A 115,343-nucleotide genomic window follows, 5' to 3' on the forward strand; every position below is an offset into this window, starting at 1 on the left:
CCACACCCAAAATACACTACTTATAAATCTTTAAGGCATGAAGGGAACGAAGTATTTGCTGTATTGCCAGACCAAATATTGGTCCCAGAACTACAATCTGAAGCCTCGTTGTCATCTAAAAGGTCATCAAAACCACTGCCTGCTACTGTATTTCCACTAACTACATTGTCCATATTCTGAATGACATATGGACCTCCAATCGCTATGCCCCAAATTTCATTATTCTGGACATTATTACTGGCAATAACACAAAAAGAAGCACCTACAGTCACACCATCAATTATTCTTGCTCCCAGGCTTATAGCAACAGCATTACCTTCTAAATAATTATTCCCAATATAAGAAAAGAAACCAAAGCCACCTATTCCATTTTCAAAAAAACCAGAGACACTATTTCCAATTGCAACATTAGCAACCCCTTCCAGCACAATACCCGATGCCTGAACATTAGTGATGTTTGACAAGGTATTCTGTCGGATAAGGTTACTATCACTTTCTGCAAAAACGCCTGCGCCACTGGATTCCTCGACGGTTACACTGAATACTTTATGTAGGCCACTCCCCGCCAACTCCAATCCAGTTTCACAATTACTAACAACTCCACCCGTCACAACTCCTGAAGTTCCCAACATAAGTACCCCAACCCCATCGGTAGTGCATTCAATTGCGCCTTCACCAGACATTACAAGACTACCGTCAGGGCCTTCAACCGTTATTGCTGGATCTTCGCTGCAAGAAAGCTCACCAGTAAGAGTCTGCGCGTCAGTAATAGTATCGCCACATTCAACATCTGCAATGCAGACTGAAGAAAAGTATAGAGTTGACATCACCACCCCAGGAGCAAGGAGTGTTTTTGGAGAGAAGGACATTTATGGAACCTCAGCAAGTAGAGTATAGCTTCACCAAAGTGTCGCCTCTTTACGATCAACCCACTATAGGAATATTTTCTTAACTTCTAAAGATTTTTAAGGCAGGATGGAAATGATGTATCAGCAGCATTGTTAGACCACACATTTAAACCATCACTACAATCTGACTCTTCATTATCATCCAAAATATCATCATTACCACTTCCAGTTACAGTATTCCCTGTCACTAAATTATCCATGTTAGGATATGTATAGGGTGCGCCTATTCCAATCCCCGTACGTAGACTGCCTACCACTGTATTACTTTCAATTACGCAATACGAAGCACCTATACTCTCTCCATCAACTACTAATGCACCCAATATAATCCCCAACTCACTATTATCTACATAATTATTTCCAATATATGAATAGAAACCAAAGCCAGCTATTCCATATTCTAAAAATCCAGACACATTATTACCAACGGCAACATTTCTCTCACCATCTAGCTCCAAACCAGATGCTATTACGTTAGTAGTGTTCGACACCGTGCTTTGACGAATTAGATTACCGTCACTTTGTGCAAAAATTGCTGCGCTAGAGGATTCTTCAACTGTTACACCAATCACTTTATGGGAACCATCTCCATCCAGCAACAACCCTAAATCACAATTAGTGACAACCCCGCCCATGACAAGCCCAGATCTCCCCAGCATATGGATTCCTATACCATTAGTAGTGCACTCAATAGAACCCTCACCTTCTATCACAAGGAAACCCTCCGGCCCCTCAATAGTTAGCGCTGGATCATCACTGCAAGATAATGCGTCAGTGAGGACTTGAGAATTGGCAATAATATCTCCGCATTGGACAGCCAAACTACCGGTAGAATAAACACATGAAAGCAGCATCACTAATCCAGTCGCGTAGATATCCTTTGGGTAATTAAACATGGATTGAGCCCCGGTAAGAATGTAAAAAAATATCACCTCAGTATCGCCTGTCCGTATTACCCTGCCATAGGAACATCATCTCAATCCATAGAAAATAACATGCTTGCACAGACCAATTCCCAAACACACATAAGAAGAATTCTTCCTGCTTCATCAACCCCTCTAAGGTGCACTGCTTATTTTGCCTTGGTCACCCAATCCAATAACGAATAACAAAGATGAAAAACTCTGCAAGTTAGAGTTCCATAATTTAACTTAAGAGCCAATATAGAAGCTACAGGATTACCCGCAGCAAAGTGGATTAACGCAGAACAATCAAGCTCGTGCCAATTAATTAATAATCCAATGACCCCTAAAATAAAAAAGGCCCCATTGGGGCCTTTTCAATCTCAGCTAGCTCAGCAATTATGCATTTAGAGCTTTAAACTCGCGTCTACGGCGGTGCAGAACCGGCTCGGTATAACCATTCGGCTGGGCACAACCTTCGAATACCAGCTCACAAGCAGCCTGGAAGGCAACGCTCTTATCAAAGTTCGGTGCCATATCGTTATAGTTGGAGTCGCCGGCATTCTGGCGGTCTACCACAGCAGCCATACGCTCCATGGTTTCACGCACTTGCTTTTCGCTAACGATACCCTGCTTGAGCCAGTTGGCGATATGCTGAGAGGAAATTCTCAGGGTTGCACGGTCTTCCATCAGGCCGACATCATTGATATCCGGCACCTTGGAGCAACCCACGCCCTGCTCTACCCAGCGTACTACATAGCCGAGAATACCTTGAGCATTGTTGTCCAACTCAAGCTGGATATCTTTAGCACTCCAGTTGGTTTCAGCCGCCACCGGAACTGTCAGAATATCTTCCAACTTAGCGTGATGGCGATGTTGAATCTCTTCCTGGCGGCGATTCACATCCACTTTGTGGTAGTGCAAAGCATGCAAGGTAGCAGCCGTGGGCGACGGTACCCACGCCGTATTGGCACCAGCCATTGGGTGGGCCAACTTAGCGTGCATCATGGCTGACATCTGGTCTGGAATTGGCCACATGCCTTTACCAATTTGCGCTCTGCCCTTCAGGCCGCTGTTCAGGCCAACATCCACATTCCATTCTTCGTAGGCGTTAATCCATGTGGATTGCTTCATATCACCCTTGCGAATCATGGGGCCCGCAAGCATGGAAGTATGGATCTCGTCACCGGTGCGATCGAGGAAGCCAGTATTAATAAAGACTACACGCTCTTTCGCTTCGGCAATACAAGCTTTGAGGTTCACAGTGGTGCGACGCTCTTCGTCCATAATGCCCATTTTTACTGTGTAACGGGGCAGATCGAGCGCATCTTCGATTCGGTTAAACAGAGTATTGGCGAAAGCCACTTCCTCCGGGCCGTGCATCTTTGGTTTTACGATATAGATGCTGCCTTCACGGGAATTCTTGATCGGGCTCTCACCACGGAGGTCATGCAAAGCGATCAAACTGGTGATCATGCCGTCGAGAATCCCTTCAGGGATTTCCTGGCCATCGCCGAACAGCACTGCATCGTTGGTCATCAGGTGACCGACGTTGCGCACGAACATCAGGCTGCGCCCCGGTAAGGTAACCTGGTTGCCGTTCGGGGAGGTGTACTCACGATCTGCATTGAGCTTTCGCTCAAAGGACTTACCGCCTTTGCTAATGGTTTCCTTCAGGTCGCCCTTCATCAGACCGAGCCAGTTGCGGTAAACCACTACCTTATCTTCAGCATCGACAGCCGCTACCGAATCCTCGCAATCCATAATGGTGGTCAGCGCGGATTCCATTAGCACATCTTTCACACCGGCATCATCGGTTTTGCCGATGGGGCTCTCGCGATCCACCTGGATCTCAAAGTGCAAACCGTGCTGCTTCAGCAGGATGCTGGAGGGCTCTTCACTGTCACCCAAATAACCAACAAACTGCTTGGCATCTTTTAAGGTGGCGATGTCGCCATTGGCCTGTACCACTTCCAGCAGTGAGCCATTGATGCGGTATTGCACCGCCTCAGCGTGACTACCACAGGTAAGCGGGGCCGACTGATCGAGGAAGTTGCGTGCATATTCGATCACTTTAGCGCCGCGAACCGGGTTGTATTCCGTACCTTTTTCCGCGCCACCCTCTTCACTGATCACATCTGTACCGTACAGTGCGTCGTAAAGGCTGCCCCAGCGCGCGTTTGCCGCATTGAGCGCATAGCGTGCATTCATTACCGGCACTACCAGCTGAGGTCCCGCCAGGATAGCGATCTCTTCATCGACATTTTCGGTAGTTGCGCTGAATTCAGCAGGCTCGTCGGCGAGGTAGCCGATCTCTCGCAGGAAAGTCTGGTAGCCTTCCAGATCGCGGAAACCTTCAGGGTTGTCCGTGTGCCAGCGATCCAGGATCTCCTGCAGTTCATCACGTTTTTCCAGCAATGCGCGATTTACCGGGGCCAGATCGTGGACAATAGATTCCAATTTGGCCCAGAAAGCTTCGGCGCTAACTCCAGTTCCTGGAATCACCTCCTCGCAAACCAGGTTGTAAAGTTCTGGTGCGATTTGCAGATCGCCGATTTGGACTCGTTCCGTCATACCCAGGGCCTCTCATCAGATTGTTGGAATAGCGGCATTCTAAACAGCCATTTCCACATACCGCTAATTTATAGACACAATTCCCACTATTCATAGATCGAATTTTTATGAAGAAGTGGCTGATGTGCGATTGCTCGGACAAAACCACGCAGACACATCACCTTACTGCAATATCGTTACAAAGCGCGGCCAATATCGAGAATTAAACGGCGCAGCCAGCGGTGCGGGGCGCTCTGTTGCAACAGTGGGCTCCAAGCCATTTTTAACTCCAAGTTGGGAATATCCAGGGGCGGATCACGCCTCACCACGCGGGGATTATCACTGGCCAATTGGGCCAAGCGAGTGGGCACCGTTACGATTAGATCGCTCTGTTCAGCCAGCAGCATAGCTACCTGGTAGTGACGGGTGAAAACGGAGATATCCCGCTTCTCTCCCAAACGACCTATGGCCTCATCCACCCAGCCCAAGCGCTGTACATCTTCCGGGTTAACTCCGACACCCACCCCCATACCGGTCTTGCTCACCCAGATATGCTGGGCTTCCAGGTAGCTCTGCAGATTGTAATCCCGGAGTATCGGGTTATCGGCGCGCATCACACAGGAGAAGCTATCGCGCCATACGGTGGCCTGGTGAAAGCTCTGCGGCATGCTGTCAAAGCGGTTGATCACCATATCCACTTTGCCCTGCTCTACATCCACAAAGCTCACATCACTGGGCGTCATGATATCCAGGCTGATACCCGGGGCGTCATCCCGAAGCTGCTTTAACAGCGGCGGTATCAGGGTGGACTCGGCGTAGTCACTGGCCATGATGCGGAAGGTGCGGCGGGTATTGGCGGGGTCAAAATCCCGATTTGGCTGGATAACCCGATCAATGGAGGAGAGTGCTTCGCGCACCATCGGCTGCAGTTCAAGAGCCCTTTCCGTGGGCATCATGCCCTCACGGGTGCGCACCAGCAACGGATCGTCAAACAGTTCCCGCAGGCGCTTCAGGCCATTACTCATGGCCGGCTGGGACAGCCCCAGGTAATTGGCTGCACGGGTCACATTGCGTTCGCGCAGTAGCACATCGAGGTAAACCAGCAGGTTCAGGTCAGCTCTTTCCAGTTGCATACATCTATTCGCCAAATCGATAGTGAAAATAAAATCAATAAATTAGGCAAATTATGCCACTCCTCCTAAGATACTCAACACCTAATCGCAGTCACCGTTTAAGGATTTACAGTCATGTCCACTTACACTCAAGACATCGACGCGGTAGCAAAGCTCCGTGAAAGCCATGGCAGCTCCTGGGACGCCATTGATCCCGAATCTGTTGCCCGTATGCGTGCCCAGAACAAATTCAAGCACGGCCTGGATATTGCCAAGTACACCGCTGATATCATGCGCGCCGACATGGAAAACTACGACAAGGACACGTCCAAGTACACCCAGTCCCTGGGTTGCTGGCACGGTTTCATCGGTCAGCAGAAGATGATTTCTATTAAGAAGCACTTCGAAGGCAACACCGACCGCCGCTACCTGTACCTGTCCGGCTGGATGGTCGCCGCTCTGCGCAGCGAATTCGGTCCTCTGCCCGACCAGTCCATGCACGAAAAAACTTCCGTAGCTGCTCTGATCGAAGAGCTCTACACCTTCCTGCGCCAGGCTGATGCCCGCGAACTGAACGACCTGTTCCGCGAAGTGGATGCCGCTCGCGAAGCTGGCGATAAAGAAGCTGAGAAAGCTGCCCAGGACAAGATCGACAACCACAAGACTCACATTGTACCGATCATCGCCGACATCGATGCAGGTTTTGGTAACGCCGAAGCAACTTACCTGCTGGCCAAGAAAATGATCGAAGCGGGTGCTTGCTGTATCCAAATCGAAAACCAGGTTTCTGACGAGAAGCAGTGTGGTCACCAGGACGGTAAAGTAACCGTTCCCCACGAAGACTTCCTGGCCAAGATCCGCGCAGTTCGCTACGCGTTCCTGGAACTGGGCGTAGACAACGGTGTTATCGTTGCCCGTACCGACTCCCTGGGCGCTGGCCTGACCAAGCAAATCGCTGTAACCAATAAGCCGGGTGACCTGGGTGACCAGTACAACTCCTTCCTGGATTGCGAAGAAATCGATGCTTCCGAGCTGGCCAACGGCGACGTAATCATCAACCGCGAAGGCAAGCTGCTGCGTCCTAAGCGTCTGGCTTCCAACCTGTTCCAGTTCCGCAAGGGCACTGGCGAAGCGCGCTGCATCCTGGACAGCATCACCTCTTTGCAGAACGGTGCAGACCTGATCTGGATCGAAACCGAGAAGCCTCACGTTCGCCAGATCGGCGGCATGATGGACGAAATTCGCAAAGTCGTTCCCGATGCGAAGCTGGTTTACAACAACAGCCCGTCCTTCAACTGGACCCTGAACTTCCGCCAGCAGGTATTCGATGCCTGGTCTGAAGAAGGTAAAGACGTATCCGCATACGACCGCGCCAACCTGATGAGCGCCGAATACGACGACTCTGAGCTGTCTGCAGCGGCCGACGAGAAGATCCGTACCTTCCAGGCCAACGCGGCTCGCGAAGCTGGTATCTTCCACCACCTGATCACTCTGCCGACTTACCACACTGCGGCCCTGTCTACCGACAACCTGGCCAAAGAGTACTTCGGTGAGCAAGGTATGCTGGGCTATGTGAAAGGCGTACAGCGCAAAGAAATCCGCCAGAGCATCGCCTGCGTTAAGCACCAGAATATGGCTGGTTCCGACATCGGCGACGACCACAAAGAATACTTTGCTGGTGATGCTGCCCTGAAGGCTGGTGGTAAAGACAACACCATGAACCAGTTCGGTTAATCGACCGGTACGGTTTCAGTAAATTTGAGGCGGCACTTGCCGCCTCTTTTTTTGAACCCATTGGGTTCATCTCAAAGCACCGCAAGTTTGCCTACGCTTTGATCTCTGCAATTTTTATTACTTGGGCCGCTACTGCGGCCCTTTTTTATTCCGAAACTGAACTACCCCGGTTCTTTCCCTCGTAAAGACAACTCCTCGGCTAGCCTTAAAGCACCCTCGTTGAAATTCGCGCATCATGAGCGATCAAAATTTAATTCTGATATTCAATTGCGGCAGCTCGTCAGTGAAGTTTTCCGTGCTGGACCCAGATTCGGGTGCAGAACATCTTGCTGGTATCGCGGAAGCCCTTGGCACCCCCAAAGCCAAACTGAAGTGGCACTATCAAGGAACAGAAGACTCCCATCGGCTCGCGCTGGATAGCGACCACGCGGCAGTAATTAATGAGCTGGTAACACAGTTTGACCGAGCCTGGTCAGAGTTACAGGACGGGTTAAAAGCGATAGGTCACCGAGTCGTCCATGGCGGCGAGCATTTCTCCAGCTCCGTTCTGATCAATCAGAAGGTGATGGCCTGTATCGAAGAGTGCTGTGACTTGGCCCCCTTGCATAACCCCGCTGCTCTCAAGGGGATCTACGCCGCCCTCGATGCATTCCCCCAACTCCCCCAAATCGCCGTCTTTGATACCGCCTTTCATCAGCAAATGCCGAAGTATGCGTATCTATACGGGCTCCCCTACCCACTGTACGAAGAGCACAAGATCCGCCGCTATGGCATGCATGGCAGTAGCTATCAGTACATTGGCGAGCGGTGCGCTGAACTACTGGGAAAACAGACGGCTGAACTCAATATTATTGCTGCTCACCTTGGTGGCGGCGCCTCTATTTGCGCCATCAAACAGGGGCGCAGTGTAGATACAAGCATGGGGCTTACACCTCTTGAAGGACTGGTAATGGGGAGTCGCTGCGGCGATCTGGACCCGGGAATACTCCTCTACTTACAGCAAGCGCTGGGATATACCCAAGCCTCACTTGAGCAGCTGCTAAATAGAGAAAGCGGTATGCTGGGCATATCCACCCTGAGCAGTGATTGCCGCGCGCTAGAGCAAGCTGCAGAAAAAGATCATCAGGGAGCCAAACTCGCCCTGGAAATATTCTGTTACCGCCTGGCCAAATATATTGCTGCTTACACCATCCCCTTGGGTAGCGTCGATGCTTTGGTATTCACAGGCGGTATCGGGGAGAACTCCTCCGGGGTGCGAAGCCGGACCATCGAATGGCTCAAACCCTTAGGCTACCAGCTCAACCCCGAAGCCAATCAGAAAACCAAGTCGCAAGTAGAGGGCTTAATCTCTGCGCAGGAAACTCCCAACATCCTGGTAATCCCCACTAAGGAAGACTGGATTATTGCCCGGGATACATCGCGCTTGGTGCAGTCTTAAACATGCTGCGACACAGCAATGCCAGAACCCTAATGCTGGTTCCTCTGGAAGCGGGAGCCGGCATCACCTCTGTAAGCCTGGGTTTAATTCGGGCGCTAGACCGAAAAAGTATTGAGCTTCAATTTTTTAAGCCCGTCGCCGAGCCCCCGCCACCAGACGGCACTATAGAGCGCACCACCGAAATCTTGCGGCAAACATCCAACCTGGCCATCCCCAGCTCGCTGAGTGCCGAATATGCGGACTCGATGGTATCCACCGGAAAAATGGCAGATTTACTGGAAGAGATTCTCGCCCGCTTCAGACGAATCTCGGCGAAGGCTGAAGTTAATGTAATCGAAGGCGTGCTACCCAGCCGCGACAATCCCGTGACTAACCAGCTGAATTATCAAATTGCCAAAACTCTAGATGCGGAAGTGGTACTCGTCGCCTGTCCATCTCCCGGTGCCAGCGACTCAGTCAAGCAACTTCGCGAGAGACTGGAATTTGCCGTTCGTCTTTATGGCGGCGAGGATGCAAAGCGCGTAGTGGGCTGCATCATCAATAAAGTGGGTCTGCCTGCGGAAATTATGGATACTCCCGGAGCTCATTTAATTGGACTGCATTCACAACTGGAATCTAGTAAAGAAAGCCCCCCTAGCCTGACCCCTGAGATACTTTCAAAGCAGATTCCACTGCGTATTGTCGGTTTTATTCCCTGGAATGCAGAACTGCTCTCTCCCCGTGCACTCGACCTGGCGCGGCACTTTAATGCAAAGGTACTCAATAAAGGGGAGCTGGAAACACGCAGGTTACATACCGTCACATTCTGCTCCCGCTCACTGCCCAATATGTTGAGAAGATTTAAGCCTGGGGCCATGCTGGTAACTTCTGCCGATAGGCCCGATGTGGTTGTGGGCGCATGTTTGGCCGTGATGAATGGAGTCAAAATTGGATGCCTGCTATTAACCGGCGGCTACCATTTGGACAAAGCCATTTTGAAACTGTGCACCCCGGCCATGGAAACAGGCCTACCCATTTTACTGGTGCCTTCCAATACCTGGCACACTGTGATGTCACTGCAGACTTTTAATTTGCGCACCCCATCAGATGACAGAAATCGCGTGGACCGGGTGCAGGAATTTTTCGCCAGTCGCTTAGATGAAGAGTGGGTGGAATCACTGAGCCAGCAAAGTGAAATCCCCAAACGCCTTTCACCCCCGGCATTCCGCTACCACCTCACGGAACTGGCCCGGCGCCGCACTATGCGGATTGTCCTACCCGAAGGAACCGAACCGCGAACCATTCGCGCCGCCCAGCTCTGCCTGGAGAGAGAGATTGCACACCCGGTTTTATTGGGCGAAGAAAAAGATATTTTCAAAATTGCCGAGCAGCAGGGGTTAAAGCTCAATAAAAAGTTGGAAATTGTCGATCCCAAGGCGGTGAGGGCACACTATGTGGAACCCATGGTTGCCCTGCGTAAAAACAAGGGACTTACTCAAGTAGTGGCACTTGAGCAACTACAGGATAATGTGGTTCTCGGAACCATGATGTTGGCATTGGGTGAAGTGGATGGACTGGTGTCCGGCGCTATTCACACAACAGCCAATACCATTCGGCCCGCCCTGCAACTGATCAAAACCGCCCCGGATGAAGAGCTGGTTTCCTCGATATTTTTTATGCTGCTCCCTGAACAGGTACTGGTCTACGGAGATTGCGCGATCAATCCCGATCCCGATGCACAGCAACTCGCCGCTATAGCCATTCAATCAGCAGATTCCGCAGCGGCATTTGGTATAGAACCCCGAGTCGCAATGATCAGTTACTCCACCGGCACATCCGGCAGCGGCAGCGATGTCGATAAAGTCCGCGAGGCCACCCAGCTGGCCAAACAGAAGAGACCGCAGCTGATTATTGATGGCCCCCTTCAATACGACGCCGCCTTAATCCGCAATGTCGCTGCCCAAAAAGCCCCCCACAGCCCCGTGGCCGGCAGGGCCACAGTTTTTATCTTTCCCGACCTGAATACCGGCAACACTACCTACAAAGCCGTTCAACGCAGCGCTGACTTAGTGAGTATTGGGCCAATGTTGCAGGGATTGCGCAAGCCGGTTAACGACCTATCACGGGGCGCACTCGTGGATGATATTGTGTATACCATTGCCCTCACCGCCATCCAGGCCCAGGGCAAACTTCACTAATTTTATTTACTCACGGCGCAGGGGCCTGCGCTGGTCGATATACTCTTGTAACGCGGCCGCAACGATATAGGCTTCCAGCCTGTGCTCATAGGTCTCTGTATGATCGTACCCCATTCGCTGTAAGCAGCGCTGGATATAGTCAGCACTTGAGGATTTATCGTGCCAGACCCGGCGGCCTTTAAAAATATTGGCCAACACTTTCCACCAACTTTTATCAGCGGAGCGCAAGTTCTGTAGGGCCACCGCTAGCAGGGCTTCCTCATCAGAGAAATCAGTACCCAGTGGATAGTGAGGCAGTTCCGCCAGGCATTTTTCGTCATTGAATACACTGGCGAGGTGTTCAGGTGTGTTTTTATTAAAACTCTCGGGAATCGAAAAGCTTTTTTCTATCTTCCCCGCGTGCTTGGCCTGCTCTAGCAATACAGCTTGAAAGCGGGTATCACAGATACTGAGCATGGCCACCATTACATCCCGGTCTGTTTTACCACGCAAATCGACTGCGCCATATTCCGTCACAACCACATCGCGCAAATGCCGGGGAATGGTCGTGTGAGGATATTCCCACACAATATTACTCTCGCAGATACCATCGCGCATTCGCACACTGGGGAGCGCAATAATGGATCGGGCCCCAGGCAAGTCCCAAGCCTGGGCGACAAAGTTATATTGCCCTCCCACCCCACTCACCACGTGGTTATCCACCAAGGCATCCGAGACAACCGCTCCCCCAAGAGTCACCATCATGGCCGAATTTACAAAGCGCGCATGCTGTCGCTGCGCCAGCTTTAGGTCTCTTTGGGATTGGAGGTCATTGGTAAAACTGATGTCAATCATATCGAGACCTGCACCCTCCTTAGGGTCCAGATCCCGCAACTCTCGATACATAAGTTCCGGCCCCAGATAGAAGCCGCCATGTAACCAGATCCCCCCAGCGATCTTTTTATTCAGGCAACTACCAATTAGACGGCGGCGCCCATGTTCGCTGTGAAGATCACACTCCTCTTCTTCACCATCAGGAGTCAGCAACTTATGGCCCCGCCAACTGTAGCTGGGGTCCACAATACCAAGCTGCTGTAAAAAATCTGTATCCGCCACGGTTAAAGGGCAACTGATACGGCCAGCATTCTTTAATGCCAGCAGCGTTTCTTCCTGCACAGTATCAGTAATCTGATCGCTATCGAGCAGATGTTGAATTGTCGCATCAGCGTAGACTTTACGGGTCAGAACTCCGGCTCTGCGCAGATGGAGAAAACCGTGGGGCACCATTTCACTGGCCCCATAAAGGCCCCGCTTAAATATGCCAGTGCATAGAGGCAGTTCCTCTCGGTAGCGCTTAGCATCCTCTTCCACCAAGTCATCCAGAATCCGACAAAAGAGGACGTTTTCCTTATGCCTCAAGCGCAGTACATGGCAAACCGCATCTCCCAGGGCGCCGATACCTACTTGAAGGGTTCCCCCATCTTCAACCAGACTGGCGATATGGTAGGCGATGCTGTATTCGGTAAAGGTTACTGGCAGGGCCGGAGCCGCAAACAGCGGCGTATCAAAAGTTTCGCCTTTCAGCAAAAAGTCAAAATCACTGGCCGGTAGCTCACTGCTTCCATGGATATAGGGCAGCTGTGTATTTACTTCACCCAATAAAAACAGGGGGTAGTCCTTGCGCTGAGCAGCCAGCTTTAGAACAGGCAGTGTCAGGTCTGGGTTACAACTTAAACTGAACTTACCTCCACACTCTGAAGGCGCCACCATTTGCGCAATAACGTTAACCCCCCGACTGATCAGCTCACCGGGTACCTGGGTATAATTTGCACTCACGTAGTGTTGCTGCGCATAGTTGTTGCCGAGCAGCGAACCGGGCTCCATAAAGAATTCAATAACCTGGATATTACCTGGCAGGTGCCCTTTCCTCCTCGCGGGAACATAAGCAAGGTCTTGGTATTGACTGTAATGGGTATCCAGAAGTGGCTGGATAAAGCGCCGGGAAATATCACTATCCCCACGGGGGCGCTCCAGCGTCAGGGCCGTAAATATCGTCAGAGAAATCGTATGATCTTCTGCCGCTCGAGCGTATAGCGTATTAGCGAAATGGTTTGCCTTACCAAGCCCCAGCGGTAATGCCAGAACTATTTTCTTGCCGACGACTTCTAAAAGCTTATCGACACATTCCTCGGCACTGGTAAAGCTCTCTGGAGAATTCTTGTGCGCAGATTCCATCGGAGGTAGCTTTCCTCAAACCTTATTGGACTGTGCCCGCACACCCACCCAAGTGCTCAAAGTGATCCACCTGAATTGCCTTCTCCACAGCATCCGCTGCATCGTAGAGTATCTCAGCCTCTTCATCGCTGATTAGATTTTTCTTTAACCCTTCTTCCACGCTATCCCTGCTCAGGTTGCGAATACCGCCTTTTTTTAATTTTTCACGAGCCCGCTCGGAAGCGCATACCCGATCAAACGCCTGCTCAACAATATCCACTCCATCCCCGGGAGTTCCGAGAAAGACTCCACTGGTCAGCCGGTCGCGAGTCGCCGACGGCGTCAACAGTAATTCCGCACAGGCCTTGGCTTGCCGATCCGATGCGGTGTGGACACTGTGACCCCAAGGCATGGTGAGGAAGTGCATTACTTGGCCAATAAATGGCCGGGGGAAATTTTGAAACACCTCCAACAAGTTGACTTCGATCTTATGCAATCCATCTCGCATGGCAAATTCCAGCAGAGGGAGGTCATCCTTAGGGTTGCCATCATCATAAAAGCGCTTCAGGGTGCAGCTGAGCAGATACAGCTGACTCAAGACATCGCCCAATCGGGAAGAAATCAATTCTTTTCGCTTGAGTTCTCCTCCCAGGGTCATCAAGGAAAATTCGGTGACCAGAGATAGCACCGCCGAATACCGGTTCAATTGCCGGTAATACTTGGCGGCGTGCCCTACGTTGCGAGGGCTGCTGGCAAACAAGCCCACCGTCCAGCCGTGAAAAATACCCCGACAGAGGGTTTTGAATTGAAACCACATATGCTTGGGCAACAACTTATCCAGTTCGTCCAAACCTGCTTCATGATCCGGATTTTCTGCCGCCAACATTTCCTGCAAGATATAGGGGTGACAGCGAATTGCGCCCTGACCAAAGATCATCAAACTGCGAGTGAGAAGATTGGCCCCCTCTACCGTAATTGCTACCGGTATCGCTCGATAAACATTACCCAGGTAATTTAATGGACCATCCATAATGGCCTTGCCCGCATGAATATCCATTGCATCAATAATGGCCTGGCGTAGACCACAAGTAGCATTGGCTTTCATAATTGCGGTGATCACCGCTGGTTTTCGCCCCTCATCCAGGGCACGGGTAGTCGTTTTATGGGCGCTATCCAATACAAAGGCGATAGAAGCAATTTCAGCCAAGCGGCGTTGCACGCCTTCAAAGCGGCCAACAGGCACATTAAATTGCTCTCGAACCCGGGCGTAAGCGCCGGTCATGCGCGCGGCCATTTTTGCCCCACCGGTAGACAGGGATGGCAGAGAAATTCCTCGGCCTGCGGCAAGGGCACTCATCAGCATCTCCCAACCTTTGCCGACATTCTCCTCGCCGCCAATAATCCAATCCATGGGCATAAAAACATCTTTTCCCCAGTTGGGCCCGTTCTGAAATGCTTGCAGCGCTGGGAGATGCCTCTGACCAATGGAAACTCCCGGTGTATCTGTGGGCACCAGGGCAACCGTAATACCCAGCTCTTCTTCATCGCCGAGAATATGGTCCGGGTCATAGAGCTTGAAGGCCAAACCTAACACCGTGGCTATCGGGCCCAAGGTGATATAGCGCTTGTGCCAATTAACACGCATACCAAGGACCTTTTCGCCTTGATATTCGCCGTAACAGACTACGCCACGGTCAATCATGGATGCCGCATCAGATCCGGCCTCCGGACTGGTCAGCGCAAAGCAGGGAATATCAGTGCCATCTGCCAGACGTGGCAAATAGTAGTCCTTTTGCTCTTGCGTACCGTGAGCCAGTAGCAGCTCTCCCGGGCCTAATGAGTTAGGCACCATTACTGTGACACCCACACAGGTACTGCGGGTGGTAATTTTGGTCACTATCTCCGCATGAGCTGTCGGGGAAAAGCCAAGGCCGCCATATTTCTTGGGAATAATAATGCCAAAAAAGCGATTTTTCCGTAGAAAATCCCAAACATGCTCCGGAATATTGCGATCCACATAGCTGATTTGCCAATCGTTGATCATTCGGCACAGCTCTTCGACTGGCCCCTCCAGGAAAGCCTGCTCCTCTTCATTGAGCGCAGGTGGACCCATCCCCAACAACTGATCCCAATGTGGTTTACCTGACAATAACTCAGCGTCCCACCAAACCTCACCCGCTTCCATCGCCTCCCTTTCTGTTTCAGAAATTGGCGGAAGTACCCGTTTAATAATTTTTAAAAGAGGCGCGGTAAAGAATTTTTTGCGCAATTCGCTCATTTTCACCTTCCATAGCGGCAGCCGTTGCAACAAACACTGCCAATTCCCGCAGGGCCGAGAGAGTCATCAATGCACAATAATAGGAGACGTTTGATTGCAGGTAAGAATTCACAGAAGAAATCCATGCCCCTACCCTGATAGACATTTTATTTTTCAACAAAACCGGCGTTATTTTTTTTAGGGCCATTGAAAAGTTATTGAGATTAGCTTTTTCTCACTCCGTCCACAGCAATTCGTAGTGTGAGACCCCCTCACCCCCTTTCAATTAAACAACCATTTTTTCCAGGGACTTCGCCTTATAACTTTTTGAAAGGGAAAGAAAAATAAACAAGGATTTTGACATGAAGCGACTAACGGCAATATCTCTCACCAGCATCAGCCTGATGCTCCCTTCATTAATTTACGCCGATCTTATCGGCGAAGCACCGCGCTTAGACCCTGCAGATAGGATTAGCCAGGATGAAATTTCCCAGGGACAACTTCACCTCGACGAAATACGTGAAGCGGGGCTAATTATTTTCAGCACGCCTTTCAATCGTTACGACGGCTTTGGTGATGGCCCCCACGATTTTTCTGAACCGGACAACCACTCCCCCACCGGAGGTAACAGGCCCACCCTGCAAGGTAATGGCACATTTTTACGGGTCAATGGCCTCGATGCGCAAAATTGTCTGGAGTGCCACACCGTTATCAGCAATAGAACAACGCCACCCAGATTGGGCATTGGCGGAGGTGGAGGATTCGGAACCAGCGTATTATTCCGTCCCGCCAATATCGATGTTATCGATGAAAACTTTGACGGTATCGCAGAGTTTGATGGGCGGCTGATTAATCCGGTATTTTTATTTGGCGCTGGGGGGATTGAATTGGTTGGTCGTGAGATGACCCATGAATTACAAAATCTTAAACAACACGCCCTCAACAACCCCGGCACCATCGTTGAACTGGAAACAAAATCAGTCAGTTTTGGGAGCATCATTGCCGACGAGTACGGCAATTTGGATACAACCAATGTCGAAGGCGTCGAGCACGATTTGGTTGTCAGGCCATTTGGTCGAAAAGGTGACAACGCCTCAGTCAGGGAGTTCGATGTCTCCGCCTTGGCATTTCATATGGGGATGCAGGCCTCGGAAGCCTTTGGCGGAGCAACAGCAGATGCTGATAACGACGGAGTCGTCAACGAAATCACCGTTGGGGACTTATCCGCACTGAGTATCTTTATTACCACCCTGGAACCACCTTTCGATGTCGATGACAGAGAACACCGTGACGGCCGGAGGCTTTTCTCCGATATTGGCTGCGCCGACTGCCACCGCCCAACGATGGTCACCCAGAGAAGGACCCTCCCTTATAAACTTACCGGCTCTCCAGAAACTCCCTTTGAAGACATTTTTTACGAAGTGGACCTCACCAAGCAACCGACAAATTTTCGCCAAACCCGCAATGGCGGAATAGAGGTCGCAATGTTCTCTGATCTCAAGCGCCACGATATGGGCGAGGGGCTGGCTGAGAACGCCTTCTTCCAAACGGACCAGCAAAACCGTGAGTTTATTACCGCACGCCTTTGGGGAGTGGCCGATACCGCGCCCTATTTACACGACGGCAGAGCCACTACGTTGGCAGAAGCCATTTTTCTCCACGACAGCCCCGGAAGCGAGGCCAGTAACGCAGCACAGAATTTCAAGTATTTAAGTGAAAATGATCAGAATAAGATCTTGGCATTTTTGATGTCCCTGAGAATGCCGGAGAACCCCGCTGATGATCTAATTGATCCCCGCTGAGTTGATTCTCAACAACTGGCAGCGCTTTTGGGCTGCCAGTTTCCAGACCTAATGGACTTACTGGTGTTTTTAGGTCAGTGCCTTACCCGCCACAATTACACCGCTGTTATCCGCGTAGAGGTATTCCCCCGGGCGGAAATCCACACCGGCAAAGCTCACCGCCAGGCCTCTTTCACCAATTCCCTTTTTTTCTGTTTTCATTGGATGGCTACCAAGTGCCTGCACCCCCAGATCCAGTTCCGCGATTTCATCTACATCGCGAATGCAGCCATACATCAGGATACCTTCCCAACCGTTGGCAACCGCCTTTTCTGCCAGCATATCGCCAAGACAAGCCCGCCGCATAGATCCACCGGCATCGACTACCAAAACCTTGCCCTGCCCCGGTTCAGCCACCAGTTCTCGCACCAGGGAGTTATCTTCAAAACATTTGATAGTGACAATCTGCCCACCAAAACGATCTCGGCCACCGTAATTGATAAACATAGGATCAACTACTCGCACCTCATCAGGGTAGGCATCACATAAATCGGGGGTTGACTTGAGCATCAATATTCTCGCAGCAATCTATGGAAGAGAAGGATAATAGCGGGAAAAAAGTAGAAGAGCTAAGAGGCAAATAAATACCGGGTATCACCACGATGGATAATACCCGGCCAAGCCTTCGCTGCCACGAAATTGAAACTAGTGTGTTACACGAACCGGCGTGCCTACACGCACATGCTGATAGAACTTTCTCGCCATATGTGGGGGCATACGTACACAACCATGAGAAGCGGGATAGCCGGGCACATGGCCAGAAGCATGTAAACCGATACCGCCATTAAAACGAATGTAATTATTCATTTTTGCTCCGCGATACACAGTACCCGCAGGGCGACGATGCTTTCGAGTATTTACATTCGATCTCACGACTCTGCCAGTGCGTCTATCAACAAAACTGCCATAAATAGACGAGCGGTGATAAGGGTGTTTGGACAACACACGAAAATGTCCGGGGCGTGTGCTGTAACCGCGCTTCCCCGAAGAAATACGGGAGACACCAACTAATTTCCCACCTTTATACAGATATGCGCGCTGCTCACTTAAATCAATTCTAATTGATGGACTACCACCCCTGGCTGCGGCGCGATCATCAAACCAATTAGATGCGCGTGGCTTTGCATCTGCCGGTGGCGCTGCCATTAAAGCCATAAGGCACATCATCAAAAAGACATGAAGTATGGGGATTTGAAACTGTCTACTCGTTTGCATAGCTCACCTCACCGAGTCTGGGTACCCTGCCCTGAATCCAACAGATAAACAGTCTGTCGGTAATTTTCAGGTGCGCGCCAGTGGGGCCAGGGCCCACGGCGAACATTTTTACGGAGCACATTGCGCAATCTGTTTTTCGATTTACACGCAACCTTAAGACTCTTCCGATTCTATTGAGGCGAGCGGAAAGATTTAGAATGAATTCTTCTGTGTGGATCAGCTGATAGAGGTTTGTATTTTTTGGATAATGTGTCGTTTAAATTTTTCAAACACAATTAGCAGAACAAAATCAGGTGTTTCCGGATTTAACTGCAACAACGGACTCATTTTCCACCAAGGCAAACACCGCTTCAGCAGAAAAATTACAGTTAAATATAGCGGGGAAATAATTGGGAAAGCGGCCCACAATTGGGCCGCTTTAGGAGGAAAATTAACCTTCCTCGTTGGCCAGGAATAGCCAGGTATCTACTGCGGTATCCGGGTTCAGGGACACACTGTCGATCCCCTCATCCATCAACCAGCGGGCGAAGTCTTTATGGTCAGAAGGACCCTGACCACAAATACCTACATATTTACCCGCTTTCTTACAGGCTTGGATCGCCCTGGAAAGCAGTGCCTTGACCGCTGGGTTGCGCTCATCAAACAAATCGGCAACCAGGCCGGAGTCGCGGTCCAGGCCAAGCGTTAGCTGGGTCAGGTCATTGGAACCGATGGAGAAGCCATCAAAGTGCTGCAGGAAGTCTTCCGCCAGCAAAGCGTTGGACGGCAGTTCGCACATCATAATGACCTTAAGGCCACCTTCTCCACGGCGCAGGCCGTTTTCAGCCAGCAGACCGACTACTTCCTCAGCTTCTTCCGGGGTGCGAACGAAGGGCACCATGATTTCCACATTGGTCAGTCCCATTTCATCGCGGACTTTCTTCAGTGCACGGCACTCCAGGGCAAAGCACTGGCGGAAATCTTCAGAGCGATAGCGAGCTGCACCACGGAAGCCAAGCATTGGGTTTTCTTCGCTTGGCTCGTACAACTGGCCACCCACAAGGTGCGCATACTCATTAGATTTAAAGTCGGACAATCGTACGATGACGCGATTCGGTGCGAAGGCTGCAGCCAAGGTAGCGATACCTTCCACCAGTTTTTCGACAATAAAGTCTTCTGGAGAATCGTATCCACCGATACGCTCGCGAATATTCTGCTGCAGATCTTCCGGCAGGTTATCCAGTTCGAGCAGTGCTTTCGGGTGAATACCGATCATGCGGTTGAGGATAAACTCGAGGCGTGCAAGGCCAACACCCTGGTTCGGCAGATGGCTGAAAGCGAATGCTCGATCCGGGTTGCCCACGTTCAACATAATTTTAAACGGCAGCTCAGGCATTTCCGCAACTTCAGTTTCCTCGCGCTGGAATTCCAATTCACCAGCCATTACAAAACCGGTATCGCCTTCCGCACAGGAAACAGTCACCGGGGTGCCGGTTTCCAGCAGCTCGGTTGCATTACCACAACCTACAACTGCGGGGATGCCCAGCTCACGGGCGATAATTGCCGCGTGACAAGTACGGCCGCCGCGATTGGTAACAATAGCACTCGCTTTCTTCAGGACCGGCTCCCAATCCGGGTCGGTCATGTCGGTAACCAGGACTTCACCATCCTGCATCAGCGCCATATCTTCTACAGATTCAAGCTTGCGAACGGGGCCCGCGCCAATGCGCTGGCCGATTGCGCGACCTTCACACAATACGTCACTGCGCTCCTGCAAGCTGTAGCGCTCGATGCTGGTTCCCTGATCGCGGGAGCGTACAGTTTCCGGACGCGCCTGTACGATAAACAACTTACCGCTGTCGCCGTCTTTAGCCCACTCGATATCCATCGGGCGACCGTAGTGCTCTTCAATCTTGCGGGCCTGGATTGCCAGGTCTGTCAGCTCCGCATCGTTGAGGGCAAAGCGCTGGCGGTCTTCGTCTGCCACCGGGATAGTTTTTACGGAACGACCACATTCACCGCTCTCATCGTAAACCATCTTGATCGCTTTACTGCCGCGATTGCGGCGCAGAATCGCAGGACGACCCGCATCCAGGGCTGGCTTGTAGAGGTAAAATTCGTCCGGGTTAACCGCACCTTGAACAACGGTTTCGCCCAAACCAAAGGCGGCGGTGATAAAGATCACATCGCGGAAGCCACTCTCGGTGTCCAGGGTAAACATCACACCCGCTGCGCCAGTCTCACTGCGCACCATGTGCTGGATACCGGCAGACAGAGCAACGCCCACATCCGCATAACCGGTGTGCACGCGGTAGGCGATAGCACGGTCGTTGTAGAGGGAAGCAAAAACTTCTTTTACTGCCTTCAATACAGCGTCGATACCGCGGATATTCAGGAAGGTCTCCTGCTGACCGGCGAAGGACGCATCCGGCAAGTCTTCGGCAGTTGCAGAGGAGCGAACTGCAACAGCAGTTTCCGCACCACCCAAGGCCTCATAGCCCTCGCGAATCTCTTTTTCCAGCTGCTCGGGGAAGGGAGTCTGTAAAATCCAGTTGCGGATTTCATCTCCCGCCTGGGCCAGCTCGGTGACATTACCAACATCCAATCCTTGCAAACGCTCGGCTATACGCTGCTCCAGCTGTTCGTGAGCCAGGAAAGCCCTAAAGGCTTCTGCGGTGGTAGCGAAGCCACCGGGTACGCTCACACCGGCACCGGCGAGAGAGGAGATCATCTCGCCCAGTGATGCGTTCTTGCCGCCGACTTTGTCGACATCGGCCATGCCCAGTTTTGCGAAGTCGATCGTGAAGTTCGTCAAGTGAAGGCCCTCTAAAATTCAGGTTGAGTGGCGGCAGATTATAAGGATGAGTTTTGTAAAAAATAGCCCGTAAAAATTGGCCAAAATGTTGTAAATTTTCTACAAAAATTGCATAACGCCAGAATAAAAGACCTTTGCCCCATTCCTCCCCTACAATAGCCCCCTCACGCCGACAAACTGAGAACAAACATGGCAAAAGACAAGCGCACGGCTTTTTTTATCTCCGACGGAACCGGTCTCACCGTCGAAGCGATTGGCCACAGCCTACTTGCACAGTTCCGCGATCAACAAGTTGAGCAGGTCACGCTTCCCTATATCGACTCCACCGAAAAAGTTAAACAGGCCCTGCAACGCATAGAAAAAGCAGCCGATGAGTCCGGTTTACAGCCGATCATTATTACCAGCATTGTTTCTGACAAGATCCGGGAACAGCTGCACCAAAGTTCTGCGCTGATGCTCGATATCTTCGAGAACTACCTCACGCCACTGGCCAATCTGTTTAACCGAGATCCGGCACAGATGGTCAACGTCTCTCACGGCATTGACGACAACCGCCGCTACACCGACCGGATTGAAGCAGTGCATTTCGCCATGGACAATGACGATGGCCGCAGAGTCAGCGAATTCCAGCAAGCCGATGTAATCCTGCTGGGCGTTTCCCGCTCCGGCAAAACGCCAACCTGCTTGTACCTGGCACTCCAGTTTGGCCTGCGCGCGGCAAACTATCCCATCACCGAAGAGGATATGGACTCCACCACCCTGCCCAAGATCCTGCGCCCGTTTCGCAACAAGCTGTTTGGCCTGACAATCGAGCCCGAGCGCCTGATGCAAATTAGACAGGAAAGGCGCGCCAACAGCCGCTACGCTTCTAAGGAACAATGTGAATTCGAGGTGCGCCAAGTTGAGCAAATGCTGAGGCGGGCCCAGGTGCCTTTCCTCAATGCAACCCAACTTTCGGTGGAGGAACTCGCCACCCGCCTGATGTCTCAGGCCGGTATTGAGCGCAGGATTGACTAAAGAGCCACACACCCTTTAATTGCCGCCGCAAAATGTGTAGTGTGCGCCGTCTTCCGGACTGCTGTAGCTTGATATGCAAATTGTCTCTCTGCCCTACTCATTAAACACGCCCGCCGCATTTGCGGCGATAGCGGATTTACCTATCCCCGTTTGGCTCGACAGCGGTCGACCTCTCGCGGAGGGTGGGCGCTATGACATCATTAGTGCCGACCCGATAAATACCCTCGAGTTAAGTGCCGACACGCCCGAGCCATTTGCCCGGCTGGATGACCTCGTGTGCGAACTCTGCCCTCAGGACAGGGACTCACAACTGCCTTTTTGCGGCGGGGTTATTGGTTACGCTGGCTATGAACTCGGTGTAGAGGGCAATTATCTACCGGCAGATATGCGCCCTACGGACTTGCCCGCAGGCTTTTTTGGTCTCTACACATGGGCCTTTATTGCCGACCACCAACTGGGCAGTAACCACCTGGTTTTCCACCCCGCCTGCCCCCGACAGCAAGTTCGCGAGTTGATACAGCGATTTAAAGCAATCAACTGGGAGACCACGCTTACACCCGGGGACTTCCGGCTACTTTCACCATTTGAGCACGAACTGAGTGCAGATGATTATCGGGCACAAATTGAGCAGATACTGGAATATATCGCCGCCGGCGATATCTATCAGGCAAACTTTACCCAGCGTTTCAGAGCCCCCTACAGCGGCGATCTGCTAACCGCTTACCTGGCATTGCGCTCTCAAGCTGCCGGTCCCTTTTCTGCTTATATGGCCCTGCCCCATGGCAGCCTGCTCAGTATGTCACCGGAGCGATTTATCCGAGCTGATGGCGCCAGTTTGCGCACGGAACCGATTAAAGGCACTGCAGCAAGACACGCTGACAAGATGGCAGATCAGCGCGCCGCCTTCTCGTTGCAGAGAAGCCCCAAGGACCGGGCGGAAAACCTGATGATCGTCGATTTACTGCGCAATGATTTGAGCAAGCTGTGTCGCAGTGGCACCGTACGTGTTCCCGAGCTATTCCAATTGGCGAGTTTTGCCAATGTCCACCACTTGGTCAGCGTAGTAACTGGCGAGCTACCCGAAGAGTCAGTTTATAGCGAATTACTCGAAGCTTGTTTCCCCGGCGGGTCTATCACAGGTGCTCCAAAGCGACGCTCGATGGAAGTGATCCGGGAGCTGGAATCCAGCCCCCGGGGGATTTATTGCGGCAGTATTGGCTACATCAGCAGCTGTGGCCGCGCTGACACCAATATCGCCATCCGGACCTTCAGTGCCAACGATGGACATCTAACCTGCGCGGCAGGTGGTGGGATCGTTGCAGATTCCGATCCCACTTCAGAGCATCAGGAGTGCTTGGCCAAGGTGCGCTTACTACTGGAAACAACTGAACAATTTTTGCAGTAGGCATCAAATCGCTGAAAAACGACTAAAAATCAGCCTATTTTGGCGCCTTTTGTAGCATCACTACAAATTTCAGTTATAAAGGTATCGGCGATTGATATTTCAAAGTTATTAGGGGTTCTGATAGATTCAGTCCATCTTGCCTTTAATGGCATTGCACTGGATCAAGGAAATTATCGTGAAGATCACACTGGTCAAGAAAATTCTCGCCGACGGCTCGCCCTGCGCCAAGTGTCGCGACGTTGAAGAAAAGCTGGAAGAAAATGGCCAAATGCAATTTATCGACCAGACACTTATCGCCGACGTGCGTGACCCGCAAAGCCCGGGTTTACAACTGGCTCAGCAGTACAAGGTGGAGCGAGCGCCCTTCTTTGTCGTAGAGCGCGAAGGTAAGGAAGCAGAGATTTTCACTGTTTACTTCAAGTTCGCCAAAGAAGTGCTGCGCCCCCTGATCGAGATGGAGGCTTCATAGCCTCCATCCCTTAACTTTATTCGGCACTTCCATTCAGCAGCAGCTCTAGTAAACCGGCAACTCCATATCGGCGAACAGCGCATCGACCTCAGAACGGGATGTCGCCTGTGCCGCCTGGTCAATCAGCTCACGGCTGAGATGGGGGGCAAATTGCTGGATAAACTCATACATAAAGCCCCGCAGGAAAATCCCCTTACGGAAGCCAATTTTCGTAACACTCGATTCAAATAGATCACTGGCATCGAGAGCCACAAGGTCCTCATCTTCGCCATCAACGGCCATATCAGCCACAATGCCAATTCCCAATCCCAGACGCACGTAAGTTTTGATTACATCAGCATCGGCTGCGGTAAAGACTACCTTAGGTGACAACCCTTTCTCCAAGAAAGCTTCATCTAACTTGGAGCGGCCGGTAAACCCAAATACATAAGTAACTATCGGGTACTTCGCCACGTCCTCAAGGGATAGCTTGCTCACTTGGCAAAGCGGGTGATCTTTCGGTACCAGGATGCAGCGGTTCCAGCGGTAGACAGGCATCATCACCAAGTCGCTGAAAAGCTCCAGAGCTTCGGTAGCGATAGCAAAGTCTGCAGTACCATCTGCCGCCATCTCAGAAATTTGCATAGGGGTTCCCTGGTGCATATGCAGGGAAACCTCCGGATAACGGCCTATAAACAACTTAATAATCGGGGGCAAGGCATAGCGCGCCTGCGTGTGAGTGGTGGCTACAGCGAGACTACCTTTTTTATCATTGCTGAACTCTTGCGCAACCTGTTTGATATTCTCCACTTTGCGCATAATTTCGCCGGCAGTCTTTAAGATTGCCTCCCCTGCCGGGGTTACCCTTGTGAGATGCTTGCCGCTGCGCGCGAAGATTTCTACGCCAAGCTCATCCTCCAAAAGTCGGATTTGCTTACTGATTCCCGGCTGGGAGGTATAGAGGCTCTGCGCTGTAGCAGAAACATTGAGGTCGTGATGTGCCACTTCCCAGATATATCTCAACTGCTGCAGCTTCATAGATCCTCCCTTTCATTAAGTTCGCTCATGGCCGAGAGCGAGTAATACCATTTTTTGATCGATAGTTATAAAAACTATCTTGAGTTATACGAGAAAAGAATAGCAGTGAATCAAAGCCAGGGCCAATGGACGGTTGAATATCCGTGGTAGAGACGAAAGTGTCAATCAACTTTGGGGGATCCCGGACTTTCTGTCGGCTTTATTTTCTAATGGTTAGAGCTAAGCCTCTCGGATGAGGACCGGGAAAAGTTCGAACATTATCGGCATAGAGAGCACTGAGTGATAACGTACACTTTTATCACTTTTGAACTTTTTATACCTCTGCATTTGCGATTCCATGAGGAACATGACCCGTAGCCACATGCTCACCTGCAGAAACACAGTGACTAGGCTGATCATCAAAGAAGACATCGGCGCCAAAAGCCCGCAGGAACTCACCTTTAGGAAGCCCGCCGAGAAAAACTGACTCATCCACTCTAATATCCCAGGCGCGCAATGTCCTGATGACCCGCTCATGAGCCGGTGCGGAACGTGCCGTTACCAAAGCCGTTCGTATCGGGCAGGTATCCATCTCAAATTCAGCCTGCAACCTCTGCAAAGCTTCAAGGAACCCCTTAAAGGGCCCTCCCCCCAGTGGCTTCTGTGCTGAGGCACGCTCCGCCTCAGTAAAAGCAGCCAGGCCTTCCGTTTTGTAGACTCGCTCAGCCTCATCAGAGAAGATTACCGCATCGCCGTCAAAGGCAAATCGCAACACATCATCACGATATTCGCGATTTCCTCCGGCAACCAAGGTTGCCGCAGCAACCCCCTGCTCCAACGCTTGGCGGACATCTACACCATCAGCAGACAAAAACAGGTTGCATCCAAATGGGCCAATATAACGGTAAGGGCTTCCACCATTGCAGAAGGCCGCACGAGTAATATTGAGTCCATAGTGCTCTATCGAGTTAAATACCCTTAATCCGGTATCGGCACTATTCCTTGATAGCAGGATCACCTCCACCCGTGGCTCCCCGCCAAGAAGCTCATTGATCTTTAGAAACTTCTCAACCAGAGGGAATGCGTCCCCTTTTTCCAGAACATCGTTCTCACGCTCAACTTGATAATGAGAAAAGGCGTGCAATCCCTGCTCCTCAAAAACCTTGTGGCTATCGCTAAGGTTAAACAGAGCGCGAGAGGAAATAGCGATTACTAACTTATCTGGACGCACAGCCATTAGAGAGCCTCTACATCGTTAATCCACCGACACCGCAGCTTCACTGAGGGCAGTGAGAGTCTACGACAAATCTCAAACTTATATTCCACAAATTGAGCGATATGTACAGATAAGAATGCCAGCCCTTCCCGATGTTACCTCCAGAGCGCTGCACAAGTGTCCAGGGAGTCAAAGTTGCTTTGACTGCGGGATTAAGACGATGGAGCAAAACATTTCAAAACTCGAAATTGAAACCGCCCCAAACTACCGCGTGCATTTTTCTACAGTAAAGTTTGGTAGAGTTAATATCCACCCCCATCAAATTCAGAAAGGATTAATACTTTAATCCTTTAGTTTGACAACCCCTTAAAGAACCCAGACTAATACACCCCTTCAAACTTAACAAACATATAGCACCCTCTTCATGCAAATTGAATTAAATTGAAGAATTTCGCACCAGAAATAAACAAAAATAACAAAACCACAGAAAGCTTTACCGTTTAAATACAACTCAAAAAAAGTTTGCCATTCAGAAAAAGCTATAAACTAACCAATTAAAACCCCTCAAATAACCAAAGTTGCAAATATCCGAATTCGTGACATACACATCAAAAAAACAATTTGACCTTTTAAGTTTACATCCACTACAAAAAAATTATTGTCAGGAATAACAACAAGGGATATCGTTATTTCGCCTGACAACGGCAAACAACCCCCAAGAAAATTTTGCACATAAACTCCATACAGCTCTCAGCTCATAGCGCGAGATATTCTTGGGGTGTGATTCAATTGGCCGCTTAACCAGACAGCATTAACCACTGAGCGTTTATTTTATGCTCCCGGTTAACTATGGCCATTAAATTATAATCATAAAGAGAATTACTTAATGAAATATTTGTTAGGAGCCGCTAGCACACTCGCACTCGCTATTAGCGCCCAAGCGGCGGAGCGTATTAATGTCACACCAGAGTTACTTTCCAATCAATCCCTAGCCTCAATCGCTGGCTCAGATATGAAGCTGGAAAAGGTTCGCGAGCGTACGCTTGCCAATGGGAGAACGGTTGCCCGATATCGGCAAACTCACAAAGGCATACCCGTTTGGGGGAGAACCATAACCAGTTCCAGGCAAGGCTTAACTGAAAAAGTGAGAGGCCACGTACTCTCAGGCCTAGAGCTGGAGGTACCTACCGCCCGCGCAACGATTGATGCCGATAATGCTATTGATCGAGCCATGAACCATCAGCTGAATCTGCGCACTCAGGATGGTGATAGTAAAAAAGCCCTCTCAATGTCCTCCATGCGCTTCAACGCGCAAAACCAGAAAAAAGAGCTCTATGTCTATGTCGATGAAAACGACCAGGCGCGATTAGCTTATTTGGTTAACTGGGTCGAATACGGAGATGAGCCGAGCAGACCGTTCTATTTTGTAGACGCACTTACTGGCGAAGTTATCAAGCAATGGGACGGCCTTGCCTTCCAGGATGCCACAGGCCCCGGTGGCAATGAAAAAACCGGGCGTTATGAATATGGAACGGACTTCCCTGCCCTCGAAGTTGACAATAACTGCTCCATGAACACTGCTAACGTAGAGACTGTGGATTTGAATCACGGTACAAGCGGAGGTAGCGTTTTCTCCTTCACCTGTCCGGAAAATGATTACAAAGAAATCAATGGTGCTTATTCTCCATTGAATGATGCCCACTTCTTCGGCAACGTCGTTTTCAATATGTATAGTGACTGGTATGGAACATCGCCCCTCACACAAAAATTGAGAATGCGAGTTCACTACAGCAACAACTACGAGAACGCCTTCTGGGATGGCAGCCAAATGACATTTGGTGATGGCTTCACAACCTTCCACCCACTTGTCAGCTTGGATGTATCCTCTCATGAGGTGAGCCATGGCTTTACTGAGCAAAACTCCAACCTGACCTACGCCAACCAATCCGGCGGCATCAACGAAGCCTTCTCTGACATGGCCGGTGAAGCTGCCGAGTTCTACATGAAGGGCACTAACGACTGGATGGTGGGAGCCGATATATACAAGGCTGATGGCGCTCTTCGCTATATGGATGACCCCACCAAAGATGGCAGATCCATTGGCCATGCCTCCGACTACTATAGCGGCATGGACGTGCACTACAGCTCCGGCGTATTCAACCGGGCTTTCTACCTGATTGCCAACTCAAGCGGCTGGAACACCCAAACTGCTTTCGATATCTTTGTGCTTGCTAACCAAACTTATTGGAATCAAAGCACTGATTACATTGAAGGTGCTTGCGGAGCCCTGTCAGCTACTGAAGATCTCGGATACGATACTGCAACAGTAATCGCAGCGTTCGACACCGTAGGGGTATCTACCAGTAACTGTGGCGATGATGGCGGTTCAAACTCAGAAGGCTGGGAAGAAACCAACTTATCAGGCCGCCGCAACAGCTGGCAGCACTTCACCCTGGATGTACCATCAGGCTCATCATCTTTGACTGTCGAAATGCTCGGTGGCAATGGCGATGCCGATTTGTACGTTCGTTATGGTGCCACCCCAACCACCGACAACTGGGATTGTCGTCCTTACGTAAACGGCAATAATGAATTCTGTAGCTTTAGCAATCCAGCTGCAGGTACCTGGCACATCAGTGTACAAGGCTATATTTCGTACAGAGGCGTAACCCTTTCCGCCCAGAGCCAGTAATATTTAAGGCAGGTGCCGACACATTAGTGTGTCGGCATTCTCTATTACATCACTCAAAGACTAGCTTCCAAACCTATCTAACAAACTGTGGTAAAGCATCCCCAACACCAACCCCGGCCACCTCAATAAAGTGCCACCTGGAAACTCTACTTTAGGAAGAGAAGAAAACACGTTATAACACTCACTCTCCCCATAAATTGCATCAGCCAGAAGCTTGCCGGCAAAAGTTGCCGTAGGCACTCCATGTCCAGAATACCCCTGACTGTAATATAGGCCCGACTGCAACTGTCCTATACAGGGCATCCGATTCATAGTAATGGCCAGCGTACCCCCCCAGCCGAAATCAACAGCAGTATTTTCCAGCTGCGGGTAAACCCTCAACATATACTTGCGGACGAAACTGCGAATATCTTTAGGGAAACGCCTGGTGTAATTTTCCCCTCCCCCAAAAATTAAACGGTTATCGCCAGATAATTTCCAATAATTTATAACAAATAGAGTATCTTGCAGTGCGAAGTCATTGGCTATGATTTCCCTAGCGAGCCCCTCCGGTAAGGGCTCTGTTGCCAGCACAAAATTATTTATTGGCATTATGTGCCCCGCTAAGCGGGGCTCAAGATCTTTCAAGTAACCATTGCAAGCTAAAATCAACTTTTCGGCCTTCACCTTTCCTCGTGCAGTTTTCACCGTAAAGGGAGAAGAGCTCGAATACCCTTGCACACCACTACACTCAAAAAACCTGGCACCAGCAGAAACTGCTGCGCGGGCAAGACCTAATGCAAAATTGAGAGGATGAAGATGTAGCGAACCAAAATCCAGCTGTGCGCCGAGATATCGTTTGCTACTTACAAGCTCTCGAACTTCCTCTTTCTCTATATACTCAACTTGCCTGTAATCATATTTATCTCTGAGTTCTTCAGTTTCATCCTGCAGATATTTATCGTGACTGGATTTTGCTGCAAGATGCATGATCCCGCGTTTTAAATCACATTGAATCTGGTGCCTGACTATAAGACTTTCCACCAGTTGAACAGCGTTGATACTCAAATCCCAGAGCTGCTTAGCGGTGTCGAATCCGAACATGGCTTCCAGATCACCCTGACTTCGCCTTTGTCCAACACCGACATGTCCTCCATTCCTTCCTGATGCGCCCCAACCAATCCTATTAGCCTCCAGAAGCACCACACGGTAGCCGCGCTCTGCCAAGTGCAAAGCACTGGAAAGTCCCGTATAACCACCACCAATAACGCAGACATCTGCCTCCACGTTACCTTCCAGGCATGGATACTCCTGAAGGTCGTTAGCTGTAGCGGCATAATAGGATTCCGTGTGCTCATCCAACCTATTCATCACCTTCATATTTCTACCAGATACGCTCGATGCCATTTAAATAAACGGCCCTGTTCCAATCGGCAGTATATAGTTCCTTTACACAGGAGGAATTATTTTCAGCGCAACGCTTTCCGGCACTGATCATAGAATTTCACTCAGGAAGAAAAAGTAAGCAATGGCTATCCAATGGATAAAATTACAAACTGGCTGGCAAATCACAATATTGCAGAAGTTGAATGCCTTGTTCCCGACATGTCAGGTAACGCCAGAGGAAAGTTCACCCCCACCGATAAGTTCTTAACTCAAGACAGCCGTTTACCGGAAAGCATTTTGGTGCAAACTGTCACGGGGGATTATGTCGACGAACACAATGAGCTTGTTGATCCAGCAGACACCGACATGCTCCTAATCCCTGACCCCAACTCAGTGCGCCTAAACCCTTGGGCCAATGATCCGACAGCACAAATCATTCATGACTGCCATTCTCGAGATGGGGACCCTCACCCTATCAGCACCCGTAATATTTTAAAATTTGTCCTCGAAAAATATGCAGACAGAGGATGGAAGCCCATTGTCGCCCCTGAGGTAGAGTTTTATCTTGTAAAAAGAAACCTGGATCCGGATGAAAAGCTATCCGCGCCTGTGGGAAGATCGGGACGCACAGAAAAAACCCGACAATCCTACAGCATTGATGCAGCCAATGAATACGAGCCCATCATTGAAGACATGTATGATTTTTGTGAAGCTCAGGGGCTTGATGTCGACACACTGATCCACGAATCAGGCACTGCCCAGATGGAAATTAACTTTCTACATGGAGATCCACTTCATTTAGCTGACCAGGTCTTTACCTTTAAACGCACAGTGCGCGAAACGGCTCTGCGCCACGGCATTTATGCAACCTTCATGGCAAAACCGATGGAAGACGAACCTGGAAGCGCTCTGCACTTACACCAGAGTGTGGCGGATAGAAAAACCGGTGAAAATATTTTTGTCGATAATACAGGAAAAGAGAGCAATAATTTCTTGCATTTTATTGGCGGCATGCAGAAATACACTCCCGGTTTTATTAGTTTTTTTGCTCCAAATGTAAACTCCTATCGCCGCTTCACACCTGAAATGGCCGCACCCACCAGTCTCCACTGGGGTTATGACAATCGAACAACAGGCCTTCGGGTTCCCGACAGCTCGCCACAAAGTAAACGTCTTGAGAATCGTTTTCCCGGGGCAGACTGCAACCCCTATCTTGCCATAGCAGCTTCCCTTGCCTGCGGATATTTAGGAATGACCAATAAAGTCGCACCGAGCGCACCTTATCAGGGCGACTGCTCCAAAGAATCAATTACACTTCCCCGCACCCAGGAACATGCCCTGACACTCCTATCAGATTGTGATGAAGCAACAGAAATGTTTGGCAGAAAATTCGTAAAAGCCTGGAACGCAATCAAGAGAAATGAATATGAGGAGTTTAATCGTGTGATCAGTTCATGGGAGAGGGAATTTCTATTATTAAATGTATAAATAACCGTTCCACTAAAAGCTAACAGAAATAATAAACTGTTATCGCCAAATTTATTTTTTCGGAAAAAACAACTCATCTTTTCCACCTCACAGGCAGAACATCACTTCCTAATTTGTGACGATCCGAGCAAAAATATCGAAAACAATTCAAATATATTAGTTTGCCATCACCTTTTTGTTGCCTAGATGCGTATGCAGGGTAATCTCAAGTTGCCCAATTAATTAGGGCAACCGGTTTGAGAAAGCGAACGCCACTGCCGCTACCGCGGTCCCTTCCTGGCGACGGTTATCTTCTGCTGTCTTACCACATAAAAATCCAGCCTGTATTGGCCAACCAGATTTAATACGGTCCCCACAAGGGAAATACGGCTGTATACCGGCGGATTCATATATAAAAAAGCTATAAAAGGGAAAGCTAGCAATGAAGCATTTTGTAGGACTAAGCTGCACTTTAGCCTTGGCTATTAGTGCACATGCTGTTGAGCGCGTCCCCGCCACGGCGGACATGCTCTCACCACAAACTTTAGCTGCCACCGGCGGATCGGATATGGCGCTCGAAAAAGTTCGTGAGCGCACTCTCGTCAACGGCAAAACCGTAGCCCGCTACCAACAGACTCACAAAGGCATTCCTGTCTACGGCCAAACAGTAACCAGCTCCGGGCAGGGTCTGATTACTGAGGTTCGCGGCAATGTCATCACTGGGCTGGAACTGGAAGTACCCAATATCAAAGCATTTATCAATGAAGATAATGCTATTGAGCGGGCAATGGACCACCAGATCAACTGGCGCACGCAGCAGGGCGTTATCCAGGGAGCTTTGTCAGTTCAGGCTTTGAAGCTGGAAGCACATAACCCCAAAAAGAAACTCTACGTCTACATCGATGAGCAAGACAATGCCCGCTTGGCTTACCTGGTCAACTGGGTTGAGTACGGCGATGAACCCACACGCCCCTTCTACTTTATCGATGCAATGACTGGCGAAGTTCTCAAGCATTGGGACGGCTTGAACTTTGCACAAAATGCGACAGGCCCAGGGGGCAATTCAAAGACCGGGCGCTACGAGTACGGTACTGACTACCCCCACATGATTGTTGACGACAGCTGTGCCATGGATACGGACAATGTAGAAACCGTTGATATGAACCACAGCACGAATGGCGGTAGCATCCACTCGTTCACTTGCCCGGACAATGACTATAAGTCAATCAACGGCGCTTACTCACCACTCAATGACGCACACTTCTTTGGCGGTGTGGTCTTTGATCTCTATAGCGACTGGTACAACACATCCCCTCTCACACAAAAACTGAGAATGCGGGTGCACTACAGCAACAACTACGAGAATGCCTTCTGGGATGGCAGCCAGATGACATTTGGTGATGGCCAGAGCTACTTCTATCCACTGGTTAGCCTCGATGTTTCCGCTCACGAAGTCAGCCACGGCTTTACCGAGCAAAATTCGGACTTGAATTACTACAATCAGTCCGGCGGTATCAATGAAGCCTTCTCTGATATTGCCGGTGAAGCTGCCGAGTACTATATGCGCGGCAGCAATGACTGGTTGGTAGGGGCCGAAATCTTTAAGTCCAGCGGAGCACTCCGCTACTTTGAAGATCCAACTGACGATGGCAGCTCCATCGGTCATGCCGATGATTACTACAACGGCATGGACGTGCACTACAGCTCCGGCGTCTTTAACCGGGCCTTCTACCTACTGGCGAATACCAGCGGCTGGAATACCCGCACAGCATTCGACCCCTTTGTTCTTGCCAACCAGATGTATTGGAGTGCCAATACTGATTTTGAAGATGGTGCCTGTGGTGTTTTCTCTGCAGCATCAGATTTAGGCTACGACACTGATGACGTTGTTGCCGCATTCTCCACGGTAGGCGTTTCCACCAGCAGCTGCGGTGGCGGCGGTGGTGGTGGCGGTGGTGGTAATGAAGGCGGAGAACTCGAAAACGGGGTTACCGAGACCGACATCGAGGGCAGCAGTGGTGATGAAGTTCACTTCACCCTGGATGTACCCGCAGATGCCACAGGCCTGTCTTTTGCAATGTCAGGCGGAAGCGGTGATGCCGACCTCTATGTTCGCTTCGGCAATGCTCCAACCACCAGCACTTATGATTGCCGTCCGTACACTTCAGGCAACAATGAAACTTGTGATATCGCTGACGCTGACCTACAGGGCGGAACCTATTACGTCATGGTGCGCGGCTACTCCTCCTTCTCCGATGTCACCCTGGTAGGCAGTTACACCGGTGGTGGTGGTGGCGGTGGCGGTAGCGACAGCTGGGAAGAAACCAACCTTTCTGGTTCTCGCAACAGCTGGCAGCACTTCACCATTGAGGTTGACGCTGGAGCTTCTACCCTGAGCGCCGTAATGGAAGGTGGCAGCGGAGATGCAGATCTCTATGTTCGCCACAGCCAAGAGCCTACCCGTACAGCGTACGACTGCCGTCCCTACCAGTGGGGCAATGACGAAAGCTGCACCATCAGTAATCCGGATGCTGGAACCTGGTATATCAGTATCCGCGCTTACTCTGCCTACTCTGGCGTTACCCTGAGTGCAAGCACTGAGTAATTGAGCTGATTTCCACCCAGCAGGTCTCTGCTGGGTGGTGGGCAAGCTCTAGACCGATCAAAGGATCGGCGGTGCACAAACAAAAAAGGCGGCCATATTGGCCGCCTTTTTTAATCAAACCCAGACAAATTATTTATGGCTTGGGTCTTTCCAGTAGTCCTTCACGGTATCTTTCATCTCCTTGGCCAACACAGTAATACCAAACAGGTTGGGCAAGGTCATTATCACAATGGCCACCGCAGAGAGGTTCCAAATAACTGTGGTGTCCTCAATCGCAGCCCAGAAGAATGCAATAACGTAAACTATTCGGTAAGGCATTACTGCCTTGGGGCCGAAAAGGTAAATCATTGAGCGGTCGCCGTAGTATGACCAGGCAATTGCTGTAGAGAAAGCAAACAGCAGAATTCCCAGAGTAACAATCAGACCACCGTATTCACCAAAGTAACCGCGCTGGAAGGCAAGATTGGTCAGGGCCACAGAGTGCACCAGGGACTTACCCCAAATATCCACATCTTCATTGGCAAACTTACCATCTTTCACATCCAGAACACCGCTGAAGCTGTCATCCCCCACACGGAAGTCCAGGTCTTCAGCAATAGAACGGGCATGGATGAGGGTAAAGTCCTGGCTGTTCAGCGGGTGGCCGTCAGTCACAACAATGGAGCCGTTATAGGCTTTAACATCACTCTCCTGACCGCTCAAATACTTGAACAGCTGCTCAACATCCTGGGTATTCTTCTCATCGTAGCTACCCGCTACAACGTAGGTATCTGCACCTTCAAACAGGTTCTCGTGTTTCTCAGTCCAAACACCAGAAGAAAGAATCACAAGTCCGGTTAAGGTACAAATGATAATGGTGTCGATAAAGGGTTCCAGCAGGGAAACCATACCTTCAGAAACCGGTTCGTCCGCGCGAGCGGCGGCGTGAGCAATAGGTGCAGAGCCCTGACCCGCTTCGTTGGAGAAAAGGCCGCGGTTCACACCACGGTTAAAGGCATAGGCAAAGCTCGCACCCAGGAATCCACCTACGGCCGCACTGCCGGTGAAGGCATCGCGGAAAACAGCCCCAAAGGACGGCAGAATATTTTCGTAGTTGTAGATAATAACGCCCAAGGCACCTATTACATAGATAACTGCCATGGTGGGAACAATGGTGGAGGTCACTTTAGCGATTCGGGTAATACCGCCAATAATCACCATGCCCAGCAAAATCGCCAGGATGCCACCAGTCAGAGCCTTCTCGACACCGAAAGAATCGTGCATTGCCTGGGCAATATTGTTCACCTGGGGCAAGCTGCCGGTACCGAATGAACAGATAACGGTCGCGATTGCAAAGAGAACCGCAAGCCATTTCATATTCAAGCGACGCTCCATGTAAAACATGGGGCCACCCGCGTAGTAACCATCCGCTGCTTTAATACGGTATTTGTGTGACAGGGTCACTTCCACAAACTTTGTGGTCATACCCAGGAATGCGGTCATCCACATCCAAAACAGCGCAGCGGGACCACCGAGGAAAATAGCCAAGCCAACGCCACCGATATTACCGGTACCTACGGTACCCGACAGTGCTGTGGCCAATGCCTGGAAGTGGGAGGTATCACCCGGGTCTCCGGGCTTGTCGTACTTACCGCGTACAATCTTGATCGCATGCCCAAAATAACGAAGCTGCGGAAAACCAAGATAAATGGTGAAAAAGAAACCGACTCCAAGTAACACCCAGGGGAACCAAGGTGCTGAGCCGAGCATGCCGTCTATTAACAACAGCAGATTGTTAAAGGAATCCAAACTAACCCCCCACTACTCTGACTTATTTCTGTTTGTTTTATATACAGATACAACTGTAATTTGTTGCGCAGGTTAGCAGCTTACGCGGCACGAGAACAGTAATGTCGTATTATTCGGCCACTGGGAAGAAGTGAGTTCGGTGGGGGAAGAGGCCAAATTGCCCTCCGGTATGAATAAAAACCAGGTTGTCTGAGCCCCGGTAATTTCCTTTTTTTAACTCCTGTAGCAGACCATGAAATGCTTTGCCAGTGTAGACAGGATCGAGAAGAATCCCCTCCAGACAAGCCAACTCTTTAATAGTTTGGTAAACCTCTGGCTCCGCCACCCCGTAAGCGGGGCCTTTATAGTCGGCATTAACCAAAATCTTGAGAGACTCAAAATCAAGCGATACACCAGACTGTGCCATCCACTGCGAAATATCCTCACGCACTTTCACTTGGAAATAATTTGCACTGTCGCAAACGGCGAAACCCGTAACATTCGTACCGGCTTCCAGCAAGTGGCACCCCAAGGTCAAACCCGCTTGGGTCCCACCGCTGCCTGTAGCGCATAAAATATGATCAGGCGAGAAGCCCCTATCTGCACAGTCTGCCAATAATTCCTGAGAGGCCGAAATATAACCCCAGATGCCTAAACCGTCGCTGGCGCCAGTGGGGATACAGAAAGACCTCTGCCCTCTGGACAGATACTCAGCAGCCCAGCTGTCAAAGAGGCTTTGTAAATTCCGGGAGTATTCCTCCGGTGAGTAAACCGCAATTTCAGCACCTGCCAACTCATCCAGTAAAAGGTTGCCATCGGGATTTGCAGTGCGCTCGCCACGTAAAATCAATTGAACCTTAAACCCCAATCGAGCCCCCACCAAAGCAGTGGTACGGCAATGATTGGACTGCACTCCGCCACAAGTGATCAAAACCTGAGCCCCTTGGGCCCGGGCCTCAGCGGCAACAAACTCTAGCTTGCGCAGTTTATTTCCCGACATGCCGGACTCGGTAAGATCATCTCTCTTTATCCAAATCCTGGGCCCTCCATAAGGAAGGGAGTAAAGATCACTGATTTGGTCTAACGACTGCAGAGGTGTGGGCAGGTTCGCCAGGCGCAACCGCTTAGGCAACTCTATTGGCAGGCTCTTAAGCACGGTGAATTAAACCTGTTATGTCTAATTATTAGTTTTATCGATGTGACTCAGTAAGAGGACACCTCTAGCAAAAAGTTTCCGCAGAGGTAGAGCCAAGCTTGCTGAGTAAGCGGATAGAGGACTAGCTTTTAAAAATGAACATAAGCATGCCTTTCAGTGCTATTTATTGCTTTTTGCCTAACCTGTTTTTTTATTGGAAAATTAATCAGACAAATTGGCCCAGCCTTTGATTAATTCCGCAATTTTTCTGTGGGCTTTCAAGGTCCAACAAATGCCACCCGCGCAAAAATAGTAACCATAAAAAAGCCCGGCAATTGCCAGGCTTTTTTAGTGACGACATTCAAAGATAAACCCTGAATAGGATTAGATCTTTTTAATCGTACCTTTCGGTAATACTGCGTGCACAGCTACTTTTTGGAACTTCAAAGACATGCTGTCTGCAACTTCCAATACGATGTAGTCCTCATCGACCTTGTCGACGCGGCCCAGCATCCCGCTGCTCATTACAACTTCGTCACCCTTTTTCAGGGCGCCAACCAGCTCTTGGTGCTCTTTCTGGCGCTTGCGCTGTGGGCGAATAATAAAAAACCACATGAATGCAAACAAACCCGCAAACATCAGCAGGGTTATCATCGGATTACCCTGTGCTGCCGGCGCCGCTTCCTGTGCCATGGCGGAGGGGATAAAAAAGCTCATGCAAAACCTCAAAGAGTCAGCCTATTAAATTGCCGCCAACTCTAACGGGTTTGCCCCGCCGAGGCAACGGATTGGGCCGATCCCGTAGAGACCGGCCAAACCAATCCACACTCAGAACCTCTGGCGGACCTGCCGGCGGTAGCCAGTGGGAGACATCCCGGTCCAGCGTTTGAACGCGCTGGTAAAACTGGTTCGATCAGAGAAATCGAGAATTCGTGAGATTCCATCAACGCTCAGCGCAGTATCTTTGAGGAAATGCACCGCGTGACGAAAACGAACATGGTCACGTAAAGATGCAAAACTGAGGTTGTGTTCCTGCAACCGGCGTTGCAGAGTCCGGGTGGACATACTTAGGTCGGACGCTACCGGGCGAATAGCGAGAGAGGCCTTACCGATACGCTGCTCCAGCACATCTATTACCCGTGCGGCAATACCAAAACTGGTTGCTTCGGGGGGGGCCAGCAGCTGGTCGAGAATATTCGGGTCTCCGGATATTCTGGCCTGCTGAAGTGATTTGTCTTCAGAGAGCGAAGTCTGGTCGGGCTGAGTATGGTTCATCGAGCTGCTCCTATTGAGTTCCGTGAGCCGCAGTTATTTTTCTATGTCCGCATCCAGCGAATCCCGGTTGCCCCTGCCCACACCAACACAACATCAACTTCGGCGGACGACTACGTGATGCGGGATGCACCAAAAAACAGACATCGAATCCTTCACAGAGATGTACAATTTTTAAACTAACCGCTCCGGCAATTCCCGCAGAGAGACTCTCTCTAGCCGGCGCACCTTTCCTTTACAACTGCCAGTATAGACCAAGAATTAAGAAAGCAAGGGGCGACAGTGCTTTTTTTCATCTTATTGTGTACCAAGGGCCAAAAATACTTACTTTCGGTACCCACATGTCGCCTTTGAGTCCGAAAGGTAGGGGCTACGGCAGACCAAGCACCAGTCCAGCCCCGCCCCTCAGAGTCTGGCAATTAATCCAGGTTCTCGCCAATCCAATTCAAAACATCAGTGTCATGGGTCTTGGTTTTAACTTTGTCGATAATATGGCGAAGGCGCCCACTCTTATCGATAATAAAAGTTGTTCGCAGAAGCCCCATGTACTCCTTGCCCATAAATTTCTTCAAGCCCCAGCAGCCATATTTATCAGCAATCTTGTGTTCTTCATCAGATAGCAAATCAAAATTCAGTTCGTGCTTGTCGATAAAGCGCTGCAACTTTGCTTCTGGATCCGGGCTCACCCCCAACACAACAGTATTGGCTTTTTTAAATTCAGCCGCACTATCGCGAATCCCACATGCCTGAGTGGTACAACCGGGGGTAAGTGCTTTCGGGTAAAAGTAGAGGACGACATTACTTTTGTCACGAAAATCCTTAAGTGACACTTTCTCGCCACTTTGGTTGGTCAGCGTAAAAGCCGGAGCCAAATTACCGATCTTCGGAAAAGCCATCTGATATCCCCTGTGGAACAGTTAAGAGTAAAGCGGGGATTATAGCGAAAAGAAACAAACGAGACGCCAGTTCTATAGAGAAATCAGAACTGCTGCAGACGAAACTCTTTCTCTTTCCTGGCACAAATGCCAAAACGACCTAACTTCTGCACCAGCTCCGCCTTTTCAGCTTCGGTGAGGAACTCCCCGACTTCAAGGCACCCCTCAGGACCACTAAAGTTTACCGAAGCCATTTCGGTAGCACTGCTCCCCATCCTTACGAGTACTGCCAACTTATCGCGGGCGAACTCCCGGTGATACACCGTTTGCTGCCTGAACCCCTTACAGCAATCCAGAATTACCAACTCCTCATTGATGCGTATTACTTCTCTGCGGGTCCCTTCGAGGTACACGTAGGTAAACAGGATGCCCAGCAGGATCATTTCAAGCCCGGCAAAGGGAAGAATCATCCAGGCTCCCGCCATCGCAAAAGCGAGGCTGATTCCAAGGGATACCCCAACCAAGGAGAAAAACACCCACAGATTGCCGGAGAGGGACAGGGACTGGTTAGGCTGCAGCAGGATACAGGCGCAACGGGCGGTGTTGCGGCCAACTTCAGTGACCATAGCAGGGACATCCGGCAGATATATAAAATCAGTGTAGTGCCGATGGCGGCAGCTCACACGAAGATACTGACCGGGAAAGTTTCCTGGTCCGGGCCGGGGTTTACAAAATTCAGGCATAAAAAAACCCACACCTCAGTGTGGGTTTTTGGGAGAGGTCTGCGGCCAAGGCCTGGGACCTGTCACTCCCTATTACGGCAGCAGGTGTGCTACTGCATCACGCTCTTCCGCCAGCTCCTGCTCGGTAGCAGACATTTTCTCGCGGGAGAAGTCGTTGATGTCAACGCCTTGAACAATTTCCCAGTCGCCGTCTTTGCAAGTGCAAGGGAAAGAGTAAATCAGGCCTTCCTGAATACCGTAAGAACCATCGCTGAATACAGCCATGCTGGTCCAGTCACCTTCAGCGGTGCCCAGAGCCCAATCGCGCATATGGTCGATGGCAGCGTTGGCAGCGGAAGCCGCAGAGGAAGCACCGCGCGCCTTGATGATAGCTGCACCGCGCTGTTGAACAGTCGGGATGAAGTCGTTTTCGTACCATTCCTGCTCCACTTTATCCATGGCTGCAGCACCGGAAACCTTCACTTGGTGCAGGTCTGGGTACTGGGTGGAAGAGTGGTTGCCCCAAATGGTCATATGGGTGATGTCGTTAACGCTGGAATCAGTTTTGTTTGCCAGCTGAGACAGAGCGCGGTTGTGATCCAGACGGGTCATCGCGGTGAAGTTACGCGGGTCCAGGTCTGGAGCATTGCGCTGAGCGATCAGGGCATTGGTGTTAGCCGGGTTGCCAACAACCAGTACTTTTACGTTACGAGAAGCAACGTCGTTCAGGGCTTTACCCTGTGCAGAGAAGATAGCAGCGTTAGCTTCCAGCAGGTCCTTACGCTCCATACCCGGTCCACGGGGACGCGCGCCTACCAGCAAAGCGTAATCTGCATCTTTGAACGCAACAGTAGCATCATCGGACTGAACGATACCCGCGAGCAGCGGGAAAGCGCAGTCTTCAAGCTCCATAGCAACGCCTTTCAGCGCTTCCAATGCCGGAGTGATTTCCAGCAATTGCAGAATAACCGGCTGATCTTTGCCCAGCATTTCGCCAGAGGCGATGCGGAACAGCAACGAATAGCTAATCTGACCGGCAGCGCCGGTAACAGCAACACGTACAGGTGCTTTCACGATAGTTCTCCCTCGTTTGTAAGCGGCCGCATTATAGGGCCTCGCGAGTAAATTTCATCTTACACAAGCGAAATAGCGGCTCAATTTGTATGACAAAACCTCTCAGACTGTATTGGACACTCTTTGCGAGTGATTATGTCAGCGCCAATTCCCGGTAACGCGTCTGCAGTGCCTTGTAAACCTGGTCACTGTAATCAGCAGCAGATGGGTCCAAAAGTCCGGCAATTTCCGCTAGATGTTCATTGTCTTCACGGCCCGCCCAGTTTTTTACATAGCTGCCATCTTTGTAGCCGTTATCCTGGCGGAATCGGTTGAGTACATTTTTACCAACATATCGCTGGTACAACTCAGCAAAAGACATTTCTGCATCGGCCAATAGTTGAGCAAAGCCAGCAACATCAAACTGTTTGGTGGCCAGGGTGTTCAAGGTGAAAGACTCGAGGTTTTCACGGAAATCACCCGCCGTACGCTCGGAACCGGCAAACTCCTTCAGCATGATCTCAGCCACTTCCTGCGGAGAGCCTTTTTGCAACTCAAGGCTCAAACCGAAATGCCAGATATCCACCAATTCAAGCTTCACCTGATCCATTTCTGGAAGCTGCTTCTTCCACCACTTCCAACCGTAATGGTCTAACAACTCTGCACTTTCTACCCAAATAGCGCGGTACCAGGCAAAGTTTTGCTCACGCCAGTTTTCATTTACTACTGTATTAATCTGGTCTTGCAGAGTCAGCATGACTTGCAACTGCTGCTTCATCATAGGGGAACATCCAATAGACCCGGATCAAACTGCCCGGGGGAATAATCTGAAAAAGTTTTCTGAGGTGATTTCGGCCAGCTCTTCGTAGGGAATACCGCGTAAATCAGCGATAAATTCTGCCACTTCACGCACATAGGCCGGAATATTGGGCTTACCCCGATAGGGCACTGGAGCCAAATAAGGGGAGTCAGTCTCAACGAGCAACCGATCCAAAGGCAGCCTGCGGGCGACATCCCGCAGCTCCTCGGCATTTTTAAAGGTCACGATGCCGGACAAAGAAATATAATAATTGAGATCCAGGGCAGCCTTGGCCATATCCCAGCTCTCGGTAAAACAGTGCAGAACACCTGCGGTATTGGTATTACCGTGCTCTTTAATGAGAGCGATAGTATCTTCCCGCGCATCTCTCGTATGCACAATAACCGGAAGCTCTGCCTGCCCCGCCGCTTTCAGGTGTGCAATAAAGCTCTGCTTCTGGATTTCCTGGGTGTCAGTGCTGTAGTAGTAATCCAGGCCTGTCTCCCCCAATGCAACAACATTGGGCTGGTTAGCCATTTCTACCAGTCGCTCAACATCCGCCATGCCGGAGTCGACATCCAGCGGGTGCACACCAACGGAACAGACTACGTCCTCGTAGCGGGATGCGATTTCAACAACCGCATCGGCGTTTTCCAAACTGATACCGACACAGAGGAACTTGCCAACACCGCGACTGCGGGCCAGGTCCAATACAGCATCCAGATCGCCATCAAATTTATCGAGCTTAAGTCTGTCCAGGTGACAGTGAGAATCAACAAGCATTAGAGAGTTACAACGTATGGGTTGGGCGGCTGGATTCTAAGGTTCCCGCCAAGTGGGTTTCAATCTTGTTTTGCGCGATATTGTCCTTATCGCCAAATTGAACTCCGATTCCGGGAGTGCGGTTGCCTTGAGCACCATTGGGCGTAATCCAGATCACTTTACCGGCAACCGGAATCTTTTCCGGCTCATCCATTAAGCTCAGAAGCAGAAAAACCTCATCGCCAAGGTTGTACGATTTATCCGTACTGATAAATAAGCCACCATTCTTTACGAAGGGCATATAGGCCGCATAGAGCACAGATTTATCCTGGATTTTCAGTGACAGGATGCCGTTGCGGGCACCGCCTCCCATGGCTTTCATGGACAACCTCAATGTTTATATTTCTAAATGATGCGCTAACTTATCTAAGCCCGCTGCCTGTGTCCAGGCAACGTCAATTACCCTACCCGACTTGTGCAAGACGCCTAAGCAAAAAGCTTCGCCCAACGAATAAATAATTCTTCCAGCAGCAAACGACGATTGGGGTTAGCTGTGCCCAGTAACCCTTTCCGCGCCTGAAGCAAATGATCGTAGAACGCAAATACTGGCTGCAAGCTTTGCTCACTCGACCCCGGCAACCTCTGCAAAAGAACCATTAGCTGGGCATCTCCACTAAGATCACAACTGCGAATCTGCACCATCTGGGTTAACCAGTGCTGCCAGAAAAGCAGTAGTTGAACCAATTCAACACCCTCGGCCGGTGTTTCCCAACGGCCCGCTGTAGAGACTGAACTTGCCGTACCCTGAGCTACAGCAACCAAATCTTTAAAAAACTGCTCACGTACTTCTCTCGACTTGGGCTCGGCCAGCTCCGCCGCCAATAATGGTGCCCCGCCTGCCAGAGTTAAGACACGCTGTGCCAGCGGCTCTTCCAGCCCATTGCTGTATAGCCACTGTAGCGCCACCTCTCCAGTTGGGGGCGGAAAAGCTATAGATTGACAGCGACTTCGAATGGTTGGCAAAAGGCCTGTGGGGGCATCGGTGATCAACACAAAGATAACGGAGGGTGCCGGCTCTTCCAGGTTTTTCAACAGGGCATTGGCTGCGTTGACATTCATCGCCTCCGCTGGCGACAAACAAACCAGACGCGCCCCGCCCCGCCCACTGGTGCGGGAAACAAAGTTGCCCAGCTGACGGATCTGTTCCACTTTCAGTGGGCCACCGGGCTTTTCAGGTTCAACTTGTAGGAAATCAGGATGCGAGCCAGCCATCCACAACCGACAATCCTTACACTCTCCACAGGCCTGACCTGCCCTCGGTTGTTCACATAGGGCCAACGCGGTAAAAGCAGCCGCGAATTGTCGCTTTCCCAACCCCTCCGGGCCAGTCAGCAGCAAAGCGTGTGGGCAACGGCCCGCCTGCAACTGCAACCCCAACCGCTGCCATTGCTCGGAGTGCCAGGGAAGAGGTACCGGTATCGATTTATACTCAAAAGTTTCAGGCACAGACATCAGCCACAATTCTTATCATTTAAAAATAGATTCTGGGGCAAGATAGCTTAAAGCAACAGCTCCAATTGCTTGGCTAGATCCATCTGCACCTGTTCCAGAGATTGGCCGGCATCCACAACCGCGTAACGGGCAGGCGCAGCTTCAGCTCGATCGCGATAAGCCGCACGCACCCGCTGGAAGAACTCCAAGTGCTCACTCTCAAAACGATCCGCTTCCCCAGTGCGAGCGGCTCGCTTTAGCCCCACTTCCGGGTCGAGATCCAATAAAAGCACTTTATCTGGGCGCAAATCCCCTTGAACTGTCTGCTCCAACTGCTCGATCAATTGTCGATCCAGTCTGCGACCACCGCCTTGGTAGGCATAGGTAGCATCGGTGAAGCGATCACAGATCACCCAATCCCCACGTTTTAAGGCGGGCAGTATAACCTGGGACAGATGTTGCGCGCGGGCGGCAAACACCATCAATAGTTCCGCCGTGGGATCAACGGATTCATCCCGTTTGGCCAATAACAGCTCGCGCAGCTGTTCTGCCAATGGGGTGCCTCCCGGCTCCCGGGTTTGGATAAAGTTAATATTGTGCTTTTTGAGCCACTCGGTGATGAAGAGTAAATTGGTAGATTTCCCCACCCCCTCTACACCCTCGAGGGTGATGAACTTGCCGTGCGACACTAATTCTTTCCTTTTGCCGGACTCGAGCGGTAATCCGCGCGCCTTTTCAGCTGATACTCCCGCACCGCACGGTTGTGCTCTGTCAGAGTCGCTGAGAAATGATGAGATCCATCCCCTTTGCCAACAAAATACAAGCTCTTGCCGGGCTTTGGATTTAAAGCGGCCCGAATTGCCGCTCGCCCAGGTAGGGCAATCGGCGTAGGGGGAAGGCCATTAATAACATAAGTATTATAAGGTGTTGCCTGGCGCAGGTGTGTACGGGTCAGATTTCCGTCAAAGTCCTCACCCAAGCCGTAAATTACGGTGGGGTCTGTCTGCAAGCGCATACCTTTATTCAGCCTGCGTACAAAAACACCGGCTATTTCACTGCGCTCAGATGGCTGCCCTGTCTCTTTCTCGATAATTGAAGCCATGATTAAGGCTTCATAGGGCGACTTATAGGGCAGATCATCCCCTTTTGATTGCCACTCCTCATCCAGTACCTTCTGCATCCGATCATAGGCCTGACGCAGCAGCTCAATATCTGTGGTACCGGACCGGTAGACGTAAGTATCCGGGAAAATCCAACCCTCGACCTCATCTTCCTTTAGGCCCAGGGCCTGGGCAGCGGCACTGACATTGCTTCCCTCTTCGGACTGAACGATTCTTTCACCGGAGCGGATTTGTCGCAGGGCCTGGCGAAAGGTCCAGCCCTCTAATAGCGTAATGCGATAGCGGGTAACTTCACCGCGATTCAGGCGTGCAATCAAGTCCCGCGCGTTACTGCCAAAGGGAACTAAATACTCGCCGGAATGGATTTCTGTTGTGCCCTCCCAATAGGCATAGGCGAGAAGTATTTGCGGCCACTGGATTATCCCTTCGCCCTGCAGGCTTCGCAGCGTCCGGGACAAACTTCCGCCCTTTTCCACCTGAAGCGTAAGTCCATCTTGTGCAATCGGCAGGGGGGATTCCAAGGCTTCCTTTGCCACGTATAGAGAGGCAACTGCAACCAAGCAGGCCAATACCAGCCCACCAAATAACAGCTTCAACACTCTCCAAGCGAAACTCGCTTGCTTTTTCTTCACCACAATTTATCCAATATCAGCTTCTGTAGCTTGCGGGTCTCGACACCCACAGGCCAATTTTTGTAACCGATTACCTCTACCACCGGTAATACACCTCGAACACTGTTGCAGAGAGCCAGCTCATCGGCCTCACAGAGTTCGGAAAGCTCCATGTCTTCCTCTTGCCAGTGGATATGGCTCGAGAGCCACTGCCGCATCACACCATGAACACCACACCGGTGCAGGGATGGAGTCATCCACTTCCCACCAAATCGGGCCAGGATATTACAGCGCAGGGTTTCGATGACCCTTCCCGCCGAATCCAGCATCAATCCATCGAGAAATTGCCCCACCGGCAGCTCCGCTTTTGCCGCATTATATCGGTTACGGAGTAAAGTTTTGCAGCCCTGGTTCGAATTACTACCGATCGGCAAGCTCGTCGAACAAGGAAAAAGGCTAGTGCCCACCTGCCCCTCAGCAGTTTCAATCAGCGGCCGCAGCACCAAATCCCAACATTGCTGCCCGCGCACACTGCCAACACGCAGGCGCGCAATCGCCTCAGACCAGCGACAGCCGGCTGTCAATTTTAACGTCGACTGCTCAATTTCTCCCAGACAGGCCTCATCCAACACTCCCGAACGCTCCAGGCGAGCGCGGTGGAAAGACCAAAGCGGTAGACCTTTGTTGTGACAGCGCATTGTTTCGAGGATTCCACCCGAGTAATCAGCATCATCTGGCAACTGATCAACGGCCAGCCCCCGAAAGTACATTTGAGGTAACTGGTACATGGAACTCCCAAGGCAGGTGTGCCCACCTCGCGGTGGGCACGGGAATCAGACTCGCTTGAATATCAGTGACCCATTGGTGCCACCGAAACCAAAGGAATTGGATAGGACTGCATTGATTGCCATCGGCTGGGCCTCTTGGGGCACCAGGTTAATACCGGCACAGGCCTCATCCGGAGAGAAGAGATTGATAGTGGGGGGCGCAACCTGGTCGCGCAATGACAATACCGAGAAAACGGCTTCAATAGCACCGGCAGCCCCCAGCAGGTGACCGGTCATCGACTTGGTAGAACTCACAGCGAGGGAGTCCGTCACCCCCGCGAATACTTTTTTAACCGCCAGGATCTCAGCTGTGTCTCCCAGCAGAGTAGAAGTGCCATGAGCATTGATATACTGGATATCACTTGGGCTCATACCGGAATCTCTCAGGGCATTTTCCATTGAGAGAGCAGCGCCAGCGCCATCTTCCGGAGGAGAGGTCATGTGGTGGGCATCACCGCTCATACCAAAGCCAGCTACTTCTGCATAAATCTTGGCTCCGCGAGCGACTGCATTTTCGTACTCTTCCAAAACGAGTACCGCAGACCCTTCACCCAGTACAAAACCATCACGGTCTTTATCCCATGGGCGGCTTGCTGATTGCGGATCATCATTGCGGGTGGACAGCGCCCTTGCCGCACAGAAACCGCCGAGCCCTACCGGGGTGGTAACCATTTCTGCACCACCACATACCATCACATCGGCATCACCGTGCTGAATCGCACGAACGCCGAGGCCAATCGCATGGGTTCCTGTGGTACAGGCTGTTGTCACTGCCAGATTGGGGCCTTTGAGGCCATATTTAATCGAGAGGTTACCCGCAACCATATTAATGATGGCGCCAGGTACAAAGAAAGGTGATACACGGCGAGGGCCTTTTTCGGCAATCAGCAATGAATTATCTTCGATAGCCAGGATACCGCCCATACCAGAGCCAATACAGGTACCCACGCGCGGACCCAGCTCTTCGGTTACCTCCAGGCCGCTATCTTGCATAGCCTGAATACCGGCAACCAGTCCGTACTGCAAGAAAGTATCCATCTTGCGCGCTTCTTTTGCGGGCATGTATGGCGTGGGATCAAAATCCTTTACAGTAGCGGCGAAGCGGGTTGAAAAAGCCGAGACATCAAATGTCTCAATCGGAGCAGCACCATTAGCTCCCTGTAGTACCCCAGACCAAGTATCCTCTAGGGTGTTACCTAACGGGCTAACGACTCCCATTCCGGTTACAACAACTCTTCTTTGCGACACTGCGCTCCCCCCTGAAATTTTCTGCTACCGTCCTTCACCAATGTAGTTAAAAGAACAACATCCGGTCAGCAGTCACAATTCCGTAGTACCAATAACAAGAAAGCCGCGCTATGAAACATAGAACGGCTTTCAGAATCGCTCGGCTAGGTACAGCATATTGAGCTGCCCGTGCCTAAACTACCCAGCAGGAATTAACCAAGGTTATCCTTGATGTAATCCATTGCCAGCTGAACAGTAGTGATTTTTTCAGCTTCTTCATCGGGAATTTCAGTTTCGAATTCCTCTTCCAAAGCCATAACCAGCTCAACTGTGTCGAGTGAGTCAGCGCCCAGATCTTCAACAAAAGAGGCTTCAGGCTTAACGTCTTCTTCCTTAACGCCCAGTTGTTCAGCAACGATCTTTTTAACGCGCTCTTCAATGCTGCTCATGATTCAATTTAACTCCTAGTGGGTAAAAATCTGTTTTAGTCGCTATTGTTTTTCACCGTATCCAATGTTGTTGGTGATAACGACCGGCTCACACAGCTTTTGGATAATTCAGAGGCCATTGTACCCCAAGTTTTTCGGGATGTAATGTGCGGCCCCTCAACACCATCAGCAAAAACATAAATATCTCTAAAATCAATAAGTTAAAGAGACATTTTGAAACACAAACTACGCCATGTACATACCGCCATTGACATGAATTGTCTCGCCGGTGACATAGCCTCCCGCATCACTCGCCAGGAAGGAAACCACCGAAGCAATTTCTTCCGGCTTCCCGAGCCTCGCGAGAGGAATCTTACCCAGAAGCAACTCGCGTTGCGCTTCAGGCAAGACTTTTGTCATATCAGTATCAATAAAGCCGGGGGCTACGGTATTAACCGTGATTCCTCGGGAGCCCACCTCTGAAGCCAGGGAGCGGGCGAACCCTCCCACACCAGCTTTGGTCGCCGCATAATTGCTCTGACCGGCATTACCCATACTTCCTACGACGGAGCTGATATTAATAATCCGTCCCCATCGCGCCTTGGTCATATCGCGCAGGCAAGCCTTACTCATGCGATAGACCGCGGTCAAATTCGTATTGACGACTGAATCCCACTCGTCATCCTTCATGCGCATCAACAAGTTGTCCTTGGTGATGCCAGCATTATTAACCAATATCGCAGGAGCACCAAACTCATTTTTTATCGCTGCATGAAGCTCGGAAACACTTTCCGCATTGCCCACATCCAGAACTTTACCGGCACCTGCGATACCGGCTTCTGCGAAGCGGGCGCTTATTTTTTCAGCACCGGATTCGCTGGTGGCAGTACCAATAACTGTGGCACCCATTCCACCGAGCATATCTGCAATTGCCGCACCAATACCGCGACTTGCACCTGTCACCAAGGCAACTTTACCCTCAAGGGACATCTGTAAGGTCATTCTCACTTATCCTTATTCGACTTCTGGACTACTTTTTGAGCGATTTATACCGCTGTAGCTCGCAGAGCTTCATTAAAGTTACTGGGGCTATCGATTGCGTGACAGGAAACACTTCGATCGACACGTTTGATCAGGCCAGACAAAACCTTACCCGGACCACACTCAACCATTTGCTCCACTCCGGAGCCAATAATTTTTTGTGCGCAGGCAGTCCAGCGAACCGGGCGATAAATCTGCTCGATCATCAGGGTCTTAATTTTTTCCGGATCCGATTCAAGCTCAGCGTGGACATTGTGCACGATGGGTATTTCCGGCGCGTTAAATTCTGTCGCCTCTATTTGAGGGGTCAGCTTTTCCGCCGCGGGACGCATCAGCTCAGTGTGGAATGGAGCACTGACCGGAAGAGGCATAGCCTTCTTTGCACCGGCAGCTTTACAGGCTTCGATGGCGCGCTGCACCGCCGCGCTACTTCCCGCAATAACAATCTGGCCGGGAGAGTTGTAATTCACCGCAGCGACTATTTCATCCTCAGCAGAAACAGCACAAGCTTCTTCGACAGCTGCATCATCAAGACCGATGATCGCAGCCATAGCGCCCTCCCCTACGGGAACCGCCTCCTGCATCAAGCGGCCGCGCTCGCGAACCAAATGAACCGCATCTTTAAATGCCAGAACGCCAGAGCACACCAGTGCTGACCACTCACCCAAACTGTGACCGGCCATGAATGCAGGCTGGGCACCGCCGCGAGAGCGCCACATGCGATAAAGGGCAACACTGGAAGTCAGTAAGAGGGGCTGGGTACGCTGGGTGAGATTAATGGCTTCCTGCTCGCCATTCTGGCACAGGTCCCAGAGGTCATAGCCGAGCACATTGGATGCTTCGGCAAAAGTGGCCTGAATTTCAGGCGCCTCTTGGGCAATCTCAGAGAGCATACCTATTTTCTGGGAACCCTGCCCCGGAAAGACAAATGCGAGTGCGGCATTGGTCATAAGATATCCTTAACCTAAATGTGGCTGATTTCAGTAAGGGAAAACTGCTTTTTACCCTTCATCCATGGAGCGTCTTTCGCCGGATTGTGCCATAGCGGCATCGACCCTGGCTGCCAGGTCAGCATCGGCACACTCCTTCGCCGTAACCATCGCCCGATAAAAAGCTTCGCTGCTGGCACCGCCGTGACTCTTGATCACGTTGCCCTTTACCCCTACAAAGCTGGCGCCATTATAGCGAGCAGGTTCCACCTGTGTACGCCATTTTCGCAACAGCTTTATGGCCAATTGGCCAAAAAAACGCTTGAAACACCCTCTTTTCTCGATTGTGAACGCTTTTTGACCCATTAGTCGAATCACACCCTCGGCAGATTTCATCGCAACATTACCCATCAGGCCGTCGCAAACAACCACATCTACCGAGCCGGTAAAAATATCATGCCCCTCAACAAAGCCAACATAATTGACCCCGGGGTCCGCATCGAGCAGCTCCGCTGCACGGCGTATTTCGGCGCTACCTTTATGTGCTTCCGCCCCAATATTGAGCAGCGCCACCTTTATATCCTTCACGCTCTTGCGGGCAGTATGAATCCGCTGAGCCTCAATCCCCATACGGGCGAACTGAAGCAAATCCTCAGCACTGCAATCCACATTGGCACCAAGGTCCAAAAGATAGCAGGAACCCATACCCGAAGGTACAGACTTACCGAGCGCCGGCTTCCTAACACCTTGGATATTACCGAGAATACTGCGGCTCAACGCCAACAAGGCGCCGGTATTGCCGGAGGTAACTGCTGCTTGCACATCTCCCGATGCAACACTCTTCAGGGCCATCGCCATGGTTGAATCGCGCTTATGGCGAACAGCCTGCAACGGATTGCACTCTTGAGTGATGACTTGCTCGCAATGGATAATTTCGAGACGGCGGGTAACGCGGCGGCGATGGCGCTGCAGCTCTTGATGAACCAGAGCTTGAAGCTCTGCGCGCGGACCAAATAGCTTTAGCTGCGCTTCAGGGAAGTTTTGAAGAAATCTAATACATGCCGGAACGACAGAGCGGGGACCTAAGTCCCCGCCCATTGCATCCACGGCCAATCGCAATTGGCTGGACAAAGCTTACTCTTCTTCAGAGCCGCCGCTAACTTCGATCACTTTGCGACCACGGTAGAAACCGTCTTTGGTCACGTGGTGACGACGGTGTTTTTCACCGGTAGTCGGATCGACGGAAAGGGTAGCACCTGCGCCCAGCGCATCGTGGGAACGGCGCATACCGCGACGGGAACGAGTCTTCTTGTTTTGTTGAACAGCCATTGCTAGCTCCTAAAATAAACAAATTTCGCTGGAACCGGGGCGCCTACCGGCGAGCCCAAACTCATCGGGAAACCTAGGATTTACCCGACGAACCCTTCAACTGCTCCAGCACTTTAAAGGGGTTTGCCTGTTGCTCATCCGCCTCGGCAACCTCGCCACCAAAATGAAAGCTCTCCTTGGAGACACATTCTTCCTGGTGATAAGCCACCATTGGCAAATTGAGCAAAATTTCATCTTCAAGGATCTGGTGCAAGTCCAGCTCATCGCCGTCCTGGATCACCGGGTCCAGATCTTTGGGCAGGGCCTTACCCTGCTCCTCAGTCCATACGATACCCCAGCTAAACTGTGCCTCGATCTGCTCATGGACCGGTGACAAACAGCGCTGACACAAGAGGTCAACTGCAAGTTGAACCTTGCCGCTCACCGTTTGGTGACCTTGCAAGTCTCGCTCAAACTGCAATTCAGCAGAAATCTCTCCGTGGACAGACTCAACTGCGCTACCAACCCGAGGCAGGGACTCCAACGGCAAAACACCATCGAGCAACTGCTCTCGCTGTACCAATTTCCGAGCATCAATGCTCTTTGGCAATACTGATTTAGAGGGGGCTATCGACATAAGCGCGCAATTCTATGGACTCACCTTAGCCTTGTCAAAACAAATCAGGCATTGCAGTATCGCCCGGTCACAAACCACTATTCGACCCAGCGGAAAATCCACCAGAATGCCCCACCCTCTGATACTAGCCTCCAGCTCTCCTTACCGCAGAACCCTACTACAACAGCTTGGCATCCCCTTTCAGCAGGATTCGCCCCATATAGATGAAGCACCACAGGCGGGGGAAGCGCCAGCTGCACTCGCCCTGCGCCTCGCCACAGAGAAAGCGCGCGCCCTGGCAGGCCGCCACCCGAAATCACTGATTATCGGTTCAGATCAAGTTGCCTCTTGCGACGGTCAAATACTTGGCAAGCCAGGCAGTAGGGAGCGCGCCATCGCCCAGCTGCAAGCCTGCAACGGCAAAAAAGTGATATTCCACACCGGCTTGAGCCTGCTGAATAGCGCAAGCGGAGAGCAGTTGGGCGATACGGAAACCTTCACCGTCTACTTTCGGCAGTTGAGCACAGAGCAAATTGAACGATATGTAGAGCTGGAACAACCTTACGATTGCGCCGGCTCTTTTAAGGTGGAAGGGCTAGGTATCGCCCTGTTTGAGAGGCTTGAAGGGGCAGATCTCAACACCCTGGTTGGGCTGCCACTAATCCGCCTTACCGATATGTTGAACCACTTTGGCATAGATCCACTGGGCCCGCAGGCCACTTAAAGGAGTGGCGGCCAGCGGAGCAGCTCAGAGAAACGATCGATAACAACCTTGGGGCCACACCCCTGCAGTCGGGTTGGGCAATGAGCGCCATAGCTCACCCCGATAGAGGGCATACCGATCGCCGCCGCCATTTCCAGGTCGTATACGGTATCCCCTACCATTACCGCCTGCTCCGGACCGGTTCCGGTCTCATGTAGCAACTCATTCAGCATCAGCGGGTCAGGCTTGGAAGCTGTCTCATCCGCACAACGACTGGCGGCAAACAAGTGGCCGAGGCCGTGCTCCTCAAGTTCCCGATTGAGCCCCCGCCGACTCTTCCCGGTCGCTACCGCCAACAGGTGACCACCACACAGCAACTGGTCCAGGGTATCCAGGACTCCCTCAAATAACGGCAAGGGTTCAACCCGGGCCGCCATCCACTCATCAAAGTAAAGTTGGCGCAACGTGAGTTTTTCCTCACTGGCAGCCTCCGGAAACAGAGAGGATATCGCCTCCGGCAGACCAAGCCCGATGATGTTGCTAACCGCTTCCGGGGCAAGCACCGGCAAACCGGCTCTATCTGCTGCCCGCAACATACAATCGACGATACGCGCCTCAGAATTACAAACCGTCCCGTCCCAATCGAGGATTACCAACATAACAAAAGAACGCCCTACTCTTCCCTTAATCTATTCAGCACTACACTCAGCTCCGCAGGGAGTGGAGCCTCCACCTCAACCTTGGAGCCATCTGGCAAAGAGCAGCGCACTGAAGCCGAGTGCAAAAAGAGACGCTTCAGACCGCGACCGCGAAATTCACGATTGACTTCGTCCGAGGTGTACTTGTTGTCGCCCGCCAAAGGGCAACCAACAAACTGAGCATGAACTCGAATTTGGTGTGTTCGCCCGGTGACCGGCTCTGCGGAAAGCAAAGTCGCCGCCTTAAATCTCTCAATCAACTTAAAGCGAGTCTCTGAAGGCTTGCCCTCAGGGTGCACTGACACCATTCTCTCGCCGCTTTTCAAAGTGTTCTTGCGCAAAGGTGCCTCAACAACGCGGCGACCTCGGGGCCACTTGCCCACCGCCAATGCCTGATACGATTTACCGATCTTTCCCGCCCGCAACTCCGACTGAACATGTTGCAATACCGCGCGTTTGCGGGCCACCATGATGGCGCCACTGGTATCCCGGTCCAGGCGGTGCACCAACTCAATAAACGGGCTTTGCGGGAACATCTGGCGCAAAACTTCAATCAGGCCCAATCTGACACCGCTGCCGCCATGGACCGCAAGGCCCGACGGTTTATTGATCACCATAAGCCCGTGCTTGTCATAAAGTATGGACTCTTGGATCAGCTGGCGCAGAGATTCACCAGCGAGAGGGGCCTCTGCCTGCTCGGCAACACGAATTGGCGGCACTCGCACCACATCGCCCGCCTTTAACTTGTATTCAGCCTTTATTCGTCCTTTATTTACTCTTACCTCACCCTTACGCAGGATTCGGTATATACGTGAACGCGGCACACCCTTGAGGCGCGCCTGGAGGAAATTGTCGATCCTCTGTCCCGCCAGCTCTTCAGGTACAGTTAAAAGCTGCACGCCGCCAGATGGATTCGAGGTCTTTGATGGGGTCTCGGCCGGAGCCTTCTTGGGGTGGGGTATACTTCGCATGACGCGCATCATAGCGTTGCCAGGGATACAATTGAAGCACCTCCCTGCCCATGCTATATTCGGCCGGCCTGAATTCGGCGTATTTTCGGTCAAAGGCGACTTCCCACATGAAGAGATAGCCGTGACCCCAACGAAAATACCCCATTCGGTCGGTGCGCGGGGATGCCGCGTCATTGATAAAACTTAGCCGTTGAGATGTCCCCCAATTACCAGAACCAGAGGGGAGCTCACCGGCAACAACAGCCCGCGGTTATGCGGGTAATTATCGCGAAGGTAAGACGGGCCGTGACCCGCAGCGCTTGAAAGGACGACTCAAACTTGCGTCCGGTTTTGCAGAATACGACGAGCCAGCAACCGAACTGGCAACCAGGGCAGCACAGCTTCCGCAAGCCTGGTAAAAAAATTAAGAAGAATGGGTATCAGCCAAAAGCTGAACTGCAGAACCTCTGATGATTGACGCAAACCTTGCCGCCCAGCATGAAACAAACCAAGGGGCGGCGCCCAACCCTGCTGCAGAAGCCTGCAGCACAGGTACAGGGCAGTACTAACAAAAGGTATTAAAGGTACCAACGGATAGCACAATAACAGCGCGTATCCGGAGTTTTTGCAGAGCGAATAATAGGCAAACGCCAGTCTCAACAAGCCGCATAGATCCATGGCGCGGTAGAGCTGGCATACCTTATTTTCCCTGCCCTGCCTGGTGGTCCTCTCCACCTAGCAGCCAACAAGCAAGCCTGTGAGTAGCGGTGTCACGCCTTTGCGCAACGCAAGGAAAACGACACGCATGAAAAGAATGCTAATCAACGCAACCCAACCTGAAGAGTTGCGTGTTGCCCTGGTCGACGGCCAGTGGCTCTATGATTTAGATATTGAGAACCGAACCCGCCAGCAGAAAAAAGCGAACATCTACAAAGGTAAGATTACCCGTGTAGAACCCTCCCTCGAAGCTGCATTCGTCGACTACGGCGAAGAGCGCCACGGGTTCCTCCCCCTGAAAGAAATCTCTCGCGAGTACTTCCTAAAGCAGCCCAAAGACATCGAAGGCCGCATCAAAATCAAAGATGTCGTCAAAGAAGGTATGGAAGTTATTGTCCAGGTGGACAAGGAAGAGCGCGGCAACAAAGGCGCTGCCCTCACCACCTTTGTCAGCCTCGCCGGCCGCTACTTGGTGTTAATGCCCAACAATCCTCGTGCCGGTGGCATCTCCCGCCGCATTGAAGGTGATGAGCGCTCCGAGCTCCGCGATGCATTGGCCAGTGTAGATGTCCCCTCAGGCATGGGCATCATCGTGCGTACCGCCGGCGTTGGCCGCAGCGGTGACGAACTGCAATGGGACCTCAACTACCTGCTGCAACTTTGGAATGCCATCAAGGAAGAAGCTGATACCTCCAAGGCGCCACACTTCCTGTTCCAGGAAAGCAACGTCATTATCCGCGCCATCCGCGACTACATGCGCGATGATATCGGCGAAGTTATTGTCGACGACAAAGGCGCCTTTGAGCTGGCCGCAGAGTTTGCCCGCCAGGTAATGCCCCACTACGCCAATAAGGTGAAGTACTACGAAGACGCCATTCCGCTGTTCAATCGCTATCAAATTGAAAGCCAGATTGAGACAGCGTTCGAGCGCGAAGTGAAGCTCCCCTCCGGTGGCTCCATCGTTATCGATGTGACCGAGGCCTTGGTATCTATCGATATCAACTCCTCCCGCGCAACCAAGGGCGGCGATATCGAAGAGACCGCGCGCAATATCAACCTGGAAGCCGCCGATGAAATCGCTCGCCAGCTGCGCCTGCGCGATATGGGCGGACTGGTTGTAATCGACTTTATCGACATGCAGAGCAAGTCCAACCAGCGCGAAGTTGAAAAGCGCATGGAGAAGGCCCTCAGCATGGACCGCGCCCGCGTTCAGGTTGGCCGCATCTCCCGCTTCGGACTGTTGGAGATGTCCCGCCAGCGCCTGCGCCCATCCCTGGGTGAAACCACATTCCGCGTCTGCCCCCGCTGTAGCGGCCAAGGCACCATTCGCGGCACCAAGTCTCTGGCCCTCTCCATTCTCCGCCTGGTAGAAGAGGAAGCGAAGAAAGAGCGCAGCGCCGAAATCCGTGCAATCACCCCAGTGAATGTCGCAACCTACCTGCTGAACGAAAAGCGTAAAACGATCTCCCAGATCGAGTCCCGCAATTCCACTCGCGTAGTAGTTGTGCCCAGCGCAGAAATGGAAACGCCGCACTTTGAAGTTCAGCGCCTGCGTGACGATGACACTGCAACCCTGGAAACTTCCTACAAGATTTCTGGCACTGCCGAAGAGACAGTGACCAAGAAAGAGGAAAAGCCACAGCGTCCAGCTCCAGTGCAAGCGGCCGTGCAGCAAATTGCCCACACCGCTCCAGCACCCACTCCGGAGAAAAAGGAAGAGCCTGGACTCTTCAGCCGATTGATTAGCGCTATCGCCTCCTTCTTCACCGCAGAAGAGGAAGAGCCGAAGAAGCATCAAAAGTCCAAAGGCCGTGGCAAGGACTACCAGCAGCGCAACCGCAATCGCAACCAGCGCGGAAATCGCAACAACCGCAGTGGCCGCCCCGCGCGCCGCAAGGATGATCGCCGCGAAGACAATAAGCGCGACGACCAACGCGAAGATAAGCGCAGCGCCAAGCTGGACGAGCATGACAGCGCCTCTGATCGCCAAGGTGAAGGTCAGCGCAGACGTCGCCGCCGCCGCAACGACAACCGCCGCAGCGACAACCGCACTCAAACTGCTGAAGCCAAAAATACCGTTGATACCAACGAACAGGCTGGAGACACTTCTGATCAGCAACGCCCAGCACGTCGCCCAAGCAATGTGCGCGGTCGCCCCCAAGCGCGCCGTCGCGGCGGACGTCGCAATGAGAACACCGCAGCAACCGCGGTAGCTCACAGCCAGGAAGAGCTGAATCGCGAAGTTCACGAAGCCATCGACGAAGCCGAAAACGAGGTCCGCAAAACTAAGGAAGTCGCAAAAGAGACTCGCACCGAGGCGCCCAAGCCCAAGGCAAAAGACTCTCAGAAGCCGCAGCGAGCTCCCAAGCAAGCAGCCCAGCCCGCCATTACCATGCCGGTGCGAACTGCCCACGAGGAGAAACCTGCACAAGAGACCCCGAAGCCAGTAGCACAGCCGCAAAGCACCCCACAGGCAGCCAAAGCTGCCACCGCCGAGCCGCAGCAACCTACTCAGCCCAAACCCAAAGCTACCCCGGTAGAAAAAGCAGCTGTGCCAGCTGCCGAGCCGGCCAAACCCGTAAAGCAAGCGCCAGAACAAAAAGCCACCACGGCAGAAGTTCCAGCTGCCCCCAAAGCTGAGGCCACTCCTGCCAAACCAGAAGTAGAAGCAGCAGAGGAAATCGTGCTTGAGGAAGCACAAGCTGCAGCTGAAGCTTTACAGGAACAGGCAGGCACCAGTGAGCCGGAAGCTCAGGAAGAAATTGTTGCCGCTGAGCAGGCAGCTTCCGAAGAGGGACCGACCGCACCCAGCCAGGGACGCGCAGTAAATGATCCGCGTATCAACCCCAAACCACTGGGTGAATTCTCAATTGTTACTGAGCGCCGTGAAGTGGGCTCCCAGCAGCCTCTGGATACCGCGCAGCCGGCAGCGATTGAGCACAATCCACGCGCCCTAGCCCGCCCGGCCAACGACCCGCGTATCAGCCGCAAGGCCGTGGAAGTTGATGCCAACGCAGATATCGATCGCGACTCTGCAGAAGCGAGCTAAGCGATAGCTGCCAAGCCGCCCCAGCTAATGGCCGGGGCGGCCTTATCAACCTGACAGCAAGCCTTGAGCTGGTCAATAAATCACCTAACTTATTGAACTATATAAAAAAAATCAAAATGGCGCTTGTACATCCCGAGAAGCTATGTATAATGCGCAGCACAATTTGGTGGGGTGGCTGAGTGGTCGAAAGCGGCGGTCTTGAAAACCGTTGACTGTAACAGGTCCCAGGGTTCGAATCCCTGCCCCACCGCCATTATTCATACAGAAAGCCCTGATTTTTCAGGGCTTTTTTGTTTCTGCTATTTTTATTCCCCCACTAGTTCCCCCACTTATCTTTTGTAGGCCCGTAACACTTCAGGCGATGTAAACTCTATACGCACCAGCGGTGGTACACTAACGTCTTCACCGCCTGCCCTTTCACATTGAACATCAGGTCGATTTAGCTCTTTTACAGGCTCCACGAGAGCCCGCCCATTAACTTTACAAAAGCCTCATACGCTCACACAGCAGCTAGACCGTAATCTCCGGTAGCTGGTCCCACTGAGTCGTATAGGCTGGCGATCGATGCTCCTGTCGCATCTTCCACTTCTTGTCGATACCTTCAGCCCCCAGAAACAAGGTGCCCCGGCCAAACCGCTGATTGATCTGGTCGATGGCCTGCATGGTCTCACCTGATCGTATTGGCTGGCCCCTGGTGAACATGTCGCTCTGGCCCAGTGAGCGGGGGATAAGCTCTACCAGCCCTACCCCCGCTTTCAGGAATCTATGTCCCTGCAGGAACAGCTCTGTAATGGCGCGCTTTACCAGCTGCACTATCAGCCGTGTGTCATCCGTGGGGTATGGGGTTTGTACCACGGTGCTGCGGCTGTAGTAGAGCGGCTCATGGGGTGAGGTATGCAGGAAGACATGGATAGACTTTACCAGGGAGTCCTGGGCCCGCAGCTTCTCCGCCGCCCTGCTCGCGTACAAGGTAACGGCCTGCAGTATCGGCTGCAGATCGGTGAGCTTTTCGCCGAATGAGCGTGTGCAATAGATCTGTTTCTTGGCTGGCGGCTGCTCTTCCAGGCTTAAGCAACTAATGCCATTTAGCTCTTCTATCGTGCGCTCAATATTTACATTCGTATGGCTGCGCAGGATTTTCGGGTTGGCTTGCGCCAGGTCATAGGCGGTCTTGATTCCCAGGTGCCCGAGTCGCTTTGATAGACGCCTGCCTACACCCCACACATCACCCACTTCAGTGCGTCGCTGCAGCCACTGCCACTTTGCGGGGGAGTCCAAGATGCAGACGCCCTGACACCTGGGGATCTTCTTGGCGACTCTATTTGCCAGCTTGGCCAGAGTTTTACTCGGGGCAATGCCAACGCCCACCGGCATGCGAACATCCCGCCAGAGGGTTTGCCTTATTTGCTGACCGTAATCCAGCAGACACTCTTGCAACCCATGCAGATCCAGAAACATCTCATCGATGCTATAGACTTCAACCTCTGGACTGTACTGCTTCAGCGTTATCATTACCCGGTGGGAAATATCGCCGTACAGGGCGTAGTTACTCGAAAAGATCTTTACCCCGTGCTTTCGCAACAGATGCTCAATCTTGAAGAACGGCTGCAAGTCGGGAATACCTAACACTTTGGCTTCTTTCGAGCGAGCCACCACGCAACCATCATTATTGGAAAGGACTACCACCGGGAGCCCGCGCAGGTCGGGGCGGAATATCTGTTCGCAGCTGGCATAGCAGCTGTTGCAATCAACCAGTGCCAACATCAGCAGGACCGGTGGTACCGCACGGAAGCCTTGACCACTCCCTCAGCAATCAATTCCTGCCCCTCCCAAATGGGAATCGGTGCGTATTTGTCATTGGCCGATAGCAGGCGGCCCTGTTGGCGGTCGAGCACCTTGCACGTTAACTGCCCATCCAGGGCAACCACCACCACATCTCCGTGGATTGGCGGTAATGATCGGTCGACTACCAGCAGGTCCCGGTCAAAGATGCCGAGGTTCTGCATAGAGTCGCCGTTGGCGCGGGCGAGGAATGTCGCCGCCGGGCTGGTTATCAGGTGTTGATCCAGGCTCAGCGCTGCTTCTTTGTGGTCATCCGCTGGCGAAGGAAAGCCGCAGCTAACGCCACTGCCGTATAGAGGGGAAAGCTTCATGTGCTCTAGCAATATACTGTATTTTTATACAGTATAGTGGTGAGCACCCAATAAAGACAAGTAGCCAGTGTGACTCCAGGGCCTCACAGGTATTTTGTACTCAAGCCATCTCGGCGCCGCCACCTCCTTTTGACTCAGCCGAATAAATCACCCCCTGGATAGTGGTGCTCACTTCCTCACCTATCAGCTTTAATACGGCATCCCTTCCCGCTAAATCGGGGCAACCTGTTACCCACTCCAGGGCCACACACAGGCCTGCGACCCGCTGCAATTGCTCCATTCGTGCTTTTATAGGCACGCTCAACCCTTTGTAACTGCTAGCCCTATCTCCGCCCTGTGTCACCTAACGCCAGATATCTGCACTGCCTTATGACGACAAGTCACCAAGCGCACCTTGATAATTGAGGCCGGATCACTAGGCGATCGCCTGCGCAACGCACGGAAACGGGAGAGGATAACGATTGCACAGCTGGCAAAGTAGCTGGGGCTTGTGTCATCTCAAATTTCGACAATGGAAACAGGCGTACAAAGAATTCCGGCAGACCTGCTGCCGGTTTGGTGTGAGGCGGTTGGGATTACTTTAACGGAGGTGTATGGGGTGGAGAACCTGCACCACTTTGCACAGATTCCATTTCCGCCATTAGTTGCAAGAATGTACTTATCACTCCCGAAAGAGTGGCAGAGACATATCCAGAGAAGCATTGAAAGTATTCACCGCCTCTGGAAAATTCGGCAGATCAATAAGTAAGATTATTAACTACATCAAAGAATAGATCATGCTTTACTTTCTTCATCTTCAGGAGTTGAAGTCCAGACTGAATTCGGGAACATACGCTTCCTAACATCATCCAACTCAATAGTATCCACAATACCAAACCCCTCTCTCATCAAGGGATAAGGGTTTTTAATATCTCCATTACCCACCACATACTCTTTAAGCAAATAGAAAAGCCCCTCCTCTAGATTTGGTATCAAACCACTACTAAGTTCGAAACGACTGGAACCTTCATTTTGGAGGATCAAATATGGCCAAAACATAGCCCAGAACGTTAATATATAATTTGATCCAAAATGAGCTTTTATTATTTCTTCAGAAAAAAAGCCATACTTGATATTGACTAAAATTATTTCAAGCCTACCAGCACGCTCTGATAGATACTCCTGCTCCTCAGCGCTCAAACGCTTCACTGCCTCAATAACCCCCAGAATATTATAGCCATTTTCTGGATTTTGAGGGTTTTTAAGTTTATGGCTTTGAGAAAATAATTTTTTGTATATCTCATTCTCGTTTATTTTTTCTTGATGAGGCAGATCTGAAGTTAGCCTAAAAACATAATCAATAGTTCTATTAATTTTCTCCTTTTCAGAAGCCTTTTCAAGATTTTCTACAGCTATATATATTGCAATACAGGCAGAAACAAGCACAGCAACAGGCGACAAAAATCTAGAATAATCAATAGAAAAATTTAATGTTGATGCAGACATAACACCTAAAGCAAAGGCCAAAATTGTTAAAATTACTGTAATCTTGCTTCTTGTCATAATTTAATTCTTCTGCAGCCCCTTCTATAAAGCATACAATTTTTATCAATCATAATACTTTATAGATAAACTAAAATAAGCGCCAATCTTACTTCAACTTAAGAGCACTAACTACATCAATCCATATTTTTTCGCTACAGTCTCAAACTGGCGTTTATAGATTGCCCGAGCGGGCCGATATGGCGGCAACCATTCATCAGGACCCTTGTCGCCCTTACTCTGGTTATTGTCATCATCCACTAGCCAGAGATTGGCTGGGTCTTCGGCGAATACACGGCGTTGCTCGCGAGTCCAGTTAGCACCGCCGTTCTTATGAACCCAGGCTAAAGGGGCTATATGTTCTACATCCAGATCTGAAGCTTGATCAAAAAACTGGCCAGTATAGGGGTCCAACCATAAACCTGACAACACCGTGCAGGATTTTTCATTGCTAAAGGTGACGGGAGCCAGAGAGAGGCGAATCAGCAGCTCCTGGCGAGTGTTTTGGCAGTCGCCATCCGCATCGGGCCAGCGGGGGAGCCACTGCTGACGATCATAAGCTTCCATTTCAGCTTCGTAGCAACTAGTTAATACAGCTACCAGTACAAACAAAAAAAGTAAACGCATATGAACTTACGCTACAGATGATTGACCTGTTTTAGTGTCCACAGAGAATTTGGATCTAATTTCAGACTCAATACGCTCCTCTGTTTTCCCTTCGATAAAATATGCAGTAGAACTATCATTACTCCTATTGTAATCATCTAGCATCTGTCTTGCTCGAATGGTAAGAGGTGTGGTAGCAACTAATAAGCCGCTTCCTCCTGACTGCCGAACCATGTACAAAAAGCTACGGACCGTCCTAACCCCAACTTTCTTTTGATATGCTTTGGTCTCCACAAAAATATTTTTCCCTTTATGCACAAAAGAAAATTCAGAAGCATAAGTTTCCACTCCAGGTATATAGCTACCTTCACTCCCATCAAGTAACTTCAACCCTCTAAGAACCCTACTCACCAGTGCTTGATATTCATAGCCACTGAGGGACTCAAAACCGCTCACAGAGAGCACTTCCTCTTCATTCTCAGCTAGATCCACTTCTGTTTCAGCATCAATCCACTTCTTTCGAACAACACTCAACAGACCAATAACAGCTATCAATATGAACGGAAGCTCGATTTTCAAAAACTGAGTCAAAGAAAACTTCGACCACCAACTTCCCTCTTCTACCGGCTCCTTTATTTCACTAATAAGCCCTTGAATTTTTAACTTTATTTCACTTCTACGCTCTAACGAAATATATGAATTTTTTGAAAAATCATTGCGTATTAGCAAGAGGGTTTGCTTAACGCTATATGGAAAACTTAGCTTGTAATAGACTTCTTTCTGCTCTATTGACAACCTAGCTTCCTGAATGGTGACATTCTCATTCGCAAAAAATCGCCCACCAACCTCCTGAATCAATTCTTCCTGGGCCAAAGCGGACTTCTGATACATACTCTCCTTGACATGCTCAGGTACATAAAAAAAACCAAAGTAGAACGTAGCGAAAACACCGAAAACATTAAATATATTCCAGGAGTATTCTAATACCCACTCCCAGGTTTTATTTAAAATATTACCCAATTTATCCTATCCTTGTTTTTGGTTAAGTTGAAAATTATTGTGCTGCACCACTATTGTTACACCTCAATACCATACCGATATATTTGAGCTGCAAATTCAAGTGCATACTTGGGAAACATGTAGGCTAATTTACATTATTATCCCATAGAAGCCCATCCAAAGCCCCCAACATCTGCCCAACCACCCCGGCCAGATCCGTGTTGGTATCCCCAGTGATCTGCGGCAGAGTCGCCGGACGGTTGGCTACCTGTCAGCCGCTGCTGCCGTTGATATACAGCAGGCCATCCGCCTGATTCAGCGCGACCTTGGCAGGAAAGAATTGCCAGTAGCCGGTGTCTGCCACGTAGCGGGCCAGCTGGCCGTTTTGGTTTGCCCACTCATTGCTACCGGTGGCAACTATGTAGCGGTCGCCATCGTCGGGGGGATCGTTTTGGATGCCCTGCACTTCGATTTGCAGAAGCGCGTAAGTTCATTGTTACAAACACCCCACTCACCATCATCATCCGCATAAACTCGCTTACCGCAGTTAATTGCAACCATACTCACCCACTCGGAATCGCCATCACTGCAATAGAACTATGCACGACCATGCGATTCGCCACTTCACCAATGCAGTCAGAAACAAGGCCCGCTGCCTCGTCAATCACATTGACCGCCTGCCCTGCATCTGTGGTGAGTGTCTTCGTTGTCACATAGACCCGATCCATCGGGCATCGGTCTGCACGCTGTTCTGATCATCAATCACGGCAATAACGCACTTGAGCACAGCGACGGCTTGAGCTTCGGAGCTTGCGGGCTCAGCCTTTTGCGTGATTGCAGATCGCACAATCGTACCAGTACAGTGGCGGTCGTCGATGATGTAGGCAAATTGCCAAGCCTGGCACTCTATAAACAATATAAATATAGGAATTTCTTACTAAACTAGTTATCCCTATATGTTTAAACTTTATTCCCAGCTTTTTGAGATCATCTTCCTAAAGATAACTACCGCAATCCAGCCCTATACTTCCCGTGTCACCTCTATTTTACCTAGACAGCCAGACAAGCAGTAGGAACTCTCTAAGGATGAAATCCTATATTGGTGACTCCACTTCAACTTTAATGACAAAGATTTGAGAGCATTCTCCGCCTAATTAGCTGTTCAGCTGAGTCCCAAATCGATCAACAGTCTGTAACAAAATTAATCGCTTGATTTTTAAGGGATCATCATGAAAGCTTTCACCCCGATAGCGGCAGCTATCTTCTTAGTAATTAGTGGGTATTCATTCGCAAATGGGAATACTGCCATAGTGAACCAGAATGGAAATGGTAATATGGCTAACCCGGACCAAAGTGATCCCGCAACGATGGACAGTTTGATCGCAATCACCCAGGATGGTGATTTCAACGAATCTGCACCGGTACAGGAGAATGCCACTCAAAATGGCACTATTATTCATATTCAAACTGGAAATCTAAATACCGCTCCTGCCTTACTACAAAATAACAGTGACTCTACCCAGATTACGGCAATTCAGCAGGGCAATCTTAATGAGGTAGGCATGTCGCAAGTTGACTCTCAGTTAAGTACTGTTTTTGTTAACCAAATTGGGGATACCAATAGCTATGGCGGTGCGCAGATAATGTCAGATAGCGATACTATTTCTGTATTGCAATCTGGAGATTCCCAAATTTCCGGTAATACTCAACTCAATACCTCCTTTAACAGTTTTATAGTGAACCAGACAGGAATGGCCAATAGTGCTATTGGTTTCCAATCTAGCGGTACCTCAAATACCTCAGTTATGATCCAGAATGGAACTGCTAATATCGCTGGCATGGCTCAAAACGACGGCGACTTTAATAGCTTACTTATTCAACAAGACGGAGATAGCAATGATGGCATTGTTACACAGTTAAATAATTCAAATAACAATACTGTGAGCGTATTCCAATCAGGCATGATGAATATGTCGGAAGTTAATCAAGATGCTTCTGATTTTGGCATAGTTGATACCAACCAAACTGGCATGATGAATATGGCACTAACCAATCAGACGGGGATATCCAACTTTGCCAGTCAATCCCAGATTGGCACATCTAATGTGCATGAAATCGGTCAGGCAACATCCGGTAATTCTGCAACTGCCCTCCAATCTGGTACTGGCAATATGGGCGTGATTTTTCAATAGCGGATAAGGTTGACGATTCAACACTGTACTCCCTATTAGCAGCTATGGGTGTTTGACTGTTTTTGGGTAAAAGAGATGCTTTTTAAATAGGTATAACACTAAGCTAACGGGCAGTAACGTAGCGGCATAATCGCGAAGCGCCGCTGCGTTACTGTCCCAGTGTGGCACGCAGTGTGGCACGCAGTGCTACACGTGTTAAGCGCCTTGTTATACGTTACAGCTAAAATCATCTACTACACCCCACACTATTGCCGCCATAAACATACACCATGTAATTAGGATTAAACGTCGTCTCATACCAAAATTTGATACATATCTTGCCTCTGGTACATGAGGCACATTCATGGGTAACTTTAAGAAGAAATTAATATTTAAATTTACTAAATAGGTAAAGCTAAGAAACAGAACAAATGGCCTACCTTTATCTGCGGGGCAGGAATAATGACTCGCTGCCAAAATTGCAATGACTAAGTAGGATAGGAGTAAAATCCATTTAAGAGCTTTGTTGTTCATTTTATCCGAAGCGTATAATCGGGATAGGGAGGCACCTCACGATGCCTCTCCTCCCACACCACCAGGCATACGGATCGCGTACCATGGCGGTTCAATTCTATTCCCCTTCCTATCTGCCAATTCCGGCAGCCCCAAGCTCCTAAAGTATCTATTTGGCAATGCTCTGTAAAGGGCAGGACTTTTGCTTAGCCTCCATGATCCATGTGCTGATTTGGCCGTGTTCCACGCTAAAAAGCGATCAACACCCAGCCTTCTTAATCTGCGGTAACCACTACGTCCCCATTGCTTCCATAAATAACATCGCAACTTCCGCCTTATCCACTTGTCCAGATCTTTCAGAGGGCTCAGTACTTCACTGATGTCAAAGTACGCTTTCCAACCAAGCAGGGTCTTCTTTAACTCCTCTATGATCTGAGTAAACTTGCGGCCTCGTGTTCGGCGGGTGACCATTCTGATCTTTGCCTTCAATTTATTCATCGATGATTCTGATACCTTGATCCGGGCATCTTTCTTCAGCAATCTAAATCCTAGAAAGCTCCGCTTCCAGAAGTGATCCTCTGCACTCTTCTCAGCATTTACTGTGAGCTTCAGCTTACATTTGATGAAGTGCGTAAGGCTTACTTTTATCCGCTCTGCAGACCGACGACTTCCCACCAGTATTTGAAAATCATCGGCATATCGCACAAAACTGAGTTGCCGCTTGTGCAGCTCCCAGTCCAGTTCATTAAGCACAATATTAGCTAGAAGCGGAGATAGCGGCCCACCTTGCGGGACGCCTTTTGTTGTAGCTATTACCTTGCCGTCGACTACCGTTGGCGCTTTTAGGTATCGGTTTATCAACCCCAGCACATCAGCCGGTATTCCACTTTGCTTCAGTGTTAGCATGAGCCTGTCATGATTCACTTCATCAAAGAAGGATTTCAAGTCCATATCGATCGTCCAGCGCTTTCCTTGCCGGACAAAGTTTTGAACCTGTCTAATCGCCTGGTGTGCCGATCGATTTGGTCTAAAACCAAAACTAAGAGCATGAAACTTCGGCTCCCATTGCTCACTGAGTATCTGTGCGATAGCTTGTTGGATCAACCTATCTTGCACAGTGGGTATACCCAATGGACGCAGGCCTCCATTGCCTTTTGGTATAAAGACGCGTTTCACCGGTTGAGGACGATAGCTACTACTTAACACCTTGTGTCGGGTAGCAATCCAAGTCTGCTTAAGATGTTCCGGCAACTGTTTTACCGTCATACCATCGAGACCTGGCGCACCCTGGTTACGAGAAACTTGTTGTAATGCTCGAAACAGATTATTCCTATCTAGAATTCGCTGCATTAAAAGAGATGGGAAATTGGACAATGTATGATTAAGTTTCCAGTTTGATGTTCACCCCCCAAAAAAAATATTTTTTTTCCTGGCAACTAAGTTACTTGTCAGATGCAGTCATCAAGCTCTGCATTAATAATACTGTCCAGAATTGTTCAGGCCGTCAGTAACACGAAATCTACCTACTATGCCCTCTGCTGACTTCTATGGGTCGGTCAAAACCAATCTCTCAGTTTTCAGTTATTCCATTAACAACCCATAGACCTCCCAGGGTAAGACATTTAACTTTCTTCACGTAGATGCTGGATTTATAAAACGCAGGCCAGTTGTGGATGGAGAGCTTTATGGTCACGTGCCCACTGGCTCCACCTGCGTCACACCTCATATCCAGTTCTTGTTCATCACCCCGTGAATTTGCGTTGGGCTTCCTCCAGCCAATACCTCGCGATATTGACCTTGCCCTTTCGTTAACCTTCGGCTCCACGAATACCTGGTAAGAGGACTTCCACCTCTCTAGTTAAATGCCATGCCTGGCAAACACGCCGCTAGCATGGGCGCAGCTTTAGCTGCGTCCAATGCCTTACTTTGTTAACTGTTTTACCTATATTCAACGTAAATTTCCCCAGAGCCTATCGGCAACTCTTTATTCAAGATCTCAATTAGATCAATGACACTATCAGTTTGCTCTAGGTCTTGATACTCACAAGCATACCAAGCAATGAATTTTGCCCCTTTATATATTAACTCTCCTAATAACTTTCCAAGTTGAGTAGAACTTAAAGGATCGCCTTGTGACAACTGAAGTCCAGCTTCGGAAAATATACTGTCTGTAGTATCACCAGTTTCATCTAAAACTGCCCATGCATGAGACTGATCAATACCGTAGTAGTCGACTACTTCACCGAATACTTCCTGTGCTTCGCTGGCAGGCACAAAAGTAATGTCTGAAACATCAGTTGTAGGCTTGAGATCTATAATTGCGAGTAAAAACTGGCTCATGTTCGAATACAGTGGTCTTGCCCACAAAAAGTAGACACTCTAACTATGCGTATTTTCGCTCATACTCTGCTGGACTTACATAGCCCAATGCAGAGTGCCTACGAACCCTATTGTAGAAAATCTCAATGTATTCAAACACCTCAGATTTTGCTTGCTCTTCGCTTTCGAATGTTCCGGCATAGACCAGCTCGACTTTTAGCCTGCTAAAGAATGATTCCATTGCCGCATTATCCCAACAGTTAGCCTGGCGACTCATACTCGGCTTGCACTTGCTTTCGGACAAGAGATCCTGGTATTTCTGCGATCGATATTGCACACCCCTGTCAGAGTGAACTAGCAGTCCAGGCTTTATTGGTCGTCGCTCTAGGGCCATTTTCAATGCTCGACGTGTCAATTCATCGGTCATCTGCGAGTCGAATGCCCAACCTACAATACGTCGAGAGTACAGATCCATAACTACCGCGAGGTATAGCCACCTATCCAGAACCCAGATATACGTAATGTCACTGGTCCAGCGGCAATTTGGTCGATCCACATCAAAGCAACGCTTAAGTAAGTTGGCGGAGACGTTAATGCTCCCCTCTACGGGCTGACTATATCGAAAGCCTTTGCCGTTTCTCGCTTTAATATGTTCCTGTTGCATAAGCTTAGCGACGTAGTTCCGCGAGCATGGCTCACCTAACTCTTGAAGCTCGCAAGCAATTCTAGGCGCGCCATAACGACCTTTAAACTCAACAAACGTCTTTCGGATTTTCTCGATTGTTCGTATCTCTCTAATCGTGCGAGCAGATGGCAATCGCCCCCGCCATCGATAATAACCCGATCTTGAGACTTCTAAACACCGACACATCAAGCTAACCGGGAATGACCCTACATGCTCTTGTATCAATGCGTACTTTACTCTTGGTGGTTCGCAAAGTACGCAGCTGCCTTTTTTAGAAACTCAACCTCCTGACGAGCTTCATGCAGCTCCTTCTTGAGTTTGCGAACTTCAGCGCTTTCCTGTTTGGAATAGTCGACACCGTCTAAACTATTGAACTGCTTATCAGACAGTCGATTAAATTGGCGACGCCAGTTGTAGATCTGCTGTGCGCTGACGCCTAGCTCTCGCGCCACAGAAGCCGTTGTTGCTCCAGGCTTTTCCGCTCTCTTAACTGCTTCTCTGCGGAACTCCTCCGTATACGCCTGAGTTCTTTTCTTACCCATGATACACCTCCGTGTTAGGCCTAAACCTAACTATACAGGGTGTCTACTAAACGTGGGTAAGTCTTACAGTTAACGCCGCCATAACCGGCGGGAACGGAGTTGGTTTAGTTGTGCTAGCGTAGCGATAAAGCACAACTGAAGCAACGCAGTGAGCGTCAAGCCCGTGTGCGGGCGGTGGTTGATGGCTTTGTTATGAGGCTAAAATTTGGGCTTAAAGTAGATACCTAAGCCGAGTGTGGCCACAGCCAAACCAATGAATACCTGGACAAAAAGGCTAAAAAAGAAATCCATAGCACCATGGGCGAGTGTAATTTCGATGATACCATTCATCTTACTTGCGTAAGTAAAGCTACCATCAATTGAATCGATAATAGTTAGCATGCTTAGCAAGAAGCCTGCTAAAGCTAGGGTTGCGCCGCCGAATTTATCTCTCATAGTGAGTGTGCGTTATAACGCCGCGCTTTGCGGCTGGTTTGGAGCGCAGCGGAAAACCAGTCCGACAACAGCGCCTTGTTAACTGTTGATTTCAATACACTCTGCACAATACAACTCACTCTCGCTTTCGTTTAGAAGATAACTAATTCTATATCGTTCGAATTCGATATTTGGATCGCTACCCTCTTGAATTGATACTTCAGTGGCCCCTACAAGGCTGGAAATCGCGCCTTTGTAGCCTTTAATTCTGAAAGATATCAGGTCATCCTTTTTCCGTGATCTTTGCACGGTAATAACACAACCCCGAAAATCGCCTCGAGTCTTTGGTGGCTCATCATATCGATACGACGTAATTTTCGAATATTTTCCAAACTCGTAATTCATAACGATGCAAAAGCAGTTAACGCCTGGCTCAGCGGCGAGTTAAACTGGCGGGCCTTTTGGTACAAAAGGCGTGACAGTTTGACGAGTCCGATGCAGCCACTTGTTACACCTTGCCTACGATAAGTTTTGATCTACAAACATCATCGCGAAATGCTCAGCTTGTAGATCAGTGCTATTTTGTTTAGCAATCTCTTTGTTTCTATGCCACATATCACTTATCAGAGATTGCATATTATCGGGAAGCTCCATGACGCTCTGGATGATTTCCTTCCAGCTTCCTTCGACTCCATAGGTTTGAGACAGCTTTGGTGCCATTTGCTGTAATAGAGCTTCATCCTTTGCATCTAGAGAACCGATCGCATCTAAAACGTAAAGTTCTAACAATCTAAGTAGTGGCTTTCCTTCGTATCTCTCACTCATTCTCGATTCCTATTGAGGGTGTAACGCCAAGCTCACCCGCGGAGGCACGATAGTGCCGGAGTCGGGTGCAGCACCTTGTTACGTGTTTTTGCTTGGAACAAATGTATATCTCCCTACTATATCTTCAAAATCTGGCTGTTCGATTTCGAACTGGATGAAGTCATCATGCAAATGACCGATCCATTTGGATTCAAAACCATCAGCATCAGATCTTATCTTGCAGATCACTTTAGAACCACTTTGGGAGTAGGTTCCTGCACCCACTTTGTGGAAATCTCCCTCATGAGGAACTCCTTTTTCCACTGTACCGCTTTCATAGAACTTAATCAGATAGCAGTATGATGATTGATCGTACTTCTCAAAACCTTTCGTTGATGAATAAAACCCATCAAAGTTTGGCCGGGAGCCCGATTTCTTTCTATAGAAGTTGAGAGACATCAGCTTACCTTTCCACGTAACGCCATGTTCAGCGGCAGAATACGGAGTGGAGCAAATTGTGGTATAAGCGAAGCGACCACAATTTGAGGAACGCAGTATTCTGTCCGACTGCAACATCTTGTTAGGCATAGGCAGCCTCGTACTCTTTTTCAGATAGCTCAATGAGCTGCCAATTAAACTTTGTTGTGACTATTGTGAGTGACATACTACCGTATAGATGCACTATCCAAACTGGATCTTCATCGCTTAATCCATCCATTCTATGCTGAACTGCTGGCGTTACTTTACCTTTGATTGTTTCGTTAACGCTTGCTTCCAAAACCATAAACAGATCACTATTTGATGAGTCGTCATCAAACTCGGCATCCATGTGTACCACTTGGCCACACTCAAATACTACCTTCCAGAATTTATCGTTTACGGTGCCTTGGACCAATATATCCAGAGTAACTTTCGGATAAGCACCAAAGTCAATGCTCATATCAGCATTGTCTAAAAGAGATTCACAGACTTCTTGTAGCTCCATACTCTAGATGCCTAACGTCGCCATAACCGGCAGCCATGCGCAAAGCGCGCTTTAGGCTGTCCAGCCACGAAGTGGCGTTGGTTGATGGCCTTGTTATGCATTTACTCGTACCTTATTAAAGAATAACAATGGCAGACCAATAGATAATGCTAGCGACCAATCATAAAAATAAAAACCTATTAAAGCATGAAAACCTATGATATACATTGTTTGTTCGGGGTATTTTCTTAGGAAGAGAAATACACCACAAGCAAAACAAACAAGCATTGATGCAATACTCAAATAAAAAAACTCTGAACCATCCTCTGTAAGTACATAGCTCAAGGTACTCTTTGCCGCTTCGTATGTGCTTAGTGCCTCTGGCTGGGCAACAAGTAATAGAATTGTCCAGATAGCAAGAAAGTAAAAGACGCAAAGGAAATTTAGCGCTCCAGATATCTTAAAACCCATAACCTTCTCATGATGCATAACGAGGCTGTAGAAAAACAGTTTTAGAAAAATCTGCCATTTCCCAGACTCCTCCAATTAAAATTTTGGCTAAAATTTATCTATACCACTAGATTTCTTTCATTGTATTAAATTTAAGCGTCTTGATGCCCTTAATTTATACTCAATCAGTGGATACTGCCATATCTCATCAATTTTTCAATGTTATGTACCAAGCAGAACATCTGCCATTGTCCCTGAACCTTACTTTTTCCTCGTAGCGAGAAGCGATTCAATCGCTTGTTAGTACCAATGTTCCCAAATACTGGTTCGACAACAGACATTCGATGCCCATAAATGGTCTTGCCTTCGATACTATCAATCCGCTTTTTCATCCAATCAGTAGCTGTCCGTCCGTTTGTCCAAGTTAAGGATACTTGCCTTCCATGTCCTTTTCGTGAGTCAGCAGAATCTGGGTTTCGCATACACTGACTTTTAAGGCTGCATGCCCTGCAGTCGGTGAGGCGCCCTTCGAACAGTAGTTTTTTCTTACCTTCACTGACATGCTCTTCTTTTAACAAGAGCATGGCTTTTCCTGCAGGACAGATACAGGTTTTCTTTTTCTTGTTGAATGTAAATTCACTAGCTGGGATAGTCTTCTGGACATTAGCCCTACCTTTTTGATTGCGCTTGCCATACTTGGTTTTTTGCTTTGTAAAAGCTTTATCACGTGAACGGAACTTATTGTCAGGTATGTAGGCATTGATGCCGTTCTCTAGCAGGTAGTTGTAGTTAGCATCGTTGGAGAATCCAGTATCAGCAGTAATGATGACCTGTTTGGCCAAGATGTCTTCATCTATTCCTATATTCTGATAATGGCAATTGATGCCATCGAGAATAGGTTTCAGTGTATGATGTTCCTGGCCCTCTCCAAAGGCCTGTGCTTCAACAACTATCTGATGCTTTCTATCAACTGCGGCAACACCGTTATAGCCCTGGATGGTTCCCTTGCTGGTAGTCATCTTAGCTGATTCATTATCCGTGATGTTACTTTTTACTTCTTTAGGGTTTTTACCTTGCCCCATCCTGGGGGAGTGATTCTTTAAGAACTGATCAATTTTATCAAAGTGTTTCTGCAGCGTATCCGCCGCTTTAGCTACCGCTTGCTTTCGCTCTTTTTCTTTAGGTTTCCTGCCATCAAGCCTCTTGTGCTCTTTGAGGCAATGTTTGATCTTCTTGCGAATTTTTTCCTGCTTCTGTTCTAGCTCTTTAAAAGTCCCAGAATGTTCTTTGCTGGCATTGGATGGCATCTTGCATCCATCTATTGCGAAAAGTTCGTTGCCAAGCAGCCCCTGCTGATCGCAGACCAGTAACACTTGCTCAAACACCGACTCAATCGCATCAGGATAACTGCTTACGAAACTTGCAATACTAGTAAAATGCGGAACGGTATCGCATGACAGTGCTTTGAAGAGGATATTGTTCTCACATTGCCATTGAATTTCACGGCTTGATGTAATGCCTTTTGAGTAAGCAAACAATATGATTTTCAGGAGGATAGCTGGATCATAAGCGGTTCGCCCGCCGCTATCATTTTGATATTTTTTATGGAAGACAGAGAGGTCTATATGATCATCTATCAAATGATGAAGTGTAAACTCAAAGGTTTCAGGTTGTAGTTGTTCTTCGAAATTGATGACGACCATTGCATCTTGGTTGTAATCGTAACGTTTGAAATTGGGCATATGGATAATCTCGACATCAAGATCTCCATTTTAACAAAAAAGCTACCTTTCAAGAGTTTTTCTACAGCCTGAACGCCCGCAACAGGGGCGACCAATGTTGTGCGCTTTTTGCGCAATAATGGAAGCGAAGCGACCGCGCAAAAGATGCACAGATTTGGGCGTCCCGCGGAGGCCCGAAGGGCCGGAGTATCCTGCTTGCGTTTGTTAAGCATTTGCTAGGACACCGGACATCCAAGTAATACTCATAAACACAGCAAACGCAAATGATAAGATGAATATGACTTGCACTCGAGAAAGCTTCGTCTCCATTCCAAAGTTGAGAAACGCCTGTATTCTAGGATGGAAATAGGATTTCACCCCAAGGATGGCAGAGACAAAGGCTATGGCCGTATACATTAGTACTACACTCCAGAATTTTTCCGGATTATCTGAAGCATTAATAGTCTCGGATAGTCCAGCTCTCTGATATGCAATCACTTCACCCAAGACAGCAGATGTCGCTGCATAGCCGCCGCTGACAATGGACAAAACGATAAAAAAGGGCTGAATTCTTTTAGGCATATGTGTCTTGATGCTTAACGCCGCGCTCAGCCGCCGGAGGTAACTGCCGCCTTTTGTGCGGGTTTTATGCACAAAAGGTGACAGTTGCCGGAGGTCGGTTGCAGCGCCTTGTTATGTGGGCTTTATCCAGCTGCCACATTATTGTAAATGCCGTTTTGGCATAATATAAATATTTTAGCAGTTAATGCATCGTTCCCACTCGCCAGCTAATAAACCACCAGCATCTAATACCTCATCCTCAGCAACTATACCGCCTCCATCGCTTACAGTGAAACATAGTTTTACACGAGGCTCTTCACCGTAAAAGTCTATCGAAAAATCAATTTGATTATTTATTAAATTATATTCACCTTGAAGATTTCTGCTATTTGTAATTTTATTTAATGGTGGATATTCATCAATCAAGTCGCTTACATCCCAAAATACATGGCCACTTGACGAGAAGTAAAAATAGTAATAATCATACCCACCTCCATTCCAAACAATTTTCCTAAATAAAGACGGGATCATAACTAATCTCTTAGATTGGAGCGAGTGAACACATAACGCCGCTATCACTGGACAGCGGGTGTAGTTGTAATTTATGTTAACGAAGCGGCAGCGTAGTGCATAAATTGCAACGAAGGACTGCTGTTCCGGTGAATAGCTTTGTTATACGAATTCAGGGCAAGCTCCTGGGTTTAAGTAACCCCAAACTCGAAAGTATGATTCCTGATTTGAATATTTAATACTGTGTCTCTTTAAGATACTTAGTATCTCCGCAGACCTATCAGTTTTTTTATCTGATATGAGATGACCTTGATACTCACTTACAATAGGGTTGAAATCAAGCCATTCTATTGCTGAAGAATATTCGAATAATTGATCCCACCAAACTGGACTAAAGCCAAAAATCTCATCTGACGTAATTAGTTTATAACGGACACAGATATATGAAGAATGAAGCTTTTCAAGGTCCTCGCAAACTTCACGCCACTTGGTTTTGTTCATTGCAGAGACCAACTGACGTTCATTGATAATCTTAAGGAGCTTCTCGTTCATATTTCGATCGTATAACGCCCAGCGCAGGCGCAGCCAGCGCGGAGCGCATTTTGTGTTAATGTTTGAGCGCCAGCGAGTAACACAAAAGGTGCGTAGCGTTGGCTGTCGCTCTGCCGCTGCTTGTTATGAGCTACCACCGGTTTTGCCACTTACTTTCTACCAAATTGAATTCATGGTTACTGTCGTGCGGTGTAATATTAGCCTTCAAATTAAAGCCCTGGCCGCCCACAGCTTGCCAACATTTTGAGAACCACTCAATTAGCTCATTTGTAGCGATATCCCATGGGTCAAGCGACTCATCTTTGCTTGTATACTCTTCTTCTAGCTCATACGGGTATACGTGTTCGATTTTCAACAAACCTGGATCTACGGGTGAGGGGTATTCAGCTTTTCCATCTACGTAGATAAAGTGCTCTGAATTATCTTTATCCATAAAGAATGCCCGAACTGGGAATCCTGACGAGAACCCATCAACGAAAATCTCAAATGCGAGCGTATCAACCTCTTTGGGATAATCGAACTCAATTAATTTTTTGAGAATAGGCCTCAAATCCTCACTCAGGTTTTCTAAGTGCTCTGCGACCTTACCTTTAAATTCTTGCTCGATGTTCATTTCTCTCGCTACTCATAACGCCCGCAACAGGGGCGACCAATGCTATGCACATTTTGTGCGAAACTGGGAGCGCAGCGATCCGCACAAAATGTGCATAGCGTTGGGTGTCCCGTGGAGGTCCGAAGGGCCGGAGCATCCTGCTTGCGTTTGTTATGAATTTAGCACGCCACTTCACGAATCTCTTCAATTGCAGGTAACCCAGAAAAAATGCCGACTAGCCCAGACACATAGGTAGTCTTACCAATACACCTTTCCATCTCGGAGTGAACGCTGCCATTTCTAATTGCTGTGTCGGAGAATAACAGTAAACTCAATACGTTAGCTGGAGGCTGTGTCTGTAAATTAATATGATCCTTTGATGGGATTAATACTAAAACATTGCCTCTAGGCGGTTTGTACATATAACCGACAACTTGAACATGCTTGCCATAGTAATTTTCAAACATACCGACAACCATAGGCACATCTCCTCGCATAAACCCACCGGACGGCTTATTGCTACAAGCGGTCAGCCCCAAGAGAACTAGTAGTAGTATTGATTTAGTATTTCTCATGAATTCATAACGCCCGCCGCACAGGCGAGCAACTTGTTGCGAGTCCAGCACACGAAGTGCGCGCTTGTGCCGGCTCTTGTTAGAGAGCGAGCGCACTACCGGCACTGACATGAAACGGTTCGCCAACAACCTCAACTGCTTCTGGAACAGGCAAGTTGTTACCACAACAGTCTATTTCAATGTACTCAACCATTCCTGATTTTCCTGAGAATATTAGGATCTCTAACGTTTTACCGGCTTCTGCAAGATTAAAGTGTGCTTCAAAAATTACACCATATTTACCTGGAACTGCAATTGCTTTGGTGAAAGCCGGGACCAGGACCTTGAAACTATTACAACCGCACTGACAGAACTCAGAAAACACGGCTTTATCGAGGTGATTCTTTAGCGCTGGTGCATCAGGGAACTGACATCTCTCTAAAATAAAGTTAATCCAATCCCGCGCCCTATGTTCGTTATTCATTGGTTCTCTAACGCTTTGCTAAACGGCAGCCGAAACGCAGTGCAGGCTGTCCGGTGGAGGGGGCGTTCTTTTGCACCCGGAACGAATTTCAGCAACTTGTTATGTTTTCCTCGAGGCCTTCTTGAGCAGATAGCTTATAGCCCAGGCCATGAGGAAAAATAAGATCAAAATTTCATGGTTGCCCGTATTATTTGCCCACTTCTGGGCACGAATTTTACCACCAAAAATACTTACGAAGATAAGTGGCGATGCGATGGTCATAAGTACAAAACCAAAGGCAACTGCTGGTCCACTATCAGATCCCTCTCGATATAAAACTCCAGCTACTACAGTGAATAAAGCCGAGCCTAATAGAAATAAGAGAACCCTAGATAACAGTTCATCAAACTCCTCTCGCTTACGCCTACTACCCACTTCTCTCTCCAGAAACATAACGCCGCGCTCAGACGCGGTTAAATTTGTGTTCTTTTTGCGCGATGATGGGAGCGAAGCGACCGCGCAAAAAGTGCGCAAATTTAGACGTCGGCCTGCAGCGCTTTGTTACATATCCCGCAGTTTGGTGTAGGCACTGCCCACGACTCTACTACCGAGTATCAAGCAAACCCCAAGAAACAGCGTAAAAATTAAGGTTATATTGTTTTCTAACCATAATTCTGGCTTGTCGTAACCGAGCTCATTCATCAATCTTGTTTTTGAATACAAATTACTAAGCTCTGGTAGAGATTTAACTAGAAGCCACAACCCAAGCAGGAAAGTGCCTGCTCGTACGATACCTGTTTCACTTGCGGAGATGTCATTCTCAACTCCACCTGTAATTAAATAGGCCAGCAAACGAGACTTAGCAAAGAATACCACGGCCAAAAATAACGGAACTACAACTTGTAGCATAAGAGTCAATATGGCTACTTCCGGATCATAGTTTCCTGTAATAGCCATATGTAAGACATAAGCAATGTTCGGAATTGCTATGACAACCAACACCACTGCTATGGCCCTACAAAATAAAATACCGAGATTTTTGGTCATTGCCTACCTATATGTAACGTCCGGCTCTACGGCTGGTAAAAGTGGAGGCGAAGCCGGAGCTTTTACCAGTCCGACAGCAGCCGCTTGTTAGCTTATGGGTCGATTAGCGAATTTACCTACACCCCTGCCACCAAGTTTATATCCCGAATACACAACGAACATTGCTAAGATAGAGTACAAGACTACAAAAGTTAATTCTAGCTGGCCTTTGATCAGGTAACCTACATACAACCCAGTTACTAAAATCAACAAATAGTGGGTGTATGTCATCGAGTTTCTATTCTTTCTCCCGCAATAAATACCTGCCAAGAATGGGAACAACATTCCTACTGCAAAGTTAATCATTTTTACTGTTAGTTTATCTGGATCTGGTTCATTTAATGGGAGATTATTTCCTAAGACCCTATCAGCAGTATAAAAAACCGCGAACGCTAAAATTGTTGCAAAGTATCCACCGATGCTAATAACTAGACTGCCAAATAGCCCTCTGAATTTTACTGTGCCCTTTACTTTTTCAGTCATTTCCATGTTCCACTTCATCCCCATTTATGTTTTATGTCAGTAATGTATCTCAAGTTCAAAAAAAGCTAACAGTTAATTCAAAAGAAGCGTCTTTATATCACCCTTCTATATAATTCTACTCACTTCTTTCAAGATAACCTCAAAAACCCAATAATATCAAAAAGTTAAGAGCTTTGACATAATTCTCAACAGGTAGATATAAAGCAGGCGCTATATATCCACCTGCTTTTTCTGCTCTTTATAACATTATCAACCCTATAAAAATCAAAGAGATAGATCGTCACTTCCAGAAATAGGAGAAGCTTCTCTTGAATTCTGATATATAGAGCAAGCCTCAACTGTCTTAACCGCCTTTATTCCCGGGTAACTAACCGTGCGCTTAGTCTCAAATAGCTCTATCGCTCTTACCTGGCTTACGCTGCTCAATGACAGGCTCCGTCACCTATTCATCACCTGCTATCTTGCTTTAGGCAGCAAAGCTGAAGCTGGGGGAGGAAGTGGTTATGTCTGCCATGTGCCGTTTAGCCCTTTTGGCAGTAGTTTTTGTAGATCTGATGGGTCAGGGATTGCTGTTCCCGATCATCAATGAATTGGTTATGTCGACAAAATTCCAGTTCCTACCTACTGATACGCCACAATCAACTCGGCACTTGTACTATGGAGTTGTGATCAGCAGCTTCTTTCTGGCGTGGTTTATTGGGTCCGTATATATCGCCAAACTGTCTGACAGCATTGGACGCAAAACTGCCATGGTGCTGTGCTTGGTGGGGGCCATGGCCGGGTACGCGATCACTGTTCTCTCTTTGCTAAGCAATAGTCTTTGGCTTCTTATTCTCGGACGAGTGATCAGCGGCTTTACTGCGGGAAACCAACCAATTGCTCAAGCAGCAATGATTGATGCCAGCCAAAGTGAGCTGGAGGCCTCCAAGAACCTAGGGTTATTGGTAGCCGGAATGAGTGCTGGGGCAGTAGCTGGACCGATTATGGCAGGAGTCCTGGCAGACAGGGAGCTATTGGGGAGCATAGCCAGTATCCAACTGCCCTTTTACTTTGCTCTGGTACTTGTCGCTATTACTTTGTTTTTGATCCTGACCTTTTATCACGATACCCGCCAAGCCCCGATGCAGCTTAGGCTTCGCTTTCTGGATCTATTTACTCAGTTTATACACCTGAAAGACCGCCCTCGCGTCGTCCGACTTTGCCCTGCCTACCTCTGTTTCATGCTGGTGCATCTCAGCTTTTATATATTTATCACAAACTATTTAAGCAGCAGATTCCAAGCTGGCCTGCTAATAACCAGTATGGCCATGCTGACTATGGGTATTGCGGTGGCAATTTCCAGTCTCTTTATGGTCAAGCCTGTTTTGTCCCGCTGGACTAAACCCCTGGTAGTTATGCTTTCCGCCTTAGTGATGGGGGCGAGTGCGTTAGTCTTCGTATTCAGCAGCCATATTTGGCTATGTTATCTCAGTGTGTTCTTCGCGTACCTTTGCTTTGGGCTAGCTTACCCCGCCCTCTTGAATATATTCGCCAATAGTGTCGATGAAACGGAACAGGGTTGGGTAATGGGAATAGCTACTGCGGGCTTCACGCTGGTGGCAAGCTTGATTTCGCTCGCAGGGGGCATAGCAATGGAAGTTGATATCCGCTTACCGTTTTACATTACAGCAGCTGCATCGATATTAGTATTTGTTTTAATCCGCTGGAGCTGGCGCAAACTCCCAGGCGTAGCAAAGTGAAAAACCAGGCAAATACGTAACTGACCTACTCTGCCAGTGACAACAGACATGGGCCCATCAGGATAAGCTGAAAGGCCCATAACTTTATACCTCGCCCCTCATTAGTTAATGAATCGCCTGCTCTCTAGCTAATCCACAGTCTACAGGGTTATTTACCTCCACACTTAAATCTAGAATACGGGCGACCCACCATATAAATGGCTCAACCTGACCGCTTAAGGTGCAGCTACCTGTACAAATATCATCAAGCAGCGACTGAACATCGTGAAGCCGCAAGGCCGTGACAGATCTCTGGTTTCTTAGCGTTACTGAGCAAAAAGGAACGTCGTTGACCGAGAGATCACTCAAGATTACTTTGCCGCCATCAATTAAAATCCTCACCGGCTCAAACTGTTCAGTAACACTCACGGACAAGCACAAGTTGGGCACGGGGCTGGATAGTCGATTGATATATTCCTGTAAGAAGTTAGAAAAGGTATTTGCCCACTCACCAATTTCAGCGAGGGCTTGCCCCAAATCCATAGCTTCCTCTTTTGCTTCCTGGGATTGAGCATCAACCTCTTTTTCAGCCTCAATAAGAGCTTCCACGGTCCTATCAACATCCTCCCTCGTGTGAGCTGCCGAGCAGATCAACCTCAGGCGGCCGCGGCCGCTCTCAACTATCGGGTAAGTGACAGCTGAGGTTTGAATACCGCGCTGATAAAGCGCTTGGACTATCCCATATAGTTTATCTTTATCTTTAAAATGGGGTGTGATAATAGGCCCATCACCTGTTCCCAAATCGTATCCGGCCTGCTCGAATTTCCGGCGCATATAGCGGGTCGTATCCCACAATCGATCGCGCAGTCCATCGTCAGATTTAATCCGACGCAAAGAAGTCAATGCGGCTGCAATATCTGCAGGACTGATAGAAGCCTGAAAGATATATGCCCTGGCTGAGGACCTCAGTAAGTCAACGTACTCCTTACTCGCAGCAACTACACCCCCAAGGCTACCGAGCGACTTACTGAGTGTTGTCATAATAAAATCAACTTGATCAGTAATACCTTGAGCCGCACAGATACCGGCACCACGCTCACCATAAAAACCGAATGAGTGTGCCTCATCAACTAAGGTCAAGGCGTTGTATTTCTTTGCTGCACGCACGATTTCAGCTACCGGTGCAGCACCTTCCCCCATACTGTAAACGCCCTCGAGAACCACTAGCGTTGTTCGGTAGGGAGATGCTTCAGATTCCAGCACTGACTCCAGGTCAGAGGCATTATTGTGTTGGAAAGTTCTAATTTTGGCACCACTAAGACGGGCACCGTCAACAATTGAGGCATGGCAAAGTTGGTCTATAACCACAACATCATCTTTACCTAATATTCCTGCCACCACCCCAACATTGGCCGTATAACCCGTTGGAAACAAGCAGGCTCCAGACTTGCCTACCAAATCAGCAAACTCCGTTTCAAACTGGAGGTGAAGGTCCGTCAGGCCCGATGCCGCCGCTGAAGTGCCCATTCCTGTTCCGAAAAGCTGTACAGCAGATGATGCTTGTTCGATAACTTCTTTATCTCTATTCAAGCCAAGGTAGAGATTGGTCGTCCAAATAATTGCATCCTGGGTATCATCGTTATAAACATCTGTAACAGTGCCGTGCGTCCCACTACCCGTACGTAAAACCTTACTATAAGGATTCCTCTTCTGATTGTTTGCCATGGCTATCACCGCCTGCACCAACTTACTTTTGTCAGAAGCAGACCAGGATGACGCCTTTGCGGCCTGAAAAGTTGGATGGCTCAACTGGAGCTGGGACTGGAAGTTAGCTAGCGCATCAATTTCAGATTTGGCAACCTCATTAGCTGACTTACTACTGATCTTACCTTCCGTCAAATCAAGCATATAGCCAGCCAATAGCTTCGGCGTGGGATAATCGAAGATTGTTTGCGCAGATAGGGGGTGTCCAATGCAATGACTCAACCGGCTGGCCAATTCTAATGTTGTCAGCGAATCCAGGCCCTGCTTGTCGAAGGCTATCTCTGGAAGCACAACCTCCGGATCTGGGTGGTTCATGATGGAAGCCATCTCACCGCGGATAATTGAAGTAAAAATTGCCTCGCTATCTACTGATAAACCTGCGAAGTGCTCGCCCATTCCACGGCTTCGATTAATATCATCGTTTGCAGCCAAACTGCTTTCAGTTGGGACGACAAGCTCCGCTTCAAGGAGGGCTAATCGTTTACGATCCAGCTTATTGTTGGGTAGCAAGGGCAGCTCTTGCAGGTGCTTGACAAACTGGGGGACCATAAATTTTGGAAGGCGCTGTTCAAGAAACTCTTTTACTGCTACTTCGGTAATTGTCTTTTCGCTAGCAACAATATAGGCCACTAGAATCTTTTGCCCCGCCCCGCCATCTATAACGGTAGTAGCGGCAGCATCAACGTCCGGTATAGACTCAATTGCCGATTCTATTTCTTCAAGTTCAATACGATAGCCCCTAATCTTCACCTGGCAATCGGCGCGCCCCAAGTATTCTATTTCTCCATTTGCTGTCCATCGGCAAAGGTCTCCCGTTTTATACAAGCGCTGATCGGAAATTCGGGAGTTGGAAGCTTGCTGTATAAAACGCTCCTCGGTCAGATGCTCATCATTTAAATAGCCCCGAGCTAGCTTATCACCAGACAAATACAACTCCCCCTCCTCGCCGGGAGCAACTGGCTCTAATCTCTCATCCAAAATATATGCGCGTGAACTTGAAACCGCCCTTCCAATCGTAATTTGGTCGCTATCGGGGCTAATTTCTGAATAAGTTGAGTAAACCGTGTCCTCTGTGGGGCCATAAACATTAACTATCCGCAGTTGTTCAGCCCCCGCATATATTTGCTCGACCAGGGATTGCTTAAGTACTTCACCCCCAAAAATCAGGCAACGCACTCCCTGAGGCAATTTGTCTATCGAAAGTAAAGCCTGAACCGCAGATGGAACGGTGATACAAGTTCGCACTTGCTCTCGAGAGGGAAGTTTTGGCAGCTCCAAAATATTCTTCGACAATATAACTCGGCCGCCCAGAGAAAGAGTCCCGATGATTTCCATCACCGAGGGGTCAAAGCAAACTGAGGTCGAAGCCAAAACGCCTTCTAGCTCTCCATCGCTCAACAGCTCACTCATGGACTTACTGAGAGCGATAAGGCTTCGGTGTTCGATAGCAACCCCTTTCGGGCTTCCAGTAGAGCCGGATGTGTAAATTACATAGGCTAAATCACTCGTTTGCGGCCTGGTATGTTCCGGTAAAAACTCCGGTGCCTGCTCTCGCAACTCATCGATCCATACCAGTTCTTTCACGCCAAGGCACAAGTTTGCGTTTTCGTCACAATCAACGATTGCTGCAGCGGCTCTGGAGTGCTCGAGCATATATCGCACCCGCTCTAACGGATAAGTTGGGTCCAATGGGACATAAGCACAACCTGCTCGCATTACGCCGAGTAAAGCCGCGACCAGCTCCCAGGATCGACTCATACAGACTCCAACCAAGGAACCAGGCTCAACCCCTCGATTTACCAAATCAGCGGCAATCCCATCGACCCGTTTCATCAGGCGAGCGAAACTTATTTCTGTGTTGCCATCGATAATAACGACTTGATCAGGATTCTTTAGCTTTTGTCTTTCGATCAAATCGCAAACTGTATCTCCTGATGATACAGCGCCCATTTCTCCCGATTCAAAATCTAAGGACTGGGCGTTATGTTTGTTTATTGAGCTGCACACTGAACATTACCTTTTATACTTATTAAAATCCGGAAACTAACTTTCAATTCATTTCCCTGTCTTTCAAATTTGGTCAAAATTTTCTGTTATTTGAACTACTTGAAAATCAGTTGCTAAATTGGAAGTATGCCGGGAAATAATTTCATAACATTGAACTGGAGCAGTATTTCAGCTACCGCAGTTCCAAGTCATAAAGGAAAATTAAATGAAGGTGGTATTCAGGGAGACAGAAACGTATTTTGGAAACTGATAGTTAAATATCAGTCATAAAATTAAATTTCGGAGGAAAATAGCCGATAAGAAGATACCGGCTACTATTGAATTTATTTCTGTGCGATTGCACCGCTACGACCAAGGCGAGCGATGATATTTTTCAACCTTGCAAACAACTGGGGAATATCTTTACCCATCATTAAATAGAGACAGGGTACCAATAACAATGAGATCGCTGTGGCAGCAAGTATTCCATAGCCCAGCGAGATCGCCATTGGAATCATAAAGCGCGCTTGCACCGAGCTTTCGAAGATCATCGGCATTAAGCCGCAGAAAGTTGTTATGGTGGTCAAGACGATCGGGCGAAAACGTCGCGCTGCCGCTCCCTTGATCGCGCTTTCCAAATCGGCGCCATCATTTCGGAGACGATTGCTGTACTCAATCATTACCAGAGTATCGTTAATCACAACTCCGGCCAGTGCCACCATACCCAGCAGACTCACCATACTGAGTCCATACCCCATGCCCAAGTGACCAAGTAACGCACCGATCACACCAAAGGGTATCGCCACCATTACGATCAACGGCTGTACGTAACTCTTTAAGGGAATTGCCAATAGCAAGTACAGCACCGCCATCGCAAGGGCAAAGGTCATCGCCAAACTCGCCAACCCCTCTCGCTCCTCCGCTTGGCGTCCCTCATAGGAAACGCTAAGTCCCGGGAATTCAGCTTTCAATTGGGGGACCACACTTTCATTCAGCTCATTAATGACGAGTGTCGCTTGGTCACTGGGCTCCACATTGGCGGTAATCGTTGTAACCCTGCGGCCCGCCCGGCGATTAATCGTGGCATAGGCGCGCCCTTTATCAATTTTTACCAGATCAGGCAGGGGCATCCAAAGTCCATTGCTGGCCCGAATCATAATGCTATTCACATCATTGATATTGGCCCGCTCATCCTCAGGCAAACGCACCATGACCTTGACCTGATCCCGGCCGCGCTGTTGGCGCAGGGCCTCAGCCCCGTACAACGCTGCCCGCAATTGGCGACCAATATCCTCCGCAGACATACCCAAACTTTTGGCCGTTTCAGTCAGCGTAAGGTCCAGCTGGGTTTTACCGAGGGAAATACCGGGATCGATATCACTGACATTGGGGAATTTCTCCAGTTCATCCCCTAAACGTATCGCAGCTTGCTCCAAGGTATCCGTGTCGGTATGGCGAAGCTCCACGGTTAACGAGGAGCCAGCGCCGGGACCGCCACGGTCAGAAGCTGTTGTCGCGCTAAGGGCACCGGCAATGGGTCCCACTTCCTGGCGCCAGGCGCGAATAAACTCACCGGTGGAAAAAGGACGCTCATCTGCGGGAACAAAGAAAGCGTCCACCATAATCGCGTCATCGCCCATCAAACCGCGAATCCCCAGGAAGACCTTTTCTTTATCGTATTGCTCGAGCACCCTATCGGCAGCAATAATAATCTGCGAGCGCGCTTTTTCCAGCTGGGATTGTGCCGTTCCGGTGGGAAAGGTGACGGCAAACCGACCGGAGTCACGCTCCACCCTGGGCATCAAGGTGAAGCCCATACGGCCGCTAGCCGCATAGCCGCCAACCACCAGCAGCGCCGCTACCGCCACGGCAATAGTGGTATAGCGGTGCTTGATACATATATCCAGGAAGGGCCTAAAGCGCTGCTGTACAAAACGATCCAATCCCCGCGCCAGCATTTTCTGCCGCGCGGCAAAGCGGCGCGCCCGGCGACTTTTATAGCCACGACGAGAGTGGGCCAAGTGACCGGGCAAAATAAACAGGGCCTCCACCCAGGAAATAATAAATACCGAGCCCACCACAAAGGGAATCACACCAAAGATTTTGCCCATAAAGCCGGGTAAGGCCATCAATGGAAGGAAGGCGACAATATTAGTCAGGATCGCAAATGTGAGCGGTATCGATACCTGGCGGGCACCGGCAACGGCAGCCTCCAGATTGCTGTAACCTTTCTGCCGCCACTCGTGGATATTCTCACCGGCAATAATTGCATCATCCACCACTATTCCAAGGGCGATAATAAAGGCAAACATACTTACCATGCTGATGGAAATATCCAGCCCAGGCAGGAATAGCAATGCCCCCAGGAAGCTGGTAGGAATGCCCAGTGTTACCCAAAAAGCCAACCGCAATTCCAGAAAGGCTCCGAGCACAACAAATACTAATAAGAGCCCGATAAAACCATTCTTCAGCAGCAGGGTCAGACGCGCTTTGAAAATTTCTGAGTCGTCATCGCGAACTGTCAGGGTCACCCCCGGGGGCAGGCTTGCCCTGACCTCATCAACGACTTCATGGGCAGCCTCACTGACACTCATTGGTGTCTGGTCGCCCACTCGGTAGATCTTGATGCTGATAGCTGGCTCGCCGTTAAACACCATATTGCGCGCTTCTTCCTCAAGCGCGTCGCTGATATTCGCAACATCCTTTAAATAAACGGCACCGCCACCAGCGCCCTGGGCAATAACAATATCGCCGAACTCACGAGCCCAATCGCGGCGCTCGGTCACCCGGACCAATATCTCCCCCGCATCAGACTTAACACTGCCGCTGGGAATATCTACCGCTGCATTTTCTACGATGTTTGCCACTTCCAGCAGGGTAAGCCCATAGCGACGCAGGTCATCGCGGCGAATCTCGATCGCCACTTGCAAGTCCCGCATCCCCCGCGCTTCCAGCTGGGTAATACCACTGTGCGCTTCGAGCTTATCGTAAACCTGCATCGCCAACGCGCGCAGGTTGTGCTCGGTAAGATCGCCGTGTAGTACGAGATCCAGCACATCCCGTTTGCGCTCGGCCAGACTGACCTGGGGCTGCTCAATATCTGTGGGGAAGGTGGTAACAGAATCGATAGCCTGCTGAATATTCTGGTACACCAGGGCAGCATCAGCATCGCCTTCCAGCTCCAGTGTTAAAGAGGCACTACCCTCATTGGCCCTCGCGGTCATCTCTTTGATGCCTACCAAGCCCTGCACCGCCTGCTCTGCAGCCACCAGCACACCGCGCTCGACTTCCTCAGGGCTGGCACCGGGATAGGATATGGACACGCTCACAGTGTCCAGGCTGAACTCCGGGAAAACTTCCTTTTTAACGATGGTCGAAAAAATCAAACCACCAATCAAGAAGACCAACATCAACAAATTGGCAGTTACGTGGTTGCGCGCCATCCAGGCGATGGCTCCCGTGCGGGTATCGACCGTATCTTTGGATCTATTCTGCTCAGTCATCTGCGCCCCCAGCGTTGGGTCCACCGGGGCCGCGTCTTGGCGGCCGTTCCGCAGAGGCAGCCGCATCTATCGGCGGACGCTGCTGGCGATTACTGTCTCCGGCAATTCGCACCGGCATGCCTTCAGTAACGGTTACCAACCGGGTCGTCACTAAGGCTTCTCCACCGCTGAGCCCCTGCTCCAGGACTGCAAAGTCGCCGCTCATATAGGCCACTTCTACCGGCAGAACCGTGGTGCGGTTCTCGCGAACCACCCACACATTGTTGCCGTCTTGCAACGCAGTGAGGGGGATTCGCACACGTTCATCCTCACTTTGGGAAACGATCTCTACTTTCGCCAGATCGTTGAGAAGCAGCTGCGGCTGGGACGGATCCTGGACGGAAAGCGGGTCTTCCAGCTCTACCAACACACTGGCGAGACGACCCTGCTCTTCCAGTACCGGGATAACCCGGACAAACTCACCGCGGCGGTAGACGCCCTGCGGCCACTGGCTGCCGTAAATTCGAACTTCAACATCACCGCGTCCGAGCCGGTGCAGTTGCGACGCGGGAACCTCAACGGCAATCTGGAAACGGTCGGCACTAGCGAGGCTGTAGAGCGTATCTCCCGGAGAGACACGATCACCGACGTCGGCATCACGCTCAACTACCAGGGCATCAAATGGGGCGCGAATCTCGGTAAGTCGAAGATCGCGTTTAGCCAAAGCCACATTTGCCTCTGCGGATTTTACTGCCGCCTCTGCTGCTGCTCTCTGAGGCTCGCGCAACACCAGAGCCTTATCCGTTCCAGACAAGGCTGTGCCAAGAAGCTCGTATTCCTCTTGAGCAACTTGCTGCTGTCCTTGCTCCTGCTGCAATTCAGCTCGGCGTTCGGCGAGGGCACTCTGGGCAGTCATCAGGGCCAACTGGTAGGGCTCCTGGTCAATACGCAACAGCACCTGCCCTTTTGGCATTACGGCTCCGGGGCCCAGATCATAGTCGAGCCATTGCACCTGCCCCTGTACCTGGGGCTCCAACTCCGCTAACTCTCGGGCACTCACTTTACCCAGCGCGCTCAGGGTTACAGGAAAACGACCCTGCTCAGCAACGGCTATATCGACTGTCGGCGGTGGCGATTTGCGCTCACCGCGACTGACCGACGGTTTTTCCCGCATCATCCAGTTGAAGGCCAGGAATGCCAACACCACCAAAATTATGGGAATCAGCAGGCGCCAATTGAGTTTCTGCAACATCAGTTATTTCCCTCCAGGTACAACTCCAAATCCACTGGCTCGGGGGCTGGAAGATCCGCCTGGGGGATCCCGCCGGAAAGCGCGCGGTAAAGTACTACTCGGTTTTCAATTAGTTCGCGCTCGGCAGACAAGATTTGTCGCGCCAAACTCTGTTGTTCACTCGTCGCGGTCAACACATTGAGGAAGTCGATGGTCCCCCGCGCATAGGCGCGGCTTTGGCGCAGAACCAAAAGGTCTGCGAGACGCTCACGCTCACGTAGATGGTTGAGTCTCTGCTCGATCAGGCTCTCTCGAATCAAGGCCTGCTCTACTTCAGACAAGGCTTCATTGACTGCACTGCGGTAGAGCGCCCAGCGCTCCTGCAGAACGGCGTCCTGTTGCTCCCGGGCTGATGCCAAGGCGCCACCATCAAAAATCACCCCCTCAATGGAGGCTGCAATGGCCAAAAGCCAGTTTTCAGTCACATCACTAATTAAACTGGTGCCATTGCTGGCTACCGCAGACAAACTAAATACAGGCAGTCGATCGGCCCAGGCCTCATCAGCTAAGTGATAGCCCTGTAAAAGGTCTCGCTGCGCCTCAACGACATCCGGGCGGCGCAATAGCAATTGCGATGGCACGCCGGTCTCTGGCAGGGCTGGTAATACCGGCAACCCGGCCTGTTCATGAATAATGCTGCTAAGTTCCTCGACATTGATACCCAAAAGCACCGCTAACTGTACTTTTAGAGTTTCGGCATCCGCTTCCGCCTCATCCAGTTCCTGCTGTGACTGCTGGACCAGTTGCTGTTGCTGCAAAACATCGGCTGCACCTGAGACGCCGCGACCAAAGCGCAGTTCCAGAACCTTCAGGCTTTTGCGATTGATCTCCAGCTGTTGTTGCAGCAAATCCCGCTGCCCCCACTGCTCCCGCAACTCCAACCAGGTAGCTGCCACCTCGCTCGCCAGGGTCAGGGCTGCCGTCTGTAAATTCTGTTCCTGGGCCAGGTAAGCCGCCTCTGCTGCACTGGCACCGGCACGGACCCGCCCCCAAAGGTCCACTTCATAGCTGGCGGCGATACGGGTACTCCAACTATTGCCCTCCGCAGAGGGGTCGGTGAACTCACCGGAAGAGTAGCGCTGCTCAGTATTTTCAATACTGGCGGTCAGTCTTGGCCAAAGGCCCGATCGCGCTCCCCGCGCAGTGGCTGCGGCCTGCTCCAATCGCCAATAGGTAGCCTGAATATCCGGATTATCTTTCAGTGCCAGCTGTACCAAATTGTCCAACTGCGGATCTTCCAAATCTCGCCACCAGCGCAAACTCGGTGCGACGGTACCCGATGCACGAAAAGATTCTGGTAACCCTAAATTTTCATCGGGTTGAATGGTCTCAATTGGCTGCGAACTACAGCTGACAAGCAGCGGAACACAAATTGCCAAAATACGGTAAAAGGACAAGGAATATCACCGAAATTAAACGTTTAATCGTAAAAAATAGAGATTTATTGCGTGCATTATCCGCCCCCCAAAATCGCTCGCAATGCGTTTTACTCTTGTTTACAAAGCATGCGTAAAATCAGGCAAAAAATTGCTGCCCGCAGGAGTGCCGAAAACCGACTACTTCGGTATGATGCGGCACACTAAACTGAATAGTCATCGGGGTTTGACGCGGAGCTTATCCAAAAAGTCTCCCCTCTGTACAAAGGTGCTCGGCCTTCTTCAGCCGGCCCCCTTGGACGCTCCGGTGGAATTAATAACGGAAGTAGAAGAGACAAACCATGAGTAAACATCAGCCACTCGCCCATTGGGACGATATTTTGCTGCTGGACCAACAGCTGACCGACGAAGAGCGCATGGTGCGCGACACGGCACGTGAGTACTGCCAAAGCAAACTGATGCCCAGAGTTCTCGAGGGTAACCGCCACGAAATCTTCGATCGTGAAATCATGAACGAGATGGGTGAATTGGGCCTGCTCGGTTCCACCATCGAAGGCTACGGCTGTGCCGGTCTCAACTACGTTTCCTACGGCCTGGTCGCGCGCGAAGTTGAACGCGTTGACTCCGGCTACCGCTCCGCCATGAGCGTTCAGTCCAGCCTGGTTATGCACCCGATTTACGCTTACGGCAGCGAAGAGCAAAAGCAGAAGTACCTGCCCAAGCTGGCTTCCGGCGAATGGGTTGGCTGTTTCGGCCTGACCGAGCCCGATGCGGGTTCCGATCCCGGCGGCATGAAAACCCGCGCCAAGAAAGTCGATGGCGGCTACCGCATCAGCGGCTCCAAGATGTGGATCACCAACAGCCCAATCGCCGACGTTTTCGTTGTTTGGGCGAAAGATGACGACGATATTATTCGCGGCTTCGTGCTGGACAAAGGTATGGAAGGCCTCTCCGCACCGAAGATCGAAGGCAAGTTCTCACTGCGCGCCTCCATTACCGGCGAGATCGTGATGGACAATGTGTTCGTTCCGGAAGAAAACAAGTTCCCGGAAATTGGCGGATTGCGCGGCCCCTTCGGCTGCCTGAACCGCGCTCGTTACGGTATCTCCTGGGGCGCCATGGGTGCCGGTGAGTTCTGCTGGCACGCCGCTCGCCAGTACGGCCTGGACCGCACCCAGTTCAACCGCCCTCTGGCTCAAACCCAGCTGTTCCAGAAGAAATTGGCGGACATGCAGACCGAAATTACCCTGGGCCTGCAAGCCTCCCTGCGCGTAGGTCGCATCATGGATGAGAACAAGCAGTTCGACCCCACCATGATCTCCCTGGTGAAGCGCAACAACTGTGGTAAAGCACTGGATATCGCGCGTATTGCTCGCGATATGCACGGCGGCAACGGCATCTCCGACGAATTCCACGTAATTCGCCACGTGATGAACCTGGAAGCTGTAAATACCTACGAAGGTACCCACGACGTACACGCATTGATCCTCGGCCGCGCCCAGACCGGCCTGCAAGCATTCGTGTAAAACACGTCTAGTTCGATGCTCACGGTATTTTCCGTGGGCATCGCCCTTATCCCATCACTTCTTATCTCCTTACTTCTACCTCGCCCCCCAGGTTGGTAGCACAAAACCATTAAACTAAAGTTCGGAATAGTCACGCAAAAAGGCGGCGCATAGACTGTGGAGCAGTATTAAATTATTACCCACACCAAGCAAAGTACTGCACCGAAAAAAACGTTTGGATTTAAAGTAATAATAATTTGAGAGCAGGCCAAAACTGACTGTGACCATTTACGCATCATCGAACCGCGAAATAAGTAAAGACAGCCCTCAGCAATTATTAAACTCTCAATAAAGGTATAAAAAGGAAGTTTTGGGAAGCGCGGAAAGCCCAAACAGAGAGCCCAACAAGCTGAATAAAATTATTACCAACGACATAGGCAGGGTATCTTCCATCGTCAGTATAAAGAACGTTAGACTGCCGTATTCTGCACGTCTCCCCTAACTTCCCTCCACATCAACAATCTCTTGCCCCGGATTTCGATCATTTAATTTCACTACACAAAGAGCAATACCCAGCAACACGACAAAAGTCGCTACCCACTCGACAAATGTAAGATATTCACCAAGGATAATTGATGAACCGATTATTCCCACAATAGGAACCAGCAACCCGAATGGTGAAACACAGGCAGAGGAATAGCGACGAATTAAATCACCCCATAAAATATAACCAACCAATGTCACCATGCACACTTGGTAAACAATTGAAAACCAACTGGCCGTATGCGCCTGAAAAAAGAAAACCCAGGGAGTAGGGCTCTCATAAAATATCGACAAGACCAAAAGAGGTACCGGCGGCACCAATGAAGCCCAAACCATTAAATGAAGTAAGTTAACTCCTGGCATCCTGCGGAATACGATATTCGCTATCGCCCAAGACAGCCCCGCCCCCATGATAAGGATAAATCCCACTATCGTTGTCGACCCACCTTTATCGGCATAGTAGAAGAATACAGAGAACCCTACAGCCGCTATTACCAAACCCAAGCACTGCTGCATATTTATCTTATCGCCAAACAGCATTGCGAATAGCAATAGGGTGAATGGCACCTGCGACTGCATTAGCAGTGACGCTACACCCGCTTGAATATCGGCCTTCATGGCGTAGTACATCAACCCCAGAGAGAGAAACTCTAAGAAGAAGCCGAGCGCAACAACATTGAGGATCGAGGTCTTGGGGAATGGACAAAAGAAAACCAGAGGAACAGCGACGAGGGTGAAGCGAACCGAAGCCAATAACATTGGCGGGAAGTCGGCCAGCGCCACCTTGGTTATCGGGTAATTCAGTCCAAAAATTGAGACTGCCAGCAAAGCCAACAGTATGCTTCTATACGGCATCTATACAGCCAGTAAACAATGGACGTAACCAAAGGGTAGCAGCCTCCATTACTCTTCTGCGCCTAATGGGCCCTTTGTAATTGCTTCAATAGCTCCCTGGTACCGATCTATTGCGGCGCCTCACACTTCTCACCAGTAGATCGCTGCTCAATTCCCTTTGCGTAGACAGAAGTGCTATTCTCCCCTGCCCGCCAATCTCTGGATGTAACGATGATATGGATGAGCTGCTGCACTGGCTTGAATTGATCGGTATCGCGGTCTTTGCCTTCAGCGGCGTACTCGCCGCCGGCCACAAACAGATGGATTTATTTGGTGCCGTGGTACTCGCCTGCGTCACCTCTATTGGCGGCGGCACCGCCCGGGACATTATTCTCAACGTCCCTGTATTCTGGCTTGAGCACACCTATTACCTGTGGATCGCCTCAATTACCGGTGTAGTAAGCTTTTACCTGATACGCTATCTAAAGGTCCCTATGCGCCTGCTAATGGTGGCAGATGCCATCGGACTCGCCGTTTTTGTGGTGCTCGGAACCCAGAAAGTACTAGAACTGGGCTATTCCGCGACCATCGCAATCGTGCTCGGCGTAATGACCGGTACTTTTGGCGGGGTGATTCGGGATGTGCTGTCCGGTGACATTCCACTTTTACTCCGGCGAGAGATCTATGCCACCGCTGCCCTTACCGGCACGGCCATACTCGTTGCCTTGGACAATGTAGGGTGGCTACCCCATGAGCTGGTGGTGGCTATTGCTGTATTTGTGACCTTAGCGATTCGCCTCGCAGCATTGCGCTGGAATATCTCCGCGCCAGTGGCACGCTTCGGCAAGCACTGACCCGCTCAAAGGTCTGGAACCATAAACCACTATTTAGTAGCAGTCACAGGAATAATCTAAGTGCAAAAAGCCCGATTGCGCATACTCCTCATCATTCTCTTTTCCATGGTGATTGGAGCCTGTGAGCGCTCGACAAACTCTGTCCAAACCGGTCAAACCCCGCAAAAACAATACGCTCGCCTGGTCGCAAAGCCCTGCTGGTTCAAAACCGATGAAACCTGGCCTTTCACCCAGTGTTTCATGATGGAGGTGCCGGAGAATTATGCCCACCCGGAAAAGCGCAAAATCCGCTTTCCGGTCGTGCGCTTCCGCGCCACAAACCCCGATCCCAAGAAAATCCCCCTACTCCACCTAGGCGCCGGAGGCCCCGGAGCCAGCATGGGATTAGAACCCGAGAACGCCAGCGACTGGTTGTGGCTTAACTATGCCGCCATGACAGTAGAAGATGGCCGGGATCTCTTTGTTATAGATCCCAGGGGCACCGGTATGGCCCAGCCACGCCTCACTTGCAGCGAGTTTATCGAAGACGCCGATACCGCCTTCCGGCGCAACCTGTCTCCGGAAGAAGAGGCCCGTGTTTTTTCCTTCAGTATGGAGCGCTGTTACAGCCGCCTGAGCAAAGGTGCCGACCTGGCCCAGTACAACAGTTCTGTGATCGCCAGGGATGTAGAAGAGCTGAGAAAAACCCTCAAGCTCGATAAATTCGACCTCTATGGGGTGTCCTACTCCTCCCGCTACGCCCTGACAGTGGCCCGCGACTTCCCAGAGTCAGTGCGCACCCTGGTGCTTAACAGTGCGGTATTCCCCAATATTGTCTACACGCAACAGCTCCCTCAGGACTCCCTGGCGGCCTACGAACGCGGCCTGAAGCATTGCATCGAAGACGAGAAATGTAACAGTCGCTACCCCAATTTGCGTCGCAGATTGGAAAACCTGATCCAGACCTTAGACGAAGAGCCGCGCACCATTCCGATCAAGCACCGCTACTCAAAGCAAAGCTATCCCTTTGTGCTTACTGGACAGCGCTTGCTGAGAGTTCTATTCCAGGCGCTGTATAACGAAAACTTCTACAGTGAACTGCCCAAGATGATCGAGGGCCTGGAAAATGAGGGCGATGAAGGGCTACAGCCGGCCCAGGATGCCATCGCACACTTTATGGAGATCGTACTGGATCCCTACTTTGGGGATGCAGCCGGCGTTAGCCACTTCTGCTATGAAGAGGCTCCTTTTGTCGATTTTGATCAGGCCAGGGCCAACGCTGCAGACACCGGCATTCTCGGCGGGGCCGTGCGATCAGATTTAAATTTGTTGCAGCTACAGTGTCGCATCTGGGCAATCCCCTCTGCTCCTCTCACTGAGTCAGAAGCCATCTCCACCCCAGTTCCAGTGATAGTGTTACACGGCGGCCTGGATCCGGTACTGGCTGCAGATGATGTCGATATCGCACGCAAAGAGCTACCGAATCACCAATGGCTGCTATTTCCCAACCTGGCTCACGATATTATTTCCGCAAGCAACTGCGCGGAGCGGGCAGTTGCGCGCTTTCTCGACAACCCTGCCGAAGATCAAACCGAAACCACCATGACTTGCCGCAAAGCGGAGCTGGCAGACCAGATTTCCACCGAAGAAGAATCTGAGTCCCAGCAAGAAGCCGAACAACAGGCCGTTGAACCCCAAGCAGCTGAGGTCCCTGCCCCGGAAAGCGGCCAATAACCAAAAACAACAGCTGAAGTTACACGACAAAAGCGGTATCAAGGATTGAGGAAAGGCCGATGGAGAGCAACAACAACCCTGCCCTGATTGAAGTTGCGGATTTGGTAGAGCTCAAAAAGACCGGCGAACCCGTAATATTGGACTGCCGCTATAGCCTGGCGGATCACGATAGTGGTGAGCGGGACTATCGGGCAGGCCATATTCCCGGTGCCCATTACGCCTGCCTGCACCGTGACCTCTCTGCCCCTGTGCAACGCTACGGCGGCCGCCACCCAATGCCGAGCGCTGCACAGTTCCAGGACTACGCTCGCAATCTGGGAGTCGATAGTGACACACAGGTAATCGTCTACGACGACAACCGCCTGGGTTTCGCTGCCCGTGCCTGGTTCCTGTTTTTCTTCTTTGGCCACAAGAAAATCAGCATTCTGAATGGCGGTCTAAAAGCCTGGCTCGATGCAGGGGAGGCATTGGACACAAGCGAGCCCACTCGATCCAAGCAAGGAAACTTCAGCGCACAACCAAAAGAAAATCTTTTGGTTCATTACGAGACTATCAAACAAAACCTGGGTAAAGCACCCTGGCAGTTAGTAGACGCCCGGGACAGTCAGCGCTTTGAAGGAATTGAAGAGCCTATCGACCCGATTGCCGGACATATACCCACCGCCATCAACCAGCCCTGGCAAAATATTACTGACAAAAACAATGGGAAAGTGAAATCTATTGCCGAACTTAAATCACAGTTTGGCAACTTGGAAGATGGTAAACCACTTCTCAATTACTGCGGCTCCGGAGTTACTGCCTGCGTTAATTTCTATGCACAATATTTAGCTGGTCGCCACGACTCACTACTCTATCCAGGGAGTTGGAGTGATTGGTGTTCGCGCCAGTGAAGATAAAAAGGAGTCTGCATGCTAACAGGGCTTAATCACATAACTCTTGCTGTCAGCGATGTAGATCGCTCCGCTCAGTTTTACATGGGCATTCTTGGGTTTTCGGGGCAGGTAAAATGGAATTCCGGCGCCTATTTATCATTAAATGATCTCTGGCTTTGCCTATCCTTGAGCACACCTGAGCCAAGAAATGTCTACACCCACATTGCCTTCAACATCAGCGAGAGTAACTTTGAAAGGTTTGCAGGCTTACTTAAGGAGCATAATGTAAAAGAGTGGAAAAAAAATTCCAGTGAAGGTAATTCAATGTACATTCTTGATCCAGATGGCCATCAACTTGAGATTCATGCAGGCTCGTTGAGGAGCCGCTTGGAATCATTAAAATCAAAACCATATCAAGGGTTGAAGTGGTTGTGAATGAAACTCAACAAGTGCATCAACTTCGCAGCAATCGATACGTGACCTCAACTGCATATCCTTTGCTTCGCACTCACCAGTTTGTCATTTGATGTGCCAGAAAAAATTGATTTTATTCGATAAGATAATGGGCCAGTAATACCTCCAGACACAGAAGAAAAAGACTACTGGATTCAATGCGGCACAAAATAGAGAAACCCGAAAAACAATAGACGGGGATTCCAGCAATGGATAGGACAAACTTTCTGAAGAGCAAAATAAAGCTACAGCTTATACCCCCCCATACTACAAGTAGCTTACTCCTCTAAAGTCAACCATTCACAGAGAAATAACCTTGAGACAGCTGATTGCCTTTTTTGTACTTTTTTACTCACTCTACATTCAGGCCGAGCAGCTTGTGGATTTAGATTATTTACCCAAAAACAAAGAAATTACGCATACCCTAGAAAAACGACCTGTAGTTCTAGTAGATGCTGCACACCATAACTTTCATACAATATCCGGGCGATACCATCCATTCGCTGACGTTCTGAAAAGTGACGGATACATAGTAAGGTCAAATGATAAAAAAATTGACAAAGCCAACCTGAAAGACATCGATATCGTTGTTATTGCCAATGCCCTTAGTGAAGAGAACATTGAGAACTGGAATCTTCCCAACCATTCAGCTTTTACACGAAAAGAAATAGAGGCGCTTTTCCACTGGGTTAAAGGTGGTGGATCTCTATTTTTGATAGCTGACCATATGCCATGGCCAAAAGCAACAGCTGACCTTGCAGAGATATTTGGCTTCCACTTCCAGAATGGTTATGTTGAAGTCATTGGACAGCAAGAGCAGTACTTTGAAACCAGCGATGGGAGCTTAGCTGACCACAGTATTTTGAAAGGAGTGAAAGACTCCCATAAACTGAATAAAGTAAGGGGGTTCATGGGTCAGGGTTTTTTGAGTCCACCAAATGCTAAGCCGGTGATGATTTTTAGCAAGCCATCAATCGCTTACATGCCTAGAAATTCAATTCAATTTAATGAAAACACGCCAGAAATTTCCGCCACAAACTGGCATCAGCTATCTACATAAAAATTTGGAAATGGTCGACTGGTAGTATCTGGTGAGGCAGGCATGTTCACCGCTCAGGTTGATTCAGATCCAGACGGGAAATGGAATATGGGATTGAATGCCAAAGGAGCTGAACAAAATGAAAGGCTCTTATTAAACATTATGCTCTGGCTATCAGGCAAAATTAATTAGCACTACCCCACACACAGAAGGTATCGAAAATATAAAGTCCCAGAAAGTTAATATTATTTATTAAACAGCTAAGCCATAGGTATAAGTTGCCCACTGAAATCAACACAGGCTTCGCGCCTAAAAATTGGACAGCCAACGATAACACACAATACTTTAATCAAAGTAACCTCTGGCGACACACCATACTAAGGCCTTATAATCTTCCTGTGTTTGTGTGGGATTAATCACTATACAGGACCTTAGTTTGTACAAATTATTCTATTACCCAAGAAATGCGAGCTGGGCACCTCACCTTATATTAAAGGAGTTAGGTGTTGAATTCGAACTTGTACTAGTTGATCGTAGGTCTGAAGCACAAAAAGCCGCTGAATACTTAGAGCTCAACCCCACTGGAAGAATACCTACGCTGGTAGATGGTGGAAGTGCTCTATTCGAGAGCGCTGCTATCGCTCTTTACCTGTGCGAAAAACATCCTGAGGCAGAGCTACTTCCACAAGCAAACAGTACAGAGCGTGCGCTATGTTATCAATGGTTATTTTATCTAACCTCCACGCTTCAACCTGAGCTAATGATATATTTTTACCCTGAAAAACACACAACAAACAATAACAGCACCCCCAGTATCGTTGAAGCCCAAGAGCAGAGGATTACCGATATGTATGGTATTCTGAATGATCAGATTGGTGATCGGGAGTATCTGGTTGGCAACAAAATATCTATTTGCGATTATTTTTTATTTATGCTTTGCCACTGGGGAAGCGGATTTAAAACGCCACCAATAGCATTTCCAAATCTAGCCCGATGCTTAAGGAACTTAGCCTCAAAAGAAGCCTTCCAGGCTGTATGTACTACCGAGGGTACAAAATTAGATATATATAAATAGCCTCAAATCACTGTGGATTAATTGACTTTTCACTCAAATTATCTTAATAGCACCAGGTATGAACATCCATGAAGTACAATAGGATAGGTATATCTAAAAGATTAATCTTAGCGGGAAAGTATAAAAAGGCCATAGACCTCCTCTTACCTATTGCGAACGCCAGGAATGAAGTCGCTCAGCTAATATTAGGTTATCTATATTTTATGGCTGATTCTGGAATGGATGGAGTTAATGCAAAAAAATGGCTAGAAAAGTCTGCAAAACAAGGTAATGCTGACGCTCTATACTTTTTAGCGACTACCGACTTCACAGGAAATCACTGGGCAAGTTTTGGAGAGTCAAAGGCCCAAATTGCCAAGGTCAGAAAAGCAGCTGTAAAGGGCTCCGCCGACGCACAAAGATGGCTAGCAGTTACCTACGCTCATGGAGAAGTTGTCCCGCCTGACTACACTCAAATTGTTTACTGGGATACCAAAGCTGCTGAACAGGGTTTATCAGAATCACAGCACGACTTAGGCGTAATGTGGATGAGCGGCGAAGCAGGCCATGTTGATATTGCTAAATCATTATACTGGTATAAACAGTGTGTTACTCGCAATCATAATGTGACTGACTCGAAGTGGGCTTTTCGCAGAATCATAGAGATATATGAAGGAAGGTTTGGCAAACAGTTCAAAGACTTAAGTGCGACCTTCTATTGGAAGAAAAGATCAAGAGAATTACCACTGCTACCCTATAGGCACCACCCAGATTGGTTTTACCAATAGAACACAGACTGCCAACTATTTAAGGCGCCACCTTTATAAAGGGCCCATAGTCGGCAGTAACACGCAAATGCAGCCTACACTACAGGCATATCCAGTAACCATCAAGGGCACTTTATCAGGTAAACACCAGAGTACTTACAGCTATCTCTATATACAAAATACCGTAAATACTATCAAGCCCATGTCAGCCCACATTACTTTGCCAGATTATGCTTCAACGGCATAAGCCTAATAAATATCCATTGCCTTAAACCTTATGGCTTATAAACATAAGTACGCCAACCATCTGAAAGCCCCAGGGAACCAAACCCGTTAGACAGGATCTTTCGTCGGTAATACTCACGAAAGAAATTGAAAAAATCCTGCTTGTTATTAAAGCTATACTCTCCATGATTAGGATCAAAAAAAATGCACTGCTGAGCCATTCCAGCGGGTCCAACATAGAGAGAAATCGCATGGGCCGCCGGAAAGCACCCAAAACTTGTACCTGATACGGTAATTATTACGTAATGGTCATTTAATTGATCTAATGATGCTATTAAAAAATCGGTCATTGATAAAGGCTGCCCCCCAGGATTAATTATCTGGATACTGGAGTTATCACCAAGCCCAGGTACTGCGCTCACTCCGCGATCTCTAAGCCATGCTTCTACATTATTCATGTAAGCATTATTTTTATCGTGTGCCCACCCCCACTGAGATCTGGCAACACTTCTTAACTCACGAATATTTAGAGAGCGAAGTCGAGTGAATGTAAATGTACCTGTTCCAACTCTCCACTTTTCATACAAACCCAATTTACTTGATAAAGATACTCCTTCAGTAGCCCTACAATGTACCCAATGTGCAGTTAAGGCTCCACAAATACCAAATTTGCTAAATCCTGCATAGTGCACCCAAACTCTCAGTGAACCCTGAGAAAAGCCCCAAACTTTTTGTCCTCGATGACGCCCGGCAATTGTACTAACGCGCATACTGACAGCCTCCCAACAGACGGTTAAAATCCAAAAAATATCCATATTAATTAGAGCGAAGAACTACTTAAAAATACTAAGCTGTTCCTAATCAAAGACTTTTACCCAAAGAGATTGATGACTCTCATAGAAAAACAGATTGTAGAGATTGATAAATTCTTATACCTGCGGCAGTCCCACAGTAGTTAAATACACTGGCAAGGCTTTAAAAATTTTTCGGGGCAGCCACATCCCCGCTATTCAACAAACCCCACGCATCGAAATCATCAACCAGCTCTTTACTCGCTAGCTCAAGTGAATAATTCCAGCTCGATTTGAACCATAAAATTTATACTTTTATAACGCTCTATAACTGCTCATAACTAGCAAATACTCATCGCCCTACATCCGCAAAACCAGACCAAGGCCTAGAAACATTTACACTAATGAATCCTATTTTCTCTAGCGCTCATTCTGCAGGCTTATGCTCCATATTATGTCGGCACTGTCGAGTAAACTTTAGATACTGGGCAAATATTTTTAGGTTTTGGACTTTTTGCCAGATCGATTTAAATATGTGCAGATTAAGTTGCTTTACCAGAGGGAAGTAAGATGGCCAAAATGCTGGCCATCTTAAACAGCTTTCGCAGCTCTACACGAAGGGAAATCCAACTTACAACGCTAAGCAAGACCAATTTACAGATAGAATTAGCTTTTCCATACCCTGTCAATCATCCAGGAATCGAACTTAAAAAGGGCACGATAGTGCATATTACTTACCAAATGGAAAAAGAAATAGAAGTCCTCTTTATCCTCAAACCAAAACTCCCCAAAATTCGGATCAAAGAAGCAAGCATCCTGTTTTTGTCCGGCGGATGATGGAGCTCCAATCCACGCAGCTACTGCATGGGAGCCTTGAGTGTGATCCCGGTTAGACCACATTTCTATCAAAGCGTAGGCCCCATTAATTTGCTCTAGCCTCTGTCGTAAGGAATCCCTATTTGATTGCCCTGCTACAGAGGACAGCACTCTCAGTCGATTAAATAACAACCAAGCCCTATGAGCCCCCTCCAATTGGCACTTTGCGCCCAGGCTTGCTGCTGTCCAGCCATCTGCCTTAGCTTGGGGATATTAAAGGGGATAAACCTTCGCTGACTCCAAACTCCACCCAGGTGATTTACCAGTGAATCATCAAATGCGTGATATTTAATCCAATGTGAGGCTAATGACATACAGATTCCACTGCCTGCAATTTGGTTGATATTCAAAACGGGAAATGATTGAGAGAAATCCCAAGTACATACTCCATCCATCTGGCGCGCCATAGAGTAAACGCTGTACATAAGTACTCCTGCGGGTAAATTATTATGCCTCTGTGCTGAACACGGGTAGAACGAAGCCTGCTAAAAGCACTCCCCTTCGAGCGCTATAGCTTCTAGACCTAGCAAGAGGAAGGCGCCAATACTCACTCCACACCAACGTCAGCATAAGAACTTTACGCGCCAAGACAGCAGTCAACTTTAGATTCTGGTCGTAAGTTTTTAGATTTTGGCCATAACTTTGCGGCCACCTAATACGGACAAGCCAAATCTATCGAGACAGGGGAAGGAAAGAAAAGTGACGGGAAAGTAACTGTGCCAAGCATCACAAAAGCAGGCGGTACTCACCGCGCCACCTGCTCCTGTAATCTATCAATTCTCAGTCGTGCATTGGGTTGCGAAGAATTGGGCAAACCGCGTCTTCATTCTTAGCCATATATTGCTGGTGGTACTCCTCGGCGTAGTAGAACGGTTGAGCCATGCTAATTTCGGTGGTGATTGATCCACGATCTTTGGCATCCAGCGCTTCCTGCACAGCCGCCCTGCTCGCTTCCGCCTCCTGTTTCTGGCCTTCGTTCAGACAGAAAACACAGGAACGGTACTGGGAGCCGATATCGTTACCCTGGCGCATACCCTGGGTTGGGTCATGGTGATCCCAAAAGATCCGCAGGAGCTCTGCGTAGCTCACCTTTTTGGGATCAAAGATCACTTTCACCACCTCTGCGTGCCCGGTACGGCCGGTGCAGACTTCATCGTAGTTCGGGTTTTCAGTGGCGCCATCGGTGTAGCCAACGGCAGTGGCAAACACACCATCCGTATCCCAGAACACATGCTCTGCGCCCCAGAAGCATCCCATACCAAAAATGGCGACTTCCAGGTGCTCAGGGAATGGCTCTTTAATGGTGTTGCCATTTACAAAGTGGGTACCACTGATCTCCATCGGCTGGGGCCGGCCGGGCAGCACCTGGTCCGCATCGGGTATCTGAAATTTGTCGTATTGCATACTGTTTTCTCGAGTGCAGGAATTTTCTTTTGTCAGGATAGCTCGAAGGCGCTTATCCTCCCAGATCCAGGGAGCCTCTAATAATTCCATGGTGCACCTGGCTTTCAGAGCGGTTCACAATCAAGGCGCGGCTTTGTAGGAATGTCCAGACCTTTCAAAAAGTCGCAGCGCGGGGTGTGAATCGCTCTGAAAGCCCCGCAGAGACATTACGGAATTGCTCAGAGGACCCCTTGTAATATTAATCCGCGCATCAAGTAGTTAAGAGGACTCTATGATACGCAGAACAAACATTGGCAGATCAACACTATAAGGAGTCGTCATTGGCGCGCATAATCTTACTGATTTTAATCGCCATCGGTGCCTGGTATCTCTGGCAAAAAATCAAATCTAGCTCACCGCAGGAGCGGCGCAAGCAGATTTTTATGGCCTGTATCGCCGGCGTCGCCGTAATAGTGGTTGTGCTGGCTATCACCGGGCGCCTGCATTGGGTAGGAGCAGCGCTCGTGCTCATTCTTCCTGTGTTGGGCCGTTTACTCAGTCAGCTCTCCCGTTATTTACCCTGGTTGATGCCATTGTTTGAAAAGTATTCAAACCGACGCCCAAATCCAGGGGCCGCCCAATCTCCTCCGCCACACAGCACCGAGGGTCCGCCTCTCTCGGAACATGAAGCGCGCCGAATTCTTGGCGTCGATGCTGATGCTGGCAGAGATGAAATCATTAGCGCGCACCGCAAATTGATCCAGAAACTCCACCCAGACCGAGGCGGCAACGATTACCTGGCATCGCGTATCAATGCCGCCAAGGAGTTACTGCTAAGCATTCTGGGTTAAACCTTACAAAGCAGGTGGATATACCTGGCCAACTGCCGATAGGGGTCCACCTGGGAGTATTCAAGCTCCTTTTCCACAATGGCCGACGCGGGCAACTTTTCCCGGATTGATGGCGTCATAAAATCGTGGAAACAGCGGATACCGCTGTGGCAAACCACAGAAAAGCCCGCTTCGGTCAACCAGTCTTCCACCCACTCCGGCAGGAGTGGATTCTGTGGAGTGAGGCTGCCAGGGTGGCCACCCCAGTTATCCCCTTCAATATTGCGGTCCAGCTGGCGAAAGCTGCCTCGCTGCAACAGACGGAACTCAAGGGCGCGCCGATTGTAGAAAGTGAGCGATAGGTGCCCACCGGGCTTCAACAGACTGCGCAGCTGCTGCAATGCCTGTTGCGGCTGCTCCAACCATTCCAACACAGCGTGGCAAATTACCAGGTCTGCTTCTTTTAACGCCTCTACATGCGGCAATTCTTGCAGGGGTTTATGCAGTAAGGTCATTTGCTTTTGCAAATGGCGCTGCCGAATTTCCGCATCGGCCATCTCAAGCATCTGCGCGGAAATGTCCGCGAGAAAAACCTGGTGCCCAGCCTCTGCCAGATCCATGGCAAAGTGGCCCTGACCACCCCCAGCATCAATAATTTTCAGAGTGCGCTGTTCGATCCCCAGCAGCGGCGCCAGATCCCGGTTGAGCACTGCCAGGCGGATATCCCCTTTAAGGCCGCCATAGATACGGTTGCGAAAACGGTAAGCGAGATCGTCAAAGTTTCGATCTTTACGCAGGCTATCACCCATCGGAGCCCTCGCCTTGCAAAGCCTCATTGCATCGGCGGCGGTTCTCAGCGAATTTGCGCTGTAGCGCCACTTCCATATCAACCCCCAGTACAGCAGCCAGTTTGCTCAAGTACATCTGAATATCCGCCAGCTCAGCGGCAACTTGATCGGCCTTGTCGCCTGCCATCAGATCCTGGATATCCTGATCGCTACACCATTGAAAGTGTCGCCCTAACTCTGCAACTTCCACCGATAGCGCCATAGCCAGGTTTTTTGGGGTATGCAGTGACTGCCAGCCGCGCATTTCAGCGACTTCATCAAAAGCCGCCAGGATTTTATGCTTATCCATCGGATTTTTTCCTCTGCTGGCGCTCCAGCCCGCCCTCCCGGGCAGCCAAAATTGAATTCAGTGCGCGGGACAAAAACTCCCGCCGGTATAAAACACAGACAACAAACAGATAGCCGGCAACAAACAGGATTGGGTGGATAAACCAGCCCAGCACTGACATTGAGAAATAGTAAGAGCGCAGGCCGTAGTTGTAACTGTGGCCCGCATGGTCGATCACCTTGGCTGTGCTGATGGCAAAGCGGCGCCGCTCTTCTTCAGAAAGGTCCCCAGCTTCCGGCGGTGGTGCCGCGCCAATGAGTACATTGGCGAAGGAGTACTGGCGCAGTGACCAGGTAAAATTGAAAAAGGCGAAGATAAAAATCAGGATCAGCAACATCACCTTGAGTTCAAACTGCTCAACGGTGGTGGGCTCCGCAAAAGGTAAACTGGTAAGTACTTCGATGGCAGCCTTGTTCGCCGTTAAAGCCGTCACCAAACCCGCCAGAATAAGAATACTGGTAGAGGCAAAAAAACCAATGACCCGCTCAAGATTGCTGAGAATAGCGGTATCCGCCATGCGCATGTCTCGATCGAGCATCCGCATCATCCACTCAACGCGATACCACTGAAGTGATGAAGTAAGGCACCAGGTCTCTTTGGCTTTTTTTCGCGCAAATACGGTGTAACCCACCCAGGTGATAAAAAAACCAGTAACACTGGCGAGATCCAACCAGGACAACCTCTAATATCTCCGTGTTCGTCTACATTTATGCCGTAGCTTCGGCAGGCGAAGTCTTCGCCCTACTGGCATCCTTGTCAACACTGTCATTCCGATGTGTGCAAGCGGTAGAATAGCGCCCTTTCGCCGGCAGCAGTGGCCGGCCAGAAAATTCATATAACTCCAGGGAGCTGTCTTTTGAACAACTCACATCCTGCATTTGAACTGGTTACCAGCGCAGATATTGATTCTCTCGGCGTGCGCGTCGAGGAATACCGACACATTACGACCGGTGCCCAGCACCTGCACATCGCCGCAGACAACTCGGAAAATGTTTTCCTTGTCGCCCTGCGCACCGTGCCCGAAGACTCCACCGGTGTCGCCCATATTCTTGAACACACCGCCCTGTGCGGCAGTGACAAGTACCCGGTGCGCGATCCTTTCTTTATGATGATCCGGCGTTCACTCAATACCTTTATGAACGCCTTCACCAGTTCAGATTGGACCGCCTACCCGTTTGCCAGCCAGAATCGAAAGGATTTTGACAACCTTCTCGACGTCTACCTGGATGCGGTATTTTTTGCGCGCCTGGACCCACTGGACTTTGCCCAGGAAGGCCATCGCCTGGAATTTGCCGAAGCGGATAATGGGAGCAGCGAGCTCGTCTACAAAGGTGTCGTGTTCAATGAGATGAAAGGCGCCATGAGCTCCGTCACCTCGCAGCTGTGGCACACCCTGAGCAAATATCTGTTCCCCACCACCACCTATCACTACAACTCCGGTGGCGAACCTACTGATATTCCAAAGCTGAGTTACGAGCAGCTGGTTGCCTTCTACCGCAGCCACTACCACCCCAGCAACGCCACCTTTATGACTTTCGGTGATATTCCCGCAGCGGAACACCAGGCCGCGTTTGAAGAAAAAGCGCTGCACAAGTTCGAGAAACTCGACAAGACCATTTCCGTTGGGCGTGAAGACCGCTACCAGGCGCCGCTGAAAGTCGAAGAGCACTACCCGTTAAATGGCGAGCCTCTGAAGGCCAAGACCCATATCGTATTGAGCTGGCTGCTGGGTGATGTCACCGATCTTGAAGAAGCCCTGACCGCACACCTGCTCGCCGGTGTACTGCTGGATAACAGCGCCTCACCGCTGATGAAGCTGCTGGAAACCACCGACCTGGGCACTTCCCCTTCCCCGCTGGTTGGCCTGGACGATTCCCAACGCGAACTGGTGTTTGTCTGCGGTATTGAAGGCAGCGAACGCGAAAGTGCCGACGAGCTTGAGCAACAAGTTCTCGACGTGCTGAGGGACGTGGCGGAAAACGGCATCCCCTACGAACAGGTAGAAGCCAGCTTGCACCAGCTGGAATTACAACAGCGGGAAATTGGTGGCGACGGCTACCCCTTCGGCTTGCAATTGATTCTCACCGCATTGACCGGCGCCACTCACCGTGGCGATGCCATCGGCCTGCTGAATATCGATGCCACCCTGGAGCGTCTGCGCGAGCAGATCAAAGATCCGAAGTTTATCGCCAATAAAGCCCGTGAACTTCTGCTGGAGAACCAGCATCGCGTACGTATGGTACTGAGTCCCGATGAGCAGTTGGCTGCGCGCCGCGAGCAGGCGGAGAAAGACCAGCTGGCGGAAATCAAAGCCGCTCTCAGCGAAAAAGAAAAAGCACAGATTGTCGAAACGGCCAAAGCCCTGGCCGATCGACAAAACCGCGAGGACGACGCTTCTATCCTGCCCAAGGTCGGCGTGGAAGATATTCCCGCAGAGCTTCCGGATGTCAAAGGCGAAGCAATAGACTTGGGCCCACAGAAGTTGACCCGCTATAGCGCGGGCACCAACGGCCTGGTTTACCAACAAATGGTCTGCGCGCTACCGGAATTCACCGAAACCGAAAAACAACTGCTGCCCTACTACTGCCAGGTACTGAGCGAAGTTGGCCTGGGTGAAAAAGACTACCTGGAAGTCCAGCAGTGGCAGACCAGCGTGGTTGGCGCCCTGCACGGTTTCACCAGCAGCCGTACTGCCATCGACAACCTGGATCACCTGTCCGGCCACTTTATCCTGTCCGGTAAAGCGCTGGCTCGCAATCAGGGCGGCCTGACTGAACTGATGCAAGCCACTATGGAGCAGGTGCGTTTTGACGAGCACGCCCGCATCAAGGAATTGCTACTGCAAACTCTCGCCCGCCGCGAACAGGGTGTTGTCGGCAACGGCCACGCCCTCGCCATGGCTGCCGCCAGTGCCGGCTACAACCGCGCCGCCTGGGAGAGCCATGCCAGCGGTGGCCTGCTGGGATTGCGCAACCTGCGAGCCCTGGTTGCCGGACTGGAAAAAGAGGAAGGCCTGCAAGACCTTTCCACCCAATTCCAGGCTATCCACCAGAAAATCCTCGCAGCACCGCGCCAGTTCCTGCTGGTGGGTGAAGAAGAGAAAATTGGCGATTTCAGCCAGACACTGATGCCACTGACTTCTACTTCCAGCATCGCCGCAGCCAACCCCGCTGCACCTTTCGAACGCAAACAAATCGAGGAACTCTGGGTTGCCAACAGCCAGGTGAACTTCTGTGCCAAGGCCTACGCCACTGTGCCTATGTCCCACCCGGACGCGGCACCGCTGTCGGTTTTGAGCGGCTTCCTGCGCAACGGCTTCCTGCATCGCACCATCCGCGAACAGGGCGGCGCCTACGGCGGCGGAGCCGGCCACGACAGCAATATTGGCGTATTCCGCTTCTACTCCTACCGCGATCCGCGTATGGGTGAAACCCTGGAGGACTTCGACGCATCCCTTAAGTGGTTGGCCGAAGAGAAGCACAAGGAAGAACAGGTTGAGGAAGCGATCCTCGGCGTCGTCGGCGGTCTGGATAAACCCGGCTCCCCCGCTGGTGAAGCCAAGAAGAACTTCCACTCGGGCCTTTACGGCCGCACCCACGAGACGCGCCAGCAATTCCGCAAACAGGTTACGGAAGTTACCCTGGAAGACCTGCAACGCGTCGGTGCCACCTATCTGGACCCGAGCAAGGCCAGTACCGCCATTGTTACCGGTCCCCAAGGTAGCGAAGCGGCAGCCAAACTCAACCTGAAGGAAGAGAAGCTCTAACTGGAGCTCGACGATTCCCCGGCAATTTGTCCGGGGAAGCTCTGCGGCGCCGGCCAAAAACCGGCGCCGATCTATCGCCGTTATCCTCTAGCGAAGTTCCAATGAGTAAACACGACAATATTTATGCAAACCCACTGGGCCAGGTAGCCGGCTTCGAGTTCGATCGCCAGGTGGTGCAAGTTTTTCCCGATATGATCAAGCGCTCCGTGCCCGGCTACACCACGATCGTAGCCATGATCGGCACCCTGGCAGAGCGCTACGCCCAAGCTGGAAGCCGCTGCTATGACCTGGGCAGCTCCCTGTGTGCGGCAACCCTGGCCATGCGCCATCGCATTCCCGCTGCCGACTGTGAAATCGTCGCCGTGGACAATTCACAAGCCATGGTTGATCAGGCGCGCACAGTACTCGAAGCCGATAGCGGCGAGGTTCCCGTTCAACTTATCTGCGACAACCTGCAAAACGTAGCTATCGAAAATGCCTCGGTCGTAGTGCTCAACTTCACCCTGCAATTTATTCCGGTGGAAGAGCGCGAAGAAATCCTGCAGAAAATCCACGATGGTTTGCGCCCCGGCGGCATTCTGATTATTTCCGAGAAAGTGGACTTCGCCGATAAAGCCCACAACGAGTTAATGATCGAACTGCATCACTCCTTTAAAGCCGCCAACGGTTACAGCGCGCTGGAAATCGCACAGAAGCGCTCTGCCCTGGAGAATGTATTAATTCCGGAAACCCTGGATACCCACCGCACACGACTGAAAAATGTCGGCTTTACCAGTGTCGATGTCTGGTTCCAGTGTTTTAATTTTGCCTCTTTAATCGCCATCAAAGGCGCGCCGGAAAAGTAAGTACCCCGTGATCGACTACACCCAACTCTATCAAGGCCTGCAACACGTTCCCGCCCTGCGCACCTGGCTGGCCCAGCTGCCAACACAGGTGGCTGAAAACCTGAGCCCTCACCGCTGGGGCGACCTGCCGGATTGGCGCGCAGCGGTGGAAGCCCTACCGGAAATTGCGCCCTCCGCAATCGAACTCAACCGCAAGGTCTGCGCAGGCACTGCCGCCGATGCCAGCCCGGAACAACTCGAAGCCCTGGAGCGGGAACTGCGCAAATTACACCCCTGGCGCAAAGGCCCTTGGGAGTTATTTGGACTAAATATTGATACTGAGTGGCGCTCTGATTGGAAATGGGATCGGGTACTTCCGCACCTGGCACCACTGAAAAATCGACTGGTGCTCGATGTGGGCTGTGGCAATGGGTACCACTGCTGGCGATCCTACGGTGCCGGCGCGCGCCGCGTAATCGGTATTGATCCTTCCGCCAAATTTGTCGCGCAATTTTACGCGCTGAAAAAATACCTGGGCCAGGAAGCACCAGTGGATTTGTTGCCCCTGGGTATTGAAGCGCTCCCGGCAAACTTGCGCGCTTTCGATACCACTTTTTCCATGGGGGTGCTCTATCACCGCCGTTCACCCATGGATCACCTGCGCGAATTGCGCGAGACCCTCCGCCCCGGCGGCCAGCTTGTACTGGAGACACTGGTTATCGACGGCGGACTCGGCGATTGCCTGGTACCCGAAGACCGCTATGCAAAAATGCGCAATGTGTGGTTTTTCCCCAGCTGCGCCACCCTGGAGAGCTGGCTGCGCAAGTGCGGTTTCCGCAACCCCAGGACCGTGGACCTGAACACCACCTGCCTGGAGGAACAGCGACGCACCGACTGGATGCACTTCGAATCCCTGGCAGATTTTCTCGACCCGGAATCGCCAGACAAAACCGTGGAAGGTCACCCCGCGCCCAAGAGAGCGGTTTTGGTCGCGGAAGCGCCGTAGCTTGTCTATACGCTTAAGGTCTGAGAACTCATAAATTCCGCAAAATTTGCTGCTAATAGAATTTTGTACGGAATGGGGAGCACCATCTTGATTGTTGCGACTCATAAGGCAAAGTGCGCCCCTAAATAGTGCAACTATATCCTTTAGGGAGGGCTGCCGCAGGATGCAGCCCGGCGCAGAGAATATTTATGAGTATTAGCGTTTTTGAGCTTTTCAAAATTGGGGTTGGCCCTTCCAGCTCCCACACGGTGGGCCCTATGGTCGCTGCCCGCCAATTCGTGCAGGATTTGCAAGACCGGAACCAGCTGCCCCACACAGACCGCGTACAAGTCCATTTGTATGGCTCACTGGCCCTGACTGGGGTTGGCCACGGTACCGATATGGCGGTACTGATGGGGCTTCTGGGTCAATCTCCAGACACCATTGATGTCGACTCAATCGACGAGAAAATGGCCCAAATCCAAAGCGAGCGCCGCCTGCCATTAAACGGTGACCAGGATATCGAGTTTATTCGCGAGCGCGACCTGGTTTTCCATATGGAGGAATTTCTTCCCCAGCACTCCAACGGAATGACCTGTCAGGCTTACTCTGGCGAAGAGCTGCTGTTCGAGCGCAGCTACTTCTCCATCGGCGGCGGCTTTGTGCTCTCCGAAGAAGATTTCGCTCATAAAGAGGAGATCGCCACCCTTCTGCCCTATGACTTCAGCAATGCAGAACAGCTGATGAAGATCTGTGATCATCACGGTTGGACTATTGCCGAGCTGGCCATGGAAAACGAAAAAGCCTTCCGGAGCAAGCAGGAAGTCAAAGACCGTTTGTGGAATATCTGGAAAGTAATGGATGCCTCTATTGAGCGAGGCTGCCACCAGAATGGCATCTTGCCCGGCGGCCTCAATGTTCGCCGCCGCGCTGCTGAACTCTACCGGGAGTTGAGCAAACAGAGTCCGGAAGAGCGCAACCACGGCCTCGCCATTCTCGACTGGGTTAGTCTTTTTGCTCTCGCCGTAAATGAGGAAAATGCCGCGCGCGGGCGCATCGTCACCGCGCCCACCAACGGTGCCGCCGGTGTGATTCCCGCCGTTATCGCCTACTACGTGGAATTTGTACACGACAGCAAAATTCACGGTGAATTGAAAGACCAGGTAGTGAAATTCCTGCTCACCGCCGGCGCTATCGGTATGCTGTTTAAAAAGAATGCCTCTATTTCTGCCGCTGAGGTGGGCTGCCAGGGAGAAATCGGCGTAGCCTGCTCCATGGCTTCCGCCGGCTTGGCCGCCGTAGAGGGCGGCACCAACCAGCAGATTGAAAACGCTGCTGAAATTGGTATGGAACACAACCTCGGCCTTACCTGCGATCCAATCGGCGGGTTGGTGCAGGTCCCCTGTATCGAGCGCAACACCATGGGTGCAGTAAAAGCCATTAACGGCGCACGCCTGGCCCTGCGCGGTGATGGCGCTCATATCGTACCGCTGGACAGCGTTATCGAGACGATGCGTCAAACCGGTATCGATATGCAGAGCAAATACAAAGAGACCTCTCTCGGCGGGCTCGCAGTAAACGCTGTGAACTGCTGATATTTTTCGGCAGGAGCACAAATCCGCTCCTGCCGCTTACTTAGCCCGGAAGATACCAAATTCTTTTTGTCGCATATCTCCAACGAACCCCCACCGGTCTTTAAAAGTCACTGGTTAAATATCAACGAGCGATGAGCTCCAACACCCGCCATGGTGCCGGATGCAATCGCGAAGGTTCCGCTTTGCATCGGGTTGGATAAATCTCCAGCAGCAAAGACCCCCTTTACAGAAGTTTCCTTAAAGCCATCCACCTTCACAATCCGCCCGGTAAAAGACTCCTCCAGCTCCAACCCCAATTTATCGATAAACGAAGAGGTCAACTCCGCTTTGGGGCTCACGTAGAGACCCTCCAGTGGCAACTTGCGGCCATCCGCCAAAATAACTTCACTTAAACTATCCCCCTCTCCCTCCAACTGCGTAATCGGGGCTTCTTCCAGCATTACTCCCCGAGCTAGCAGATGATCGAGCACTTCCCCCTGCGGATTGAACTGGCCCTGGGTAAACAAGGTAGTTGCGCCCCAATCGGGAATCATTGCCGCCTGGTGGAAAGACAGCTCGCTGGTAGCCAGCACACCTAAAGGGCGATCACTCAGCTCATAACCATGGCAATAAGGACAGTGAATCACACTCCTACCCCAGCGCTCTTTCACGCCAGGGATATCCGGTAGCTGATCCGTAATACCGGTTGCAAGAATTAGCCTCTTTGCTTTAAAAGTGGCATCTCCCTGTGCAGCAACAACAAACCCTTCTTCATGAACATCCACACTATCCGCAGTGCCTTCAACCACCTGGAAACTCGAGTAAGCCTGTAGCTGGGAAAGCGCCGTGCTACGAATTTCCTCGGGCGTCTTACCATCCAGGCAAAACACTCCATGGGACGCTTTTGCAAAGCGGTTTCTAGGTCTTTTAGCATCCAGTACAACGACCTTACGCCTGCCGCGAACCAGCTGCATCGCCGCAGACAGACCGGCAAAACTTCCACCGATAATCAATACATCCATATCCATAGCCACCCCTCCGATATCATGTAACTTTTATTGTTACACAAAAATTCAAAACCGTACAACACACGTAACAGAAAAAGTTTCGTGATAAACTGCAGGGTCGGAAACTTAGGTGAATTATGCGCAAAGACAGCCGATTATCCCGGGCACTTCATGTCCTTATCCATTTGAACATGACCGACAAGCCGGTTACCTCAGACAAGATGGCAGCTATGCTCCTCACCAATCCTGTGGTGGCTCGCAGAACTATGGCGCTATTGCGGGATCAGGGGTACGTGCGCTCCAGTAAAGGGCACAATGGGGGCTGGTCACTCACGAAGCCCTTGGATGAAATTACACTTCTGGATATCCATAAAGCGCTGGGAGACAGCTCAGTTTTTACCATTGGCCTCACAGACGAACACACTAACTGCATCATTGAGCACGCAGTAAATGCCGCCCTGAAGGATGCAATGGATGAGGCCGAGAGTATTTTACTCGCGCGATTTGGTGAGATCGCTCTGGATCAGCTCGGTGGAGAATTTACACACATAGAGACTTCGGAATAATTCGCCTCGCCCTAGGGAGCTCCAAATTTCGATTCTGAGCCTCCCTAATATCCAGGTCCATTTTTTGCGATTGCAAGGTGCACCCTATGCTTTAGCTTGGTACTCAGGGTGTATTCTCGCCATCAACAAAACGTCTATATAACGAACCTGCCAAGCCGCTTGGTTCCCTCCACCTGAAAACCCGAGCCCTCATAAAGTGCTATTGCAGTACCATTATCAACATGAACTTCCAGCTCCAATCGTATTAGATTGAGCCAATTATCCGCCTGATTAAGCGCCTCTTCCATTAACATCCGGCCAACTCCCCGACCGTGAAATTCAGGATGTACCGCAATTGCCAGCACAGCACTATGTCTATCCCGGATTTTATTGGTTAAGAACAGAGTGACATACCCAACGACCTTGGTATCCAATTCAGCGACCAAGGTATAATTATTCGGATCAGAAAAAAGGTTAGCGACTTTATCAGAGCTTAGGAAAAGTAGTTGAGAGGTATTTTCATTTACTGAGGCAAAACTATGAATCTCGAACAAATCCTTATTATCGGATTCTTCTAGGTGTCTGATTTTTATATTCAACAGAACTCCTTAAGGGATATCGAAAACAATAGAAAGTATTTCTATTGCTCTCTTTACTCCATATACACCAGATACTAATTTATAACGCGAACTGATCAATCAACCCGAGTTAGCCGAGCATCATCCACTGTCATCTGCCAAATCCCATCCTCTTCATAAGGGGGATTGGAAACATGAAAATTTGCAGTCAAAAATAAAAATCCAACATTGAAATCATCTCCGTTGAACTCTTTTATCGGCCCTTCTATAGAAGTTGTAACGCTCCCTTCAACCCGTTCATACAAGACCCGGCCATCAGTTGTTATGATCAAATTTATTTGACTACCAATCCAAGTGCCAGCGTAATCTAACTTGTCTTCAGGAAGTGGTTTTGCACAACCGGCCAACATCA

The 115,343-nt window shown here is 50.0% G+C and carries 108 protein-coding genes and 1 tRNA gene (1 of these 109 cut by a window edge); 30 read left to right on the plus strand and 79 right to left on the minus strand.

The window, feature by feature from the left end:
* Positions 1–20: 20 nt before the first annotated feature.
* The 4 genes from ACJJI1_RS21015 to ACJJI1_RS21030 form a co-directional block, all read right to left on the minus strand.
* Entirely contained in the window at positions 21–869 is an 849-nt protein-coding gene (locus tag ACJJI1_RS21015) for a right-handed parallel beta-helix repeat-containing protein (protein ID WP_444957900.1), read from the minus strand.
* An 86-nt stretch (positions 870–955) separates the two neighbouring features.
* Positions 956–1,804, minus strand: coding sequence for a right-handed parallel beta-helix repeat-containing protein (locus ACJJI1_RS21020; RefSeq protein WP_444957901.1), 849 nt, complete (start codon positions 1,802–1,804; stop codon positions 956–958).
* 405 nt (positions 1,805–2,209) lie between these two features.
* Positions 2,210–4,384, minus strand: a complete 2,175-nt coding sequence (locus ACJJI1_RS21025) for a malate synthase G (protein ID WP_444957902.1) — start codon at positions 4,382–4,384, stop codon at positions 2,210–2,212.
* 176 nt (positions 4,385–4,560) lie between these two features.
* Positions 4,561–5,496, minus strand: a complete 936-nt coding sequence (locus ACJJI1_RS21030) for a LysR family transcriptional regulator (RefSeq protein WP_108733532.1) — start codon at positions 5,494–5,496, stop codon at positions 4,561–4,563.
* Between the two features lie 114 nt (positions 5,497–5,610).
* On the opposite strand from ACJJI1_RS21030, the gene ACJJI1_RS21035 reads away from it, so the two are divergent.
* The 3 genes from ACJJI1_RS21035 to pta all read left to right on the plus strand — a co-directional run bounded on the left by ACJJI1_RS21035 (position 5,611) and on the right by pta (position 10,824).
* Complete coding sequence (locus tag ACJJI1_RS21035) at positions 5,611–7,209, plus strand: isocitrate lyase (RefSeq protein ID WP_444957903.1); 1,599 nt, start codon at positions 5,611–5,613, stop codon at positions 7,207–7,209.
* A gap of 283 nt (positions 7,210–7,492) precedes the next feature.
* Positions 7,493–8,647, plus strand: a complete 1,155-nt coding sequence (locus tag ACJJI1_RS21040; RefSeq protein WP_444957904.1) for an acetate kinase — start codon at positions 7,493–7,495, stop codon at positions 8,645–8,647.
* 2 nt (positions 8,648–8,649) lie between these two features.
* Positions 8,650–10,824, plus strand: a complete 2,175-nt coding sequence (gene pta, locus ACJJI1_RS21045; RefSeq protein ID WP_444913995.1) for a phosphate acetyltransferase — start codon at positions 8,650–8,652, stop codon at positions 10,822–10,824.
* A gap of 6 nt (positions 10,825–10,830) precedes the next feature.
* Here pta and ACJJI1_RS21050 read toward each other — a convergent pair whose 3' ends face one another.
* Genes ACJJI1_RS21050 through ACJJI1_RS21060 form a run of 3 tightly spaced genes read right to left on the minus strand, consistent with a single transcriptional unit; the run spans position 10,831 to position 15,482 of the window.
* Entirely contained in the window at positions 10,831–13,038 is a 2,208-nt protein-coding gene (locus ACJJI1_RS21050; RefSeq protein WP_444957905.1) for an acetyl-CoA hydrolase/transferase C-terminal domain-containing protein, read from the minus strand.
* A gap of 22 nt (positions 13,039–13,060) precedes the next feature.
* A complete protein-coding gene (locus ACJJI1_RS21055) occupies positions 13,061–15,295 on the minus strand; it encodes an acyl-CoA dehydrogenase (protein ID WP_413662260.1) in 2,235 nt (744 codons plus the stop codon).
* On the minus strand, positions 15,243–15,482 hold the full coding sequence (locus tag ACJJI1_RS21060) for a hypothetical protein (protein ID WP_444957906.1): 240 nt from the start codon (positions 15,480–15,482) through the stop codon (positions 15,243–15,245). Before ACJJI1_RS21060 ends, ACJJI1_RS21055 begins: the two co-directional genes overlap by 53 nt.
* Before the next feature lie 154 nt (positions 15,483–15,636).
* On the opposite strand from ACJJI1_RS21060, the gene ACJJI1_RS21065 reads away from it, so the two are divergent.
* Positions 15,637–17,076, plus strand: coding sequence for a di-heme oxidoredictase family protein (locus ACJJI1_RS21065; protein WP_444957907.1), 1,440 nt, complete (start codon positions 15,637–15,639; stop codon positions 17,074–17,076).
* Between the two features lie 69 nt (positions 17,077–17,145).
* Here the strand turns inward: ACJJI1_RS21065 and rraA are convergent, their stop codons facing one another.
* From rraA to ppsA, 3 genes are all read right to left on the minus strand, one after another.
* Positions 17,146–17,625, minus strand: coding sequence for a ribonuclease E activity regulator RraA (gene rraA / locus ACJJI1_RS21070; RefSeq protein WP_444957908.1), 480 nt, complete (start codon positions 17,623–17,625; stop codon positions 17,146–17,148).
* Positions 17,626–17,760: 135 nt separating this feature from the next.
* Entirely contained in the window at positions 17,761–18,330 is a 570-nt protein-coding gene (locus ACJJI1_RS21075) for a L,D-transpeptidase family protein (RefSeq protein ID WP_444928099.1), read from the minus strand.
* Between the two features lie 430 nt (positions 18,331–18,760).
* Positions 18,761–21,124 carry a phosphoenolpyruvate synthase gene (gene ppsA, locus ACJJI1_RS21080; RefSeq protein WP_282932498.1) on the minus strand — a complete coding sequence of 788 codons (2,364 nt, stop codon included), beginning with the start codon at positions 21,122–21,124 and terminating at the stop codon, positions 18,761–18,763.
* A gap of 189 nt (positions 21,125–21,313) precedes the next feature.
* Here ppsA and ppsR point away from each other — a divergent pair, with 189 nt between their 5' ends.
* The 3 genes from ppsR to ACJJI1_RS21095 all read left to right on the plus strand — a co-directional run bounded on the left by ppsR (position 21,314) and on the right by ACJJI1_RS21095 (position 24,015).
* On the plus strand, positions 21,314–22,141 hold the full coding sequence (ppsR, locus tag ACJJI1_RS21085; protein WP_444896986.1) for a phosphoenolpyruvate synthetase regulatory kinase/phosphorylase PpsR: 828 nt from the start codon (positions 21,314–21,316) through the stop codon (positions 22,139–22,141).
* A gap of 73 nt (positions 22,142–22,214) precedes the next feature.
* Positions 22,215–23,546 carry an aminodeoxychorismate synthase component I gene (gene pabB, locus ACJJI1_RS21090; protein WP_444957909.1) on the plus strand — a complete coding sequence of 444 codons (1,332 nt, stop codon included), beginning with the start codon at positions 22,215–22,217 and terminating at the stop codon, positions 23,544–23,546.
* A 175-nt stretch (positions 23,547–23,721) separates the two neighbouring features.
* Positions 23,722–24,015, plus strand: coding sequence for a hypothetical protein (locus tag ACJJI1_RS21095; protein ID WP_444896984.1), 294 nt, complete (start codon positions 23,722–23,724; stop codon positions 24,013–24,015).
* 45 nt (positions 24,016–24,060) lie between these two features.
* On the opposite strand, the gene cysB is transcribed toward ACJJI1_RS21095, so the two are convergent.
* Both cysB and ACJJI1_RS21105 read right to left on the minus strand, forming a co-directional pair.
* A complete protein-coding gene (gene cysB / locus ACJJI1_RS21100; protein WP_282932493.1) occupies positions 24,061–25,032 on the minus strand; it encodes an HTH-type transcriptional regulator CysB in 972 nt (323 codons plus the stop codon).
* A gap of 313 nt (positions 25,033–25,345) precedes the next feature.
* Complete coding sequence (locus tag ACJJI1_RS21105; protein ID WP_413662270.1) at positions 25,346–26,248, minus strand: 5'-nucleotidase; 903 nt, start codon at positions 26,246–26,248, stop codon at positions 25,346–25,348.
* An 865-nt stretch (positions 26,249–27,113) separates the two neighbouring features.
* Between ACJJI1_RS21105 and ACJJI1_RS21110 the strand changes: the two genes are divergently transcribed.
* Positions 27,114–28,919 (plus strand): M4 family metallopeptidase, encoded by a 1,806-nt coding sequence (locus tag ACJJI1_RS21110; RefSeq protein WP_444957910.1) that lies wholly within the window; start codon positions 27,114–27,116, stop codon positions 28,917–28,919.
* Between the two features lie 60 nt (positions 28,920–28,979).
* Here ACJJI1_RS21110 and ACJJI1_RS21115 read toward each other — a convergent pair whose 3' ends face one another.
* A complete protein-coding gene (locus ACJJI1_RS21115; protein ID WP_444959405.1) occupies positions 28,980–30,269 on the minus strand; it encodes an NAD(P)/FAD-dependent oxidoreductase in 1,290 nt (429 codons plus the stop codon).
* 168 nt (positions 30,270–30,437) lie between these two features.
* Here ACJJI1_RS21115 and ACJJI1_RS21120 point away from each other — a divergent pair, with 168 nt between their 5' ends.
* Positions 30,438–31,772: a glutamine synthetase family protein gene (locus ACJJI1_RS21120; protein ID WP_413662273.1), complete on the plus strand. Its 1,335-nt coding sequence runs from the start codon at positions 30,438–30,440 to the stop codon at positions 31,770–31,772.
* 421 nt (positions 31,773–32,193) lie between these two features.
* Complete coding sequence (locus tag ACJJI1_RS21125; RefSeq protein WP_444896982.1) at positions 32,194–34,356, plus strand: M4 family metallopeptidase; 2,163 nt, start codon at positions 32,194–32,196, stop codon at positions 34,354–34,356.
* A gap of 129 nt (positions 34,357–34,485) precedes the next feature.
* On the opposite strand, the gene ACJJI1_RS21130 is transcribed toward ACJJI1_RS21125, so the two are convergent.
* The 21 genes from ACJJI1_RS21130 to ACJJI1_RS21230 form a co-directional block, all read right to left on the minus strand.
* Complete coding sequence (locus tag ACJJI1_RS21130) at positions 34,486–36,144, minus strand: alanine/glycine:cation symporter family protein (RefSeq protein ID WP_413662275.1); 1,659 nt, start codon at positions 36,142–36,144, stop codon at positions 34,486–34,488.
* A 109-nt stretch (positions 36,145–36,253) separates the two neighbouring features.
* On the minus strand, positions 36,254–37,279 hold the full coding sequence (locus ACJJI1_RS21135) for a D-cysteine desulfhydrase family protein (protein ID WP_444957911.1): 1,026 nt from the start codon (positions 37,277–37,279) through the stop codon (positions 36,254–36,256).
* A gap of 363 nt (positions 37,280–37,642) precedes the next feature.
* Positions 37,643–37,975, minus strand: a complete 333-nt coding sequence (gene yajC, locus ACJJI1_RS21140; protein ID WP_282932486.1) for a preprotein translocase subunit YajC — start codon at positions 37,973–37,975, stop codon at positions 37,643–37,645.
* Between the two features lie 111 nt (positions 37,976–38,086).
* Positions 38,087–38,533 (minus strand): helix-turn-helix domain-containing protein, encoded by a 447-nt coding sequence (locus tag ACJJI1_RS21145; RefSeq protein WP_020415217.1) that lies wholly within the window; start codon positions 38,531–38,533, stop codon positions 38,087–38,089.
* Positions 38,534–38,949: 416 nt separating this feature from the next.
* Complete coding sequence (gene bcp / locus ACJJI1_RS21150) at positions 38,950–39,426, minus strand: thioredoxin-dependent thiol peroxidase (RefSeq protein WP_282932483.1); 477 nt, start codon at positions 39,424–39,426, stop codon at positions 38,950–38,952.
* Between the two features lie 83 nt (positions 39,427–39,509).
* Positions 39,510–40,148 (minus strand): DUF2244 domain-containing protein, encoded by a 639-nt coding sequence (locus ACJJI1_RS21155; RefSeq protein ID WP_413662277.1) that lies wholly within the window; start codon positions 40,146–40,148, stop codon positions 39,510–39,512.
* Between the two features lie 72 nt (positions 40,149–40,220).
* A complete protein-coding gene (locus ACJJI1_RS21160; protein ID WP_282932481.1) occupies positions 40,221–41,201 on the minus strand; it encodes a malate dehydrogenase in 981 nt (326 codons plus the stop codon).
* Positions 41,202–41,334: 133 nt separating this feature from the next.
* Positions 41,335–41,958, minus strand: coding sequence for a dUTP diphosphatase (locus ACJJI1_RS21165; protein WP_444898227.1), 624 nt, complete (start codon positions 41,956–41,958; stop codon positions 41,335–41,337).
* Positions 41,959–41,985: 27 nt separating this feature from the next.
* Positions 41,986–42,762 carry a TatD family hydrolase gene (locus tag ACJJI1_RS21170; protein WP_444957912.1) on the minus strand — a complete coding sequence of 259 codons (777 nt, stop codon included), beginning with the start codon at positions 42,760–42,762 and terminating at the stop codon, positions 41,986–41,988.
* Between the two features lie 7 nt (positions 42,763–42,769).
* On the minus strand, positions 42,770–43,123 hold the full coding sequence (locus tag ACJJI1_RS21175) for a PilZ domain-containing protein (protein ID WP_413662279.1): 354 nt from the start codon (positions 43,121–43,123) through the stop codon (positions 42,770–42,772).
* 104 nt (positions 43,124–43,227) lie between these two features.
* Complete coding sequence (locus ACJJI1_RS21180) at positions 43,228–44,253, minus strand: DNA polymerase III subunit delta' (protein WP_413662280.1); 1,026 nt, start codon at positions 44,251–44,253, stop codon at positions 43,228–43,230.
* Positions 44,254–44,300: 47 nt separating this feature from the next.
* Positions 44,301–44,921: a dTMP kinase gene (gene tmk, locus ACJJI1_RS21185; protein WP_444957913.1), complete on the minus strand. Its 621-nt coding sequence runs from the start codon at positions 44,919–44,921 to the stop codon at positions 44,301–44,303.
* Complete coding sequence (mltG, locus tag ACJJI1_RS21190) at positions 44,921–45,952, minus strand: endolytic transglycosylase MltG (protein ID WP_444919287.1); 1,032 nt, start codon at positions 45,950–45,952, stop codon at positions 44,921–44,923. The genes tmk and mltG overlap by 1 nt, the downstream gene beginning before the upstream one ends.
* A 29-nt stretch (positions 45,953–45,981) precedes the next feature.
* Complete coding sequence (locus tag ACJJI1_RS21195) at positions 45,982–46,752, minus strand: aminotransferase class IV (protein WP_444957914.1); 771 nt, start codon at positions 46,750–46,752, stop codon at positions 45,982–45,984.
* Positions 46,753–46,797: 45 nt separating this feature from the next.
* Positions 46,798–48,039: a beta-ketoacyl-ACP synthase II gene (fabF, locus tag ACJJI1_RS21200; protein WP_444957915.1), complete on the minus strand. Its 1,242-nt coding sequence runs from the start codon at positions 48,037–48,039 to the stop codon at positions 46,798–46,800.
* A gap of 191 nt (positions 48,040–48,230) precedes the next feature.
* A complete protein-coding gene (gene acpP, locus ACJJI1_RS21205; protein WP_020415205.1) occupies positions 48,231–48,467 on the minus strand; it encodes an acyl carrier protein in 237 nt (78 codons plus the stop codon).
* Between the two features lie 225 nt (positions 48,468–48,692).
* On the minus strand, positions 48,693–49,436 hold the full coding sequence (fabG, locus tag ACJJI1_RS21210; protein ID WP_444894745.1) for a 3-oxoacyl-ACP reductase FabG: 744 nt from the start codon (positions 49,434–49,436) through the stop codon (positions 48,693–48,695).
* Positions 49,437–49,492: 56 nt separating this feature from the next.
* Positions 49,493–50,437, minus strand: coding sequence for an ACP S-malonyltransferase (gene fabD / locus ACJJI1_RS21215; protein ID WP_444957916.1), 945 nt, complete (start codon positions 50,435–50,437; stop codon positions 49,493–49,495).
* Positions 50,438–50,488: 51 nt separating this feature from the next.
* Positions 50,489–51,547: a phosphate acyltransferase PlsX gene (gene plsX, locus ACJJI1_RS21220; protein ID WP_282932473.1), complete on the minus strand. Its 1,059-nt coding sequence runs from the start codon at positions 51,545–51,547 to the stop codon at positions 50,489–50,491.
* 3 nt (positions 51,548–51,550) lie between these two features.
* Positions 51,551–51,745: a 50S ribosomal protein L32 gene (gene rpmF / locus ACJJI1_RS21225; RefSeq protein ID WP_108733564.1), complete on the minus strand. Its 195-nt coding sequence runs from the start codon at positions 51,743–51,745 to the stop codon at positions 51,551–51,553.
* Between the two features lie 73 nt (positions 51,746–51,818).
* Complete coding sequence (locus ACJJI1_RS21230; RefSeq protein WP_108733565.1) at positions 51,819–52,361, minus strand: YceD family protein; 543 nt, start codon at positions 52,359–52,361, stop codon at positions 51,819–51,821.
* 106 nt (positions 52,362–52,467) lie between these two features.
* Between ACJJI1_RS21230 and ACJJI1_RS21235 the strand changes: the two genes are divergently transcribed.
* A complete protein-coding gene (locus ACJJI1_RS21235) occupies positions 52,468–53,064 on the plus strand; it encodes a Maf family protein (protein ID WP_444914007.1) in 597 nt (198 codons plus the stop codon).
* Here ACJJI1_RS21235 and ACJJI1_RS21240 read toward each other — a convergent pair.
* Together ACJJI1_RS21240 and rluC are read right to left on the minus strand one after the other, a co-directional pair.
* Positions 53,061–53,702 carry an HAD-IA family hydrolase gene (locus ACJJI1_RS21240; protein WP_444957917.1) on the minus strand — a complete coding sequence of 214 codons (642 nt, stop codon included), beginning with the start codon at positions 53,700–53,702 and terminating at the stop codon, positions 53,061–53,063. The two genes, ACJJI1_RS21235 and ACJJI1_RS21240, sit on opposite strands and share 4 nt — an antisense overlap.
* A gap of 14 nt (positions 53,703–53,716) precedes the next feature.
* Positions 53,717–54,712 (minus strand): 23S rRNA pseudouridine(955/2504/2580) synthase RluC, encoded by a 996-nt coding sequence (rluC, locus tag ACJJI1_RS21245; RefSeq protein WP_413662285.1) that lies wholly within the window; start codon positions 54,710–54,712, stop codon positions 53,717–53,719.
* Between the two features lie 784 nt (positions 54,713–55,496).
* Here rluC and rne point away from each other — a divergent pair.
* Complete coding sequence (rne, locus tag ACJJI1_RS21250; protein WP_444957918.1) at positions 55,497–58,457, plus strand: ribonuclease E; 2,961 nt, start codon at positions 55,497–55,499, stop codon at positions 58,455–58,457.
* A 165-nt stretch (positions 58,458–58,622) separates the two neighbouring features.
* Positions 58,623–58,710 (plus strand) — tRNA-Ser (locus ACJJI1_RS21255).
* A gap of 257 nt (positions 58,711–58,967) precedes the next feature.
* On the opposite strand, the gene ACJJI1_RS21260 is transcribed toward ACJJI1_RS21255, so the two are convergent.
* From ACJJI1_RS21260 to ACJJI1_RS21270, 3 genes are all read right to left on the minus strand, one after another.
* Entirely contained in the window at positions 58,968–60,221 is a 1,254-nt protein-coding gene (locus tag ACJJI1_RS21260) for a Y-family DNA polymerase (RefSeq protein ID WP_444957919.1), read from the minus strand.
* Positions 60,221–60,610, minus strand: coding sequence for a LexA family protein (locus tag ACJJI1_RS21265; RefSeq protein WP_444957920.1), 390 nt, complete (start codon positions 60,608–60,610; stop codon positions 60,221–60,223). Before ACJJI1_RS21265 ends, ACJJI1_RS21260 begins: the two co-directional genes overlap by 1 nt.
* A 100-nt stretch (positions 60,611–60,710) precedes the next feature.
* Positions 60,711–60,908, minus strand: coding sequence for a hypothetical protein (locus tag ACJJI1_RS21270; protein ID WP_444928112.1), 198 nt, complete (start codon positions 60,906–60,908; stop codon positions 60,711–60,713).
* Positions 60,909–61,100: 192 nt separating this feature from the next.
* On the opposite strand from ACJJI1_RS21270, the gene ACJJI1_RS21275 reads away from it, so the two are divergent.
* On the plus strand, positions 61,101–61,358 hold the full coding sequence (locus ACJJI1_RS21275) for a helix-turn-helix domain-containing protein (RefSeq protein WP_444928113.1): 258 nt from the start codon (positions 61,101–61,103) through the stop codon (positions 61,356–61,358).
* A 26-nt stretch (positions 61,359–61,384) separates the two neighbouring features.
* On the opposite strand, the gene ACJJI1_RS21280 is transcribed toward ACJJI1_RS21275, so the two are convergent.
* The 6 genes from ACJJI1_RS21280 to ACJJI1_RS21305 all read right to left on the minus strand — a co-directional run bounded on the left by ACJJI1_RS21280 (position 61,385) and on the right by ACJJI1_RS21305 (position 64,583).
* A complete protein-coding gene (locus ACJJI1_RS21280; protein WP_444941533.1) occupies positions 61,385–62,152 on the minus strand; it encodes a DUF4760 domain-containing protein in 768 nt (255 codons plus the stop codon).
* Positions 62,153–62,263: 111 nt separating this feature from the next.
* Entirely contained in the window at positions 62,264–62,758 is a 495-nt protein-coding gene (locus tag ACJJI1_RS21285; protein WP_444941532.1) for a GmrSD restriction endonuclease domain-containing protein, read from the minus strand.
* A gap of 6 nt (positions 62,759–62,764) precedes the next feature.
* Positions 62,765–63,757 carry a restriction endonuclease gene (locus ACJJI1_RS21290; protein ID WP_444957921.1) on the minus strand — a complete coding sequence of 331 codons (993 nt, stop codon included), beginning with the start codon at positions 63,755–63,757 and terminating at the stop codon, positions 62,765–62,767.
* A 250-nt stretch (positions 63,758–64,007) separates the two neighbouring features.
* Complete coding sequence (locus ACJJI1_RS21295) at positions 64,008–64,202, minus strand: DUF2793 domain-containing protein (RefSeq protein WP_444957922.1); 195 nt, start codon at positions 64,200–64,202, stop codon at positions 64,008–64,010.
* Positions 64,203–64,299: 97 nt separating this feature from the next.
* A complete protein-coding gene (locus ACJJI1_RS21300) occupies positions 64,300–64,449 on the minus strand; it encodes a hypothetical protein (RefSeq protein WP_444914017.1) in 150 nt (49 codons plus the stop codon).
* The gene (locus tag ACJJI1_RS21305; protein ID WP_444957923.1) at positions 64,446–64,583 is read right to left on the minus strand and encodes a hypothetical protein; all 138 of its coding nucleotides are present in this window, start codon (positions 64,581–64,583) and stop codon (positions 64,446–64,448) included. The genes ACJJI1_RS21300 and ACJJI1_RS21305 overlap by 4 nt, the downstream gene beginning before the upstream one ends.
* Positions 64,584–64,965: 382 nt before the next feature.
* Between ACJJI1_RS21305 and ACJJI1_RS21310 the strand changes: the two genes are divergently transcribed.
* On the plus strand, positions 64,966–65,928 hold the full coding sequence (locus ACJJI1_RS21310) for a hypothetical protein (protein WP_444957924.1): 963 nt from the start codon (positions 64,966–64,968) through the stop codon (positions 65,926–65,928).
* 549 nt (positions 65,929–66,477) lie between these two features.
* On the opposite strand, the gene ltrA is transcribed toward ACJJI1_RS21310, so the two are convergent.
* The 19 genes from ltrA to ACJJI1_RS21405 all read right to left on the minus strand — a co-directional run bounded on the left by ltrA (position 66,478) and on the right by ACJJI1_RS21405 (position 79,120).
* Positions 66,478–67,770 (minus strand): group II intron reverse transcriptase/maturase, encoded by a 1,293-nt coding sequence (gene ltrA, locus ACJJI1_RS21315; RefSeq protein WP_444957925.1) that lies wholly within the window; start codon positions 67,768–67,770, stop codon positions 66,478–66,480.
* 588 nt (positions 67,771–68,358) lie between these two features.
* Entirely contained in the window at positions 68,359–68,760 is a 402-nt protein-coding gene (locus ACJJI1_RS21320) for a hypothetical protein (protein WP_444914020.1), read from the minus strand.
* A 43-nt stretch (positions 68,761–68,803) separates the two neighbouring features.
* On the minus strand, positions 68,804–69,649 hold the full coding sequence (locus ACJJI1_RS21325) for an IS3 family transposase (protein WP_444957926.1): 846 nt from the start codon (positions 69,647–69,649) through the stop codon (positions 68,804–68,806).
* Between the two features lie 8 nt (positions 69,650–69,657).
* Entirely contained in the window at positions 69,658–69,966 is a 309-nt protein-coding gene (locus ACJJI1_RS21330) for a transposase (protein ID WP_444895975.1), read from the minus strand.
* 198 nt (positions 69,967–70,164) lie between these two features.
* Entirely contained in the window at positions 70,165–70,401 is a 237-nt protein-coding gene (locus tag ACJJI1_RS21335) for a hypothetical protein (protein ID WP_444895876.1), read from the minus strand.
* A 498-nt stretch (positions 70,402–70,899) separates the two neighbouring features.
* Positions 70,900–71,205: a hypothetical protein gene (locus tag ACJJI1_RS21340; RefSeq protein WP_444957927.1), complete on the minus strand. Its 306-nt coding sequence runs from the start codon at positions 71,203–71,205 to the stop codon at positions 70,900–70,902.
* A gap of 78 nt (positions 71,206–71,283) precedes the next feature.
* Positions 71,284–71,643 (minus strand): hypothetical protein, encoded by a 360-nt coding sequence (locus ACJJI1_RS21345; RefSeq protein ID WP_444957928.1) that lies wholly within the window; start codon positions 71,641–71,643, stop codon positions 71,284–71,286.
* 121 nt (positions 71,644–71,764) lie between these two features.
* Positions 71,765–72,169, minus strand: coding sequence for a hypothetical protein (locus tag ACJJI1_RS21350; RefSeq protein ID WP_444892125.1), 405 nt, complete (start codon positions 72,167–72,169; stop codon positions 71,765–71,767).
* Positions 72,170–72,262: 93 nt separating this feature from the next.
* The gene (locus tag ACJJI1_RS21355; RefSeq protein ID WP_444957929.1) at positions 72,263–72,619 is read right to left on the minus strand and encodes a hypothetical protein; all 357 of its coding nucleotides are present in this window, start codon (positions 72,617–72,619) and stop codon (positions 72,263–72,265) included.
* 164 nt (positions 72,620–72,783) lie between these two features.
* The gene (locus tag ACJJI1_RS21360) at positions 72,784–74,340 is read right to left on the minus strand and encodes an IS1182 family transposase (RefSeq protein ID WP_444957930.1); all 1,557 of its coding nucleotides are present in this window, start codon (positions 74,338–74,340) and stop codon (positions 72,784–72,786) included.
* A gap of 204 nt (positions 74,341–74,544) precedes the next feature.
* Positions 74,545–74,973: a hypothetical protein gene (locus ACJJI1_RS21365; protein ID WP_444957931.1), complete on the minus strand. Its 429-nt coding sequence runs from the start codon at positions 74,971–74,973 to the stop codon at positions 74,545–74,547.
* Between the two features lie 102 nt (positions 74,974–75,075).
* Positions 75,076–75,411, minus strand: a complete 336-nt coding sequence (locus tag ACJJI1_RS21370; protein ID WP_444957932.1) for a hypothetical protein — start codon at positions 75,409–75,411, stop codon at positions 75,076–75,078.
* A 141-nt stretch (positions 75,412–75,552) separates the two neighbouring features.
* Positions 75,553–75,942, minus strand: a complete 390-nt coding sequence (locus ACJJI1_RS21375; protein WP_444957933.1) for a DUF6678 family protein — start codon at positions 75,940–75,942, stop codon at positions 75,553–75,555.
* A gap of 130 nt (positions 75,943–76,072) precedes the next feature.
* Positions 76,073–76,555 carry a hypothetical protein gene (locus ACJJI1_RS21380; protein WP_444905955.1) on the minus strand — a complete coding sequence of 161 codons (483 nt, stop codon included), beginning with the start codon at positions 76,553–76,555 and terminating at the stop codon, positions 76,073–76,075.
* 158 nt (positions 76,556–76,713) lie between these two features.
* On the minus strand, positions 76,714–77,220 hold the full coding sequence (locus tag ACJJI1_RS21385; protein ID WP_444957934.1) for a hypothetical protein: 507 nt from the start codon (positions 77,218–77,220) through the stop codon (positions 76,714–76,716).
* On the minus strand, positions 77,189–77,572 hold the full coding sequence (locus ACJJI1_RS21390) for a hypothetical protein (protein WP_413662942.1): 384 nt from the start codon (positions 77,570–77,572) through the stop codon (positions 77,189–77,191). Before ACJJI1_RS21390 ends, ACJJI1_RS21385 begins: the two co-directional genes overlap by 32 nt.
* A 99-nt stretch (positions 77,573–77,671) precedes the next feature.
* A complete protein-coding gene (locus ACJJI1_RS21395) occupies positions 77,672–78,004 on the minus strand; it encodes a hypothetical protein (protein WP_444957935.1) in 333 nt (110 codons plus the stop codon).
* A gap of 108 nt (positions 78,005–78,112) precedes the next feature.
* Positions 78,113–78,598 carry a hypothetical protein gene (locus tag ACJJI1_RS21400; RefSeq protein WP_444957936.1) on the minus strand — a complete coding sequence of 162 codons (486 nt, stop codon included), beginning with the start codon at positions 78,596–78,598 and terminating at the stop codon, positions 78,113–78,115.
* Between the two features lie 87 nt (positions 78,599–78,685).
* Entirely contained in the window at positions 78,686–79,120 is a 435-nt protein-coding gene (locus ACJJI1_RS21405; protein WP_413662917.1) for a hypothetical protein, read from the minus strand.
* A 503-nt stretch (positions 79,121–79,623) separates the two neighbouring features.
* Here ACJJI1_RS21405 and ACJJI1_RS21410 point away from each other — a divergent pair.
* Entirely contained in the window at positions 79,624–80,859 is a 1,236-nt protein-coding gene (locus tag ACJJI1_RS21410) for an MFS transporter (RefSeq protein WP_444957937.1), read from the plus strand.
* Positions 80,860–80,964: 105 nt separating this feature from the next.
* Here the strand turns inward: ACJJI1_RS21410 and ACJJI1_RS21415 are convergent, their stop codons facing one another.
* The 4 genes from ACJJI1_RS21415 to ACJJI1_RS21430 form a co-directional block, all read right to left on the minus strand.
* Entirely contained in the window at positions 80,965–84,552 is a 3,588-nt protein-coding gene (locus ACJJI1_RS21415) for an amino acid adenylation domain-containing protein (RefSeq protein ID WP_444957938.1), read from the minus strand.
* A 380-nt stretch (positions 84,553–84,932) separates the two neighbouring features.
* Positions 84,933–88,091: an efflux RND transporter permease subunit gene (locus ACJJI1_RS21420; RefSeq protein WP_444957939.1), complete on the minus strand. Its 3,159-nt coding sequence runs from the start codon at positions 88,089–88,091 to the stop codon at positions 84,933–84,935.
* Positions 88,084–89,322: an efflux RND transporter periplasmic adaptor subunit gene (locus ACJJI1_RS21425; RefSeq protein ID WP_444957940.1), complete on the minus strand. Its 1,239-nt coding sequence runs from the start codon at positions 89,320–89,322 to the stop codon at positions 88,084–88,086. Before ACJJI1_RS21425 ends, ACJJI1_RS21420 begins: the two co-directional genes overlap by 8 nt.
* Positions 89,322–90,758, minus strand: coding sequence for an efflux transporter outer membrane subunit (locus ACJJI1_RS21430; RefSeq protein WP_444957941.1), 1,437 nt, complete (start codon positions 90,756–90,758; stop codon positions 89,322–89,324). Before ACJJI1_RS21430 ends, ACJJI1_RS21425 begins: the two co-directional genes overlap by 1 nt.
* Positions 90,759–91,078: 320 nt before the next feature.
* Here ACJJI1_RS21430 and ACJJI1_RS21435 point away from each other — a divergent pair, with 320 nt between their 5' ends.
* Positions 91,079–92,263 (plus strand): acyl-CoA dehydrogenase, encoded by a 1,185-nt coding sequence (locus tag ACJJI1_RS21435; RefSeq protein ID WP_282932536.1) that lies wholly within the window; start codon positions 91,079–91,081, stop codon positions 92,261–92,263.
* 477 nt (positions 92,264–92,740) lie between these two features.
* Here ACJJI1_RS21435 and ACJJI1_RS21440 read toward each other — a convergent pair whose 3' ends face one another.
* Entirely contained in the window at positions 92,741–93,640 is a 900-nt protein-coding gene (locus ACJJI1_RS21440) for an EamA family transporter (protein ID WP_444957942.1), read from the minus strand.
* A gap of 215 nt (positions 93,641–93,855) precedes the next feature.
* Here ACJJI1_RS21440 and ACJJI1_RS21445 point away from each other — a divergent pair, with 215 nt between their 5' ends.
* The 7 genes from ACJJI1_RS21445 (at position 93,856) to ACJJI1_RS21475 (ending at position 100,392) form a co-directional block, all read left to right on the plus strand.
* Positions 93,856–94,473: a trimeric intracellular cation channel family protein gene (locus ACJJI1_RS21445; protein ID WP_444957943.1), complete on the plus strand. Its 618-nt coding sequence runs from the start codon at positions 93,856–93,858 to the stop codon at positions 94,471–94,473.
* 60 nt (positions 94,474–94,533) lie between these two features.
* Entirely contained in the window at positions 94,534–96,186 is a 1,653-nt protein-coding gene (locus tag ACJJI1_RS21450; RefSeq protein WP_444957944.1) for an alpha/beta fold hydrolase, read from the plus strand.
* Positions 96,187–96,245: 59 nt separating this feature from the next.
* Positions 96,246–97,076, plus strand: coding sequence for a sulfurtransferase (locus ACJJI1_RS21455; protein WP_444957945.1), 831 nt, complete (start codon positions 96,246–96,248; stop codon positions 97,074–97,076).
* An 18-nt stretch (positions 97,077–97,094) separates the two neighbouring features.
* Entirely contained in the window at positions 97,095–97,493 is a 399-nt protein-coding gene (gene fos / locus ACJJI1_RS21460) for a fosfomycin resistance glutathione transferase (protein ID WP_444957946.1), read from the plus strand.
* 334 nt (positions 97,494–97,827) lie between these two features.
* Complete coding sequence (locus ACJJI1_RS21465) at positions 97,828–98,571, plus strand: hypothetical protein (protein ID WP_444957947.1); 744 nt, start codon at positions 97,828–97,830, stop codon at positions 98,569–98,571.
* Positions 98,572–98,986: 415 nt separating this feature from the next.
* Positions 98,987–99,625, plus strand: a complete 639-nt coding sequence (locus ACJJI1_RS21470) for a glutathione S-transferase family protein (protein ID WP_444957948.1) — start codon at positions 98,987–98,989, stop codon at positions 99,623–99,625.
* A gap of 68 nt (positions 99,626–99,693) precedes the next feature.
* The gene (locus ACJJI1_RS21475; RefSeq protein ID WP_444957949.1) at positions 99,694–100,392 is read left to right on the plus strand and encodes a tetratricopeptide repeat protein; all 699 of its coding nucleotides are present in this window, start codon (positions 99,694–99,696) and stop codon (positions 100,390–100,392) included.
* Between the two features lie 254 nt (positions 100,393–100,646).
* On the opposite strand, the gene ACJJI1_RS21480 is transcribed toward ACJJI1_RS21475, so the two are convergent.
* From ACJJI1_RS21480 to msrA, 4 genes are all read right to left on the minus strand, one after another.
* Positions 100,647–101,366: a YopT-type cysteine protease domain-containing protein gene (locus ACJJI1_RS21480; protein WP_444957950.1), complete on the minus strand. Its 720-nt coding sequence runs from the start codon at positions 101,364–101,366 to the stop codon at positions 100,647–100,649.
* A gap of 687 nt (positions 101,367–102,053) precedes the next feature.
* Entirely contained in the window at positions 102,054–102,374 is a 321-nt protein-coding gene (locus ACJJI1_RS21485) for a YopT-type cysteine protease domain-containing protein (RefSeq protein ID WP_444959406.1), read from the minus strand.
* 2 nt (positions 102,375–102,376) lie between these two features.
* The gene (locus ACJJI1_RS21490) at positions 102,377–102,688 is read right to left on the minus strand and encodes a hypothetical protein (protein ID WP_444957951.1); all 312 of its coding nucleotides are present in this window, start codon (positions 102,686–102,688) and stop codon (positions 102,377–102,379) included.
* A gap of 355 nt (positions 102,689–103,043) precedes the next feature.
* Positions 103,044–103,667, minus strand: a complete 624-nt coding sequence (gene msrA / locus ACJJI1_RS21495; RefSeq protein ID WP_282932528.1) for a peptide-methionine (S)-S-oxide reductase MsrA — start codon at positions 103,665–103,667, stop codon at positions 103,044–103,046.
* A 320-nt stretch (positions 103,668–103,987) separates the two neighbouring features.
* On the opposite strand from msrA, the gene ACJJI1_RS21500 reads away from it, so the two are divergent.
* Positions 103,988–104,497, plus strand: a complete 510-nt coding sequence (locus ACJJI1_RS21500) for a DnaJ domain-containing protein (protein ID WP_444957952.1) — start codon at positions 103,988–103,990, stop codon at positions 104,495–104,497.
* Here the strand turns inward: ACJJI1_RS21500 and ACJJI1_RS21505 are convergent.
* The 3 genes from ACJJI1_RS21505 to ACJJI1_RS21515 are packed head-to-tail and all read right to left on the minus strand — an operon-like array spanning position 104,494 to position 106,331.
* Positions 104,494–105,285: a methyltransferase gene (locus ACJJI1_RS21505; protein WP_444957953.1), complete on the minus strand. Its 792-nt coding sequence runs from the start codon at positions 105,283–105,285 to the stop codon at positions 104,494–104,496. The genes ACJJI1_RS21500 and ACJJI1_RS21505 overlap by 4 nt on opposite strands.
* Positions 105,278–105,613, minus strand: coding sequence for a nucleotide pyrophosphohydrolase (locus ACJJI1_RS21510; protein WP_444957954.1), 336 nt, complete (start codon positions 105,611–105,613; stop codon positions 105,278–105,280). The genes ACJJI1_RS21505 and ACJJI1_RS21510 overlap by 8 nt, the downstream gene beginning before the upstream one ends.
* Positions 105,606–106,331, minus strand: a complete 726-nt coding sequence (locus ACJJI1_RS21515; protein ID WP_444957955.1) for a DUF599 domain-containing protein — start codon at positions 106,329–106,331, stop codon at positions 105,606–105,608. Before ACJJI1_RS21515 ends, ACJJI1_RS21510 begins: the two co-directional genes overlap by 8 nt.
* Before the next feature lie 177 nt (positions 106,332–106,508).
* Between ACJJI1_RS21515 and ACJJI1_RS21520 the strand changes: the two genes are divergently transcribed.
* The 4 genes from ACJJI1_RS21520 to ACJJI1_RS21535 all read left to right on the plus strand — a co-directional run bounded on the left by ACJJI1_RS21520 (position 106,509) and on the right by ACJJI1_RS21535 (position 112,822).
* Positions 106,509–109,418: an insulinase family protein gene (locus ACJJI1_RS21520; protein ID WP_444957956.1), complete on the plus strand. Its 2,910-nt coding sequence runs from the start codon at positions 106,509–106,511 to the stop codon at positions 109,416–109,418.
* Positions 109,419–109,519: 101 nt separating this feature from the next.
* Positions 109,520–110,263, plus strand: a complete 744-nt coding sequence (gene cmoA, locus ACJJI1_RS21525; RefSeq protein ID WP_108733518.1) for a carboxy-S-adenosyl-L-methionine synthase CmoA — start codon at positions 109,520–109,522, stop codon at positions 110,261–110,263.
* A gap of 7 nt (positions 110,264–110,270) precedes the next feature.
* A complete protein-coding gene (gene cmoB / locus ACJJI1_RS21530; protein WP_444957957.1) occupies positions 110,271–111,248 on the plus strand; it encodes a tRNA 5-methoxyuridine(34)/uridine 5-oxyacetic acid(34) synthase CmoB in 978 nt (325 codons plus the stop codon).
* 188 nt (positions 111,249–111,436) lie between these two features.
* Positions 111,437–112,822, plus strand: coding sequence for an L-serine ammonia-lyase (locus ACJJI1_RS21535; RefSeq protein ID WP_444957958.1), 1,386 nt, complete (start codon positions 111,437–111,439; stop codon positions 112,820–112,822).
* Between the two features lie 107 nt (positions 112,823–112,929).
* Here the strand turns inward: ACJJI1_RS21535 and ACJJI1_RS21540 are convergent, their stop codons facing one another.
* Positions 112,930–113,829: an NAD(P)/FAD-dependent oxidoreductase gene (locus tag ACJJI1_RS21540; RefSeq protein ID WP_444957959.1), complete on the minus strand. Its 900-nt coding sequence runs from the start codon at positions 113,827–113,829 to the stop codon at positions 112,930–112,932.
* Between the two features lie 116 nt (positions 113,830–113,945).
* Between ACJJI1_RS21540 and ACJJI1_RS21545 the strand changes: the two genes are divergently transcribed.
* Positions 113,946–114,374, plus strand: coding sequence for an Rrf2 family transcriptional regulator (locus ACJJI1_RS21545; RefSeq protein WP_444957960.1), 429 nt, complete (start codon positions 113,946–113,948; stop codon positions 114,372–114,374).
* Positions 114,375–114,508: 134 nt separating this feature from the next.
* Here ACJJI1_RS21545 and ACJJI1_RS21550 read toward each other — a convergent pair whose 3' ends face one another.
* Together ACJJI1_RS21550 and ACJJI1_RS21555 are read right to left on the minus strand one after the other, a co-directional pair.
* The gene (locus ACJJI1_RS21550; protein ID WP_444957961.1) at positions 114,509–114,952 is read right to left on the minus strand and encodes a GNAT family N-acetyltransferase; all 444 of its coding nucleotides are present in this window, start codon (positions 114,950–114,952) and stop codon (positions 114,509–114,511) included.
* Between the two features lie 95 nt (positions 114,953–115,047).
* A protein-coding gene (locus ACJJI1_RS21555) for a hypothetical protein (protein ID WP_444957962.1) crosses the window boundary here: on the minus strand, positions 115,048–115,343 show its 3' portion. Its footprint extends 31 nt past the window's final position; 296 of the gene's 327 nt are visible here — the last part of the coding sequence; the start codon falls outside the window, past its right edge; it ends in the stop codon at positions 115,048–115,050.

This window comes from Microbulbifer maximicatervae (SeqCode), assembly GCF_052467065.1.

Bases quoted from the DNA above. Each gene is read 5' to 3' on its own strand.
- ACJJI1_RS21015 (WP_444957900.1), bottom strand. From the start codon at position 869: ATGTCCTTCTCTCCAAAAACACTCCTTGCTCCTGGGGTGGTGATGTCA.
- ACJJI1_RS21020 (WP_444957901.1), bottom strand. From the start codon at position 1,804: ATGTTTAATTACCCAAAGGATATCTACGCGACTGGATTAGTGATGCTG.
- ACJJI1_RS21025 (WP_444957902.1), bottom strand. From the start codon at position 4,384: ATGACGGAACGAGTCCAAATCGGCGATCTGCAAATCGCACCAGAACTT.
- ACJJI1_RS21030 (WP_108733532.1), bottom strand. From the start codon at position 5,496: ATGCAACTGGAAAGAGCTGACCTGAACCTGCTGGTTTACCTCGATGTG.
- ACJJI1_RS21035 (WP_444957903.1), top strand. From the start codon at position 5,611: ATGTCCACTTACACTCAAGACATCGACGCGGTAGCAAAGCTCCGTGAA.
- pta (WP_444913995.1), top strand. From the start codon at position 8,650: ATGCTGCGACACAGCAATGCCAGAACCCTAATGCTGGTTCCTCTGGAA.
- ACJJI1_RS21050 (WP_444957905.1), bottom strand. From the start codon at position 13,038: ATGGAATCTGCGCACAAGAATTCTCCAGAGAGCTTTACCAGTGCCGAG.
- ACJJI1_RS21055 (WP_413662260.1), bottom strand. From the start codon at position 15,295: ATGAGCGAATTGCGCAAAAAATTCTTTACCGCGCCTCTTTTAAAAATT.
- ACJJI1_RS21060 (WP_444957906.1), bottom strand. From the start codon at position 15,482: ATGGCCCTAAAAAAAATAACGCCGGTTTTGTTGAAAAATAAAATGTCT.
- ACJJI1_RS21065 (WP_444957907.1), top strand. From the start codon at position 15,637: ATGAAGCGACTAACGGCAATATCTCTCACCAGCATCAGCCTGATGCTC.
- rraA (WP_444957908.1), bottom strand. From the start codon at position 17,625: ATGCTCAAGTCAACCCCCGATTTATGTGATGCCTACCCTGATGAGGTG.
- ACJJI1_RS21075 (WP_444928099.1), bottom strand. From the start codon at position 18,330: ATGCAAACGAGTAGACAGTTTCAAATCCCCATACTTCATGTCTTTTTG.
- ppsR (WP_444896986.1), top strand. From the start codon at position 21,314: ATGGCAAAAGACAAGCGCACGGCTTTTTTTATCTCCGACGGAACCGGT.
- pabB (WP_444957909.1), top strand. From the start codon at position 22,215: ATGCAAATTGTCTCTCTGCCCTACTCATTAAACACGCCCGCCGCATTT.
- cysB (WP_282932493.1), bottom strand. From the start codon at position 25,032: ATGAAGCTGCAGCAGTTGAGATATATCTGGGAAGTGGCACATCACGAC.
- ACJJI1_RS21105 (WP_413662270.1), bottom strand. From the start codon at position 26,248: ATGGCTGTGCGTCCAGATAAGTTAGTAATCGCTATTTCCTCTCGCGCT.
- ACJJI1_RS21110 (WP_444957910.1), top strand. From the start codon at position 27,114: ATGAAATATTTGTTAGGAGCCGCTAGCACACTCGCACTCGCTATTAGC.
- ACJJI1_RS21115 (WP_444959405.1), bottom strand. From the start codon at position 30,269: ATGAATAGGTTGGATGAGCACACGGAATCCTATTATGCCGCTACAGCT.
- ACJJI1_RS21120 (WP_413662273.1), top strand. From the start codon at position 30,438: ATGGATAAAATTACAAACTGGCTGGCAAATCACAATATTGCAGAAGTT.
- ACJJI1_RS21125 (WP_444896982.1), top strand. From the start codon at position 32,194: ATGAAGCATTTTGTAGGACTAAGCTGCACTTTAGCCTTGGCTATTAGT.
- yajC (WP_282932486.1), bottom strand. From the start codon at position 37,975: ATGAGCTTTTTTATCCCCTCCGCCATGGCACAGGAAGCGGCGCCGGCA.
- ACJJI1_RS21145 (WP_020415217.1), bottom strand. From the start codon at position 38,533: ATGAACCATACTCAGCCCGACCAGACTTCGCTCTCTGAAGACAAATCA.
- bcp (WP_282932483.1), bottom strand. From the start codon at position 39,426: ATGGCTTTTCCGAAGATCGGTAATTTGGCTCCGGCTTTTACGCTGACC.
- ACJJI1_RS21155 (WP_413662277.1), bottom strand. From the start codon at position 40,148: ATGCCTGAATTTTGTAAACCCCGGCCCGGACCAGGAAACTTTCCCGGT.
- ACJJI1_RS21165 (WP_444898227.1), bottom strand. From the start codon at position 41,958: ATGAAGCAGCAGTTGCAAGTCATGCTGACTCTGCAAGACCAGATTAAT.
- ACJJI1_RS21170 (WP_444957912.1), bottom strand. From the start codon at position 42,762: ATGCTTGTTGATTCTCACTGTCACCTGGACAGACTTAAGCTCGATAAA.
- ACJJI1_RS21175 (WP_413662279.1), bottom strand. From the start codon at position 43,123: ATGAAAGCCATGGGAGGCGGTGCCCGCAACGGCATCCTGTCACTGAAA.
- ACJJI1_RS21180 (WP_413662280.1), bottom strand. From the start codon at position 44,253: ATGTCTGTGCCTGAAACTTTTGAGTATAAATCGATACCGGTACCTCTT.
- ACJJI1_RS21195 (WP_444957914.1), bottom strand. From the start codon at position 46,752: ATGTACCAGTTACCTCAAATGTACTTTCGGGGGCTGGCCGTTGATCAG.
- acpP (WP_020415205.1), bottom strand. From the start codon at position 48,467: ATGAGCAGCATTGAAGAGCGCGTTAAAAAGATCGTTGCTGAACAACTG.
- fabG (WP_444894745.1), bottom strand. From the start codon at position 49,436: ATGTCCCTTGAGGGTAAAGTTGCCTTGGTGACAGGTGCAAGTCGCGGT.
- fabD (WP_444957916.1), bottom strand. From the start codon at position 50,437: ATGACCAATGCCGCACTCGCATTTGTCTTTCCGGGGCAGGGTTCCCAG.
- rpmF (WP_108733564.1), bottom strand. From the start codon at position 51,745: ATGGCTGTTCAACAAAACAAGAAGACTCGTTCCCGTCGCGGTATGCGC.
- ACJJI1_RS21230 (WP_108733565.1), bottom strand. From the start codon at position 52,361: ATGTCGATAGCCCCCTCTAAATCAGTATTGCCAAAGAGCATTGATGCT.
- ACJJI1_RS21235 (WP_444914007.1), top strand. From the start codon at position 52,468: ATGCCCCACCCTCTGATACTAGCCTCCAGCTCTCCTTACCGCAGAACC.
- ACJJI1_RS21240 (WP_444957917.1), bottom strand. From the start codon at position 53,702: ATGTTGGTAATCCTCGATTGGGACGGGACGGTTTGTAATTCTGAGGCG.
- rluC (WP_413662285.1), bottom strand. From the start codon at position 54,712: ATGCGAAGTATACCCCACCCCAAGAAGGCTCCGGCCGAGACCCCATCA.
- rne (WP_444957918.1), top strand. From the start codon at position 55,497: ATGAAAAGAATGCTAATCAACGCAACCCAACCTGAAGAGTTGCGTGTT.
- ACJJI1_RS21260 (WP_444957919.1), bottom strand. From the start codon at position 60,221: ATGTTGGCACTGGTTGATTGCAACAGCTGCTATGCCAGCTGCGAACAG.
- ACJJI1_RS21265 (WP_444957920.1), bottom strand. From the start codon at position 60,610: ATGAAGCTTTCCCCTCTATACGGCAGTGGCGTTAGCTGCGGCTTTCCT.
- ACJJI1_RS21280 (WP_444941533.1), bottom strand. From the start codon at position 62,152: ATGACAAGAAGCAAGATTACAGTAATTTTAACAATTTTGGCCTTTGCT.
- ACJJI1_RS21285 (WP_444941532.1), bottom strand. From the start codon at position 62,758: ATGCGTTTACTTTTTTTGTTTGTACTGGTAGCTGTATTAACTAGTTGC.
- ACJJI1_RS21310 (WP_444957924.1), top strand. From the start codon at position 64,966: ATGAAAGCTTTCACCCCGATAGCGGCAGCTATCTTCTTAGTAATTAGT.
- ltrA (WP_444957925.1), bottom strand. From the start codon at position 67,770: ATGCAGCGAATTCTAGATAGGAATAATCTGTTTCGAGCATTACAACAA.
- ACJJI1_RS21320 (WP_444914020.1), bottom strand. From the start codon at position 68,760: ATGAGCCAGTTTTTACTCGCAATTATAGATCTCAAGCCTACAACTGAT.
- ACJJI1_RS21330 (WP_444895975.1), bottom strand. From the start codon at position 69,966: ATGGGTAAGAAAAGAACTCAGGCGTATACGGAGGAGTTCCGCAGAGAA.
- ACJJI1_RS21335 (WP_444895876.1), bottom strand. From the start codon at position 70,401: ATGAGAGATAAATTCGGCGGCGCAACCCTAGCTTTAGCAGGCTTCTTG.
- ACJJI1_RS21340 (WP_444957927.1), bottom strand. From the start codon at position 71,205: ATGAGTGAGAGATACGAAGGAAAGCCACTACTTAGATTGTTAGAACTT.
- ACJJI1_RS21345 (WP_444957928.1), bottom strand. From the start codon at position 71,643: ATGTCTCTCAACTTCTATAGAAAGAAATCGGGCTCCCGGCCAAACTTT.
- ACJJI1_RS21350 (WP_444892125.1), bottom strand. From the start codon at position 72,169: ATGGAGCTACAAGAAGTCTGTGAATCTCTTTTAGACAATGCTGATATG.
- ACJJI1_RS21355 (WP_444957929.1), bottom strand. From the start codon at position 72,619: ATGGGTTTTAAGATATCTGGAGCGCTAAATTTCCTTTGCGTCTTTTAC.
- ACJJI1_RS21360 (WP_444957930.1), bottom strand. From the start codon at position 74,340: ATGCCCAATTTCAAACGTTACGATTACAACCAAGATGCAATGGTCGTC.
- ACJJI1_RS21370 (WP_444957932.1), bottom strand. From the start codon at position 75,411: ATGATCCCGTCTTTATTTAGGAAAATTGTTTGGAATGGAGGTGGGTAT.
- ACJJI1_RS21375 (WP_444957933.1), bottom strand. From the start codon at position 75,942: ATGAACGAGAAGCTCCTTAAGATTATCAATGAACGTCAGTTGGTCTCT.
- ACJJI1_RS21380 (WP_444905955.1), bottom strand. From the start codon at position 76,555: ATGAACATCGAGCAAGAATTTAAAGGTAAGGTCGCAGAGCACTTAGAA.
- ACJJI1_RS21385 (WP_444957934.1), bottom strand. From the start codon at position 77,220: ATGTCAGTGCCGGTAGTGCGCTCGCTCTCTAACAAGAGCCGGCACAAG.
- ACJJI1_RS21390 (WP_413662942.1), bottom strand. From the start codon at position 77,572: ATGAATAACGAACATAGGGCGCGGGATTGGATTAACTTTATTTTAGAG.
- ACJJI1_RS21395 (WP_444957935.1), bottom strand. From the start codon at position 78,004: ATGTTTCTGGAGAGAGAAGTGGGTAGTAGGCGTAAGCGAGAGGAGTTT.
- ACJJI1_RS21400 (WP_444957936.1), bottom strand. From the start codon at position 78,598: ATGACCAAAAATCTCGGTATTTTATTTTGTAGGGCCATAGCAGTGGTG.
- ACJJI1_RS21405 (WP_413662917.1), bottom strand. From the start codon at position 79,120: ATGACTGAAAAAGTAAAGGGCACAGTAAAATTCAGAGGGCTATTTGGC.
- ACJJI1_RS21410 (WP_444957937.1), top strand. From the start codon at position 79,624: ATGTCTGCCATGTGCCGTTTAGCCCTTTTGGCAGTAGTTTTTGTAGAT.
- ACJJI1_RS21415 (WP_444957938.1), bottom strand. From the start codon at position 84,552: ATGGGCGCTGTATCATCAGGAGATACAGTTTGCGATTTGATCGAAAGA.
- ACJJI1_RS21420 (WP_444957939.1), bottom strand. From the start codon at position 88,091: ATGACTGAGCAGAATAGATCCAAAGATACGGTCGATACCCGCACGGGA.
- ACJJI1_RS21425 (WP_444957940.1), bottom strand. From the start codon at position 89,322: ATGTTGCAGAAACTCAATTGGCGCCTGCTGATTCCCATAATTTTGGTG.
- ACJJI1_RS21435 (WP_282932536.1), top strand. From the start codon at position 91,079: ATGAGTAAACATCAGCCACTCGCCCATTGGGACGATATTTTGCTGCTG.
- ACJJI1_RS21440 (WP_444957942.1), bottom strand. From the start codon at position 93,640: ATGCCGTATAGAAGCATACTGTTGGCTTTGCTGGCAGTCTCAATTTTT.
- ACJJI1_RS21445 (WP_444957943.1), top strand. From the start codon at position 93,856: ATGGATGAGCTGCTGCACTGGCTTGAATTGATCGGTATCGCGGTCTTT.
- ACJJI1_RS21455 (WP_444957945.1), top strand. From the start codon at position 96,246: ATGGAGAGCAACAACAACCCTGCCCTGATTGAAGTTGCGGATTTGGTA.
- fos (WP_444957946.1), top strand. From the start codon at position 97,095: ATGCTAACAGGGCTTAATCACATAACTCTTGCTGTCAGCGATGTAGAT.
- ACJJI1_RS21475 (WP_444957949.1), top strand. From the start codon at position 99,694: ATGAAGTACAATAGGATAGGTATATCTAAAAGATTAATCTTAGCGGGA.
- ACJJI1_RS21480 (WP_444957950.1), bottom strand. From the start codon at position 101,366: ATGCGCGTTAGTACAATTGCCGGGCGTCATCGAGGACAAAAAGTTTGG.
- ACJJI1_RS21490 (WP_444957951.1), bottom strand. From the start codon at position 102,688: ATGTACAGCGTTTACTCTATGGCGCGCCAGATGGATGGAGTATGTACT.
- msrA (WP_282932528.1), bottom strand. From the start codon at position 103,667: ATGCAATACGACAAATTTCAGATACCCGATGCGGACCAGGTGCTGCCC.
- ACJJI1_RS21505 (WP_444957953.1), bottom strand. From the start codon at position 105,285: ATGGGTGATAGCCTGCGTAAAGATCGAAACTTTGACGATCTCGCTTAC.
- ACJJI1_RS21510 (WP_444957954.1), bottom strand. From the start codon at position 105,613: ATGGATAAGCATAAAATCCTGGCGGCTTTTGATGAAGTCGCTGAAATG.
- cmoA (WP_108733518.1), top strand. From the start codon at position 109,520: ATGAGTAAACACGACAATATTTATGCAAACCCACTGGGCCAGGTAGCC.
- ACJJI1_RS21535 (WP_444957958.1), top strand. From the start codon at position 111,437: ATGAGTATTAGCGTTTTTGAGCTTTTCAAAATTGGGGTTGGCCCTTCC.
- ACJJI1_RS21540 (WP_444957959.1), bottom strand. From the start codon at position 113,829: ATGGATATGGATGTATTGATTATCGGTGGAAGTTTTGCCGGTCTGTCT.
- ACJJI1_RS21545 (WP_444957960.1), top strand. From the start codon at position 113,946: ATGCGCAAAGACAGCCGATTATCCCGGGCACTTCATGTCCTTATCCAT.